The sequence below is a fragment of the Congzhengia sp. genome (genome assembly GCF_037235575.1).
In the GTDB taxonomy this organism is placed as follows: Bacteria; Bacillota; Clostridia; order UBA1381; family UBA9506; genus Congzhengia; species Congzhengia minquanensis.
Genome location: NZ_JAXUNN010000012.1, coordinates 1 through 108,804 on the forward strand (window position 1 = coordinate 1; position 108,804 = coordinate 108,804).

Here is a 108,804-nt window from a genome sequence, read left to right on the forward strand (position 1 = left end):
CAAGCATGCAGCGAGCGCTAACGCGCGACTCGCTGCACAACTTGAGGTGACAAAAAAAGAGGCATATACATTTTGTATATGCCTCTTTTCTTTTCCTTAAAATTATGAATTGGTATTATCCCTACTGTCGTTCGCTATTATCCCCGTGCCGTCCTTTAGATTTGGACTTGTACTCAATTGCCGCCGTATGGCAACCTCCTATACAGGTAGTGCTTAGAAAATATCTTTATTTGTAGGTTTCTGACGAAACCTCACTCAAGTAAAAATGAGCCTGGTCTTTCTCTGTAAAACCTTCATTTAATCCTGATACTACTACAACAGCACTGGTTAATTCGGATACTTTATCAATCCAAACGGTTGGCTTGCCGTCTTCTTCCGTATCGTTTTTCAGATTTTCCGCAGAACCAATCAGTTTCGGTATAGATTCTACGCCGGAGCCTTTTGAAACCTCAATTCCACCGAATTCATTGCCGCTGACGTCAACCACGCCTTCTAAAGTTACTTCAGCGCCGTTTACCAAAATACCGCCATCCGCACCGGTGACCGAAACGTTTCTTAAAGTGACGTTTGTTGTGCCATATGCCTGCAATGCGTAAAGTCCTTGCCATCCTTCTTCATTTCCACTGATTTCGACTATCAGATTTTCAAGCGTCACTTCACCGGCATGCACCAGCTGAATCGCATTTTTATTATCGAAAGAAAGCTTTTTCATGTGATCTTTGCCGTTTATTATAACAGAACGGTTTACCACCAGCGTTTTGTCTAATGTTAACTCTGTCAGAATGTTAATTACCTTTATATCTTCATTAGCTAAAGCTGCTTCAAGTTCCTGCTGGCTAGAAACATTGGCTGTTGTTTCTGCTGGATTCTGCCTGAGGAAGAAATAGGTCTGGTCATTGTTAGCCGGAACTTCGTTCAGGCCAGAAATGGCCACAACAGCATTGGTCAATTCGGATACTTTATCAATCCAAACGGTTGGCTTGCTGTCTTCTTCCGTATCGTTTTTCAGATTTTCCGCAGAACCAATCAGTTTCGGCATAGATTCTACGCCGTAACCTTTTGAAACCTCAATTCCACCGAATTCATTGCCGCTGACGTCAACCACGCCTTCTAAAGTTACTTCGGCGCCGTTTACCAAAATACCGCCATCCGCACCAGTAACCGAAATATTTTTCAACGTAACTTTAGATTGATATGCTTGAATCCCATAAGAGCCGTTCCATTTGTTTATTTCATCGTTCATTACAACTGAAAGGTTTCTTAACACAACATCTTGCCCATTTTCTATTTGAATGCCATCTTTAACTCCCTGACGGTAGGAAAGCGTGTGTCCATTACCGTCCAGTGTCAGGCTGTCTGCTTTTAGGACAACTGTTTGTTCTATATTCAAGTTGCTCATCAGTGTTACACTTGCTTTTTTATTCAGAGTCTGTGCCTGTGCAACTGCCTTTTCCAGTGTATCAAATGCATTTTCACCAATGGTATACCGTTTTCCGCTTACAGTAACCCTGCCGGTTTCGTCTGCATATGCACTGTTTACAATGATATCTGTAGCAGCCGCATTTTGAATAGTTGAACCGCCCCCGCCTGAACTTCCGCCAGAACCGCCGTTTGAGCCTCCATTTGAGCCATCGCCGGAACCATTATCAGAATCACCGCCAGGATTTGAAGTACCCGGTTTGGATTCCACGTTTCCGCCCATAACGATTTGCTGGCCGGATACCGTCGTTCCCTGCAGGGTAACCGTACCTTCTTTTACACCGGGGGTAACAATCAGGTCACCGTTGATTGTCATTCCTTCCAGGATGACATCTGGTGAGTTAACGATTACAATGCCGTTTATTTCCTCTTCGACTTTATACGTTCCCGGCTTGTTATAAAAACCTTTAACAGCATTATTTACTACAGTTACAGAGCAGGCTCTCGTCATTTTGTCCTGCGGCCGGAATGAACCGTCTTCATATCCATTAATAAACCCTTTTTCTATCATTGCTTGAATTGCGCCAACAGCCCATTCACTGATGTTGCCAGAATCGATAAAAGAAGCAGACTTGTTCTGATTCTCTTCAATACCTAACGCTCTTGCAATCATAACTAGGGCTTCTTCACGGGTAACAGGATCTTCAGGACGAATCTGGTTATCATGCCCAAGCATGACTCCTTGTTTCACTAGTTTTAGAATTGCATCGGTGTACCAGTTATCATCTAAATCTATAAACGTATTTTCAGCCCTAACCTGATAATTCATAATACGATTTATCATAACAGCCATTTCTGCTCTGGTAATCGTATCGTCAGGACGGAACAATCCGTCAAACCCTTGTATTACTTCGTGGTCTGCCCATATTGTAATTGCATCCTTTGCCCAGTGAATGTCTGCGTCATTAAACTTTGCTGCAAAAATGTTTCCCGGCGCAGATGCCAGTATAGACAAACAAACAGCCGGTACAATCATACATTTCGTAAATTTCTTGTTCATAATCATCGCTCCTTATTTTTTTGGTTGTTTGATTGGAATACCAACATTTCTAAGTTTACATGGAAATACTATTTGATGTCAATAGAAATTAATTCTACAGCTTACAAAAGTAACCAATTTTCGGCGTTTTTTTCCATACAATGGATATACTTACAGATATTTTATAGTATATTTATGGGGATATATATTTTTTGGGGAGGCAATCATCACTAAAATAGACTGAAAAATAGAAATTTCAGGGAGAAATCCCCCCCAAAAAAAACAGTCGAGGTCTTGCATTACAAAGTTCTATTTTAAAAAACTGTTTCGGGCGGTAACCGTTCCTATAATATGGTAGTGTTTTTCAGAGAGGGCTGTCTGTTCTCGGAAATGTTCAGGGTTATCAAACTATTTATCGCATTTTACAAGATCTGATGGTTTAAAGACTATTAACCACTATTATCCCTGCCAAATTGACATGCTGTTTGCCGAATCTTTTTACGGTTGCACCATAGCTGTTCCGCATTTTGCTTGCCTAAATTTGTTGTAACAAAAAATCGAGAAAAATAGACATAAAAATGATGTATTTAAGAAATACAGCTTCAAAATATTCAATTATTTTAACTTTTATGATACAATATGACTTGTTTTTTGTTAACTTATTTGATATAATTAATATTACTCAGGGGGAGTAAATTGAAAAAGAGGTGATTTTATGCCGAAAATTCGACTGTTAAAAGAACCAGGGTATATTTATGATTTACTTTTTATTTTTGTTCTTCGGTTCAACAAGCAGTTCATGCTTAATGAACTTAACACCAATGGGAAGCAATCAGAAAATATTGAGTATTTTGACGATTTGCTGGAACAATTTTCTGATATTCCCGAGGATTTATACATATTTTTTCATACTCTTGAACACGGCCGATGTTTTTTAACTACTCAGTATTTTTATCCATATAAAGAACAGTTTACGACAACCTTTAATTTTAAATTTTTTCAGAATGAATTATTGGACAAAGAAAGATTAATACGGAATTTAATTCGCTTTTATTTTTGCGAACTTTCAGAAGAAAAGCTTATTGAATGTATAAATTCAGAGACTGCAATTTTTTTATGCATCAAAAACTCAAACTATTCCGATACGGAAAAAAGCAGACTATATGAATTTTTTCTAGACCCTGAGCCATATTTACAAACGCTTCAATTTGAGTTGATGGCGAAAGAACTTATGCTTTCTCAATATTACAAAAAAAATTATCAAAAAATACTTGACGTTAACAATCAGAACCCATTTGAAACTTTGAGTGAAAATGTGAAAAAGCTAAGGGACTTAAGCTTTATTAAAAAAAACAACCAGAATTTATACGTTTCTTACTGTCTTATATCAAAATACGTCATTAACTTTTTTGGCATACAGGAGGGTGCAGTATTTCTTCTTGGCTATGATTATCTTTCTGTTGTAGATATCGCGAAAAGCAGAAAGGAATTGAGTCTTCTAGACTTCGGCAATGCACTAGGCGAAGCAAGCCGGGTTAAAATATTAGAATTATTATTAGAGAGAGAGGAAGTTACCTGCAAGGATCTAGAAAAGATTTTCAGCTTCTCCGGCTCCACGGCATATCATCACATTACCATGATGATGAAAATTGGGCTTGTAAAAACGCGAGAAGAAGGAAAAACCATACTTTATAGTCTGAACGGGAAGTATTTTGACGCCATTATCGGCGTATTAAGCAAATTTTCAAAAAAGCATAAAAATTTAAATAATTCTGCGTATAGATTGGTAAAAATATAGATAATATGTCAAACGGATGTATATTAGACTAAAGTTGATGAGAACCAACCGAAAGGGCGTTTCGAAACGCCCTTTCGGTTGGTTCTTCTTTGTGTGGAGAACGTTTCTTGACTCCGAAAAGACATTCATGCGTTTTTATATGGCTTCAATATCATTATCAATCTGTTCCGGCGTTATTTGGGATTGCTTTTCTTCCGGTGCGGTATCCAATAAAAACCCAAACCGGATTAAATTGACTGTAATGACAAGTAGGCTAAGAAAGACCTCTTTCTCCTCAGGGCCGGCTTCTGAACCCGCATTTTTTGCCTCTTTTGCGGTTTGCTCTGCGATTTTATGAAACTCAAGTAAAGCATAAAGAACAAGTATAGATGCAGCAACTTGTAAGTCTAATACATCGGGGTAATTAGCCTGTGCAAATTCCTCCGGACAGAGCGCACTTGTTAGCAGCATATCTCGCTGAACATCTATGACCTTAAACCGAATCAGGAGTGACGCAAGAATGAAAGCAAGATTTTGTTCCGCACTGTCCAATAAATTGAGCTGCTGACGGACGTCATCTGGCAAACTATTCAAATTAGGTGTTTCACCGGAATTTACAAAACTTTCTATGCGTATCCCCTCCATATTATTTCATATATACATTATATGCAAGGCGGCGATAAATCGTTATAAAAACCGCAAAATAGACTGTGTTTTACATCCTTTTGCTGCGTTAACAGACCATAAGTTTTACAAAATATTTTTTATCTTATTCATAAAAATTTTCACCGGGGGAGAGAAAGCCTGATATTTTTTCATTACAATATAGGATTTTATCGACAGTTCAGGAGTAATCGGACGAAACGTTAATTTTCTATTGCCATCTATATTTACAAGATTGTCAAGACATAGCGCATAGCCGATGCCTTTTTCAACCATAAATGTCGCGTTAAAAATCAAGTTATAGGTGGCAACCACATTCAACGCGGAGTAATCGACTCCAAACCATTCAAGCTCCTGATGCCCCAAAAAGGCTTGTTGAGAAAAAATAAGCGGCAGGTCTTTCATTTGTTCAACTGTTATGGCTGACTGTGAAGCAAGGGTGCAGTTCTTCGGCATAAGCAGCCCGTAGGTATCTTTTTGGTGAATGTCAATATAGTCATATTTTTCCCGCCGGAGAGGGCCGAGCAGCAAACCGATATCTAAAAGTCCTTTATCAAGTTTTTCAAGAACATTGTCGGCATCTGCGCTGTAAATATGAAAATGGATTTTGGGATATTCCAAATGTATTTGTTTAAACACATCTGTGATATACTCCATAACTCGGGTCTCACCGCAGCCTAAATGTATATCGCCGCTGACGGTCTTGCTTTCCTCATGAAACGCTGCTTCCGTTTTTTCCATCAGGTCAATCATTTCCTGTGCCTTGCTGCGCAGATATGTTCCCTCCTCTGTAAGTGTAACCGTTCTTTTTCCTCTGATGAACAGCTGTTTGCCGAGTTGATGCTCTAAATCCATAAGTTGTTTTGAAAGCGTGGGTTGCGTTATATGCAGTGTGTCCGCCGCTCTTGTTATATTCTGTTCGCGGGCAACTGCAAGAAAATAATATAAATGTCTTGTTTCAATCATAAAAAAACCCCCTCCTTTTAACAATTTACATCATAATTTTATCATTTGGGATTATTCTTGTCAACTATGGTTAGTCATTCATAATAGGTATTTGCAATTTTTAAAGACTGGTTATAAAATAAAAATAACAAATGAATTGCAAAGAAGATGGGAGGAGATTCCTTTGAAAAATAGCAGGATTTATTTTGTCAATGATCCTGATGACGGCAATCGTAATGGCCTGCCCACTGGCCCAGAGCAATGTTGCAAATCTGGCAGACAACAGCAATGTTCTTGTCGTATATTTTTCCTGCACCAAAACAACAGAGGGAGTAGCAAAAAAATTCAAGCGGAATACCTTGAAACTATTCATCAGGAAATGAATGGCGACGCAGAAAACGGTGCAGATTTTTCTGAAGCGGAATTTAAATCAGAACTGGCTCAGGAAATTACACTGATGCCGCAAGGCTAAATTGAGATGACAGTAAAAAAGAGGCAGATATTTTCTGCCTCTTTTTTACATTTAATGAAAATAAACTTCAAGTGCCATGCCCAAAAAATGAGATACGCCGGCACCATACCGCTTGTCAACGCCGCTTATCATCTGTGGATTGTGCAGGTAGCTGTCGATCACGATACTCCAATAATTTTTTCCATATCCAGTGTTGGTCGGTGCTGTTCGTCCAGCAGATTAATCAACTCTTTTACCATTTTCTGAACGTCACTTGCGGCAACATCTTTCGTTACGTCTGCTGCCAGCCGCCGTGTCAGTTCCTCATTTTTTTCTACAAAACCTTTTTCTTTAATCCGTTCCATCTTTTCCATTATCATACTGTATCACACGGCCTGAGAGTCAATCGTTTTTTGAAAAAATAAACATTCCGAAACGGACTGTTTTGGTTACCGCCTGCGCGCCTAAAAAATGTTATGTTTTGTCAGGTGTTCTTTTATTTTTTCAAAGCTTAACGAACTGATGTCATGTTCAATTTTACAGCTGTCCTCATAGGCGGTTTCTTCGTCAACCCCCAGAGCCATAAGCGCCTTTGCAATAATTTGGTGCCGTTCAAACATTTTTTCGGCAATGGCAAGCCCCTTTTCGGTCAGCAAAATTCCCCCGTCTGCGTCGACTGTAATGTAGCCCTCCTCACGGAATGACTTCATTGCCACGGAAACGCTGGGTTTAGTAAAATTTAAATAGTTTGCAATGTCAATGCTGCGCACGCTGCCGTTTTTGTTTTTCAACATTAAAATTGCTTCAAGATAATTTTCAGCAGATTCTTTTATCTTCATAGTCAAATTGCCTTTCAAACTTTTTCGTTATGTTCAGTATAGCATATAGGGTTAGGATTGTCAAACCGAAAAAAGTAAAATACCTATTGACAAATACAGTTAGTTATGTTAAACTAACTGTAGAGGTTAGAAATGACTAACTCAAGCTGCTTAATAAAGACGGAGGGAAAATAGGATGCCATTAACACTTGCAAACGTCGGAGAAGACAACATCATTAAAAAAGTCGGCGGCAGACCCGAGGTGAAAAAACATCTTGAAAATCTTGGATTTGTGGTTGGCGGAACTGTTACGGTTATCAATGCCCTTGGCGGAAATGTAATTGTAAATGTAAAAGAGGCAAGGGTTGCAATCAGCCGGGAAATGGCGCAGAAAATTATGGTTTAATTTCATTAAAATAGCAGGGAGGAATTTTTTATGCAAACACTAAGACAGGCGAAAATCGGCGACACGGTAAAGGTTGTAAAGCTTCATGGCGAAGGTGCGGTGAAACGCAGAATCATGGATATGGGCATTACCAAAGGCGTGGACGTACATATTCGCAAAGTTGCACCGCTGGGCGACCCGGTGGAGGTAACGGTGCGGGGCTATGAACTGTCTTTGCGCAAGGCAGATGCGGAAATGATTGAAGTGGAGTAACCGGATAAATTTTTTTGCTTTATGGTTAGACACAACTAATTTTAAAGGAGAGACATAGAAATATGAATGTAAGAATTGCCCTTGCGGGGAACCCAAACAGCGGAAAAACAACGCTTTTTAACGCGCTGACGGGCTCGAACCAGTTTGTGGGGAACTGGCCGGGCGTTACGGTGGAGAAGAAGGAAGGAAAGCTAAAAAAGCACGAAGGTGTGACCATAACAGACCTTCCGGGAATTTATTCCCTTTCGCCTTACACCCTTGAGGAAGTTGTGGCCAGAAACTATTTAATTGACCAGCGGCCGGACGCCATTTTAAACATTGTAGACGGAACAAATTTAGAGCGTAACCTCTATCTTACCACGCAGCTTACGGAATTGGGAATTCCTGTTGTCATTGCCATTAACATGATGGATATTGTTAAAAAGAATGGGGACCAAATTAACATAACTGAGTTATCCAGAGAGCTTGGCTGTAAAATTGTTGAAATTTCCGCACTGAAAGGAACAGGCATTATGGAAGCGGCAGAGTCGGCAATTGCGGCGGCTGAAACTGGAAAGACTGTTCCCATGCACACCTTTTCCGGCGCGGTTGAGCACGCCATTGCACACATTGAAGAAGCGGCCGTGCACGACATGCCGGAGGAACAGCAACGCTGGTATGCAATTAAGATTTTTGAACGGGACGAAAAAGCTTTGGAAAAATTAAACATTCCCAAAGAGACCTTTGCACACATTGAGGCGGACATTCAAGCGGCGGAGGAGGAGTTAGACGACGACGCGGAAAGCATTATTACAAACGAACGGTATGTCTATATTGCCCAGTTGATGAAAGGAAGCTACAAAAAAAGAAGTGCCGGTCACCTTTCAACGTCGGACAAAATTGACAAGGTTGTGACAAACCGGTTTGCGGCGCTTCCGATTTTTGCAGTAGTTATGTTTTTTGTTTACTACATATCGGTAACGACCGTGGGTACGTGGGCCACCGACTGGACCAACGATGGGCTGTTCGGCGACGGCTGGCATCTGTTTGGAATTGGCGCCGGCCAGTATGAGGAAGCCATTACGGATTATGCGAAGGAGAATATTTGGACAGAGGAGCTTTCCGCAACGGTGGAGGACGCTGCCGCTGCCGGTGTTGTTGGTGCCGGCGACTTATTAGGAGCAATTGAGGAAGAGGATTTTGGCGGATTTGACGAAGCCTATGGCACCTTTGGCGACTCTCTTGCCGAGGCAGGGTTTGACATATCAGAAACAGTGGAGGCGGCCATGGAGGAAGCGCCTGACACATCGGAATACGGCGTTTGGGTGCCAGGAATTCCTGTGCTGGTAGAAAACGGCCTGAATGCCATTGGATGTGCTGACTGGCTTAGCGGCCTGATTTTAGACGGCATTGTCGGCGGTGTGGGCGCTGTTTTAGGATTTGTCCCGCAAATGCTGGTGCTCTTTATTTTCCTTGCGTTTTTAGAGTCCTGCGGATACATGGCACGTATCGCGTTTGTTATGGACCGGATTTTCCGCAAATTTGGCCTTTCCGGTAAATCCTTTATTCCTATGTTGATTGGAACGGGCTGCGGTGTTCCGGGCATTATGGCTTCCAGAACAATTGAAAACGACCGCGACAGAAAAATGACCATTATGACCACCACCTTCATTCCCTGCGGCGCTAAGGTGCCGATTATCGCGCTGATTGCGTCGGCCCTGTTCGGCGGCGCGTGGTGGGTTGCCCCCTCCGCTTACTTCGTTGGAGTTGCGGCCATTGTAATTTCCGGCATTATGCTGAAAAAAACAAAAATGTTTGCCGGCGATCCTGCGCCGTTTGTTATGGAGCTTCCGGCATACCACATGCCTACTTTTGGAAATATTATGCGCTCAATGTGGGAGCGGGGCAGTTCTTTCATCAGAAAAGCGGGCACCATCATCTTGCTGTCGTCTATCGTAATCTGGGCAGGCTCGTGTTTTGGGTTTGTTGACGGAAGTTTTGGATTTAGCAGCGAAATGGAATTGGAAAATAGCGTACTTGGATTAATTGGCGGCGCAATCAGCTGGATTTTTGCACCGCTGGGATTTAACAACATTAAAGCAACCATTGCAACCATTATGGGCCTTGTTGCAAAAGAAGAGGTGGTTGGCGTATTCGGTGTGTTAGACTTTGAGGAAATGACCCGTCTTGCGGCTTACTCCTTCCTCATTTTCAATCTGCTCTGCGCTCCTTGTTTTGCGGCAATCGGGGCCATCAGGCGGGAAATGAACAGCGCAAAATGGACGTGGTTTGCAATTGGGTATCAGTGTGTATTTGCATATGCAATGTCGCTGATTGTGTATCAGCTGGGGATGTTATTTACAGGTGCCGGAAGTGTAATTGGCGTTATATTTGCCGCCGCGGTGCTTGCATTTATCCTTTACATGCTGTTCCGTCCATATAAAGAATCGAATGTTTTAAATGCAGACAGCATGAAAATGAACGCGTGAAAAAGCTTAGCTAAAGGAGGATTTTAAAATGCTGATTTGGTTACAGAATAATTTATCAACACTGATTGTGGGCGTTGTTCTGCTTGCAATTGTGGCATTTGTTTGCCTTTCTATGGTAAGAAACAAACGAAAAGGAAAATCCTCCTGCGGCTGCGGCTGCAAAGATTGTGCGCTGTCGGACAAATGCCATGGCGCCGGCAATCACGGAGGTTAATATGAGCATTGTAATTGTGGGCGGTCATGACAGAATGCACTGCCGATATAAAGAAATATGTAAGAGGTTTGGATGTAAATGTAAGGTGTTTACCCAGTGCCCCGCCAATTTTAAAAATCAAATTGGAAACCCCGACATTGTAATTGTTTTTACCGGAACGGTGGCACACAAAATGGTAAACGTGGCATCGGACCAGGCAGAAAAAGCAGGGGCTTTTTTAAAACACTGCCACTCGTCCAGCGCATGTGCGCTAAGCGATGCGTTAACAGAATATTTTGACCAGGCAAATTAATTTTTACACGGAAGTTAGCTAAAACTAACTAAAAAGGGCGGGAACGGTACGGCACTGGCCGGCATGAAACCCGCAAAAACAAAATTAATTAGGAGGTTTTATAAATTGAGCAAAACTGCAATTATTTATTGGAGCGGCACAGGTAACACAGAGTCTATGGCCACAGCAATTTTAGAAGGAGCAAAGGAAGTAAATCCCGATACAAAGTTCTTTGCAGTGTCGGAAATTTCTGCCGCCGACGCGGCATCTTATGACACGCTGATTTTAGGATGCCCGGCAATGGGGGCAGAGGTTTTGGAGGAAGGTGAATTTGAGCCTTTCTTTGCTGAACTTGAACCAAACCTTTCGGGGAAAAATGTTGCTCTTTTCGGCTCTTACGGCTGGGGAGACGGTGAATGGATGAGAGAATGGACAGAAAGAACGGCAAACAGCGGCGCAAAATTAGTTGAGTCCGAAGGGTTAATGGCAAACGAAGCGCCCGACGATGACGCATTGTCCGCTTGCCGCGCTCTTGGGAAAAAGGCGGCTGCACTGTAACGGAAAAAAGATATTTCAACAGGACTTGACTTTTATCGCGTTTTCGATTATGCTGGAAATATCACGAAATAAACGGCACGATAAAGGAGAAACAGTCCATGGAGGATATTTTACAGGGATTAAACGTTGTGCAGCGGGAAGCGGTTACGTCAACCGAAGGGTTCATCCGCGTGATTGCAGGGGCGGGCTCGGGCAAAACGCGGGCCCTTTCCCGCCGTTTTGCATATTTGGTGAATGAGGTTGGAATTCTTCCGGGAAATATCCTATGCGTCACGTTTACCAACAAGTCGGCCAACGAAATGCGCCAGCGAATTCACGCACTCACGGGGGACAACGATACGGGGTTTATCTCGACGTTCCACAGTTTCTGCGTGTCTGTTTTGCAGGAGGACAGCTATGCGGTGCAGTATCCCAAAAGCTTTTTGGTGCTGGATAATTCCGATATAGATGCCATGCTGGCAATCATTTATGAAGAACGCGGGCTGACACTGAGAAACATGACCTTTTCCAATGCCAGGGACATGATAGAAATTCGTAAAATCTTTAAGGAGCCGGACTATTATCTGGACATGCTGGCCATGCCGCTTGATACGCTCTATCAAAAATATTTAACCGCAAAAAATACGTCGGACATTATTTTTTACGGCTATTTATATCAGGAAAAAAAGTGTTTTGGGCTTGACTACAACGATTTAATTAAGTTCACTCTATATATTTTTCAGCAGGATGAGGAGATAAAATTAAAGTGGCAAAAGCGGCTGGAATATATTATGATTGACGAGTTTCAGGACATTGACGAGCTGCAGTATAAGCTGATGGAGGTTTTGTGCGGCTATCACGGAAATTTGTTTGTGGTTGGAGACCCGGATCAGACCATTTATACCTGGCGCGGGGCCAACATTCGTTATCTTTTAGAGTTTAACAATGCGTTTCCCAACGTAAAAACCATTATGATGATGGAAAACTACCGCTCAACCCCACAAATTTTGTCGGTGGCGAACTCTTTGATTGACAAAAACAAAAACCGCATAAAAAAGGATTTAATTCCTACACTGCCTGAGGGCAGCGAAGTGCTGTGCCACCACGCCGCCACTTCAGAGCAGGAAGCCGAGTGGATGGCCGCAAAAATGAAAGAGCTTCACGGGCAAAACGTTCCATATCGGGATATGACGGTGCTTTACCGCGCCCACCATTTGACCAGAACCATTGAAGAGGTGCTTTTGCGGGAGAAAATACCTTATACCATTTACAGCGGCGTTCAATTTTTTGGGCGCAAAGAAATTAAAGACGCGCTGTCTTATCTGCGCATCCTTGCATATAAGGACGATCTTTCTTTTCTGCGCATTGCCAATAGTCCAAAACGGAACTTAGGAAAGCGGCGCATGCAGTTTTTGCAGGAGATTGCTGCAACAAGGGGATGCTCGCTTTATGAAGCACTGTCGCAGGAGATTGACAACGAAATTTTTAAAGGCACGAAAGCTACTCAGTTTTTGTCCTTAGTGGAAGCCTTCGCCGCGGACTATTCGGTGCGGCCGATTTCAGAGCTTTTGTCGGCAATTTTAAATGAGAGCGGATATGAAGAAATGCTTCGCACAGAAGGCGGCCAGGAACGGCTGGACAATTTGGCGGAACTGAAACAGTCGGTTTATGAATATGAAACAAGCTGCGGCGAAGAAAGCACCTTAGAGCACTACCTGGCCCACGTGGCGCTGTTTACCAACAGCGACGCCGAAACAGACAGCGACAAGGTAAAATTAATGACGGTGCACACCGCAAAGGGGTTAGAGTTTCCCCATGTGTTCCTCTGTGCCATGAACGAAGGAATTTTTCCCTCAAAAAAGACCAGCACCATTCAGGGAATGGAGGAGGAGCGGCGGCTGGCATTTGTGGCAATAACAAGGGCGAAAACCGCGCTGTATCTTTCAGAGGCGGAGGGCCGGAATTTTGACGGCTCACCCAGATTTCCCTCCCGCTTTTTGTTTGACATTGACGAAGGGCTTCTCACCTACACTCAAAAGCCGGAGGACGAATTGGTAAAAGAGGCGCAAAGCTTTATTGCAATCAGCGACCGGCATTTAAAGCAAGACACAGAGCAAACCGCCTTTGCCGTGCAGCAGCGGGTGAAACACCCTATTTTTGGGTTGGGAACGGTGACCGATGTGGATTTTGTAAAAGGCGCCCACATTGTTCAGTTTGACGAAATAGACACGCCCCGGGCAATTTCCTTCCGGGCAAAACTGGATAAATGTTAAAACCAGCAGGCACTTTCGCCTGCTGGTTTTTTGCTGTTTATTTGCGCTCTACAAACCACTGGTCGTCGTCCCGCCACAGATAGGTGTTATGTCCCCCGATGCAGACGGTGTAGCGGATACCCAGCCCGCCGCCCTTGATTGATGCGGCACGGCGCACATCTGCAACACTGTCGACGGTAAATACGCGCCCGTCCTCCCACTTCACGCGGAGGGGTATAACATTCCCGTCACGTTCAAATTTTGCTAAAACATCCACATAGGTTTTACAGGGCTTTGACATAACTTACAACTCCTGATCAAATCGTTTTATGTCAAATACCACAGATGTCAGATTATCTTACAAAAACTTCGGGGTGAATTATGTGCTCACCCTTGGGATCAAATCCGGAAAGCTTGGTGTCTAACAGCATAATGCCGCGCTGAATGGAAAAGTGTCCGTAGCGCCGGCGGATGGAGTCGATTACCGCTTCCTCCGCCTCGCGCCTGTGAACCTGCTGAAGCTCCGGCAGAAGGGAAAGCTGCGTTCCATTCTCCGGCACAAGCTTTAAGGCCCGCACGCCAATGCTGCGGATTGGATTGTTCGACAGGTAGTTTCCGCGGTAGAGTGCAAACGCCTTTTCAAACATCACTTGGGCCGAGCAGGTGGGACAAATCAGCGGGCCTTGCCGCTCATATTGAAACAGCCCGTTGTCCCGGAGGGAAAGCTGCACAGAGCAGCATTTTAGGCTGTGGTCGCGAAGCCGCTCTGCAACGCTTTCGCACAGGATATATAAGGGAATTTTCACGTCTTCTTCTGAGGTTAAATCCCGGGGCAGGGTAGAACTGTTGCCAATGGTTTTTATTTTTTGCGCCGCGTCTGCCTCGCTCACCCTCGACTCGTCGAGCCCGTTGGCAAAGTTCCAAAGCATTTCGCCCGGTTTGCCAAACCTGCGCCGCAGCGCGTTTACATTCGTCTGAGCCAGGTCGCCAATGGTGCAAACGCCGGTGGATTTCAGCTTCCGGGTGGTAGCCCGGCCCACAAACAGCAAATTTTCCACAGGCAGGGGCCACACAATTTCTTGAAAGGTTTCGCGGGGAATAACCGTTGTTGCGTCCGGCTTTTTCATGTCGCTTCCTAACTTTGCAAAGACTTTGTTAAAGCTGACGCCGATAGACACCGTAACCCCCAGCTCCCGTTTTACACGCAGGCGGATTTCGTCGGCAATGCGTTTCCCATCGCCCCACAGCGTTTCGCTGTTGGTTACATCGAGCCAACACTCGTCTAAACCAAAGCTTTCCACCTGGCTGGTATATTCCTCATAAAGGCTGCGCGCCAGACGGGAGTATTTTACATATAAATCATAGCGGGGTTTTACAAAAATCAGGCCGGGGCACTTTTGCCGTGCCTGCCACAATGTTTCGCCGGTTTTTACACCAAAAGCCTTTGCTTCATTGTTTTTTGCCAAAATAATTCCGTGCCGCTTTTCCGCGTCGCCGCCCACAGCCACAGGTTTTCCACGCAGACCGGGGTTGTAAAGGCACTCTACCGACGCATAAAAATTATTGAGGTCGGCATGGAGGATAATTCGGTTCTTTTTCATTTTTTCGCCTCTAAATAGAACAAATGTTCGATAAACTTATTATAACACAAGCATATGGGATTATGCAAGAGGAAAATATATGATTTTTCAAAAATTTGAAGCTTGACAGAATTTTATGAAACAGGTAGAATTGAAACAAAAAGAGGAGGGAAGCAGATTGATTATCAACACAGGAGCGCGGACAGACACGGCGCAGTATTATACAGAATGGCTGTTAAACAGGTTTCGGGAAGGGTATGTGCTCACGCGCAACCCTATGTTTCCCGATAAGGTAACGCGGTATGAGCTTTGCCCTGAAACGGTGGATTGTGTGGTGTTTTGCTCAAAAAACTATGAGCCGCTGCTACAGCACATAGACGAGATTAAAAACAGGTTTCATATTTATTGCCACTATACCATTACGGCATATGGAAAAGATGTAGAGCCCGGTGTGCCGGACATTGAAACGAGCATTGAAACGCTGAAAAAGCTTTCCAAAGCCGTGGGCAGGCAAAGAATTTCGTGGCGGTATGACCCGATTTTGCTGACGGAAATCTATACCATAGAGCGGCACATAAAAACCTTTGAAGCAATGGCAGAGCGCTTGTCCGGCCACATTGACCGCTGCATTTTCAGCTTTGTGGAGCTGTATAAAAAGCTAAAATACAACATGCCGGAAATTATTCCCATGACAGAGAAGGATAAAGATATTTTGGCACAAAATCTTGGTGCAATTGCAAAAAAATATGGCATGACAATTCAGACCTGCGGCACCAACGGCGATTTCAGCAGATATGGAATTGCGTCTTCGGGCTGCTTGACGCTGGACATCATCGGCAGGGCCAACAACATTGCATTCCGCAGTTTGAAGCATAAAGGCATGCGGGAGGGATGTCACTGCATAGAAAGCCGCGACATTGGCGCCTATGACACCTGTCCCAATGGGTGCCGATATTGCTATGCCAACCAAAGCCCGCAAAAAGCGCTGGAAAACTACCGGCGGCACGACCCGAATTCGCCCCTTCTGCTGGGCAGTCTGGGGCCTGACGACGTGGTAACAGCCGGCAGTCAGAAAAGTTTTCTCGTAAAAAAGTAATTATTCTTTGTGGCTTTTCGTTAATTCGGATATACTAATACTGAGGTGGTAAAACATGTGCGGAAGATATAATTTTGACAGCGATGACGACAATTTATTTGATATTTTAAACGCGTTAAACGGCCAGGTGTTTCATACAGGCGAAATTTTTCCCACGAACAACGCCCCAGTGCTTGTTTCAAGGGGTAATTCCCTGGCTCCGGAGGTTATGTCGTGGGGATTTCCGCAGTTTGGAGGCAGAAGCGGTGTGATTATCAATGCGCGGGCAGAAACGGCGTTGGAGAAAAAAATGTTTCAAAAAGCGGTGATAGAGCGGCGGTGTGTTATTCCCAGCTCGGGCTTTTACGAGTGGAAGCACGACAAAACCAAACAAAAGTTCTTGTTCACCCTGCCGGAGAAAAGCGCTTTATACATGGCGGGAATTTTTGGTGAGTTTAACGGCGCAAAAAAGTATGTAATTTTAACCACTGAACCCAACGAATCTATAGTGGATGTGCACAACCGTATGCCGCTGGTGATAGAAAAGTCCAACCTTTTGGATTGGGTGTTTAACAACGAAGCTGCGGTTAAACTGCTGCACCAAACGCCGCCGGAGCTGATTCGCAGAGCGGTATCATAAACGCGGGGCGCTTATTGCGCCCCGCGTTGTTTTTCAAGATACAAAAAGACGGCCGCACTAAAAGGTGCGACCGTCTTGCTTCTTTCTTTTTTATTGGATTGGAGTAAATGTGGTCTTTGCAGCACATTCGATGCGATATCCATCCCCCAAAGAGCAGACATAATCTCCAACACCAATACTGGAATTTCCGAGGATAGTATTGACCTTTAAAGAACCTGATTTGTCCCACGCAAAAAAGTTGCGCGAACCAGACACGCTGTACCTGCCGGCCGGAATATCTACGCCGACGGTATATTCACCGGCCGGCAGTACCTTTGGTTCACTTTTGGCTTTCACCACATTTCCTGTCAGGATGTCTAATTCGCTCTGCTTTGCGCTGATCTGCGAATCCAGATTCTCCACCGTGGAAGTTTTTTCTGCAATTTTTTCATCTAATGTGGCTTTATTTGTTTCATATTCCTTTGCGGATGAAATAACGCCGCTTTTATCTTTAATTTCGTTTTCAAGATTTGAAAGTTCTTCTTTTTTGGTATTAATCTGTTCATCCTGAGCCTGGCGTTCAGCCAGTAACTGTGCATTTATTTTCGCATTTACACCAGCGAAATATCCACATAATGTGCCTACGAGAAGTCCACCGACAAGAACGGCAATAACCAAAATTATTTTTTTCTTACCAGACTGCGGCGCGGCCTGCATTCCGCCAAATTCACCATTTACATTTCCTGTTTCCATAACAACCTCTCCTTTTTTATTTTTGTAGTTTTGTTTTTTTCATCACTACAATTGTGATAATATCATATGAATTTCATTTTTTCAAGCCTTTTTGTCAAAAAATATAGAAATTTATCAACCGGTGTGATGAAAAGGGACAAAAGTAATTCGTTTTTGTCCTTTGCGGCAGTTGCAAAGCGTTGAGCGGCCGTATATAATAAAAGTAAACTTGAAGAAAGGCGGTTTTCAAACATGAAAAAAGTGTCTGTTCATGAAATGAAAACAATTATTCAAAACCCCAATTCAAAATTTAATTATTTTGCCTGGCCTTCGCTTGCGCGCCTGCATGACGGAACCCTTGCAGCTGTGTGTTCGGGCTTTCGCATTGGCCATGTGTGTCCTTTTGGAAAGGTGGTTATGGCGAAAAGCACTGACGACGGCAAAACGTTTTCAAAGCCTCGACAGATTTTATGGTTTTTACCATTTCCCTTATTTTTTGCCAACTATTATTTAACACTAATTAATTTTCAAAGCTATTTTAAATAAGTGAACAAAAGGAGAGATTATAAATGAATAATGTTAAATTTGAAGGAATTATGCCGGCACTGATTACTCCATTTCACGAGGATAACAAAACCATTAATGAAGAAGTGGCAAGGGAGTTTATAGACTATCTGTTAATGCAGGGCGCAGATGGATTTTATATACTTGGTGGTACCGGCGAAGGTCTGGTTATGGGTAGAGAGGAACGTGAAGTAATGTGTGAGGTGGCAGTGAAGCATATTGCAGGAAGAAAGCCGGTAATCTGCCATATAGCGGCGGTAAATTTGGAAGAAGCGTGCGCCCTTGCTATGCATGCTGAAAGAACCGGTGCAGACGCAATAGCTGCAATACCTCCTATTTTCTTCTTTTATGATGAAACTGATATTTTTAACTATTATAAAAGGCTAGCTGAATGTGTTTCTATACCGGTAATTATCTATTATCACCCGTCGGCACAAAAAGAAATGAGCGCTGATTTGATTGCAAGAATATATGAGATTGATAATGTAATAGGCGTTAAGTGGAGTTCAGATAATTTTTTTCAGCTAATGAAGCTAAAGGATAAAACTCATGGTGAAATGAATATAATAAATGGTCCTGATGAATTGCTTGTATCCGGTCTTGCAGCGGGTGCAGATGCAGGAATAGGTTCAACCTATAATATGATGCTTCCACAGTTTATTAAGATATACAAAAGTTTCCGTGAGGGCAAAATGCAGCAGGCGCTTGCTGAGCAGATAAAGGCAAATCGTATAATAGACATACTGATTAAAAATGAGGTTATTCCAAGTGTAAAATATGCAGTAGAGCTTATGGGTTACAACGTAGGTGAGGCCACATATCCTATGCGCGCATTAAACATGGAACAAAAGGCTTATTTAGAAAGGTCGTTAAGAGAGGCAGGTTGGACATTCGACAACAGGAGAATATAAAATTTTGAAACCTACAGCAGATATTTTAGGATATATAGTAGCCCTGCTCTGTCTGATAGGGACGCAGTTTCCAGAAAGATGGCAGATGCTTGTTAATCAGATTGTTGTTAATACTCTTGCCGGAATAAGTGTCTTTATGATAACAGGAATTTCAAGCGCAGGTATTTTGAATTTTGTGGCAGTAATTCATATCTTGTTTAGCTTAGAGCATTGTGTAAAAAATAAAAAAGTGTCGATTACAAAAACAATCATTTTTACTATTACATATTTATTATGTGGAATTTTTGGATTTAAAGAAGAATTGGATATTTTACCAATAGCAGCATCTATGCTATTTATGTGTAATGTAATATCAAAAAAGGAACAGAGAATGAGATTGTTTAGCTTAGCAAATGTTATAATATATATTATTTATTATATAATAATCGGTTCAACATTAGTTTACGCACAGATTTTTTCATTAATATCAGTATTAATTGCTTTGTTCAGATACAGGAAAAAATAGCTTTTGTTAAAACTTGGAAATAAACAGTAGAATAAAAATTATGAAACTGTAGGTAAAAAGAAAAAGTAATATGCAACAATAGGAACAGTATACATAATTATTTTGCATAGCCGTCAATTACAAGGCTTAAAGACAGACATCCTGCAATGGTTACGTTTACTTCAGAATAGCACATATCTGTCCTTTTGGAAAGGGGGTTGTTTTGTTATAGCGATGATGAGGGAGAAACATGGGACAAAACGCCCATTCCTGTCATCGATACATCGTTTGAGAACTGAGATTGTGGACTTTTTTAGAAGAAAATGTCGATAATAACACATATTTTGATCCAACGCTTGTTATACGCCGCGACAGAGGAAAGACTTTCGGAGAGAATATACATTTGTTTCCTGTTTCCTCTCTACATGGCTCCTGTGACTTCCTGACGGAAATCTTTTATACGTCCGAACATATTTCAAGCCTTTTTTGTCAAAAACATAGAATTTTATTAACAAGTATGTTTGAAAGGACAAAAGTAATTCATTTTTGTCCTTTGCGGCAGTTGCAAAGCGGGGAGCGGCCGTATATAATAAAAGTAAACTTGATGAAAGGCGGTTTTCAAACATGAAAAAAGTGTTTGTTCATGAAATGAAAACAATTATTCAAAACCCCGATTCTAAATTTAACTATTTTGCCTGGCCTTCGCTTGCGCGCCTTCATGACGGAACCCTTGCCGCTGTGTGTTCGGGCTTTCGCATTGGCCATGTGTGCCCTTTTGGAAAGGTGGTTATGGCGAAAAGCGCAGATGACGGCAAAACGTGGAGCAGGCCCTGTGTGGTGATAGACACTCCGTTAGACGACAGGGACGCCGGAATTTTGCCGTTTGGCGATAGCAGCGTAATGATTACCTCATTTAACAACACCGTGGCGTTTCAGCAAAATACCAACAAAATGCGGGAGCAGGGAAGCCCGGAACAACGGCTGGTTGAAGGCTATTTGGCAGGAATTGACGCAAAGAACGCAGAAAGCAGATATTTGGGCTATACATATGTAATCAGCAATGACAATAGTGTCACGTTCGGCGACATCGGTTTTTCGCCTGTGACCGCACCCCACGGCCCCTGTCTTTTGGAAAACGGAGATATTTTATACGTGGGTCGTTCTGCGTCAGACGGGATTGCGCAAAAGGAAGACAGGATTGAGTGCCACAAGTTCGTGAACGGTGAATTTGAGTTTGTTTCTGCAATTGAAGCAATTCCCGGCGTGCTCTCCTGCGAGCCGGCGGCAATTGATATTGGCGGAAAAATCATAGTCCATATTCGTGTGCAAAACGAAAAGCAGAGTGAAGACGGCGGCATGTTTACAATTTTTCAGAGCGAATCGTCAGACGGCGGCAAAACGTTTTCAAAGCCCCGGCAGATTTTATCTGACACAGGCGGCGCGCCGGCCCATCTGATGAAACATTCCTCCGGCGCGTTGGTTTCGGTTTATGGATACCGAAAAAAGCCTTTTGGCATTAAAGCCATGATAAGCTATGACGGCGGAGAAAACTGGGACACAGATTATGTGCTCTATGACGGGGCCAGTTCCTTAGATTTGGGATATCCGGCCTCGGTTGAACGAAAGGACGGAACCATTCTCACTGTTTTTTATGAGCGGGAGGAAAGCTGGGAAAACTTTTATGAAGAATCGAACGGCGGTTCTGCGATTAAACAAATTGTGTGGAGCCTGCCGCAATAAACGAAACGTTTCCTATTTGAAAAAATAGGAAGCGTTTTTTTATTTGGCGGTTGAAAACAGACGGAATTTAGCGTATAATAACGGTAAGGAACGACGAAAGGATGAAAATAATGGATTTAATTGCACACAGGGGAGCATCGCTGGTAAAGCAGGAAAATTCGGTGGAGAGCTTGGAATATGCCGCGCACATCGGCGCCGCTGCCGCAGAATGTGACATCAGGCAAACGTCAGACGGCGTGTTTGTTATTTTCCATGATGAGAGTTTAGAGCGTCTGACAGGAGAACCCGTTTTGGTAAAAGACCTTACATACTGCGAAATGAAGGAAAAGCTTGCGGAAAAGAACTACGCGCTTTTAACCTTTGAAGAGCTTGCCCGCCGGTATCGGGAAAAGACGCCGATTTTACTTCACATTAAGTTTGAAACGTTAGACGACGGGTTTGTTAACATGCTGAAAAAATCCGGTCTGCCGTTTATCTGCGGCGTGGTGAGTCCCCAGGCGGCAAACAAAATCAGCATGGCGTTTTCAAAGGAAAACGTGTTGGCATTTATGCCGGATTATCACAATATCGGCAAATTTGTGGAAAACGGCGCGGGCATCATTCGGCTGTGGGAGCCGTGGCTAAGCGAAATAAAGCCTATGGACGTGAAAATGAAGTATGATGTTAAGGTTTGGGTAATGTGCCAGGATTTATCGTGCACGGACGAAACAAGTTCCATGAACGGGAGTCCGGAGTCTTTAGATTTTATTCAGTCGCTGTCTGCCGACGGCGCACTTTTAAACGACATTGAACTGGGAATAAGGTGGAAAACAAAACAGGAAAAGGAGTGAAACTATGCTGAACATTGCAATGGTAAGCCGGTGGCATGTGCATGCCGACCAGTATGCTAAAGAGATTGGGGAAACGCCCGGCGTGAAAATTGCCGCGGTGTGGGACGACGACATATCCCGCGGGGAGCAGTGGGCTTCGGCGCTGGGCTGTGATTTTTATGAGGATTACGATGCGCTATTGGCAAACCCGGAAATCGACGGAGTGGCGGTGGTGTCCTCCACGAATTTGCACCCGCAGCTGTTAATGAAAGCCGCAAATGCGAAAAAGCACATTTACACCGAAAAGGTTTTGGCCTTTTCCAAAAGTGACGCTGAAAAAATTCGGGAAGCGGTTGTGAAAAACAACATTCATTTTACCATCTCCCTGCCGCACAAAACCATGGCCGGCGTGCTTCAAGCCAAGAAAATGGTAGACAGCGGCGAAATCGGCCAGGTGACCTATATGCGGGTTAGAAACGTTCATGGGGGAAGCATTTTAGGCTGGCTGCCGGACTATTTTTATGACAAAACCCTTTGCGGCGGCGGTGCCATGATGGATTTGGGCGCGCACCCCATGTATCTTTTGGAGTGGTTTTTGGGAACGCCTCAAAAAATGGCCTCGGCCTTTACACAGGTAACCGGCCGCGGCGTTGAGGACAATGCTGTTAGTGTAATGAGTTTTGAAAACGGTGCAATTGGCGTTTCGGAAACTGGGTTCGTGTCATATTGCGACCCGTTTACGCTGGAAATTAGCGGCACAAAGGGATATATCCATGTGCAGGATAGCTTCCGCTACAAAAACGAAGCCTCAAACAAAGAGTGGGTGACGGAAGAACATTTGGAGCTGACCTTAGAGCGCCCCATTGCATATTGGATTTCAAGCATTTTGAACAACACGGAAAACAAACTATATGGAATTGACGAGGCTGTGGCACTGACGGAATTTATGGAAGCGGCATACCGTTCCTGGGAAGAAGATAAAATTATTTCACTGTGAGAAAAAGGAGAAGAAACATGAAAAAAGTTTTTTGTTTATGGTTGGCGATTGTGGTGCTGTTGATGTCCTGCATGTCCATTGTGGGGGCGGAAGACTATTTTGTGTCAGATTTTTTGTATGCGGATTTTGAAACACCTGAGACTTCTGGAAGCGTTATTTTCAGTGCAGAAAAAACCTGGGTTGCTGAGGGATTCGGCGGAAGCCGCGGCGCTGTGAAAATGAAAAATAATGCAAACAACATGGGCGGAGTGGCGTTTAAGCAGGAATATCGGTCTATAGTTGGTGAAACATACGAAATTTCTATTATGGGCAAACCACCGGCAGACAATCCTAACGCACTGGACAACTGTTATGCAGTGGCGTATTACAGATATTTGAAGGACGGAAATCCTGCGCCGGATTTCAGCGGCTATCACCTGATTTATCTGACCACTAAAGAAGATATGGGCGGCGGCTGGTACCGGTATTCCGCTTCTTATACGGTGAGCGAAACCTGCACGCTTTATACAGAAGGCCACAACACCTCGCAGACGCTTTACGGTGACACCTGTACATTTGAATACCGAGCGAAAAATACGAACATTGAATATATGCTGGACGAGTTTGTGTGTAAACCGGCCTACAGTATATCTTCCGATGAGCCGATAGTGTTAAACGCAAATTTTGACTTTAGCAATCCGGAATTCACGCTGTTTCAAAAAACAGCCATTACGGTGAAAAACAACGGTGGAGCAAACCAAACGGCGAAATATGCCTATGTTGAATCAAATCACCAACATTCTTCCATGAAATATTCCAATCTTGCCGTTATGCCGGCCACGGCCTATAAGCTGACGTGGTATGCCAAAATCGGAAAGGCAGAGGACGCGGGGAAATATTATCTTCGGGGGTATATAGACTTTACCGATGCAGACAAATCCGAAATTGCGTGGTATCAAAAAATTAATGTAGACAAACCGCTGACAGAGGAATGGCAAAAGTTTGAATGTGTCTTTCGGCCGTCTAAAAATTCACAAAACTATGTGGTGAATTCCCTGTCTGTCCGCCCGTCTTTTTATTTCAGAATGTCCGGCCAGGGCGATGGTTACACCGAGGTCATTGCAGACTATTGCGTGGACGAACTGAAAATAGAACGCTTAAATGTACCCTTTGGCGGCAGCTTTGACGATGGGTTCGCAGCAAAAGCCGTTTACGACGGCACTACCCGGGTGCAGGCGTGGACCGCTGGCAGCGGGGCTGTTGTGGTGGACCAGACAGAGGAGCAAAATGCGTTTATTCAGGTGACTCAGGTGGCAAACAGCGGAGAAAACGGCAGGATTGCCCAGAATATTTATCTAAAGCCCAACACGGATTATTGTCTAAGCTTCCGCGCAAAATCGGACAGCGCGGGGGCGGTTTTAACGCCCTCTGTTTCAACCTATGACGGAACACAAGAAACAGTAAATGCGCTCGCATCCGTACAGCTTCAAGAGGGGTGGACAGAGTATCAAATACCGTTTTCGCTTGCGTCTGTTCCCAGCACATGTCTGTTGGGGCTTTCACTGTTAAACGGTGAAAACACGGAAGAAATGGTCTATTGTATTGACGAGATTAAGGTGGCGGAGAAGGGACTGAAAAATGCCTCGGTCAGCGGCGACTTTTCCTGCGGCAGCACAGTAACCGCAAGCGTAGAAAATGACACGGGCGCAGCAGTGGAATACCGGCTGATGACCTCTACAGACGGCGTGCATTTTGCAAGGCTCTCCGGCGGCGTTTTAAACGGCAGCGCGGTGAGCTACACCATTTCGGACAGCGATGCAGGAGCGTTTTTGCGGTTTGACTTTTTTGCAGTGTCCGGCGGCGCGGTTTCAAATCTTGTTTCCACGCAGCCGCGGGAGGTTACGGGCACAAGAGTTTATTTTACCACAGACGATTTTGACACAGCCGAGACCCTCTCCGCCCGGGCGGTGATAAACAACAAAGCGTTAGAGGGAAAAAATATGACGCTTATACTCGCAGTTTACGGCAGAAAAAAAACGCTTTTGGGCGTTACCAGTAAGCCGCTGTCTGGCACGGAATTTGCGGCGGGCGAAGCTGAAATCAGCGCTGATAAGCCTGCGGGCGCGATGAGCGCAAAGGTATTTTTATGGGAGGATTTTAAAACGGTGACGCCTTATACAGAGTCTGCTGAAATTACCGCAGGGCTGTCCCTTGAGCAGATTGTTGACACCCTGCAGGCAAAAGCGGTGACAAAAACGCCGGAATATGAGCTGGTGAACACAATAGAAACAGGATATGACGATGTTTCGGCCATTTTGTTTGAAGGTCTTCCTCATAAGGGGGAAAACACCCAGGTTTTCGCCTATATGGGTGTTCCCAAAACGGCCAGCGCGGTCAATAAGGTTCCGGCAGTTGTGCTGATTCATGGCAACGCCAGCAGGCTATATCCCTCCTGGGTGAAATCGTGGGTAGACAAAGGCTATGCGGCAATTGCCTGTTACATGGTGGACAGAAACACCGATTTAGACCCGGACGTTGTCTACAACATGGGGGCAAGACAGCCGTCGGGCTACTATACCGATATCGACCAGCCGCTTCAGGACCAGTATATGTATCAGGCGGTGGCAAAACCAATTCTTGCGAAAAACCTTTTGGCAAGTCTGCCTGAGGTAAACGAAAACGCCATTGGTATTACGGGAATTTCAAACGGCAGCATGATTACAAGCTATGCCATTGGCGTTGACCCCGGGTTCGCCTTTGCCGTGCCGGTTTACAACAGCGGCTATTTAAACGAGGGCGGCGTGAACAAGGGCCTTTCCGGCAAACGCCTGCTGTGGGACGCGAAAAACGTGCTTTCTAATGTGAAAATTCCTACGTTATTTATAAACGGCAACGCGGCGAACATGTATGCCATTGACCAAAACACAAAATCGGCGCTTGATGTTGAAAATTCTGTGATTTCTTATAAATATGGACTGACACACAGCCAGCCTGCGGGAGAAGCGGTGCCGGAGATTTTCACCTTTGCAGACAGCGTTGTGCGGGGCGGCCCACGCTTTACAGAGGTTGGACGGGTGTCTGTTGAGGGGAACACAGCGTCGTTTTCTTTCGTTACAGAAAACAACATCAGCAAAATCAGGCTGGTTTACAACACCTCCGGAATCAGTTACGACGGAAGCACGTCGAAAACGGTTTGGAAGCAGCCCGAGGAGATAACCGTTCCTCAAAACAAAACCGTTACCTTTACGCTTCCATCAGGGACAAAGGGTTTTTATTTTGAGTTGACGGACGATGTCTGCGGTGTTGTTACAACGGAATATGTAGAGCTTGAAACGGCGGTACAATAAAAGCAAACGGGGTGCTGGTTTATGACTTGGAGCGAAAAATATACACAGGAATTTCAGCCGGATTTAAATGCAGTTGCAGAATATATAAATAGCCCGCTGTGGACGGAACTACTTGGATTTATGGAAGAAACCTATGGAGTTACGCCGAAGATTGAATACAGTAAATGCAGCGGAGCGCCAGGATGGAACGTTAAGTTTAAAAAAGGAGGCCGCGCGCTTTGCACGCTGTATCCGGAAAAAGATGTCTTTACGTGCCTGATATGCATCGGCAGCAGAGAAGTGGCAGAGGCTGAATTGGTTTTGTCCTCGCATGAGGCGCTAAGAGTGCTTTATGAGAACACAAAACCGTTTAACGGTGCAAGATGGTTAATGATTGCGGTAACTGATGGCGATGTGTTAAATGTGGTAAAAAAATTAATCACCATTCGGGCCTGTGTGAAAAAATAAATAAAAAAGCGGCGGTTAATACCGCCGTTTTTTTTATTTTAGCTGTTGATATAAATTCTTTAAGCTGGGGTAAAGGGACTGATAAAGCCCATATACTGCTTGATAAGCCCCATGTTCCGTTTCATTTGGCACAAAGGTTTTGCCGCTTCGAATCAGCGCCTTGCAGGCGCTTTCAACAGTGTCAAACGCCCTAGCCGAAACGGAGGCTAAAATTGCCGCGCCGTAGGCCGGGCCTTCAGAGCAGGCAACGGTTTTAATTTCAGTACCGTAAACGTTTGAGAGCATTTGGCTCCAAAATGGACTTTTTCCGCCGCCGCCGCAAATCGTCATATCGGAAACCTCGGCTCCGGTTTCCTTTAAAAGGTTTACACAGTCGTAAAGCGAAAAGGACACGCCCTCTAAAATAGCGCGCAGTAAATCGGCCTTGGTGTGTATGGCGGAAAGACCGAAAAATACGCCCCGTGCGTCTGGGTCTAAGTGCGGTGTGCGCTCACCCATTAAATAGGGCAGGTAAATTAAATGATTTGCCCCAATGGGGGACGTTTTAGCCATTTCGTCTAACAGCACATACACGTCGGTGTTCTGTTTTTCCGCATTCATTGTTTCCAGTTCACAAAAGTTGTCGCGGAACCATTTTAAAGAGAGCCCCGCCGCCTGTGTAACGCCCATAACGTGCCACTTGCCCGGCACGGCGCAGCAAAAGGTATGAATGCGCCCCTTTGGGTCAATCAGCGGTTCGTCGGTGTGGGCAAACACCACGCCGCTGGTGCCGATGGTGGTAAACGCCCTGCCGTTTTCTACAATGCCCGTTCCCACAGCGGCTGCGGCATTGTCGCCTGCACCGGCTGCCACCGGCACGCCGCGGAGGCATGCCGGTACGTCGGCTGATTTTACAAAGCCCGAAACTTCGGGGCTTTCATAAATTTTGGGAAGAAGTGATTTGTCAATTTTTAAAGTGTCAAGCACCTCGTCGCTCCAGGTTCTGTTTTTTATGTCCATCAACTGCATGCCGCCTGCGTCGGACACATCGGTGGCAAACTTGCCGGTTAACATAAAACGGATGTAGTCTTTCGGCAAAAGAATATGGCGGCATTTTTTAAAGTTTTCCGGCTCGTTATTCTTTACCCACAGAATTTTTGCGGCCGTAAAGCCCGACATGGCCGGAGCGGCTGTAATGGAGAACAGCTTATCTGCACCTACTGTTTCCGTCATTTCAGCGCACTCTTTTCCTGTGCGCTGGTCGCACCAGATAATGGCCGGGCGGATTACCGCGTTGTTTTCGTTCAGCATTACCAAACCGTGCATCTGCCCGGTTAGGCCAATGCCGCAGATTTTGTCAATGCCCTCGCACACTTCAGACAGCGAAAGCTTGGTTGCCTCCCACCAGTCTGACGGGTTTTGTTCCGCCCAGCCGTTCTTCGGCTGCTGCATAGGATATTCCTCTGTGTGGGAGCGCAAAACTGCGCCTGTTTCGTCAATTAAAACCGCTTTTGTGCCGGAGGTTCCCACGTCAATTCCGATGAAATACATACTATCCCTCCCTGTCAAATTTAACCGTAACTGTTTCGCCTTTCTTTAAGAACACCTTTTGAAATCCGCACAGATTTTTGTGGGGAATATATTCAAACTTAAGGGCGGAATACCAGGTGTCGAAAGGCCCTTTGTTCGTCAGCTTCACGGTGTTTTCATCAATTGGCTCTTCCGTGATTTCAGAATAGGTCAGCCCGTGGCCGAACGGGTAGAGCGGTGTTCCGCGGAAAAATTTATACGTTCTGTTTTCCATAGAATAATCTTCAAAATCGGGCAGGTCTTCTGTAGTTTTGTAAAAGGTTACGGGCAGCCTGCCGCTGGGTGAGGTTTTGCCAAAAATAACATTTGCTAAAGCCTCGCCGCCCATTGCGCCGGGATAAAAGCACTGGAGCACCGCACGGCAGTCTTTGTCCTGCTCGGTTAGGGCGATGCAGCTTCCGCTGACGTTTACAAAGATAACGGGCTTGCCCAGTTTTATAATTTCGCGGTACAGCGTTCTCTGGGAAGGCGGCAGTTCAATATCTATTTTGTCGCCGCCGGCAGAGCCGTTGTAATTGTCCGATTCTTCCCCCTCTAAAGACGGGTTTAAACCGCACATCATAATCACCACATCCGCGCGCTTTGCCGCGAGAATTGCCTCCCTTAGCGGCTGTTCCGCCCAGCGGTGAACGGTTTCGTCGTATAAGTGACAGCCGCGGGCATAATAAACCTTGCCCTTTGCCTGGCTTTGAATGCCGGTGAGCAGTGTTGTATAGCGGGAGGGCGTGCCGTTATAGTTGCCCAAAAGCACGGTTACATCGTCTGCCACCGGGCCGATTACCGCAATGTTTTGATTGGGCGACAGGGGCAAAATGCCGTCGTTTTTTAACAGCACAATGCTTTCCTCCGCCATTTGAAGGTTCAGTTTCGTGTGCGCTTCGCACTCCACCACGTCGTAGGGAATGGCGTCATACTCACAGTCGTCATCAAACATGCCCAAGCGGAAGCGGGCGGCAAACAAACGCTCCACCGCGGTGGTTATGGTTTCTTCTGAAATCAGCCCCAAGGCCACCGAGGTTTTCAGCCACTTATAGGTTTCGCCGCAGTTTAAGTCGCACCCGTTGTTCACCGCTAAGGCCGCGCTTTCGGCTTCGTTGTTCGTAATGTGGTGGTGCTGGTGAATGTCGCAGATGGCGGCGCAGTCTGACACCACATAGCCGGAAAATCCAAACTCGCCCCGCAAAATGTCTTCTAAAAGGGTTTTGCTGGCACAGCATGCTTCCCCGTTTACACGGTTATATGCTCCCATAACCGCCGACGGGGCGGCATGGTCAACGCAATATTTGAATGCCCAGAGATAGGTTTCATATAAATCTTTGTCGCTCACCTCGGCATTAAAGCCGTGGCGCAGGGTTTCCGGGCCGCTGTGCACGGCATAGTGCTTAATGGTGGCGTCGAGTTTTCTGTATTTTCCCTCGCCTTGCAGGCCCTTAACAAAGGAAACGCCCATTCTGCCGGTAAGGTAAGGGTCTTCTCCGTAGGTTTCGTGTCCGCGGCCCCATCTGGGATCGCGGAAAATGTTGATGTTGGGCGACCAATAGGTAAGCCCCTGATAAATTTGCGTGTCGCCAAAGGTTTTATATTCATTATATTTTGCTCTTGCCTCGTCGGAAATGGCAGTGGCAACATCGAACATTAAGTCGGTATTAAAGCTTGCCGCCATGCCGATTGCCTGGGGAAAAACCGTTGCCGCGCCGGAGCGGGCTACGCCGTGCAGACACTCGTTCCACCAGTTGTAGGCCGGAACGCCCAGGCGCTCGATTGCCGGGGCTTCATACTGCATTTGGGCAATTTTTTCTGCCAGCGTCATTTTTGAAACCAGTTCTTTTGCGCGTACTTCAAAAGTCATATAAAAAATCCGCCTTTCTGTTTGTTTTTACCGTTTCATTTCGTCATAACACATCAGTTCCGTAAAGGTGAGCAGCAGGCTGGTTTCGCACCAGCAGGAGCAGCAAAACACACCGCCGATGTTTTGTTTTCCCTCCCAGTCGCTCATGTTGACACGTTCACAAATAAATCCTTCAGGGAGCAGTTTTGGCGTATCGTCCCAGGAATAAATCGGACGTTTCTTTGTTGAAACGCATTGGGGAATGAAAAATGCAATATCTTTAATCAGTTCTAAATATTCGTGGTTTCCCGTATAGCGCCAAAGCTTATAAAGACTGTCGCCCGACAGGGTGCAGATACCCGGTGCAGAATGCTTATTCTGAACATTTGCAAACACACTGCCCACCGTGTTGATGCCAAGTCTGTAAAACTCACTGTTTTTCGGGAAAAGATAAGGGTATGTTACCACCCAGCTTGCGGCCAGATGCGCGCAGCTTTCGGCATAACGCAACCATTTTTCCTCTTTTGTGACCTCGAAAAGCGTCACACAGCTTTCCAGCATGGCGAAGGCGCTTTCCGAGTCAGGTGCTCCTAAAATTTCACCCGGGCCTCCTGTGGTAACGCCGTTTTCAATATCTCTGTGATAGTAAAAATCGCAGGCGCGTTTTGCGGTTTCAAGATAGACAGGTTCGCCGAAAAATTCCCATGCAAGGGCCAAACCGCCGATTGCCATTGCTCCTGCGGTGCTGCTTTTTACCACGAGTTCGCCGGTTTCGATGTTGATAAACTGACCGAAGGTTCCGAACCGCTGAAAAAGCGTAACAAAGGCGTCGGCACATTTTTTTGTGCCTGTGACCCAATGAGGTTTCGGATTCATAACCCGAAAGTGCCGGAACAGATGATACAGCACATCTGCGCTTTTTCGTATCATGTGGAGATGTTCCATACCCGGGGTGTGAAAACTGTCGTCTTCGGTAACGCCGTTTTTGATGTAACCATAGAAAAAACCGCTGTTTGCCTGGTGGGCAAACAAATAGTCTAAAGTGTTAATTGCCCGTTCCTTTGAAAGCGCGTTTCCGCGCATGAACAGAGGAAGACTGGAGATGGCGCCGCCGCACCAGCCGCACTGCCAGATTTTTGTGATTTCGGCATAATATTCGCCGGAATAATTATAGCTGTTAAATTTATCCTCCTGCATGTCCCACAGTGCGTCGGTGTATAAGTTTTCGGGACGGGGACCGGAAAGCAGGCATTTTCTGTTTTTAAAAAAGCAAGTAAACAGCGCATTTATGTTTTCACAGGGAAAGGAAACTATTTTGTGTTCCAGCGTGAAGGTTTCGCCTTTTTTTACCGCAATGCCGCTGTCGCAGTTCGTTTCGTGTTCCCGGCAAAAACGGTAAGCGGTTGTTCTGTTTGCAGGATAGGAAACGGTGATGCGGCCTTTTTCTACCCGAAATCCTAAATTTTCGCCCTTTATCTCCTGTTTTGTAAACAACATAAACGCCTGTTTTTCTTTTGGATTCAGCACACAAACGCAGGGAACCGACATATCTCCTGCGGTAACTTCAATGATTCCGCTGCCGTCGGGAGCGAGTGCAGGCACATCGGTAATGAGCTGCCTGTCGGTTTCCTCCGGCTTGTACATAGGCGGATAAGACCGTTTCACTTTTTCATATCGATTGCCGTTATAGGCACAGGCAGGCATAAGAAGATAGAATTCGTCTTCCCAGTGGTCAAAAGTGACGTTCATTTCAAAGAAGCATTGGTTCGTATCTTCTGCTGCAGTAAATGTGGTTTTGCTGCTGTCTGCCCGGCAGATTCCAAAAGAGGAAAAAGCGGTGATTTCGTAGTTCATAGGAGCACTCCTTTTTTATTTTCCGAACATAATATCGTTTAAAATGCTTTCTAAATATTCCTGCCTGCCGCTGGCTTCGTCTGCAACACTGCCTAAAGACAGCGCATAGTCGGAAAGTGCGCAAAGGTCGGTTTGTTTGTTTTTAATTTTTTCACCGATGCCAGTGTGAAACGATGCATAGCGGTTTTTTGCAAACGCGTCGATGCGGCCGTCTTTTATTATTTTGTCCGCAATTTTCAGTCCCAAGGCAAAGGTGTCCATTCCGGCGATATAGGCAAGGAACAAATCCTCGTATGTATGGGAAGCACGGCGTACTTTTGCATCAAAATTCAAGCCGCCGTTGGTAAAACCGCCGTTTTTTAACACCTCATACATGGCCAGGGCCGCGTCATAAACGTTTGTGGGGAACTGGTCGGTGTCCCACCCCAAAAGCGGGTCGCCCTGGTTGGCGTCGATAGAGCCGAACGCACCGTTAATCCGTGCCACGCGCAGCTCGTGCTGAAAGGTGTGGGCGGAAAGGGTAGCGTGGTTTGCCTCAATGTTCAGCTTAAAGTCTTTTTCTAAACCATATTTTCGCAAAAATGCCAAAACGGTGGAAGCGTCGAAATCGTATTGGTGTTTGGTGGGCTCTTTTGGCTTAGGCTCAATGTAAAAATCGCCCTTGTAGCCCTTGCCCCGGGCGTAATCCACCGCCATTTTCATTAAATATGCCATGTTGTCAAGCTCAAAGCCCATGTCGGTGTTAAGCAGCGTTTCATAGCCTTCCCGGCCGCCCCAGAATACATATCCCATGCCGCCCAGCTCAAGGGTGATTTCAATTGCTTTTTTTATCTGTGCCGCGGCATAGCAATAAACGTCTGCGTTGCAGGTGGTTCCTGCCCCGTGGGTGTAGCGCGGGTGGTTAAACAGGTTTGCCGTGCCCCACAGGCACTTGATATGATATTTCTCCATTTGTTCTTTGATAAGCGGAACAATTTCGTCTAAATTCTGCTGAAATTTCTGTAAAGAATTTCCCTCGGGCGCTAAGTCCTTGTCGTGAAAACAGAAGTATTCAATTCCCAGCTTGTGCATAAACTCAAACCCTGCCAAAACCTTGTTTTTGGCAACCTCCATGGGCGTTTTACCGCCGAAGGTTTTGTCTGCTGTGCCAATGCCGAACATGTCGGTTCCGTCGCCGCAGAGTGTGTGCCACCAGCTCATGGCAAATTTTAAATGCTCCTTCATGGGCTTTCCGCAGATTTCCTCTTCGGGGTTATAGTGGCGGAACGCAAACATATTTTCAGAATTTGCGCCTTCATAGGCGATTTTGGGTACGTTAAAAAACTCGTTCATATTTACTCTCCTTTTTATTCAATGAAATTCTTGTTATAAGTCAATCATACCATTGTGTTTCATTGAAGTAAACACAATTATTGTTTAATTTGCGACACTTATTGCTTTTTTATAAAAAGTGCGGTACAATGGAACATAAGAGGTGAGGCAGGTGGAAAACGTTTATTTTGAAGAGGTTCACAGGGCAGAAAAAGGATATCCTTACATCAATCCCGACACGGGGAACTTAAGCTATGTGGTTCATTTTCACGATGAGGCGGAAATTGACTGCGTGCGGGAGGGGGAAACGGTTGTCGTTTGCGAAAGCGGAAGTTTTGAGGCAAAGCAAGGCGACATTTGCCTGTTTATGCCCGGCGAGCTTCACGGATTTGTGAGCCGGGGCGAAAACAATATTTTTGTAATGAAAGCGGTGGTAACGGGCGCTGAGGGACAGGAAGGTTTTTTAGACCTTTCTAAAATCAGGCTGCTGAAAAACGTTATCACAAAACGGGATGCGGTGTATCAGAAATTGCTTTCCTATGTGCAGGATATTCAAACGGAGCACGCGGGAAAAAAGCCTGGTTTTGAATATGCGGTGAACGCGCTGTCGCTGTCGGCTTTTGTGGAGGCACTGCGGGGCGTGGGATTTCGCGCCGTAACCACAAAACAGTCGGCCCAAATTGCGGAGAGCATGAAGCTTTTGCACCACGCGGAGCGGTTTGTGGAACAGAACTATATGCGGCCGGTATCTTTAGAGGAAATGGCGGACTACTGCAACTTTTCAAAATATTATTTTTCCCACTACTTTAAAAAGGTGACGGGGGTAAGCTTTTTTTATTACCTAACGGTATATCGTTTAGAGCGTGCCATGGGTCTGATGAAGTCCACAAACCACAGTATGACAGAAATTTCTTATCAGTGTGGGTTTGGCAGCACGCGGTCGTTTAACAGGCTGTTTAAAAAGCATTTTGGAGTAACGCCCACAGAGTTTCGCGACCAGTAAAATAGATCTTTGTTTTACACAAAAAATGATGTGAAATGTTATGGAAGCAGGTTAAAGAACGCGATATAATGAAATACAAATAAAAAAGAGAGCAGGTGGTATTTTGTTTGAAAACATTACCCTGGAAATGAGCCTAAAACCGTTTAAAAAGACAGACGCCCCATTTATCAAAACCGTTTGCGAAACTGCTTTTTCGCAGTGGAAACCGCTTTTAAAAAACGCCGAAACCGTTTCGGTGCTGCTTTGGTGCGCCGACGGGTCGGAGCTTTTAGACTACCGCGGTAGCTTAAACGACGAATTTGAATGGTGTTATTTTTTAGGCGGCGCCAATCAGCGGGAGAAGCACCCGCCGGAAATTGACCCCGAGGGCAAGGGACTGCACACCAGAAACTATCTTTACACAAAAAATCCTCCCAAAATGACCTACCAAATTTTAAAAGAAATTATCTGCGCCTTAAAGGACGCGGGGAAAAAAGTGCTGGGGGAGGACAAACAGATTTTAGTTGGCGAAACAGTGGACCCCGGGCCGGAGTTTGCCGTTTCAGATTTTAAATATAACCGCCATAACGAAATTTGTCTGGGGCAGGACATGGGCAAGGGCACCATGATTTGCGCCCACGCGCGCCTGAAGGGTGACAACGTTCACTATGCCGGTTTTCCAAACGGCATACCCGATGGGCTTCCGTTCGGCACGTTTTTGGGTCGGCAGGCTCAGGCGTTTTTAAGCGACTTGGGGTTCGACTATTTGTGGCTTTCTAACGGATTGGGCTTTGGACGCGAAACCTGGAGTGCACACGGCGCAATTTTTGACGGCGAACGATTCGACGCCACAGCGCTTCCTGCTGTGAAAAAGGATGTGCTGGAATTTTGGAGCCTGTTTCGTGCCGAGTGCCCCGACTTTCCGGTTCAGACCCGTGGCACAAACATGTCTTGCGGCATTGACATGGCTTCAGACGGCGTGCCTCTTTCTGCAATTTACAAAAACGCCAAGGGCGTTCTTCCGCCGCCAAACTCGCCCTGGGCGGCGCTGAATTTTGATTTTGGCTTAGAGCTTATGGGGCACATGTCGCGAATTGCGGAGCTGCCGGCCAACGAGTTTATGTTCCGCTACTACATTCACGACCCCTGGTGGGTGAACTCGCCGTGGTATGACCGATATGGAGGCCAGCCCCACGACATTTATCTCCCTGGGGCGTTGTCGCGGATTGATGAAAATGGGAAAATCGGCCTGCCGACGCATTTTAACATTTTATCTATTGACAACTCCTTCGGCGACATGCCGGAAAGCTGTGTATATGAGCCGCTGCCCCACATTTTAAAGGCAAGAAAAGACGCCCCCGACGGGGTTTCGCCGTTGGTTTGGGTATATCCCTTTGCAGAATATGGCGAAGCAGACAGCGCAGAAGCGCTTTCCGCCATGTATCACGGCGACTGGTTCGTTCGCGGCGCAATTAATTGCGGCATGCCGTTAAATCAGGTGGTTTCCGGCGACATTTTTGCAGCGCTCAACAAGCAAATGTTTTGTGAAAGCGTGGTTATCACCCCTGTTCCCTTGGCTGGCAGCAGACACGAGCGCACGATGATAGACTATGCAAAAAACGGGGGAAAGGTAATCTTTTACGGCGGCGGGGAAAATGTTCCGGAGGCGTTTTGCAGGCTGTTTCCTGCAGGGACGAAAGAGCAAAACGGCGTGGTTTGCCGCGGCAGCGCAGTTTGGGTGCAGTTTGGAGCTTCAGAGCGCGAAATGGTTTGTGCCTTAAAACACTTCGGAATGGAGCTGAGTTTCAGCAAAGCAAACAGCGCAAAGCCCCCGGTAATGACAATTCACAGGCACGACAACGCTTATATGTTTTCGGTATATTCGCCCAACACCACGGTGGAAACAAAGCTAAAAATGCCCTTGGGTGCGCCGGTATTGATGGGATATGAAACCGAGGTGGAAGGCGGCACAGCCAGCTACCATTTTCCGAAGGTGGAGCACCGGGAATGCAGGGCTTTTGTAACCCAGAAAAACGGCACAGTTGGCGCCCGTGAGGTTGCGCCGGTGAGCGCACAGTTCCGGCGTAGAATTGAACTTTCCGGCTTAAACCACGCCACGGTGCGGCTGTTTGGCGAGCAATATTGTGCAGGTAATCTTACATGCGTGTTAAATTCCCAGCCGGATTTCTATTTTGTAGGCGACCCGTGTAACGGAACGTATGTAACAGACGGCCACGGAACCTATTATGAATTGCACGACGTTACGGGAACGCTAGTATTTTCCATGCCTGTGAGGGAAGAAAGAAGTTAAAAGGTTTTATTTGCATATGTCATGTCTGCTTCATTGGGGAGTTTCGCGGAATATGCCTCGCTCATCAGCTTCACGGCAAGGTTAAAACCGTGCTGAAACATTTCTTCGCTTTCTATGGCTGACATGCGGGTATAAATAGACAGCATTTCATCAAAAAGGTCAAGTTGTTCTTCTTGGCCTATTTTTTTTGTCCATTTTTTCAAAATATTATTAACAGCTTCATCCTGTTTCCAAAATTCTACACTTTTTGGCACGTAATATTTTGTGGGGTCTAATTCTCCGCTGTAAAGCTTTTGTAAAAGTGTTTTCATTTTTTTTTCACCTCAAAATTATTATAAACCTATACAAAAATTATTAACAGCGGTATTATTCTGCCGTATAATTAAATACACAGTAAATGGTATAATAAACTTGACTTAACTTTCGTTTCAAATGCTCTTAATGTCGCGTCTAGTTTATTATACCATTTTTATTTACCGTTTAAAATTGTCTAACTTTTTTGGGTGCTACATTCACGCTGCGTAGTATTTACAATATAGTTTCCATTCCAAACTTTTGCGGCTTTAAGCCGCACTTTTCATAAAATTTCCTTGCACTTTCATTACACGCCCACACGTTCAGCGTCACGTTGTAACACCCGCTATTTTTCGCAAAGTCTACAACAAATTCATAAAGCTGTTTGCCAATGTGCTGTCCGCGGAGGGTTTCGTCCACGCAGAGGTCGTCAATATACAGCGTTTTAATATCCGTCAGAATATTGTCGCCGATATGCTGCTGAAAAATGCAGAACGCATAGCCGAAAACGTTTTCGCCGTCTGCGGCCACAAAAACCGGCCTTGCGTCGTCTGATAAAATTTGTTTTAGCTGGCTGTCGGTATATTTTTTTGCGTCCGGCTGAAACAAGTCCGGCCTGCCGTTGTGGTGCACCGCAAGTACTTGGCAAAGCAAACGGTTAATTCCGGCCATATCCTTTTCTTCTGCGCGTCTAATCATCATTTGCAATCGCTCCTTTATTCACCCATATTATAGCACAAACCCACCCGAAACACAAGGTTTCGGGTGGGTTTTACCGGGAAAAATTTATACTTCGCCCTGAATGACATTTGCGCACATGGGCGGGGTCTTTTCGTAACGGGACTCCATTTTATGATATAGCTTTTGCGTGTCGCTGGTTTTGAAAAATTCCATCATTTCTAAAACATGCAGGGCCAGCGCTCCCGACGCTTTGTTTTCTCCGCCGGACAAAATGCATTTTGCCATGTCGCTCACCCCAAGCCCACGGCTGTTTTCTGAATAGTTGTGGGTGAGGGGCACTTCGCGAAAACCCGACCCGTCTTTCGTAGCGAGCAGAACCGGCCCGCCAAAGGTGTTGGGGTCGGGAACCAGCAGGGTTCCCCGGGTGCCGTAAAGCTCAATTCTGGGAAGGCTGGTTTTCGTTACGTCAAAGCTGGTGGTTATGGTGCCGATTGCGCCGTTTTCAAACCGAATCATACCGGAAATATGGGTGTCGGTTTCAACGGCCATCTTCGTGCCAAACTTCTTTTCGCTGGTTATAGTGCGGTTTGGGAACGTAATTGAACCCATGCCGCAAACTTCTTCGGCGCCGCCCATTAAGTTCACCAGCGCGGTTAAATAGTAGGGGCCCATGTCAAACATTGGGCCGCCGCCCGTTTTATAATAAAATTCCGGGTCGGGGTGCCAGCTCTCGTGGCCAGGGCAAAGCATAAACGCCGCCGCGCCCACCAAATCGCCGATGAAGCCGCTGTCAATCAGCTTGCGGCAGGTTTGAATGCCCGCGCCCAAAAACGTGTCTGGTGCACAGCCTATGAGCAGCCCCTTTTTCTCCGCCAGGCGAACCAGCTCTTTCCCCTCGTCAAAGTGCAGGCTTAAGGGCTTTTCCGTATATACATGTTTTCCGGCCTCTAACGCCTTTTTGCAAATGGGGTAGTGGGACTGGGGTGTAGTGAGGTTTAAAATAATTTGAATTTCAGGGCATGCAAGCATTTCGTCCAACGTCATGATGTGCGGAATTCCATATTTTTCCGCCGCCTCTTTTGCCCGGGCTTCGTCTAAGTCGGCGCAGGCATAAACATTGGTGTTTAAAAACACCGTAGTGAGATTTTGAAAATATATTCCGCTGATGTTGCCGCAGCCGACAACGCCAATGTTCACTTTTTCCATTATTTTGCTCCCTCCTTTATCGCGCTGCCCAAACAAGGCCGCGCTTCATCAGTTCTTTTGCTTCCGGAATGTCGAAAATGTCCGGCGTGTGGCCTAAGGAGTTATAATAAATTTTGCCCTTGCCCCATTTTTTTGTGAACACCACGGGCACGTCAACGTGTCCGTTTGCCGCGTGGGGGCCGTCGATAACGGGGAACGAGGTGGTGGCCAAAACGTGCACCGCAGGGTCTGTGTGTATGTAATATTGCTCGCTGGTAACGTCAAAATCGCAAATGCCCTCCGTCAGCGGACTGTCTGCGCTTTTTAAAATGTTAACGGTGTAGTGCGCCTCGGCATTGCCCGGGTGCGCCACCCACTGTGCGCCGGTGATGAACTGCCATGTGGTGTTGTTTCGAAACGCGTCGCACATGCCGCCGTGACAGCCGGCCATACCAACTCCTGCCGCCACCGCCTGGCTGACGTTTTCTGCATACTCGTTCGGAATTTCTCCCATGGTCCAAATGGGCACAATGAGGTTGTAGGTTTTTAATTCTTCTGCTTTTGCAAAGGCGTCTAATGAGTCAGACTTGGTAACATCAAATCCGGCTTCGGTGAGCCAGCCGTCAAACAGCTCAGACAGGGGAACGGGGTAGTGCCCCTCCCAGCCGCCATATACAATCAGTGCTTTTTTCATAAACGTTGTCTCTCCCTTTTTTATTTTTTGTTACGTCAAATTATAAGCCCCGCGTATTGTAAATGCAAGACAGATGTGATATAATCATAGACAAAATTGGTTTAAGGAGGAACGGCGCATGTTTTACCAGACACAGCCTGTGGCACGGGGCGGTAATTTTTCGTTGTCAAGAATGAAGCCATGGAACTATCCGTTACACATGCACAGAAGTTTTGAACTGGTTTGCGCAACAAGCGGGGAGCTGTGTGTTACGGTGGAGTACCGCGACTATATGGCGGCGGCAGGAGAGGCAGTGTTAATTTTTCCGCACCAGCTTCACGGGTTTCAAGAAATAGGCGCGGGGCACGGTTTTTTATCAATATTTGCTCCGGAGCTGTGCGCGTCGTTTTACAACCGGTTTAAAAATAGCCTGCCGGTGGAAAATCTTATGCCGTTTACATATGACTTTGAAAAAATTTCAGCCTGCAGCGACATTTTCAGCATTAAGGCGTTTTTATACAGCATTTGCGCAGCAGCTTTTAAAACATTAAAATTTGTTCCCCGGCCCGCCAGGCAAGAGCGCACGCTTTTGGACAAAATTCTTGTCTTTGTTGAGGATAACTACAAGGAATCCTGCACGCTTTATGATGCGGCCAGGGAGCTGAAATATGACTATGGCTATCTTTCCAAATATTTTTTAAAAAACATTGGCACGTCTTTTAACGACTATGTTAACCGCCGCAGAATTTCAGACGCAACCTATCTTTTGCGCAGCGGCGAAAACACAGACATTGGGGAAATTGCCATGGAATGCGGATATGACAGCATTCGGTCGTTTAACCGCAATTTTAAAAAGATTTGCGCAAAAACGCCGAAAGAATATCGCGCCGGCATTGACTAAGGTTTTAAAAATTGATATAATAATAGTAAGATTAGATAGAAAAACGCGTTTTTGGCGGGAGAAAACCAATGAAAAAACTATTAAAACGGCTTATTTTGCTGCTGCTGTTGGCCATAATCTGCGCCGGCGCATATTTCACTGCGGCAGGGTATGTGATGTATAAAAAAGCAACGCAAGCCATCAGCGTTGTTCAAAAGGTGAAAGAGGTGCGCACGGAGGACTGTTACACCACTTTAGACCAAATTCCCGATATTTATGAGGACGCTGTGATTTCAGTGGAGGACCACAGGTTTTACAAGCACCACGGCGTGGACGTGATTGCTTTAGGGCGGGCGCTGGTGAAAAACATTCAGACTATGGAGTTTTCCCAGGGGGGCAGCACCATAACCCAGCAGCTTGCAAAAAATTTATTTTTTACCAATGAAAAGAAAATAGAACGTAAGGCCGCCGAGCTTTTTGTGGTGTATCAGCTTGAAAAAAATTATGCAAAAGACGTGATTTTAGAGCTTTACATCAACACGGTTTATTACGGCGACGGATATTATTGTGTGAAAGACGCGGCGGAAGGGTATTTCAACAAGGAACCGGCGGAAATGACCGACTATGAAAGCACCATGCTTGCGGGAATTCCTAATGCGCCCTCGGTTTATGCGCCGACGAAAAACAACGATTTAGCGCAAAAACGGCACGAGCACGTGTTAAACCGCATGGTGAAATGCCGCGCAATCACCGAAGAACAAAAACAAAAAATTTTAGCGGAGGCAGACTAAAAAGCCAAAAGGGAGGAAACCGGAATGAAAAAATTATTTACCGCATTTGTTTTAACCGCGGCAATGCTTTGCTTTGCAATGGGCACCGCTTTTTCCTATGACGTGCCCGAGGCCTATATGGGATTTTCCGTTTCCGACCAGTGGTATGTGTTTTCAAAGAACATGACGGACGACGCGCTTTTAAACGCGGTGGGGCTGACTGCCGACGAAGTGAACGAAGCGCTGGTTAAGTCTGACTGTGAATATTTCATTACCAACCCCACGGAGGACAGTGAAATTTATGTTAAGGTGAAGAAAAACGACTTGTCCTACGAGTTATACAATATTTTGGAAACGGACGACCAGACAATTAAAAACGATTTAGACCGCATTTTAAAAGACGGCTTTTCCGTGGACGGGTTTGAATATAACCCGGAGAGCGTTTCCATTGTGCCTTATTCCCAAATGAAGTTTATCACCGTGCCGGGAACGGTGCAGTTTGACGGAAAAAAACACGGAATGGTGTTTGGCGCAACCTTTGTAAACGGCAACGGCATTTCTTTTTTGCTGTATTTAAATAAGGAAGCGGCAGAGGAGGCAGATTTGAAAACTATGTCCGACCTGGCAGGGTCGCTTTCGTTTACGGTGATTAAGGAAAAAGGGGAAAGCGGTGAGTCTTTTAACACTGGCAGCAAAAACGGAGAAAAAGAAAAGCCGGATAGCGCCCTTTCATACATTGCAGGCGGCTTGGGCGGCCTGGCGCTGGTGGCGCTGTGTTTATATTTCATTGATAGAATTAAAAAATCGGAGCGTAGGGAAGATCATGAAAACAGAGAAACTGGAAAAAACAAAAAATTTAATCAATAAATTAACCGACACCCACAGCCTTTTGAAAGACGAGTGGGTGTATTTGCTTCAAAATGCAGACGTGTGCCGGGATTTTGCATTTAAAAAGGCTTGCAGCATGCGGGACAACATATACGGCAAAACGGTGTTTATCCGCGGCCTGATTGAGTTTACAAACTATTGCAGAAACGACTGTTACTATTGTGGAATTCGGCGTTCGAACAAAAACGCCGCCCGCTACCGGCTGAATAAAGACGACATTCTCTCCTGCTGTGCGGAGGGCTACCGTTTGGGTTTTCGCACCTTTGTGCTTCAGGGCGGGGAGGACATGTATTTTTCTGACGATGAAATGTGCAGAATGATTTCGTCCATCAAGCAGGCATATCCCGACTGCGCGGTGACGCTGTCTGTCGGTGAGCGGGATAGAAGCACTTATCAGCGCTTTTACAACGCCGGGGCAGACCGCTATCTTTTGCGTCACGAAACCGCCACAGACAACCACTACCGTAAGCTTCATCCGGATGAGCTTACGCTCAGCAACCGCGTAAAGTGTTTGTATGACCTAAAGGAAATTGGGTTTCAGGTGGGGTGCGGCATGATGGTGGGTTCGCCTTATCAAACCAACGAACATTTGGCAGAAGATATGCTGTTTTTAGAAAAATTTCAGCCGCACATGGTGGGTATTGGGCCGTTTATTTCGCACAAAGATACGCCATTTAAAAACGAGCCCAACGGCAGTGCGAAAAAGACCATTTTTATGGTTGCGCTGACGCGTCTGCTGCTTCCGAGCGTGCTGCTGCCTGCCACAACGGCTTTGGGCACGCTGGACGAAATGGGGCGGGAAAAAGCGGTTTTGGCCGGTGCTAACGTGGTAATGCCTAACCTTTCGCCGAAAAATGTACGGGAAAAATATATGCTCTACGATAACAAAATCAGCACTGGGGACGAGGCGGCGGAATCTCTTGCTTCCCTTGCCCTGCGCATGGAAAAAATCGGATATGAAATTGTTTCCGCCCGGGGCGACTTTGCGGGTTTTAAGCGTAAATGATGCGGACAGCGGCGGGCGTTTCGTTTACTCTCACGCGGAAAAATGTGAAAAACATAAATCTCCGGGTGACAGAGCGGGGCGTGTTTGTGTCGGCAGGCAGGCATGTTCCACTGGCTGCGGTTGACGGATTTGTTGCGCAAAAAGTGGACTGGATTCATAAAGCCCTACAAAGGATTGCAGCCCGGAAAAAGAACATAAATGCGGAGGCCGCGCCGCCGGCTTGCCAGTGCGAAGCAATTTTCGCACCTTTTGTTGCCCAGGTTTGGGAACTGTTTCATGACAGAATGGAGCAAAAACCGAAAATTAAAGTAAAGCATATAAAAAGCGCGTGGGGCATTTGCCATTTTAAGGATGGATATATTACGCTGGCCGCACGGCTGGCAAACATGCCGCCTGCGGCCATTGAATATGTGGTGCTGCACGAGTTTGTCCATTTTTTTGAGCCAAACCATGGGGCGGGATTTCAAAAGATGATGGCGCAGTTTATGCCTGACCATCAAGCGCGGAGGAAACTGCTGAAATGAACGGAAGATTTATTGACAGCATTCAACTGAAAAGGGAAATTGGGCGGGGGTCCTATCTGAGAGAAATTCCTGCGGTACAGTTTTTAATGAGGAATCACACAGTTGTGTTTGACAGCAATGTGACGTTTTTTGTTGGAGAGAATGGAACGGGAAAGTCTACGCTTTTAGAAGCGATTGCCGTGGCTTTTGGTTTTAACGCCGAGGGCGGCACAAAAAACTTCAGTTTTTCTACGAATCAAACTCATTCAGAATTGTGCGACTGTCTGACTATTTCTCGGTCGAAATTTGCAAGGGACGGTTTTTTTCTTCGTGCAGAAAGTTTTTATAACGTTGCTACAAACATTGAGGAGATGGACAAAGAGCCTGCCGCTGCACCGCCTGTAATTGACAGCTACGGTGGCATATCTCTGCACAAACAGTCCCACGGGGAAAGTTTTCTGTCGCTGGTTCAAAACAGGTTTGGCGGTAACGGTGTGTATATTTTAGACGAGCCGGAAGCGGCCCTGTCGCCGGCAAAGCTTTTAACGCTGATTGCTGAAATTAATTTGCTGGTGAAGAAAAATTCGCAGTTTATCATTGCAACACATTCTCCCATGCTGATGACCTTTCCCAATGCGAAAATCTATCAGTTTTCAGAGGAGGGCATTCAGCCTGTTACATACAGCGAAACGGAGCATTTTCAGCTTACCAAACGGTTTTTAAGCAACCCTGGGCAAATGCTTGATATTTTGTTGGATGACGGGGACGGTTAAATTTGCAGTTAAAAAGCGGCCTGTTTCATGAAACAGGCCGCTTTTTTTACTTTAAAAGAATAATTATTCAAACAATTCCCGTCCGCCGTCGCCAATGCCAAACCGGTAGAACGAGGGAGCATAACCGATTTTTTCAGTATATGCCGCGCCGACCTTTTCCATAAAGCTGTCAACCGCTTCATCTTTCACTAAAGATACGGTGCAGCCGCCAAAGCCTGCGCCGGTCATTCTTGAGCCGATTGTGCCGTCAATTTTGCGCGCTTCCTTTACTAAGGTGTCGAGTTCAATGCCGGTTACCGCATAATCGTCGCGCAGGGAGTCGTGAGAGGCGTTCATCAGCGCGCCGAACGCAATCAGGTCGCCTTTTGCCAAAACGTTCACGCTCTTTAGCACCCGGGCGTTTTCATTCACCACGTGACGCACGCGCTTTAATACGGTTTCGTCTGTAATGAGGTGTGCGTGCTTTTCAAACACCTCCGGCGTCAGCTCGCAAAGGAACTTTAAGTCGGCAAGTTCTGCCTGGAGCATGCTAAGGCCTTTTGCACACTCTTCGCACCGCTCGTTATACTTCGAGTCGGCCAGGCTCCTTTTTTTGTTGGTGTTGGAAATGACAATGGAATAGCCTTTCATGTCCAGCGGAATATGTTTAAATTCTAACGTGTCACACTTTAATAAAATTGCGCAGTCTTTTTTGCCCATGGCGGAAGCAAACTGGTCCATAATGCCGCAGCTTACGCCGACATATTCGTTTTCGGCCTTTTGAGAGTAACGCGCCATTTCTATCATATCTACAGGGACGGTAATACCCTTTTTTTCGTTCGACAGGGTGGCAAATGCCAAGGCCGTTGCAACCTCAATGCCAGCCGAGCTGGAAAGCCCGCCGCCGTGAGGAAGCGTGTCGTCAAACAACATGTCGCAGCCGGAAATAGTAAACCCATCCTGCTGCATCACATATGCCACGCCGGCCTGATAGTTGCCCCATTTTAAATTCTTATAGTCTGACAGATTCTTTATATCTAATGTCACCAATTCGTCTAAATCTGTTGCCTTTAAGCGGATAATGCCGTCGGTGCGTTCCCTTAATGCAATCACCGTGCCCTGGGTTAATGCCGCAGGAAAAACGAAGCCTCCGTTATAGTCAATGTGCTCGCCAATTAAGTTCACACGGCCGGGCGATGCAAAAAAACGAATGGTTCCGCCGTCTCCGTAGGTGCATGTGAACGCTTTTTTCAGTTCGTTTAATGTCATAAAATTCTCCTTATTATTTACTGTTCTTCGTTTTCGCAGGTAAAATACCCCTCAAGCGAAAGCTCGTACATCTTTTTTGCCTCGCCTGCGCTTTTTTTAAACCGCAGCATTTTATAAAGGTCAAACATAGCGGGGTTAGAGCCATAAACCGTTTTCATGCCGCGCAAATCCGCAAGGTTTAAAAGCGATTTCATAAGCCCCAGCACCAGATTTAAATCCTCCACATATTCGCCCGACACCACGATATGGTCTAAAAACACGCGGTAGTCTTTCATGGAGAGGGCGCCCAGGGCCAAAATCGTTCCGTTTTCCCGGGCGGTCATTACAATGGTGCCGGTTAAATCGATGTTTGCGCCCTGGGAGGACAAAAATTTATGAATGTCTGTTTTGTCTTCTTCCGTTTTTATCGTTATCATTTTTATCACCGCCGCAAAGTAGTTTTTGTTCTGCTTCTGTTAAATGACGCCATTTTCCCAAAGGCAGGTTTCCCAGTGCAACGCCGCCTACGCTTACACGCTTGAGCCGCAAGACAGGAAATCCGACAGCCTCGCACATTTTTCTTATCTGACGGTTTTTCCCCTCTGTTAACGTAATGTTAAGCTGCGCGGTACGTTCTTCGGTCTTTGCCAAATCCACCCGCGCCGGGGCGGTGACATATCCGCCGATGTCTACGCCTGCACGCAGTTTTTTTATGTCTTCAAACTCGGGAATACCCGAAACCACGACCTGATATTTTTTTGCAACGTGCTGGCCGGGGTGCGTAAGACGGTATGCAAAATCGCCGTCGTTGGTTAAAAACAAAAGCCCCTCGCTTAAATAGTCCAGCCGTCCAACGGGGTAGAGCCTTGCGTCAATGTCTGCCACAAGCTCTGTTACAGTCGAGCGGCCCCGCTCGTCTTTGGCAGTGGCAATGTAACCTTTGGGTTTGTTGAGCATGATGTAATACAGCTTTTTTTCTGGCAGCAAACGGGTTCCGTCTAAAAAAACCTTGTCGTTGTCGCTGTCTACCTTGGTGCCCAGCTCTGTTACGACCTGTTTGTTCACCCTGACGCGGCCGGACAAAATCAGTTCCTCCGCTGCCCTGCGGGACGCGGCCCCGCAGCGGGCGATATATTTTTGTAGTCTTTCAGGGCGTGCCATTGCCATCCTCCGTATTGTTTTCATTTGAATTTCATTATACACCAAATTTTACCTTGACGCAACCAGAAAGCAGTAATTTTTTAAAATATTTTAGAAACAAATCGTCTTTTTCTGCTTCTTTAAAGCCAACATCCGCCGCGGCAATTAAATTGATGGTGTCTAAAAGCGTATCCTGATAATAAATTTCCACAGCGCCGATGACCTCGCCTTTTGTTACCGGCGCTGTGATAGAGTCTGGCAGTTTGCAGGTAAGGCGTGCGTTTTTAAATTTTGTGTCGGGGCTTTCTGAAAGGTAAAAGTCCCGTTCGGCGGTAAGCTCTAAAGACTGGCTTGTGCCGTTTTTCACTGTGACGGAGTTCACTGTCATTCCAGCGGCAATTAAGGGAAAGCACACGGTGTTTTCAAAGGCGAAGTTAAGCATGTTGGTGTGGTCGTTCCAGTCGTCCGGTGCGTTTAACGTTACCGCCACCACCTGTTTTCCGTCCCGCTTGGCAGAGGAAACCAGACACCGTCCCGTCTTTTTCGTAAATCCTGTTTTCACGCCGACACAGCCTTGATACATGTTCAGCATTTTATTGTGGTTGGTTATGGTTTGCGTGCCGTCGCGAATGGTTTTCGATTTTGTTGCCACAATTTCTGCGAAGGTTTCGTTTTTTAATGCCTCCCGGGTGATTAAGGCCAAATCATAGGCCGTGGTGTAGTGGCCGTCTTCGTCCAGCCCATTTGGATTTTTAAAGCTGGTATTTTTCGCGCCGATTGTTTTGGCGCGTGCGGTCATTAATGCGGCAAACTCATCAACCGAGCCTGCCACGTGCTCGGCAATGGCAATGGCTGCGTCGTTTCCGGACTGGAGCATGAGCCCATAGAGCAAATCCCGCAGGGTTACCTTGTCACCGGCTTTTAAGTAGAGGCTTGTTCCCTCCGTTCCGGCGGCGTTTTTGCTCACGGTAACCAAATCGTCCAGACCGCTGTTTTCCAGTGCGACCAAAGCGGTCATAATTTTTGTGGTGCTGGCCATGGAGTGGCGCTCCCGGGCATTTTTTTCGAATATGACACGGCCTGTCTGCGCGTCTAACACACAGGCATATTGGGCCGAAACAGACAGAGCCGAAACGGTTGGCTGTGAAAAAGAAAAACACAGCAGAAATGCAAAAAGAATACTTAATTTTTTCAAATAGAATACCCCCCGCTATAAACTAATTCAGTATATGAGGCCAAAAGATTAAATATTTGTTAATCCAGTAAAAAATACGTTGAATTTTTTCAATAATGTGGTATAATAAAATCAAACAACAGGGAAAGTTTTAGTATGAATAGTTAAATAATTTACAATCTGCTTGTAGAAAGTGCACAAAGGTGTAGATATAATATCTGTTTCAGATTTAGGAATGAATGGAACCTGAAGTGGATATTTATACTAAAGAAGCACGAGTAAATCGTGTTTTTACCGCTGCCGTGTTTTTTGCTGCGGTAAGCAAAAAATCAAAAAGGAGTGGATGGTAATGAAAATCACAATTACAGGAAAGCAAATCGGATTGACAGACGCCTTAAAGGCAAGAGTGGAAGACCGGTTTTCCAAACTCGACAGGTATTTTTACAAGGACACGGAGGCGTTTGTGACGCTTAGTGTGCAGCGTGAAGACCAGGTTGTGGAAGCCACAATTCATTCCGGCAGCCTTATGCTCAGGGTGGAGGAAACCACCACGGACATGTATACGTCAATCGACAATGCAGTAGACATTTTAGAGCGCCAACTCCGCAGAAATAAAACCAGGCTTGAAAAGAAAATGAAGAAGGAATATGTTGAAAACGTAGCGTTTGATAAGATTTTAGACTATCCTGAAAATTCTACAGAGCCTGAGGGTGACATTAAAATCGTAAGGTCGAAAAAAATTGAGAGCAAGCCCATGACACCGGAGGAAGCGGTTTTGCAGATGGAACTCATTGGCCACAACTTCTTTATTTTTACCAATGGCGAAACGGGAGAGGCCAACGTGGTTTACCGCCGGAAAAAAGGCGATTATGGTTTAATTGAAGTAGATTAAAAATAAAACGGTATACCGCCCGGACAAGGGCGGTATATTTTTGACAGGACTAAGATAAAAAGGGGGAGTTTCATGGAACATAAATCAAAGAAACTCATCAGCAGCAACAAAAAGGCGTTTCACGACTATTTTATTGATGAAAAAATGGAGGCCGGCATTGAACTGTTTGGCACGGAGGTGAAATCTGTTCGTGCCGGAACCGTAAATTTAAAGGACAGTTATGTGTCGCTTCGCACCGGTGAGGCTATTTTAATCGGTATGCACATCAGCCCTTATGAGCAGGGCAACATTTTTAACCGCGACCCATTAAGGGACAGGCGGCTGCTGCTTCACAAAAAAGAGATTATGCGCCTGATTGGGAAAACGAAAGAAAAGGGATATTCTCTCATTCCGCTGTCGGTTTATTTTCTGGGCAGTAAGGTAAAAGTGGAATTGGGCCTTGCCCGAGGCAAAAAGTCTTATGACAAGCGGGAGGCCATCGCTGAGCGTGACGCAAAGCGCAGCATGGATCGGGCCGTGAAAGCAAATTTACATTAAAACAATGCATATAAAACAAGCCTGCCGGAGAAATTACGGCAGGCTTGTTTTATATGCTTCCGTCTGCGGATTTTTTTGAAATTCTTTCGGTGTGACACCAAATTGTTCCTTAAAGGAACGAATGTAATAGCCGATGCTGTGAAATCCGCATCTCAGCGCGGTTTCGGTTACAGACAGGCCGGACAAAAGAAGCGGTTTCGAATTTTCAAGTCTTACATTTTTGAGAAATTCTACCGGAGTAGTATCAGTAAATTCCTTAAACAGCTTGATAAAATGAAATTTACTTAAATTCACATGAGCTGCAATGTCTGACAGGCTGATTTGTCTGCTGTAGCCTGTCTCGATAAAGAGCAGCGCTGCCTTAATATATTCCATTTGCGTATCTTTTACGCTTGGCGAAATCGGTTTAGGAGGGATGGTTAACACATTTTCTGAGAAACAGACAAAAATGAGATCGTAAAAAAGGGATTTTATTTTTAGCTCCTTTCCAGGGATATTGCTGTGAAAATAAAATATAATACCGGAGATAATTTCATAAAGTTTTGAATAACAGCTGTCCTTTTTGCGTATGATTTGCGGGAATATCAGGTTTTTTGATTTTAATTTTTCTATAAACTCAATTTGGCAGATGTCGCTTGCGCGAAAGTCCAAAAACGGAAAATCAAAGACAACGGCAGTTATCATTCCATCTGAATCAGCATCTACACGGTGCAGCACCTCTTTGTTCACAAAAAGCAGATCGCCGGGAGAAAACCGTATCTGCGTGTTGTCAAACTCCGCTGTGCCCTCGCAATTTGCCGAAATTATTTCAAATTCCGTGTGCCAGTGGGACAAAAACACGCTTTTTCCGCCGGTGCATGGGAGTGGGTAAAGATAGAGGGGAAAGTGTTTGTTTTTACGTTCCGCCTTTTCCAGCTGTTTTAAATTGATATTCATTCTATTCACATCCAAGCAATATAGTACTATAAATATGACTTATTATTTATTTTTGTTTAAGTATATAGCAATATTATATCATAAAAGTACAATATACTGCAAGCATTTTCGATCAGTATCTGCTATAATGGAAAATGGAAAAGCTTAAAATATGAAAAGGAGGAAAAGCAATGCTTCAAACGCCGCCATTAAAGCTATGTAAAATACAAAAGGTTCAACAAAAAGAAAACGAAATTCTGTTCAACACGGAAAACGGAAACATTGCGGTAACGGCTGCAGCAGAAAATATATTAAGGATACGCTATACAAAAAAAGAAAAATTTTTAAAAGGCAACAGTTATGCCGTTGTCTTAAACCAAACTGTCCCGCTTGTAATGGAAGAAACTGAAAACGAATTTGTGCTCAAGACTGGGGAAATTAAACTGACAATTCAAAAGCAGACATCCCGGTTTTTCTATTACGACCAATGGGAAAATTTGCTTTTAAAGGAGCCGGAAAGGGGAGGAAAGCACTTAGAGGAATATGATGTGTATATGCCCGTTGCGGAGGAGACGGAAGTGAAACGGATTAAGACGCCTGACGGAGAAAAAATAATTGCTGCCGGCGGAAAGACCGAATATTCGGGAACCGCGTATCACGCGAAGCTTGACTTTATGTTCGGCGAGGAGGAATTTCTCTATGGGCTGGGACAGCAGGAAAACGGGATTTTAAATTTAAGGGGAAATACGGTATATTTATATCAGGCAAATTTAAAAAATCCCATGCCTTTTTTTCTTTCCACAAACGGATACGGAATGTTGGTAGATGTGTATTCACACATGATTTTTCATGACAGTAAGGAAGAAGCGTATCTTTACTGCGAAACGGCTGAGGAGTTAGATTACTATTTTATATATGGGAAGCAATTTGACAAAATCATTGACGGCTACAGAAGGTTAACAGGCAGCGCGCCCATGCTCCCAAAATGGGCGTTCGGATATATGCAGTCAAGAGAAGCATATGAAACGCAGAACGAAATTCTTACAGTTGTAAAAGAATTTAGAAAGAGAAACATTCCGATTGATACAATCATTATGGACTGGAAATCCTGGGAAAAAGGCCTGTGGGGCCAGAAGTCCTTTGACAAAACAAGGTTTCCGGACCCACAAGGAATGACAGATGCGTTGCATAATTTAAATGTTCACTTTATGATTTCAATTTGGCCGTCGCTAAATGCCGGTGATGATTTGCGGGAGCTAAGCGAGCATGGATATATGATAAAAGGCACAAATCTTTATAACGCGTTTGATGAGAATGCAAGGGCACTTTACTGGAAGCAGGCGAACGAGGGATATTTTCAGTATGGTGTGGATGCATGGTGGTGCGATTCCAGCGAGCCGCTCACTCCCGAATGGAGAGGACATTGGCGTTTGCCCTCTTCTGTGGAGTATGCACAGTCGGTTGCGGCGTATAAGCAGCTGGGAAACGACTGTTTAACAAACTTATATCCATTTCAGCACGCAAAAGGCATTTATGAGAACCAGCGAAAGAACACCGAAAAAAAACGTGTTGTAAATTTAACGAGAGCGGTTTACAGCGGCCAGCAGCGGTATTCTACAATAATTTGGTCCGGCGATATTTCTGCCAATTGGAATACACTTAAAAAGCAAATTGCCGCAGGACTTGGCATGTGTGCAAGCGGAATTCCGTATTGGACGTTAGACATTGGTGCGTTTTTTGTCAAAAACGGAGAGGTTTGGCAATGGAACGGGGATTATGAAAATGGAAACCTTGACGACAATTACAGAGAGTTATACGTCCGCTGGCTGCAACTTGGCACGTTTTTGCCAATATTCAGAAGTCATGGAACGGATACGGAGCGGGAACCTTGGTTTTTTGGAGAAGCCGGAAGCATTTATTACGATACGATTTTAAAATTTATTCGCCTCAGGTATCGCCTGTTGCCTTATATTTATTCCTTGTCTGCAAAGGTAACGTTTGAAAACTATACAATTTTGCGGCTGCTGGCATTCGATTTTTCCGAGGACAAAACGGCGTGTGGGATAGACGATCAATATATGTTTGGCAACTGTTTTATGGTTTGTCCGGTGACAAAGCCCAACTGTAAGAGCCGAAGAATTTATTTACCAAAAGGTAAGGTGTGGTATGATTTTTGGACAAATACGTCCTATGAAGGCGGAATTTTTATTGATTATGATACACCAATTGATGTTATTCCACTGTTTGTAGCCGGCGGCAGTATAATTCCTATGACGGGGGTTAATTATCAAAGCACAAATGAAATTCAAAACAATCAGATAGAGCTGCATACCTACGCGGGGGCAGACGGAAGGTTTGTCTTGTATCAGGATGAAGGCGATAATTACAATTATGAAAAGGGAGTATTTTGTACGCAGGAGCTTTTATGGCACGATGATGAAAGAAAACTTACGGTGAAAGAGCCGCAGGGAGAGTGCATGGGATGTCAAATGAATTATAAAACAATTCTAATTCAAAAAAATAAAACATAATTATAATTTAATTAAAGGCATATTTAAGTTTTTGAAAAAAACAGGGATACAGTTTTGTATAAACTGTATCCCTTGCTTTTTGTTTTTTATTTTGTATTTTCCATGGGGCGCAGAAGATTTACCACAATGCTGTAACCATAGGTCACGTCGGGTGCCCATTTGCCGCCAAGCTGTTCCACGTTTTTCACCGTGCCGCGCCATGCCATTGAGTTTAAAACATAATAGCGGTCGTGAGGCTCGCCTACAGGCGCTAAGCCGACATACTGGGACATGTGGTTAAAATGGGCCCGCACGCCGTCCTCCGGGGTGGCAAAGGTTTCGTGGTCTTCCGGTTTGTCTCCCGTTGCATTTTTTATTTTAATACCCGCCCAGTTGTTCTGTTCGGGTTTTACCTGCCCGGTATATTTACCAAAGGCAGTTTCTTTGGCGGCTTGTCCATACAAAACCTCCGGCCGCATGCCGGTGATTTCGCCATATTTCCAGTAGTAGTCTGCAATTTCAATGAACCGTTCATGGGCCCCGCTGTTTTGCGCCCACTTTTTCGCCTGTTCCAAAGACACTTTGCTTTCACCCACAATTGGCGTTTGGGTGATATATAGGTCCTGGGAGTTGCGGTCTTTATAGTTGATTGCACGGTATAAAATTACTGCGGCCTCTGCCCTGGTTACGTCGCCCTTGGGGCGGAGCAATTTGTCTGAGCCTTTTACAATTCCGCGTTCTGCGGCAATGGCCACTGGTGTTGTGAGACTGGCGGTAATGTCACCTCCGTCGGTAAAGTTTGAGGAAATGATATTTTTATCCAAAAGGTTTTTTTCATCGGAACCGATTCCCAAAGCCATTGAAACTGCATAAGCACATTTTTCGCGGGTGTAGTTTTCCTCCGGGTTAAAGCTGCCCGAACCAAAGCTGTCGTCCGCCAAATAGTTTTTCGCTGTGTTGATATAATTGGCAGACCACCGGTCGCCCGCTACGTCGCTGAATCCGGTGTCGGCGCTCTCAATGAGTTCAATATCCAGCGCCAAAACAAGCATTTTTGCAAACTGCTCTTTTGTGACAGCGGAGGAGGGTGCAAAGGTTTTGCCGTCCATTCCGGAAAGCACGCCGCGTTTTACCAATTCATCAATGGCTTCTTCAGCCCATGAAAAGTTTGCATCAATATCAACAAAGCTGTTGTTCTTTGAATTGCTGCCTGCAATGGCATGAAAGTTCATGGTGATAAAAATTGCGATTACAAAACATAAGTAAATAATTTTTTTCTGCATAGTCCGTCCCTCATAACGTAATGTAATTGATTAGCCTGTACAATAAACTATATTCATAAAAACAAGATATATTCCATATACTAAAGCTGTTTTCTTTTAGTATACCATCAATTGGCGAAAATTGCAATATGTGAAGTTTTTTTGGAAAAATTTAAAAAAGTACTTGACAACGAATTGTTTTGTTGGTATAATAGTCAAGGTCGGTAAACGAAAGGAAATGCGGGTGTAGTTCAATGGCTAGAATCCCAGCCTTCCAAGCTGGTCGTGTGGGTTCGATTCCCATCACCCGCTCCACCAAATGATGCGCCTGTAGCTCAGTTGGATAGAGCAACTGCCTTCTAAGCAGTGGGTCAGGAGTTCGAATCTCTTCAGGCGCGCCACGTAAAGCCGCTTGTCTGGTGGATATAGCTCAGTTGGTTAGAGCGCTAGATTGTGGCTCTAGAGGTCGTCGGTTCGACTCCGATTATCCACCCCATTATTTTTAGCAGCTCCGTATAAATATTTATATATTCGGACAAGTTAAATCCGAGTAGTGGATTGGGATGTCGCCAAGTTGGTAAGGCACCGGATTCTGATTCCGGCATTTCGTAGGTTCGAGTCCTGCCATCCCAGCCAATCTTTTTATTGGGCTGTAGCCAAGTGGTAAGGCACTAGATTTTGATTCTGGCATTTCGTAGGTTCGAGTCCTGCCAGCCCAGCCAAATTTTTTACATAATTTCATAATGATCCATTAGCTCAGTTGGCAGAGCACTTGACTTTTAATCAAGGTGTCCGGAGTTCGAATCTCCGATGGATCACCACGAAGAAACCGCTTAACCAATAGGGTTAAGCGGTTTTTAATTTGTTTTTTGAAATATTTGTACTACTTTCTTGTAGTTGCGGTTATATCTGTGCTATAGTGTAAGCTGTAATGAAAGATGAAAAACAGGAACGGCTTGGGCCAGTATACTTCTAACCGTGTATTGCATCTTTTTGACTTTAAGCAACAGTCGTTAAACAGGCTTATTTTTTATACCTTCTAAACGGAGGCATTCTTTAGCTTTTCTATAAGGAAAGCAGACAAATTCTAAACGGATTTAAAACTACAAAGGAAAGCAGAAAGGCAGGCGATATTATGAGCGGCTTAAGCGCTTTGAAAGAAACAGTGGTGCAGGGGCTTTCAAGCTATTTGGAAATCCCTGTGGTAAGAAACAATCAGACAGGAGAACAAACAGCATATCCCTACTGTTCCTATTCCATTCCCAGCTTGTTGGAAGATAAGGGCGGGGCATGGGAGCAGTTTGACGACGGGTATGACAGAAAACCTGCCACGCAGACCTGGACCGTTACCTTGCGGTCAGATGACATTGACGAAGCTGCGGCGCTTGCTGTTAAAGCCCGTAACTGGCTGGATCATTTGGGCACGGTATATTTGAGCGACAATGGCGTTACGGTGCTTTCGGTATCAGAGATTGTTAGCGCAGACGGCGCTGAGGGAAACACAGAGGAATTTCAGTATAGCTTTGACGTTGTGTTTTGGTTTTTGAACGAGGTTCAGTCTGCCATAGAAGAAACCGGCTATATTGAAGAAGCAGAAATTGGCGGCATATCCTTTCGCCGAAATCAGTTTTAGTTTCAATAACACAAATTGAATTTTAAAAATTAGGAGGTCACAAAAATGGGACTTGATGTAAAAGTAACAATTAATTTAAAAAAACCTTTGGGAAATGCGGGAACAGAGTTTCCGCTGATTGTCAGCACAGGAGAAACGGCAATTGAATTTACAGAATGCAGAACACTTGCAGAAGTAAAAGACAAATTTGCGACAACAACAAACACCTATAAGGCAGCAGAGCTGATATTTATGCAAACAAATGCACCGGACAAAATTGGTGTTGTGCAGTTTACCCTGGCGCAGGGTGAAACATTGAAAGAGAAACTGGAAGCCATTGCAGAAAAGGGTTGGAGACAGTTCATGATTGTGGACGGTGACACAAAGGCAGTTTCCATGAAAGACAAGCTGTGTTTTACATCTGTTGCAAACGAATCTGAATTAAAAAATTTCGAAGACTTAGAACGGATCGTTGGTTTTGTTCACACAAACCCGCTGGCTGCAGCAGCGCTAATTGGCGAAACAGCTGGCAGACCTGCCGGAAGCTTTACCTATAAGAATTTGATTTTAACCGGCATTCCTCCCATGGAGATTAGCGACACGAAAATTGATGCCATTCACACAGCCGGCGGCATTACCTTTGTAACAAAAGCAGGGGATAATGTGACATCGGAGGGCAAAACAACCAATGGTGAATATATCGATATTGTCGACAGCGGAGATTTCATTATCAAAAACATTGCTTACAAGACACAGAAACTGTTCAATAATTCTGCAAAGATTCCTTATGACAATACCGGAATTGCCATGCTGGAAAGCGCTACGGTTGAAGCTCTTAGAATGGGCTATAACAACGGCATGATTGCCACAAACGATGACGGCACACCGGCCTATGCAGCTTCTTTTGCATTGAGAAGCCAGACCACGGATGCGGACAGAAAAGCAAGGAAATATCCTTACGGCTGGTTTAAATTCATATTGGCAGGAGCTGTCCACGAAGCGGAAATTCAGGGCGACATTATTGTTTAATGAACATAATAGCACAAAAATCAAAGGTTATATAATTTAAGGAGGTTACTAAAATGGCAAATATTACAACATATAATGCAAAAGAATGTATTGTTACGATTAACGGCGTAAATATCACTGGACTGGGCGAAGATATGATAACATGGGAAAAGGAAGAGGCGTTTTTTGAGCCGGTTGTTGGGGCCCAGGGCGATGTTGTGAAAAGCGAAATTAATAACTCGCTTTACACCCTGACGATTGCGGTTCAGCCCACAAGCCCACAACTGGGACATTTAATCAACCTTCAGAACCAAAGCGAGGCGTTCCCTGTGTCGGTAATTAACAAGGCTTTAGGAGTTCGTCTGGGCGGTTCTATGGCTAACGTTTCAGAAGCACCGGAGTTTTCCCTGGGCGCGGAAGCCGAGGATTTGGAATTTGCTTTTATGGTTTTTGACGGTTACATTGAAAGCACAAGCGGTGCAAACGATATGCCTGAAAGCGGCACAGAAGAAGGCGGAGAGGAATAAAACCGGGAGCAGGGGCAGGGGGCCGAATGAAAACGCCCCCCTGTCATTTTATAGGAGGAGAATAATGGTAAATTTTTATACAGCAAAAAAGAAAATTAACGGCAAGGAATATACCGCACAGTTTAACGGCATTTCCGCGGCATTAAAGGCGGTGGACGACAGCTACATTGAGGGAACAAACAATACAAGCGTCGAAAAGCTTTCCAAATATCTTTTTGATCATGTGATTGTTGACCCCAAGGGGCTAACCCCCGACGACTTTGACAGCATGGATGAATTTAACGAGGTAATCACGTTTGCCCGTGAGGTAATGCAGGGCAATTTTCGAGAAAAGAAAGAGCAAAAGTCAAATACAAAAGCAAGTAAGGAATAACTGGGCCTGCTGGCGGCTGATTTTTAACGACATGTCGAGCTTTACCCACGACTACGTTTTTCATCACATGACGCCCCAGGAGGTTTATGAAGCGAATATTGCACTTGATATTGTAAATGACCAAATGAAAAGACAAAGTAAAAAGAAACATTAACCACCAAAAAGAGGAGGTGGGAATTTGGCAAAAGAAACACATGAAGAAATTTATAAAATAAGCTTTGAAGTAGGGAAAAATCCGTTTTCTCAAATCTTAAGCGACATTGACACACTAAAGGCATCTGTTAATTCCTTAAATGCGTCTGCTGTTTTAGACGATTTGGGCAAAAAGGCATCTGTTGCGGCGGCCGGAACAAAGGAACTGGCAACAGGCATTACTTCACTTCGGGGCGGCCAGCAGGCCATGTATGGACTGTTGTTCGACATGCAGGAATTTGATTCAAAAACCAGTGGTGCAAAAAGCGCGTTGGCTTCGTTTCAAAAATCAATGCAGACCTTAAGAGCAGATCCCATTGAAATGATTAAGGACAAGCTCGTTGCGGTTCAGCTTCAAAGTGCAGTTGTGGCCGGTGCGTTTCAAACAGTGGCAACACGCAATTTTTCAAATCTGACGAATAATTTAAAAACAGTAAAAGGTACGCTGTCAGAAGGCGAAACAGGGGCAAAGGGATTTACCAATATACTGAAAAATGCCGGAAAAGTGAGTGTTGTCCGAGTCGGAAAAGGTGTTCAAACGGTTAAAACACGTTTGACAGAAGGGGTGCAAAAGGCCAAAATATTTGGAACGTCGCTTAAAAATGCGGCAAAAACCAGCTTTACAAAAGTGGCGGGAGGATTAAAAACGGTTGGAAGCTTTATTGGCGGCGGAGTAAACGGCGCAAAAAAAGCGTTTAATTTGGTGAAAACCGGTTTCAGTAAACTGCCGGCTCCGGTTACGGCGGGCTTTACTCAAGGGCTTGTGCCGGACATTCAATCCGTTATGGGTGGTTTAAACAGCGCATTTGAATCCGGCGGGCTGGAGGGTTATTTAAGTGCCATGCCAGAGGCGTTTGGCAATATTGCGGGACTCATTCAAACTCAGATTCCGGCCATTGCCCAGGATATTTCATCCTCGTTCCCCACAATATTTTCAACCATAGCGCAAACATTGCCGCAAATTTTGCCGGTGATTATCGACTCACTGCTAAATGTTTTTTCCAGCCTGCTGAACGTTTTAAGCTCACAGGGGCCAAGCATTTTAACGGCCCTTATTTCGGCTTTAAACCAGGCGGTTCAGGGCCTTTTGGCAATGCTGCCCCAACTGATAACAGTGGGCCTTCAGCTCATTATAGCGTTGGTGCAGGGGCTGGCAATGGCTGCTCCGACCTTAATCCCAGCCATTATGGATGCGGTTATGGGAATGCTTAATTCGCTGGTTGCCATGTTACCCCAGCTCATTATCGCGGGACTTCAGCTTTTGTTAGGACTTGTGCAGGGCATTATGAATGCGCTTCCAATCCTGGTGTCAATGGTGCCGCAGATTATTACAAATCTGGTAAACGGTATATTGGCGAACTTGCCAACCATCCTTCAGCTGGGCATGGAACTTTTGGTTCAGCTTGCGCTGGGACTTGTGCAAGCAATTCCCATGCTGTTGGGGGCAGTTCCGCAAATTATTCAATCCTTGTGGGACGCCCTAACGCAGATTAACTGGCTGGAACTGGGCGGGAAAATTATAAAAGGAATTGGAACGGGCATTGTCAACGGCATTAAATCCATCTTTGGTAAGGGCGACAAGGAGAAAAGCTCCGACAGCGCAAGCTTTTCTGCCGGCATGTCTGCAGGGACAGGCAATGTTGCTGCCACGGCCAGCACACTGTCTAACACCGCGGCAAACAGCCTTGGCACGGGTTCCGTTGCAAGCATGACACAGGGGATGAATGTGGCGAACTCCTTTGGTCAGGGAATGAATATGAACGGCGCAGGGCTTGCCAACACGGCGACCCAAATTTCCGGAAACACGGTAGCTGCCTTTGGTGCCAACGGAGGCGCTTACCAGCAGGGTGCCGACATGGTTAACACGTTTTCAAACGGAATGACAGCACAAAACCCTGCGCTGCAAGCGCAAAGCATTTCAGCAGAGGCACAGAATGCTTTGGGGGCCGCGAAAGAGGCTATAACGGTGGCATCTGATGAAATTATTGCAAAACTCACTCAGATTAAGGTTTCCATCACAGAAGCAATGCTGGCCTGTCAGGTATCCATCGGTGAAAATATGGCCCAGAGTTTTATGAACCTGAGCCTGGCCCTTACAAACGTTGTGATGGCATTTACCATGTTCCAGCAGGCGGCTATGGGCGCGTTTCTTGCACTGACCATACTTGGCACTGTTGGTGTGGCCATATTTACAGCTTCCGTGACCATGGGATTTTTCACCATGCTGATGACGGTTACAATGATTATGGCAGCGTTGATTGCTGTGGTGGCTGCCAGGATGATGGCGCTGGCAGTTGTTTCGGCGGCAGGCGTGATAACGCTTTCTGCAGTGGCCGCTGCAGCAATGCTGAGCTTTGCGTCTATTATCGCGGCAGGTCTAGCGTTTTCTGTGGGCACCATGACTATGGTGGTATCTGCGGCACTTGTGCAGATGACACTGTTTGCGGCGGCTTTTGGCGTCGCATGCGCGGCGATTGGTCTGCTCACCACTAATTGCGCCACACAGATTTTAGAGGCATTTAAAAAAGTGAATTTGTTAACAACCGGTATGCAGATGATAAACGGGCTGATTTTAGGCATGAACGCCCGCAAAGAAGCGGCTGTGGCAACTGCCCGTGCCATTGCTCAGGCAATTAATACGGAGTATGACAAAATTCAGAAAATTAGTTCTCCGTCTAAGGTTTGGTATGAAAAGGGAGCAAACATGATTCAAGGCGGAATCGGCGGCATGGAGAGCCAAATGCCCAAGATGCAATCCGTGGCGCAGCAGGCCGGCAACATGTCTATGCCCTATACGGGCAGCTACTCGCCGGAGCAGGGCGCGGGAGCTGTTACTGCCCGTTCTCAAAGTACGGAATATAATTCCTATGCACCGCAGTTTAACATGACCATCAGCGGCTCCAACGACGACCGCATTTTGGCAAGAAAGGTAAAAGCCTGGATAAAAAGCTCCATGGACGAGGTGTTTGACAGCATGGCAAGAACAAATCCAAGATTGCGGGAGGTGTAACCAATGGCGCTGATTAACGGTATTTATGTATTTGTTGAGGATGAGAGCCTTGACATGAACTTAGAATGTACGGAGCATCCGGTAGAGGAGGGCACCGAGATAACAGACCACATACAGAGAAAATCGGTGGAAATAACGCTGAAAGGGAAAATTGTTGACTACGACGATACGGTTTCCTGGGAAGACAGCACCATTGTCCGCGTAAATGCAACCACGGCGCTGGATAAACTGAAGCAGCTGCAAAAGAGCGGGTCGCTGATCACATATGTCGGACGCAATGCGCAGTCGAACCTGCAAATTCAATCCTTTTCCACCACCCACCCGAACACGGTTTGGGGTGGGTGCGAGTTCGACATGACCTTAAAGGAGCTGAGAGTGGCACAGCCGGCGTATACAGAGGATTATTCCGCTGGCTGTGCCGGGACACAGCAGGTGGAACAAGGGGAAAACGGCGAAATATATCACATTGTGAAGCTTGGCGATAAGCTTTGGAATTTAGTTTCGGAAAACTATAAAATTTTAAAGCCGTTTTTTTCTTCGGTTTCAGAAAAATGCGCCTGGGTGATGGAGCAAAATCCCCATGCGTTCAGTGTACCAGGTGATATCGACTCTCTGATGGCCGGGGAAAAGATTTTAATGGGGTTGAGGTGAGAAAATGAAACGAGACAGAATTTTAATTAAAAAGGAGCTTGTGCCTTATTATTTTCACATTTTGCTTGGCGGCGAACTGTTTGACCTTGCAGTGAGCTATAATGAAACCCACAATTTTTTTACGCTGGCAGTGAAAAAAGGCGGCGAAACCATATGTGCGGGGGAACCGCTTATTTATGGCATGCCGCTGTTCAGCGATGTTTATACAGCAGGGAAACACCCTGCTGTAACCATCGTCCCTTTTGACGAGAGCGGGAACAGCGACCGGGTAACGTTTGAGGCGCTGGGGGAAACAGTCTTTTTAACAGTTGATAATGCAGGCGGTGAGCGCATTGGATAACAGAAAATCAAAAATGCTGATACCGCCGCAGTATGTGAAGGACAGCAGACGGTCCCGCCTTGCAAAATCGGTGAAAAGCCTTATGGATCAGATTGAATATACCGAAGGTCAGCCGGAGGGTATGTTCGGCAGGGTTGCCATTGTGCAAATCGGCGAGGTGAAGCTGAACTCTGAAGCGTTAGATATTGAGTTTGAAGTGCCCTTTGACGACGACACCGAGGCAAATGAGGCAGAGATTACCCTTTATAACCTGTCAAAAAAAACCCGGGGTGAAATTGTTTACAACAAGCCTGTAACCATTACAGCAGGCTATCAAAACGACACGGGGGTAATTTTTACCGGGTTTGTCAGCAAGGTTGTGACAAAAGTAGAAGGTGTTGACAGGATAACCACCGTTTACGCCATTGACGATGAGGATTTAAAGGAGCGCGACCTTCCGAAAGAACTGGAATATGCCGAAAATACGAAGGCCAGCTTTATTTTAAATGAGCTTTTAAGCATGTTAAAGCTGCCGGTTGCCGTGTTTCAAATCCGGCGGGACTGGACGTATGAGGACAAGGTGAATGTAAGCGGCGGGCTGATGGACAATATTCGCAAATATGCGGAGGTATGCGGCATATCTGTGTATATTAACAAAGGAAAGATTTACGCCCGGCATATTTCCGAGGGGGACGACATTCAGTTCACGGTGCAGGCTTCAACGGGACTGTTAAACAGTCCTGAGGAATTTCAAGAGGAGATTACGGCAGAGGACTATCACGACGTTGTAACGGGATTTAAAATGAAGTCAATTCTGCAGCACAGAATAACCACCGGAGCCGTTGTTACTGTTAGAAGCGCAAACGTGTCGGGGAAGTTCAGAGTGCGCAGCGGAAAGCACATCTTTAACGAAAGTGAGAGCATTACGGAAATGGAGGTTATTTAATGGGAAGCGTCAACATTTTTAATGGAATGATTGAAGAGAAGCTTTTAAATTTAAGAACGGCCTATATCGGAAAGGTGTTGTCTTTTGACGGCACCTGCGCCGCCGTTCAGCCTCTGGGTGTAGTGAAGCAGTATGGAAAGCCGGCCGTAAAGCAGGCAATTGTCAGTGATGTTCCGGTGGTGGCAAGCGCAAGGTATAAAATCAGCACGGAAGAGCGCACGTGCAGGGTTGGCGACTTGGAGTCGGAAAAGAGGACGCATGTGGTATTAACGCCGCTTGCTGAGGGAGATTTGGTGTTTTGCGTCTGTGCGGACCGCGACATTACCGAAGCGCGGCGCGGCCGCCTAAAAACGCCGCCGGCGGGGCACCACAGCATTTCAGACAGCGTTGTGGTAGGAATTTTATAAAGATTAGGAGATGTTGCAATGAAAGGGTTTCAGCTGGATAAAAACGGCGATGTTGCAATGGGCGCGCTGGACAACGAAGGCATTGCCCATAATTCGGCGAGGTGCAGAATTCGGATGATTGACGGTAACGCCCTGCTGACACAAACCGTTCAGACGGTAATCGCAACCAACAAGGGCGAATGGGCCTTTCAAAAGAATGAAGGAATCAGCTTTAAAAATCTGCTGGGCAAAAATGTGGATGAGGAAATGATGAAAAACGAAGTGTTTCAGGGACTGCTGCAGGTTGACAATTCCTTCGCACTGACAAAGTTTTCTACAGAGCTGGACAAGGAAACCAGAAAAGTTGTAATTCATTTTACCGCCGTAAACGGCGGCGGTAAAGAAGTGGAAGGGGTGAGCACATGGGCTTAGACAACAATGGATATCAAAGACCAACCTATGACGACATTGTGAAAGCAAAAATTTTAAAGGCGCAGGAGCTTTTTGGTGCAGATATTGATACCGATGAAAAAACGGCGTTTGGAAAATTTATTCGAATTGGCGCATATGACCTTGCAAAGGCCTATGAAGACATTGAAAACGTGTATTATGCGCGGTTTCCCAACACGGCCACAGGCGACAGCTTAGACCGGCTGTGTGTGTTTGCAGGAATTACCCGAAACCCTGCGACCTATGCACAGCACACTGTAACGGTTTACGGCACGGCGGGGACTAAAGTGGAAATGGGAAAACTCGTTCTTCGTTCCGGCGACGTTACTTTTTATAATATTAAAGAATTTGAAATTATGGCGCCAGCAACAGCGAAAAACGGCGAAACAGCAGATCCTTGTGTCGAAGTGACGTTAGAGTGCAGCGAACCGGGAGAGGTTGGCAATATTGAAAAAATTAGCGAGTTGGTTAACACCATTGAGGGAGTTAAAGACGTGAAAAGCGGTGTGAAAAGCCTTACAAAAAATGGAGAAGATGCAGAAACAGACTTAGCGCTTAGAAAACGGTTTGCTGCTGCCATTGAGGGGGCGGGAAGCTCTAATGAAAACGCCATTCGGGCTGCTTTAATGCGTGTGCCGAAGGTGCAAAGCGCCGGAATTGTTGTAAACGCAACGGATGAAACTGTGGATGGAAGACCGCCAAGAACCTTTGAATGTTACGTGCATGTTCCGAAATGGAATGGACTTTCAGATACGGAACGGGACATATTAGAACAGGAAATTGCCGAAACAATTTTTGAAAAGGCTCCCGTCGGTATTAAAACATGCAAAACAGGAGCGTCAGGCGTAGAAAAAACGGTTTATGATCAGGGAGGGCACCCTCACATGATTAAATTTTCAAAAACGGAAGAGGTAAAAGTTTTTGTTCAAATAGCTGTTGCGGCAGACGCCAGATTTGAAGAAAAGGGACCCAATCAAATTAAAAGCGCCATTATGACGTATATCAACGGCCTGGGCGTGGGAAACGACGTAGTGTTATCTGCCCTGTATGGCCACATCCATTCTATTAACGGCGTTGTGGAGGTAACTGGGTTAAAGCTGAAAACTGAGGGGGATTCTGAGTATAAAGCCGAAAGTATTACAATCAGCGAGGTTGCAATAGCGGTCACGACTACGAATGAAATTGAGGTGACAATTGAAAATGAAACAGTTCATTTTTAACAATTTTGCGGCGAATCTGCCGGACTGCTATAACAAACAACCGGAAAGCAACAACTTTAAAATTTTAACAATGGAGCAGGAGGCGGCAATGTCCCTGCGCAGGGACATTGCCGACACGGAAGAAATTTTAGACATTGATAAAGCAACCGGCAAAACCTTAAGCCTTTACGGCGATATGGTGGGGCAGGCGAGGGGGCTTGCTACAGAAAAACAGTTTTTAATTATGATTCGTTCCAAAATTATGCGAAACATTTCAGGCGGCGATTATAACAGCATTTTAAGAGCGATTTCCGCCACGTTTGGTTGTAAGGAATCGGATATTTTCATTCAAGAGACGTCCGCGCCCCTAACAGTTGAAATTGTATCGCTGCCGCTTGATGTTTTGAATTCTGTCATTCTTTCCAACAAACAAACCGTGGAATTGATTAAGCATCTGTTTCCGGTTTGCGTTACGATTAAAACGGTGTATTTCGACGGCACCTTCATGTTTTCGGACAATGAAGGCGAAATAGACTTATCATCCGGGTTCGGCGACAGTGATAACAAGGATATTGGCGGCTATTTCGGTGATTTTTTCAGCGAAGAAAACGAAATTATTTTACCTATTTAACAAGGAGGTTTCATTATGGATTTTAAAAATATTTTTTCCGCCTGGGGCAATGACGGCAAAGAACCTTCAGAGGAACTGCAGCTGTCTGGCTTTAAGGGAGGGCAAAAGCCCGCTGCCTCCGTTTTTAACTGGTTTTGGAGCAAAGTGATGAAAGCGGTAACGGAGTTGCAAACGAAGTTAACAAGCGTGGATAACAATAAAGCGGAAAAATATAATTTTTCCGGCGGTTTTATCGGCGGAGATGAGGCGTCTGCGGAAAGCGGCGGCGCTGTGGGCCAGAACACATATACCACAGCAGGCGGAGCGGTTGGGTCAGCAGCGTTTTCTGGTTCGGGTTTTGCAGGTGGCGAGCTTGCAAAAGTAACCAAGCTTGAAAACAATGTTGAAGTTCCCAAAAATGGCGGGGCAGTAGGTTTCAGTGCTAAAACGGATGATGGATTTGCAGGAGGCAGCAAAGCAGAATCTAAAAACGGCGGCGGAGCGGCAGGGTCAAATGCAAAAACAAACGCTGGCGGTGCTGTGGGATTAAGTGCAATGGCTTATGATTACGGCGGCGCAGTTGGAAATGGTGCGATAGCAGGCTATGGGTTTTCCGGAGGGTATAACGCAAAGGTAAAGCTAATGGAGGGCTATTCACAAAAATATATTGACGCAATTCAGCTGGGAAGCGGAACAAATAACAATAAGCAGACACTGCAGGTTTATAACCACACGCTCATGAACGCAGACGGCAAAATACCAGCTGCAAGAATTCCAGACTGCATGGTTGGAATTGAGATAAAAGGGATTGTGCCGAATTCAGAGGAACTCCCTGCCGGCCCGGCGCCGGGCGACGCCTATATTATTGTGAGCAACGCTGTATTTTATACAGGGCCGGAAGATGAACTTTTGCATTTAGAGTCAGTAGACGGCACATCACGTGTGACCAGCCTTAAAATAACTCCTCCTGAGGAATGTATTGAACCAGAAAATAGGTATGTATGTGCATATGATATTCGAGGCAATAAAATTGGCAGCATCTCATACGAAGGCGGTATATCAGGTTATGGCTGGTATGAGGTAGAAAGTTTTGGCGTGGAATATCCCGATCTTCAAGCGTCGTTTTATTTGGGCGAGTTTCAAAATGGAAGTTTTCCGGAATCCTTAACAGACTCCTATGCAAGAGAAGACATCGCTTACTGGGATGGAACAGCTTGGAAAACACTTGATGAATCTGTTCCGGTAATTAACCAGTGCCGACGGCTGGAGACTTTTTTAACGGAGAGTGCGTCAGACCAGCTTAAAACAACGGGGTTGTATTATGTGGTTTCAGGAAGCGGAGACTCCTTTACACCTTATCTTCTCTTTCACAAGAACAGCGGATATAATCAATATCAAACGAAAATTGACGGAGAAAAAATTTATAAGCGGACGGCTGAAATTCAACGCTATGGCGAAGTTGTCTGGGTTACGGACTGGACCGAAATGTAAAAAAAGATTCCCTCTTTCTGATTGACTTACCGTCATATTTATGGTAGACTCAAACTATAAATATAAACATCAGAGGGGGAATCTTTATGATGAGAAAAAAATCATTTTTTGGGTTTGTTTTTGCATTCATGTTTGCAATAATGAATTTGCAAGCCGTGACGGTGCATGCCGCTACGATTCATGTTGTTGAGGAATGGAACGATTTAAATGGAACGGACGCGCCAATTTGGACAGACTTTCAAAATGGCGACACCATAAGCCTTGAAAAACTTAAACAATGGAACGAAAACCGTGTGAAGGTTGAAATTCCTTCTGAAATTCATGCTCTTACAATTCATGGATTACCGGAGGTAACATATGAATATATTGGATTTACCGCAGTTTCTTATGTTGCTATTACATTAGATAACTTTAATGGACATAACAATATTTCTGGCGGAGCGGGTGATTTATTAACGTTTTCTTCACCAACCGGAAATCAGCTGGTGTTAAAAGGAAATAATAATGTTGTCGGAAATATTTACGGCAACTTTGAAGTGCTGGGTGACGGCAGTTTTAAACAAAGCTATTCAAATAGACCTTCTTCTGATGGAAATTGGGGCAATGTTACCTTTAATCACACGGGCTCATTCGAGTCTGTAAGAATTACAGGAGATGTTACGGTGCTGAATTCCGGCACGGTTAAAATTGGCGGTGGGAGAAGCAACGAAAACACCGTGAGCTATGGAGTGGGAGGAAACGTGGTGTGTAAGGCAGGAAACACCACCATCATGGGAAGTCAAGGCAGACATCTTACCGACGGAGAAAGCGCAGTAAAAGGCAACGTAGTGTTGTACAATGACGCAGCATTAACTCTGATTGGTGGCGACGGTGTTGAAAGTTTGGGTAACGGCGGCAACGGCGCCGGAAACGGATTAATTGGAAATCTATTTTTATATGATTCTTCCAGCGCTGTTGTTACCGGTGGAACGGGAACTGCTGGGATAGGCGGAACCGGAGTTGTTGGCAACGTTTATTGCCATGAAAATTCTGTTATAACATGCCGAGGCGGCAACGGAGCAACAATGGGAGATAGCACTTTTTATGGCGACGGGGGAGACGGAGGCACCGGCATTTGCGGCGAGCTTTTTCTCTATGATTTTGCAAAGGCGTCTGTTACAGGCGGCACAGGCGGATCTGTTAATGTTAAATATAACAATTATCAAAGTTATTCTGCCGGAAACGGCGGAATTGGCTTAGAGGGAAAAATTGGCGCTATAAACAGTCTTGTACACTTTACAGCCGCGGGAGGAGAAGGAGGAACAAGCTATTATTACAGCGACGGTGTTTCCGGCAGAGCCACCCGTTTGGAGGAACCTCCTGTGCTGAGCGCAGGCTATGTCAATGCAAATTTTTATGGAACTCGCCCTGTGAATGAAACTGGCGACCCGGTGTTTAAAGCCGAGTTGGCGTTGCTTGTTGACCATGAGCCTCTGGCAAATGCGCTTGTTGCGATTAAGGGTGATAACATGCCGGACTATCGGGCGCATACCGACAGCGATGGCATGCTATATGCCTATCTGCCCCAGGGAACAAATTACACCGTGGTTCACGACCGTTATTCTGCGGAATTGCCCTTTATCTGGGATAACGACACCAACCAGGCCGCGCTGGAGCTAATACCGGGCGGCGGGGTTTCTGATCCACCTTACCGCATTCTGGGGCTTAAGTTGAAAGACCAGACAGGAGCAGTTTTGTCTTCTGTGCCTGAAACGGGTACGTTTTTGGCGGAACTGGAAGCGGAGAAGTTAAACGACAGCAAGAATAAAGAATATTTCATCATTGCGGTATATGATGAAAACGGGATTTTGCTAAACCTAAGCTATATGTGGGGAGTGGTTCAAACAGGAAAAACTTCGTCATTCGGCTGCTCAGTCAGTATCCCGGCGGGTAGGCACGCAAAGAGTGTGAGGGCCTTTATCTGGGATGAAAATATGAATCCGTTATGCGAAAATGTTGTGATTTAAGTGTGATTTAAAACAAAAACCCTTGAAACAAAATCGTTTCAAGGTTTTTTGTTTATGCCATGCGGAACAGTTATTCTAACCAAATAACACAATAGCAGTCCCCTGTGTTATTTTAATCGTTTACGGATTACATATTTTGCAGGGCTTGTAATTTTTCTCGGCCTGCGGCCTTTCGATTTTAATTGCGTTGTCTGACTGTGCATACCTGCATTCAGGCGTGTGATAGCAATTTCCTGAAGGAGTAACGTAAACAAACACATTTTCATCTGCAATTTGTTCCTCGATCTGTTCAGCCGTGTTTGACAGCGCGCTTTCTATGGGTGCTGGTATAGCTGCAGCGGTGCTGCCAGAAATGGTTTCTGTCTTTTGAAAGACGAAAATTAAAATCATAGCAAAAATTAAAAGAATGATTGTAACCATCAGCAGCATTACACCGGAACGAGTCGTGTCCGGTGGGTTTAAAACCGCATATACAACAGCGTCTGCTTCAATTTCCGCGGCTACTTCATCCCGGCAATTAAACTCGTTTCCAATATGACCAAGTTCAATATGTGCCAATTCATGCAATATTAGTTTTATTTTGTCATTGTTGTGGCATTCAATGTCAACAAATACAATTTTCAAAGATGTGCATACAGTAAACGCTTTTTTCCCCTTTGCATAATCTAACAGTCCTAAATTTAATAACTGTTCGTTACCGTCATCAGACCCCATGTATAATAGAACATATCCGCGGCGGCTCAATGCTTCTGATAGTCGTTGAATGGTAATCTCCTTACCGAATTCTCTTAAAAATGTCTTGGCAGTTTTCTGTATAATTTTCAACTGATAAATCCCCTTTCAGAGACTACCATTGTGTTATTACTTCTTAAGTAAGCTGAGTTTTCTTGCTTTTAGGCTTACCTTTAAAATCGCCGCCGAAAGCAGCAAGCTGCATCGATTCGTCAGGTTCTAACAGTTTAACCCGTTCCTGTTCACTGAAAATTGTATTCAATACTTTGTTTTTTCCTTTTAAATCTAATTTTTTATACTCTTCAATCAACTCGAAATACTCTTTATCAGCCTCAGCCGTTGTTTGCTCTGTGCTCTGAGGGGAATATTCTTCCGTTCTGCCCAGCAGATAGTCGACGGAACAGCCGAGATAATCTGCAATTTTTGCAAGGTTGTCTGCTTTTGGCATTGAATTACGCATATTGGACATGGTGTTGAAACCGAGTCCAATGTCCGACAAAAGCTTTTTAACGGAAATACTTTTCTTCTGAGCAAGATTTTTAATTCGGTCAGCTACGTCTTGTGAAATATACACAATAATACACCCCTTATTTTATACATAACAACGAATATCTAAAAATAGAGATAAAATAGTTGACAATCTCTAAAATTAGATATATAATAAAGTTAAAGACAGAGAAATGCCTACCGACAGTTTCGGAATAGTTATATGAGAAGTATGGATAATCTTAATATAACACAGAGAAAAGACTTTGTCAATAATGGTTACAATGAAAAACAGGATAATGTGCCGAAATTTGTAAAAATATAAGACAGTTTGTCCTGGTGTGGTAACGACGCATTCTCCTGCTTTTGTGGCTAAGGAGATTAAAATTTACAAATGATTAAAAGGAGATGAGGACAGGCAGATGGGAAAAGAAATTAAACACAGGCTGCTGGAGCTTGGAAAAAAACAGGTCGACCTGCTATGTGAACTGCGGCGCCGCGGGCATGAGCGTGTGTCGCCCCAGGAATTGAGCTGTTTTATATCTGGCGTTGTCCAAACGCCGAAAAGTGCGGCAGTGCTAAAGTCGGTTTTGGACATTTTGAGTGATTGGGAAAAATTAAAATCATAACGGGAGGACGTATATGAAACTTAAGTTTAGAGAAAGAGCGATAAAAAACGCGGCGGCCCTATTTGTTTTTGCACTGCTGTTTGCGTTGTTTTCCAACCTATTGTCTGGATGTAGGAATAGTGAAATAAAAGTTTACGAGGTGAAAACTTCGTCCGCCGCCGGCAAAACTTTGCAGCCAGGAGGTGAAACGAATAAGCGGATAAAAGATCCTGCTTTAAATGAAACGGTTTACCTCATCGTGAGCGATAACTAAGTACAAGCACAAAGCGATAGAAAAAAGCAGGGGTCTTAAGACTCCTGCCTGGGAAGATTTTGAACGTAGTTATGCATTTCCTGTTTCGACTGGATGTTGTGGGTAGCGGTTATCACCGACTGCTTTTGTTCTTCAGTGAGGTTGGCAAAATAGGTCATTGCCTGCTCGTTTTGCGCCAGCGCCATGCCAAAACCCAAAGGTAAATCATCATGTTTTTCCATTTTTATCACCTCAATAATAGGATTTGCAAATTGTTTTATTTTATACAGGCTTGCCTGAAACCAACATGAAGGAGAGGACAACGTTTGGATACGAAAGAGTGGCTTGAAAGGGCCTGGAAAATTGACAACGAAATTGATGCGCTGAGCGACGAGCTGGTTTCAGCAAAAGAGCGTGTGCTGTCTGTTACCGCGCAGTGTGCCGGCGTTAAGGTGCAGACGTCGAAAACGAACCGGTCAGACGAAGCAGTTTTAAAATACATAGAATATAAAAACCGGCTGTCAAAGCGGTTAGATGAGCTTTATGCCGTAAAATCGGAAATTGCAGATGTGATTAGCAAGGTGGGAGACGCCACGTTAAGGACGCTTCTGGAACTGCGTTATTTACGGTATTTTACGTGGGAACAGATTGCAGAAAAGATGGACATGTCTGCCTATTGGGTTCGGACATCCCTTCATGCAAAGGCTCTCGAAAAAATTTGTGTCGGCACTTGCTTGCAGCTGCGGCAGAACCCATGTTATGGTGTGAAAAGAGTTTAACGGTGTAGGGCCGGTTTTAAATTGCCGGCGGATGGGCGGCGGGATTTGTTTAAAAAGGATGATGGTGAAATGTGCGGACACGATTGGAGACAGGTAAACGATTGTTTCGTCTGCCTGCGGTGTGGATTGACAAGAACATTTGACGGAAAAATTTTGTTTGACAGAAAGCTGGCGGACATCAATAAAAACCACACAGGACGGCAGGCAAAACGCAGAAAAAAGAGGTGATTTTATGCCGGTTAGCATTATCATTACAATGATGGTTTGCATTACAGTCATTGCACTTGCGCTGATTGGAAGTGCTTCAAAATAAAATAAAATTGGGAGGATGGGTATGACAGCAGAACACACAAGCCCATTTTGGGGAAAGGAGCATCCTGAAAGCGGACAGCCGTCTGAGATTCCGCAGGCGCCAAAAGAGCTTGAACGTCTCATTCAGGCAAGGGCGGACAAAATTACCAGCAAACTGGGAAAAGAAAAGGCAGAGCTGAAAAGAAAGCTGGACCAAACAGAACAAGCTCGGCTGGCTGAAAGCCTGGCTATGCAGACGGAGCTTTTGCAAAAAAGCCGTGAAATTGAGTTGCTGAAAGCGGCGCTCAACAGGGCAGAAAACCGCCTGTTTCGCAGACCGCGGCACAGGCGCATGATAACCTTGAAACTGAAATGAATTTAAAAAAATTAAGACCGCTGTTTTCAGCGGCCTTTTTTTGTTACAGCATTGTTTTTGCATACTTTTTAACCGCTATTACCAACGGGGGAATAAACACAAGCTGAATTACAATTCCCGGCACGCCGGACACAACGGCAGTCCAAACGGAAAGCGCGGAAACTTTTTCAATGTGAAACAGGTAAACTGCCGCCAGTGTACAGACAGCATTCACTGCCCGGCCGGCAATCTGCGCGCCGATGAGCGACAAATAAACACGGCCAACGCCGTTGCTGTTTTTTGAAAACAGCCCGGAAAACAGGCCATATGCTGCCAGCTCGAACAGCATAAACGGAAGCTTCACCGGAGCGGGCATGCCTGTAAACAAACAGGAAAGCACCGGCGAGACCACACCTGTAACCAAACCGCATACAGGGCCAATGATGAGGCCTGCCATAAGCACGGGAATGTGCATGGGCAAAAATGTCATTCCTGCGGCTGTGCCAAACATGTGAAACGCCTGGGGCAAAAGCACACCAATAGCACAAAACAGGCCGCACAGCACAATTTTTTTACTTTTCATAAGGATAACCTCCCAACTGTTACGGTTTTATGTTATCATATTCCAGTCTTTTTGTCAAACGTTTCCTGTTTTCATTGACAACCTCCCGGTTGAAATGGTAAAATAAACAATTAAGGATGTGATATATTTGAAACTGTCTGAACTTTTTAAACAGAAAAAAGCAACGCTGTCGTTCGAGGTTTTTCCGCCCAAAAGCTGGGATGCCTACAACAATGTGAAAACGGCAACGGAGGAAATTGCACGTCTATCGCCGGATTTTATGAGCGTAACCTACGGTGCAGGCGGTGGGGCGAGCGCAACATCTGCCTCAATTGCAGAAAATATTTTAAAAAACTTTGGCGTAACGCCTTTGGCGCATTTAACCTGCGTTTCTTCAACCAAACAAGCGGTGCGGGAATATCTTGCAGAGCTTTCAAAAAACGGCATTGAAAATATTTTGGCGCTTCGGGGCGACATTCCAAACGAAGGGCTAACGGTTCAGGAATACCGCTACGCCAGCGAGCTGATTTTAGATATTAAGGCGGCGGGCAACTTTTGCATTGGCGGGGCCTGCTACCCGGAGGGACACACGGAGTCTAAAAATCAAAAAGAAGATATTCGTTTTTTAAAAGAAAAGGTGGATATGGGCTGCGACTTTTTAACGACGCAGATGTTTTTTGACAACAATATCTTATATAATTTCTTGTATAAAATTCGTGAAGCAGGCATCAACGTGCCGGTGGTGGCGGGCATTATGCCGGTTACAAACGGCAAGCAGATTCAGCGTATTGTAAAGCTATCCGGCACCTATCTTCCCCAGCGGTTTAAATCGATTGTAGATCGGTTTGGAGACAATCCGTCTGCAATGAAGCAGGCGGGTATTGCCTATGCCACAGACCAGATTATTGACTTGGTGGCAAACGGCGTGGAAAACGTTCACGTTTACACCATGAACAAGCCGGACGTTGCAGCACAGATTCAAGCTAACTTATCGGAGATTTTAAAATGATTTATGTGCAAACCGCAGATGTCAAAGAAATTGAGATAAGGCACGGGGAAGTGCTGCGGTATTTGGGGTTTGGAAAAAGCAGCCCCGATGCGCAAATGCAGCAGCAAATTGAAGCGGTGACGCAGGAGGTGTTTTTAAGCCTTTCCTGTCGGGCGTGCTTTACCCTGTGTGACATTAATGTGAATGGGCAAACAATTGATTTCGGTACGTTTCGCGTAAACTCCGCCGGGCTTTCTAAAAACTTAAGAGGCTGTGTGCGTGCAGTTCTGTTCGGCGCGACAGTCGGAGCTGGAGCAGACCGGATCATTGCAAAATATAGCAAACTTTCACCAGCGGCGGCAGTGATTGCCCAGGCGGCGGGCGCCGCGGCCATTGAAAGCTGGTGCGACCTGTTTTGTGCACGCTTGTCGGATAAGCTGAAAGCTGAAACCGTATTTCTTCGTCCGCGATTCAGCCCGGGATACGGCGATTTTGCTCTTTCCCATCAGCGCGATCTGTTTCGTGTGCTTGAGTGTCCAAAGCAAATTGGCGTGTCGTTAACAGACAGCTTAATGATGACGCCTTCAAAATCCGTTTCGGCGGTGATTGGCATCAGCAGTGAGGATACTCAATGCAATAAGAGCGGCTGTGAAGCCTGTGACAAACGGGAAGACTGTGCATATTCGAGAGGGTGAATTATTTGAACATAAAAGAAAAGATAGAAAACGGAATTGTATATTTTGACGGCGGTATGGGTACGCTTTTGCAGTCTATGGGACTTATGCCCGGCGAATTGCCGGAAATGTGGGGGCTGACCCATCCAGACAAAATTATCGCCGCTCATAAGGCTTATCTTGCGGCGGGATGTGACGTGATTGCAACCAACACCTTTGGCGCAAACAGCTTAAAGTTTAACGGAAAAGACCACATGCCCGACTTAAAAACCGTGGTGCAAATGGCGGTAATGTGTGCAAAAACTGCGGTAAACCAGGCCGGCGGAAAGCAGCGGTATGTTGCTTTGGACATTGGCCCCACGGGAAAGCTCCTTGCGCCGCTGGGCGACTTGGGCTTTGAACAGGCCGTAAGCATTTTTTCTGAAACCATTCGCATTGGTGCAGAAAGCGGCGCAGACCTGATTTTAATTGAAACCATGAACGACAGCTTTGAAACAAAAGCGGCGGTGCTGGCAGCAAAAGAAACCTGCGATTTGCCGGTGTTTGTCACCAACACCTACGACGAGCAGGGCAAGCTCATGACCGGAGCGGACTGCGCCGCAATGGTTGCCATGCTGGAGGGGCTTAGGGTAGATGCTCTGGGCGTAAACTGCGGCCTGGGACCGGACAAGCTGGCGGCGGTAGTAAAAAATTTGACGGAATTTGCTTCGGTTCCCGTTATTGTAAACCCCAATGCAGGGCTTCCTGCCTTTGACGGGGAAAAGACGGTTTACGACGTTGGGCCGGAGGAATTTGCCGGTGCCATGGCCGTCTTTTTGGATTTGGGCGTGCATGGTTTAGGCGGCTGCTGCGGCACAACGCCGGAGCATATTTCGGTATTAATTGAAAAAACAAAGGACAAAAAAGCGGTTCCGCTCATGGACAAAAACCGTTCTGTAATTTCTTCCTACACCCACGCAGTGGAGTTTGGAACGGTGCCGGTGTTAATCGGCGAGCGCATTAACCCCACGGGGAAAAGCGCGCTGAAAGCTGCTCTGCGGGAAAATAATTTAGAATATATTTTGAACGAGGGTATAGACCAAATGGAGCGCGGCGCACATGTGCTGGACGTGAACGCCGGCTTGCCGGACATTGACGAAACAGCCATGCTTTCCCGGGTGGTGTTCGAGCTGCAGTCTGTTTGCGGTTTGCCTTTGCAGATTGATACATCAAGTCTCGAGGCCATGGAGGCGTCACTCCGCATTTATAACGGCAAGCCCATGATAAATTCCGTTTGTGGCAAGCGCGAGAGTATGGAGTCGGTGTTCCCGCTTGCGGCAAAATATGGCGGGCTGATTGTTGGCCTTACGTTAGACGAAAACGGAATACCCGAAACGGCAGAGGGAAGGTTTCAAATTGCACAGAAAATTTATGACACTGCAAAAGAATATGGAATTCCCAAAAAAGATATTATTATCGACACGCTGGCAATGACCATCAGCTCAGACACCTCGTCGGCTTTAGCAACCCTGGGAGCCGTCAGCTTGGTGAAGAAAAACGGCGGACTGACCAGCCTGGGCGTTTCCAACGTTTCGTTTGGCCTTCCGCAAAGAGAACTTGTTAACACCACATTTTTTGCCATGGCGCTGGGCGCGGGACTTGACGCGGCAATTATGAACCCAAAAGCCACAGGCATGATGAATGTTTATTTTAGTTTTAATGCGCTGCAAGACAAAGACCCCATGTGTGAAAAATACATTGCCTATGCTGCCCAATCGGACAAGCCAAAGCAGGAAGCAAAGGCAGAAAACAGCGGAAAACCTCTGACAGAGCAGCTAAAAGACGCGGTGATTAAGGGCTTAAAAGAGAATGCTGCTCAAATTACGGAAATGCTGTTGAAAGAGCAGGATTCTCTGTTTATCATTGACAACTGCATTATTCCCGCGCTGGATTTTGTTGGCATTGGGTTTGAGAAAAAGACCACGTTTTTGCCCCAGCTATTGATGAGCGCAGAGAGCGCAAAGGCCTCTTTCGACGTAATAAAACAAAGCATGAAGCCGGGAGCGGGACGGAAGAAAAAGTGTAAAATTGTAATTGCCACAGTTCGTGGCGACATTCACGATATTGGAAAAAACATTGTTAAGGTGCTTCTACAAAACTATGGGTTCGACGTAACGGATTTGGGCAAAGATGTGCCGCCGGAAACAATTGCGGCGGCAGTAGAGGAAACCGGCGCGGCTCTGGTTGGCTTAAGCGCGCTGATGACCACAACCGTTCCGGCAATGGAGGAGACCATTCAATTGTTGAAAACAAAAGCGCCCCATGTAAAAACCGTTGTGGGCGGTGCGGTGATGACCCAAAGTTATGCTGAGCAGATTCATGCAGATAAATATGCCCGGGACGCAATGGAAACCGTGCGGTATGCAGAGCAAATTGAACAGGAAATAGAATAAAATAAAACCATGCCGCAGCGAAACACCGCGGCATGGTTTTATTTTATGGCTTCAAAAATTAAATCTTTTAGTTTGGGATGAATTTCGCGGGTTAAGCCGCCCAACACGTGCTGAGCATAGAAAAATGAAAGGTGGGTTTCGGGGTCGATAACAGCCAGAGCACCTGCCGCGCCGTCCCACCCAAATTCGCCCAAAGGGCTTATATTGTTGCCCGGAACATTTTTTATTTTTGTCCGCACGCCCAGACCATATCCATAGCCGGGCATGTGGCTAAAGTTGGTTTTAAAATCCTTAGCAGAAGCGCCTTCTAAGCGGTTGGTGCGCATCTGGTCGATGGAGCGCGGTGTTAAAACCCGGTATTCGTCTTTGGAAACGCCGCCGCAGGCCAAAGCATCTGTAAACAGCGCATAGTCGTCTACGGTAGAAATCAACGCAGCGCCGCCGCTTTCATAAACGTCTGAAATAAAAAAGAAGTTTTCTTTTTCAATTTCTGCCGGACGTTTGTGCAAAGCTTTGCCGTCATACTGGGCGGAAAGCCGCGCTGTTAAATCCGGCCGGCCGGTTCCCATTACGGAGTTTTTCATACCCAGCGGCGTAAAGATTTCATCTTGAATAAACGCGCTGAACTTTTTTGTGCTAATAACTTCACAAACCGCGGCCAGCACGTCGTGGCACAGGCTATAGTTAAAGTTTGTGCCTGGCTCAAACAACAAAGGCTCCTGCGACAACGCGCAAATTGCCTCCCTGGTGGAAAGGTGCGGGTTGTTCGCCTTTGCTTTTTTTATGCTTTCACAGTTCGTGTCATAAGAAAAACCGCCCTGCATGGCAAACAGGTGCCAAATTTTTAACGTGTTATTGGCTTTATGCAGCCCAGTTCCGTCGTTTACGGTGAGGTGGGCAAATTCCGGCAGAAAGTTTGACACAGGGTCATCTAAGTCCATTTTCCCCTGCTCAACCAGTCGCATGGCCGCGGTGCAGGTGATGACTTTGGTGGTGGAATACATAAAATATGTATCTGTGCCGTCAACTGTCTTTTCCCGTTTTGCATCTTTAAATCCGGCATAGCCGCGGTAAATTCTTTGATGGTTTTGATACACCGAAACTTCTGCCGCCGGAACAAAATAGTCTGTTTCCAAACGTTTTAAAAACACATCCACTTTTTCAAAATTCATTGTTACCCCTCCTTTGCCTTTTATCATACTGCGAAATACCCCTGTTTGTCAATCAATTCTTGACAGGAACGTGGTTTTGGGGTAAAATAATATCAAGCAATTAACGAAAGAGGAGAAGGTCGATATGTTAGACATTAAATTCATCAAAGAAAACCCGGAGCTTGTGAAAGAGAATATCCGCAAAAAGTTTGAAGACCACAAGCTGCCGCTGGTTGATGAAGTGATTGCGTTTTATGACAGAAAACGAGAAATTACAGGAAATGCGGACATGCTCCGCGCAAACCGTAATAAAATCAGCAAGGAAATCGGTGGGCTGATGGCGCAGGGAAAGCGAGACGAGGCTGAGGCGTTGAAACAAAAGGTAAGCGACCAAGCCGAGGAACTGAAAAATCTTGCTCAGGAGGAATCTGAGCTGGAAGTGAAAATCAGAGAAATTATGATGAAAATTCCAAACATCATCGATGCTTCTGTTCCCATTGGTAAAAACGACGAGGAAAACGTGGAGGTGGAGCAGTTCGGCGCACAAACGAAGCCGGATTTTGAAGTTCCTTACCACATGGATATTATGGAAAAGTTCTCCGGCATTGACAAAGAGTCGGCCGGCCGCGTGGCAGGCGAAGGGTTTTATTACCTGATGGGCGACATTGCAAGGCTTCACAGCGCAGTGCTGGCCTATGCCCGGGATTTTATGATTGACAAAGGATTTGTTTACCACATTCCGCCGTTTATGATTCGGAGCAACGTGGTGACGGGCGTTATGAGTTTTGAAGAAATGGATGCCATGATGTATAAAATAGAGGGCGAAGACCTTTATTTAATCGGCACCAGCGAACATTCCATGATCGGAAAGTTCATTGACACCATCACGCCGGAGGAAAAGCTGCCGCTTACGCTCACCAGCTATTCGCCCTGTTTTCGAAAGGAAAAGGGTGCACACGGCATTGAAGAGCGCGGCATTTACCGCATTCATCAGTTTGAAAAGCAGGAGATGATCGTGGTTTGCAAGCCGGAAGAAAGCATGGACTGGTTCCACAAAATGTGGAGCTACAGCGTTGAGCTGTTCCGCTCGCTGGACATTCCGGTGCGTACCTTAGAGTGCTGTTCCGGCGATTTGGCGGATTTAAAAGTGAAATCCTACGATGTGGAGGCGTGGTCGCCCAAACAGCAGAAATATTTTGAGGTGTGCTCCTGCTCAAATTTAGGCGACGCACAAGCCCGCCGTTTGGGAATTCGTGTTAAGGGTGAGGACGGGAAAAAATATTTGGCTCACACCTTGAACAACACGGTAGTGGCGCCGCCCAGAATGCTCATTGCATTTTTAGAAAACAACCTGCAGTTCGACGGCGTGCACTACAGCGTGAAAATTCCTGAGGCGCTGCGTCCTTACATGGGCGGCAAAGAACGGATTACCGAAGTTTAAAACACAACAAGCGCGGAAGTAAACTTTCGCGCTTCAATTTTGAAAAAAGGAGATTTAAAATGAAAAAATTAACTGCACTCGTGCTTTCGGTTTCGCTTCTGTTTGGCACGGCGCCCCTCGCCTTTGCACAAGACCACGTGCAGGCATATTGGCCGCTGCACGACGAATATAACGCGGCGCTTTCCAGCGGCGACGCAGACAGGATTATTCAGGCGGTGAAAGCAATTGAGGCCCTTTATGCCCAGCCCCAGAACAAATCCCAGCGCTCCGCCGTAACATGGGGTCAGCAGAAATGCGCTCAGCTTTACGAGCAAAACGGCGACTTTGTAAACGCAAAAGCCTATTATGAAAAGTTTTTAGAAAACGTGACGTGGCTGAACAATAACGGCGAGAATTACGATGACAGCATAAAAACCACAAAAGCCATTTTAAACCATTTGAGCCTTGCGCACCAGGTGTATGTTGAAGCGGAGTATCCGGCGGACGTACCCCATTTCGGTGCAAAGCATGAGCCGGCAAACGGCGTGTTTTTCGGCACCTGTGACCCGTTCACACCGGATGAAACCGCTTTCCTTTTATATGTGGAATATTTTTCACAGACGGTGGAGATGTTTTCTTACCTCCTGCCGGAGGATAAATCCATTCCGGTGGAAATTGCCTGGAACGTGCCGGAAAATTTAGAAAGCTTAGAGCGCGTGGCAAGCGGTGAAAGCGACAGCTATATGATTGAAAACTTAAAATTCATTGCATCAGACGGCAGGCCGGTGCTTTTGCGGTTCGCCGCAGAGGCCAACTGCTGGGATATTCCGGAGGACACAGAAAGCAGAAGATATTTTATTGAAACCTTTCAAAAGGCGTTTCGCAGGGTGTCAGATTTTGCGCGGCAATATGCGCCAAATGCGGCTATGCTGTTTTCACCGAACGATATTTCCAACTGGAACACCAGCGCCCGGGAGTTTTATCCCGGTGACGAATATGTGGACTGGATTGGTCTTTCCATGTATGACAATTTAGACCCCAACGCAACCTTTGCGTCTGGTGACGGGGTAGACGCTTTTTATTGCCGGGGCCTGTTTGACAATCCCCTGGTTAAGGTGCGGGAAGTAATTGAAACGGTGAGCGCAAACAAGCCGATTTTAATCAGCGAGTGCGGTTTTGCCTATAATGACCCTGCTGGAAACCAGACGGAGGAGCATGCGGTTCGGAAACTGAAAGAATTTTATTCCTACATCACCATGGTTTATCCCCAGGTAAAGGGCATAATGTATTTTAACAAAGATATGGAGAAGGACTTTAGCCTGACAGGAAACGCCGCTTTGGGCGAGGCCTACAGACAGGCGGTGGCTCAGAATGTGGCGCTTCAGTCTTCTGTTACGGGGAGCACACGGGGCTATACAAGATTTTCTACCATTAACGAATCGTTAGACAGCTTAAATTTTTCGGTATATGCGTCATATCCTACGCAGGAGCCGGTTTCTGTGTCTTACACCATCGACGGCGGGCACATTCCGTCAGAGGAAGCGCTTCCGTTTCGGGCGCGGGTAGATGTCGGCAGCCTTACGCCGGGAAAGCACACTCTGGGCGTGGCAATTTCCTGCGCGAACACCTATGAGACGTTTTTCTACGATTTTTATGTGGGGAAAAACGGTTTTGTGAGCACCGTTCCTTTTGAAAACGACATTGCGGTGACTGTAAACGGCGAAAGAGTGAGGTTTGACGCCCGCCCGCAGATTATTGACGATCGAACGATGGTGCCGCTGAGAGCCATTTTTGAGGCGCTGGGCGCACAGGTTAACTGGAACGCGGACACAAAAACGGTTACTGCCGAGCGGCAGGAAACGCAGGTGAGCCTGACCATTGGAAGCAATGCCCTAATTGTAAACGGGGAGCAAAAGACGCTGGATGTTCCGGCGCAAATTATACAGGACAGAACGCTGGTGCCTGTCCGCGCCATTGCAGAATCGTTTCGCTGCAACGTAGATTGGGACGGTGACCGGCAAATGGTTACGGTAACTGAAAACTAATAAAAAAGACATGTAACTTTCGTTACATGTCTTTTTTATTATCGTTTGCTTAATTCTTCGTAAACCTCATTATAATAAAGCGCATTTTCCACAGGAGTGTTGGGTGGAATATGATTTCCCACCGCCATAAAAAACCCGGGACAGTTTTTGCCAATATCCATGCACCGTTTCACTTCGTTATAAATATCCTCTTTTGTGCCGCTGAGCAAAATGCGGGTGTCCGCATTGCCGACAAAGGCATGGGTTTTGCCGTATTTTTCGGCAATATAACGCATGTCTGTTGTTGGTTCCATGACGAAACCGTGAATGCCGCAGCCGGCAATGTCGTCGATAAACTCTGTATAAGTTCCATCGGACGTAAAAAGAATTTTCTTTCCGCTCTCAATTAAGGGAGCAAACATTTTTTTGTAATTGGGGAACACATATTTCCGATACCAGTCGGGATGAAGAAACGGGCCTTCCGTCCAGACAATGTCGTCGTGAATCATAACCACAGGCACGTTGCTGTTTGCAAGCGCCAAAAAATGCTGGCCGATCCAATCCGTATATCGGTTGGTGAGCTCGCCAAACGCTTTTGGGTCTGTTCCTGCGGCATATAAAAGCATTTCCCAGCCGAACATTTCAATTAAACCAGAAATGCACGTGATATATATGCCGGTCATATGAACTCCGTCGGGATAATCGTTTACATTGTTCTGATAATGTTCTTCAAACTGCTTCGTCATTTCGCTGATTGAAATTTCACCGTATTCGTTTAATGGGTCAAAATTTAGAACGTCTTCAGGCTCGTGAAACGGACATGCCCTGTTATCAATGAAATCTGCACCTTCATCACGATAGGCTGCATGCCCCATGTTTGTTTTAAGCCCCGGCAAAAATCCGCTTCCGACTAAGGTAGACCACTTAAGGTCATAATTCCAGGCCTTCATAAAATTTCGTGAAGCGGTTTTCTTTTCTTCCTCGCCGCTTTTCTCTGTAACATTTGTGCCCAAAACCTTGTTAACCAAATCCCAATGAAACTCTGCGGAATATTCCGTTCTCGGCACCCGATCCGGCATTTCTAAGTTCAAAGCTGCCATTCCATCGCTGATAGACATTTGAATTCCTTCCCTTTCTTTTTACAATAACGGCGGTTATTCAACTACGCTGCTATTCATGAGCGGCGCAACATACAGGTTAAAAATAAGTTCCTGTTCGGTGATTTCGCTTAAAGCAGGGAGGGGAAGCCGTTTGACGATATGATACCCATACTCCGACTTAACAGGTTTGCTGATTTCTCCAATCTTTAAGGAATAAGCGGCGGTTTCAAAAGCGTCAATCATTTCTCCTTTGGAAAACACATATCCATCCGGATTGTTAATCACACCCGGATCTTCGCCAAAGTCTTCAATCAGCTTGTCGAAATCCGCGCCGGAGGCAGCTTGTTCATACGCCTTTGTTGCCGTGGCTTGCTGTTCGCTGTCTGTTCCGCTGCGGATTAAAATGTGTTTCGCGCAGATATAATCGGTTTCATAAGCATTTTGTACCTCACTTGCGCTGTAAACCGAGTCGATATACGCAAAGCCTTTTTCCTCGTTCTCCATTAAAAGGGCAAACGCGCCTATGGTAAAAGGAAGGTTTTCGTCATACTGTTCCAGCGCCAGGTTAATGGCCTGGTCGCTTTGCTGAGTCAGTCCCACTGAGGCCTTATCCGCAGCAACAGAAAGCACGGCGTTTTTTAAAAGATAAGCTTTGGTGCTGTTGGTTAAGTCCACGCCGGTTAGCTCGGGCGTTGCCAGAACATAGCGCATTGCTTCATATTCCGGATAGGTCACCGCCTTGCCGTTCACCGTCATGTAATCTGCGCGGTCGCAGACCAAAACGCTTCTCGTTCTGGGAACAAAATTTACGTTGTAGCCCAGGGATTCAGAAACGAAGCGCACCGGAACAAACGTTGTGTCGCTTACAATGCAGGGCGCAGCGTCAAGAGCAGTTTCAGTTCCGTCTACATTTGCCGTGAGGCTGTCAATGGTAAGTTTAACCGTTTTGCCGTCTTTGCTAATGGTCACAGCCCTTGTATTTGGGTCCCAGGAAACAAGGCTGCCAAAGCTTTCCGAAACGGCACGGACGGGAATCATCGTCCTGTCGTTTTGAATGAAGGGGGCAGCCAAAAGGGCATTGGTTTCCTTTTCATATTTGTCGATTGATGCATAGGTAGGTTTGTCAATAATAAATTCAACTGTTTTCGCATAGGCACAGGTGGAGAACATGAAAGTTACTGCTGAAAAAATAAATGCAATTCGTTTAAACATAGTTCCTCCTAAAGCAGATAATCCGATATTTCATTTCGCTTAGGCGGCCGGCTTGCAGCCAAGTCTTCAGAAAGCCAGCCGATCAGCAAATCTTCTGAAAGCTCGCCGCGCTGAAACTGCGCATGCTTTAACGACGCTTCGGCCATCCAACGTGCAAATTCGTTTTCCGAAAGCTGACCTCTGCTCTTTAAATACCGGTTGTGTTTCGTAATTTTATCATATAGTTTTTTCACGCGGTCAGACCGGCTGTGTTTGCGGTATAGTCTGTGGGCACCAATTTTTTTGCAGGAAAAACCGTCTGCTCCCACTCTGTCGCAGTAGACCGAATCGCTTCTGCCTGAGGGGAAAAAATAACCGCCGCAGTGTTCACATTTTTTCAAAGGCTTACCGCGGCTCAACGCTGCCACAAGTTCTAAAGCCAGAAGATTTCGGGCAGATTCTAAATAAAACGCTAAAACTACTTCGCCGGAAACCGTTTCCAATGACATTTGAAACATTCTGTTTGTATACAGCTTGTCCGTTCTGCCTTTGTCAAGCGCACTGACTAGAGTTCGCGGCGAGTTGATATCCAATTCAAACAGCCTGTCCAGCTCTGTGCGGACCAGTGTTTGAAACGTGGATTCTTCAAAATCGTCAAAAAAAGTGTATGGGTTTATCATACTGCTCTTTTCACCGATTGTGGTAAGCGCCGCCCCAGCGGTAAACTCCGCCTTTTTCCTTCCTTCCGGAGCAAGAGTAATGACACCGTCTTTTAAGTACGCTTTTATCAAAATGTTTAGCCTTCTTTCAAAAAACTATATATAATAAAGATTACCATATTAAAAACGTACTTGTCAATAGTTTCGCAAAGAAAAAGCATTTTCATTACATTTCACATTTTAACCGATTTCGGAAACCATTTAATATTTTCTTTTCCAGTCTTGACACCTGCACCTGGGAGATTCCCAGCTTTTTTGCCACGTCGGACTGGGTTTTTTCAAGAAAATACCGCATAATGATGATGGTTTGTTCCCTTTGGGGCAAATCGGCCACTGCAGATTTTAAATCCAGCCTGTCTAATAAATCACTTTCGTTTTCTTTGCTGGGCAAAAAGTCTGCCAGGGTTTTGTTTCCATCTGCGCGGACAGCAAAAAAAGACTCCGGCGGCACAGAGGCCTCCCGTGCCTGAACAACCTCCTCCGGCGGAACGCCTAACGCTTGTGCAATTTCCAATACGCCCGGAACCCTGCCTTCTTTTTGCTGCACCTCCTCAATGACGCGGGCGGCCTCAGCGGCGGTGTGCTTTATCGTTCGGCTGACCTTCACCGGGCCGTCGTCGCGCAAAAACCGTTTAATCTCTCCCATAATCAGAGGAACGGCATAGGTGGAGAAGCGCAGATTAAACGAAATGTCAAATTTATCAATGGCTTTCAAAAGGCCAATGGCACCCACTTGGTTTAAATCCTCGTCGTCGTAGCCTCTGCCGTAGAACCTGCGTGCAACGCTGTAAACAAGCCCCATGTTATCCTCTGCCAGCTTGTTTTTTGCCTTCTCGTCCCCAGACTGGGCCTTTTCAATTAGCTCATATGTTTGTTTGCTTCCATACTGTTCCACGTTTGCACCCCGCTAAACGCATACGGGGAGCTCGCCTGCGAGGCCGACCTTTTTCTTCATGGTGACAACGGTGCCCTTTCCCGGCGTGCTTAATACTTCAATGCTGTCCATAAAGGTTTCCATTACCGTAAAGCCCAGGCCAGACCGCTCGCCGCCATCAGAGCTGGTATAAAGCGGCGTTCTCGCTAAGTCGATATTTTCAATTCCGCGCCCCATGTCGGCAACGGATATGATGGTGTTATTTTCGTTTAAAACGCAGGTAATATGTACGGTTCCCAAACCTCCCGCATAGCCGTGGACAATGGCGTTTGTAACCGCCTCAGAAACGGCGGTTTTAATGTCGTCTAATTCGTCCAGCGTGGGGTTTAACTGCGCGATAAATGCTGCAACAGCAGCCCGGGCAAATCCTTCGTTTTCCGATATGCTTAAAAATTCCAGTTTCATGCTGTTGTTCATCACGATATTTCCTCCTGAATTGTTTTAAGTGCGCCCTTTAACGAGTCGTAAGTGGCAATGAGTTTTGTAATTCCCGACATTTTTAAAAGCCTGTCGATGTTTCGGCTGCAGCTGACAATTGCTACGTTTCCGCCCATTGCAGTGATTAGCTTGTAACGCCCGATAACTACTCCAATGCCGGAACTGTCCATAAACGACAGCTTTGAAAAATCAAAAATTAAATTTTTTACGCCTCTGTTTTTAATCACTTCTTCTACCATGTCTTTTACCTCTTTGGCGCTGTGGTGGTCGAGCTCGCCTGTCAGCGACACAATCAGCGTTTTGTTTTTTATTAATACTGAAATTTCCAATGTCTTTCCTCCTTTGTTTGTATATCATCCTTTGAAAAAAGGAAATTTTTTACATATATACTTATTCTATCCATAGTATAAACAATCCTTTGCAAATTTATACAAACATTTGTCGAAAGGGAACAACTTTTCGACTTGTTTAAACACAAAAAAATACCGCAGAATAATCTGCGGTAACCGTTAGAGGGGCTGTTTTGAAATTTTGCCCTGGAGCCTGGGGTATTTCTCCGGCGTGGGGCGCATTTTTTTTATCACGATTATGGAATGGGCAATGTCCGTTTGAGGAATGGTGTAGCGGAAAACGTCATTTATTTCACCGCCCAAAAGAGATATGGCATTTTTTGCGGCATCAAGCTCTTCTTTTATGTCGCCGCCCTTATAGGCCAGAAATACACCGCCCACCTTTACATAGGGCAGGCAATATTCCGACAGTACATTTAACTGCGACACCGCTCGGGAAACGCTGACGTCAAACCTCTCCCGCAGGGGACTTTTTTTTGCCGCCCCGTCCTCTGCCCGGGAGTGGATTGTTGTGGTGTCGGAAAGTTTCAGCTCAGCAACAACGGCGTTTAGAAAGGTTAAGCGTTTGTTTAATGAGTCTAAAAGCGTTAAAGAAATTCCGGGGCAGGCAATTTTTAATGGAATTCCGGGAAAACCTGCGCCGGTACCTACGTCAATTACGCTTGCGTGTTCGCCGATGAACGAAAGTCCAAACAGGCTGTCGGCAAAATGTTTGGCTGCAACCTCAAAAGGCTCTGTGATGGCAGTTAAGTTCATTTTCTGGTTCCATTCTGAAAGCATGTCCGCATAGTCTGAAAATTGTAAAAGCTGTTCTTCCGACAACGGATATCCGGCTGTTTTCGCACACTTAGATAAAGTCGTCCGTATCATGTTTGGCCTTCTTTCTGTTTTTCTTTGCCCTTTTAATCACTTTTTTCACCTGCTCGGGACTATGAATGGCAGTAAACGCCGGCGATTCTTTAACAAAGTTATGAAAAAACACATCAAGCCCCAGGCCATATACAATATCGCCGCCCAAAAACTTGCCGGATAGAAATAAATCGTTTTGAAAAGCCTCCGGCTCAACATCATTTATCGGAATATCCACCGTTACCTTGTCCCGCAGGGTGTTAAACACAAAGCAGCGGTCGCTGGTCACAAAATAAAAATTTCTGCTCAGACGCTTGTGCCTGTACCAAATCCGGCCAAAAATCAGATACAGCCCGATTAACAAAAACGTAATGCCGGACAGGGCAAAGGCCACGCTTTGGCCGCGGATCATCAGCATCATAGAGGAGTAGGCATAAGAGAGCAGGACCCCGCCGATGATTACCGTAAGCGGAATTAAAATAAAATCCGTCCGCATAAAGAAACGTAACGTGTCCGCCGTGCCGGACCAGAGAACTTCTTCGTCTTCTGCGAAATATTTGTTTTGAATTTCTTCTTTTGTCATAATGAAAACCTTTCGTTAATTATTTTTAAAATAAAAAGCGGCACGGAAAAACTCCATGCCGTAACTGTCAAACCGATTAAAAAGAACCCGACGAACGCTTATATCCCGAACCGCGCTTGGAGTCCAACCCTTTTTTCATGTCGGAAAGTTTTTCGTCGCTGTCCTGCTTGAACTTGGCCATCATGTCCTCAAAGTTTGCGGGCCTGCTTTTTTTCGACCAGTCAATGTCATCCGGCTTTTTGGGTGGCTGATTCCGGGCGTTTTTCCTGGCTGCTGCACGTTCTTCTAAAATCGCCTGCTTAATCGACAGGCTGATTTTTCCGCTGGCGTCAACAGACAAAACTTTTGCCTTAATCATGTCGTTTTCTTTCAGGTGGTCGCGAATGTTCTTTACATATTCCAGCGCAATTTCACTGATGTGCACCAGCCCTGTTTTTCCATCACCAAACGAAACAAAGGCGCCGAAAGGCGTAATCCCCGTCACCTTTCCCTCGATAATCGTTCCCGGTTCTACCTGCATCTTAGAAGCTTCCTCCTTAATAGTTGTCTATCGTAAAAAATTATTTTAAACTGCTACCGCGTTATTTTGATGCGTCAACAAAGACCTTTTCATTTGGCTTTGTAAATCCGAGTTTTTCTCTGATAACACGGCGGAGGTAGTCCTCTTGGTCAATGGATTCAAGCTCGGAATTTAAATTTTTCTGTTCCTTTTGAGCGGCCTCAATTTTCGCGTCTACCGCGGCGTTTTCCTCTTTCAGCTTTGCAAATTTAAACTGCTGAGAAATTAAAAGACACAACAGATAGACAAATAAAAGACAGACCAACATTCGTTTAAAGAATATTTTAAAATTTATTTTTTTCCCTGATGTTTTTAAACTACTTCCCATTCATTTGCACCTACGTTTTTTTAATTGCTTTCCGGGCTGTTCGAATTGATGTATGCATTTTAAAAGAGAGATGAGAAAACAGTTTTCGAAACACATAAACAACCGGGTGAAACAATGCTACTATACACTTATTAATCATTTTATACATAATTGCCAGCGGTGTCAATAGTATTTTGAAAAAAAGTTTAAAAAAAGCGGCGATAGCGTCTGTTATTTTCTTTAAAAAAGCAGAAATCAGGCGGGAAAGGGTCAGCTTGTAAAGAATCGCGCCCAAAACCGCGCCCAAAAATTCAAAACTCCTTACAATGCCGTTGCTGACGGTGAAGTTCACAAACACCATAATGGCGCAGGCAACAATGATGAAAATGCCGTCGCAGACGTTTAAAAGAAACACCGGACATTCTTTTTTTTTCCCCGCAATGGATAAAATGTCGTAAAACAGCATGATCAACCCGCCGGAAAGGGCGGAGTATAAGAACACATACACTTCATCGGTCATGGAAAAAACCATTTGGCATTACCTCGCAGTTTTGTTTTGCTTATTTGAGCATTTTTTTAAAAAAGCCCTTGTTGGCCCTGGCCGTTGAGCCGTCGCCTGTGTATTGAATTGCGTAAATCGTTCCCTCAATGATAAGCTCTCCATTTGCAACGTCCAGCTTTTGAATGTGGAGCTCTTCGCCCTCGACGATTAAGGTGTCGTCCTCGGTGAACAGAATGATTTTCCCCTCATCAAAGGTATCAACGTCGGAAACGCCGGAAATCGACAATTTTTCCTTGTTTTCTAATATGAGATTGTGAATGGTATTTTGTTCCGCAGCCATGACAGCCTCCTAAATTAACATATTTTGTGTTAAAGTGTATGAAAATTCTGAACATATTATGACAGGTACAAATTATGGATTGACGGCACTTTCAATTAATGGTAAAATAATATGTATAAAAAAAGGAAATTAGAATGGAATAAAGAAAGGCAAAATTTATGTGGATTTGCGATAAATGGGAGGACTATCAGGTTTTAGACATTGCCTGCGGCCAAAAGGCTGAGGACTGGAACGGATATTTGCTTATCCGGCCGGACCCACAGGTGATTTGGAACGAAAAACAAAAGCCCGGGCTTTGGGGCAAAGCACATGCCGTTTACCACCGGAAGAACACCGGGGGCGGCTTTTGGGACGTGAAAAAAAAGCTTCCCGAGAAATGGAGCGTGGCTTTTCCGCCTTTAGGCTTAAAGTTTTATATCAAGCCTATGGGCTTTAAGCACACGGGGCTGTTTCCAGAGCAGGCGGCCAACTGGATGTGGTTTTCTAATCTTATTCAAAACGCAGGCCGGCCGGTTAAGGTTTTAAACCTGTTTGCTTATACCGGCGGAGCCACAGCGGCCGCGGCGGCGGCCGGAGCATCCGTTGCCCATGTGGACTCGTCAAAGGGAATGGTTTCCTGGGCAAAAGAAAATTTAACGCTGTCAGGGCTTAAAGATAGGCCCGTGCGCTATTTAGTAGATGACGCGATTAAATTTGTGGACCGGGAACTTCGGCGCGGCAACCGTTATGACGCGGTGATTATGGATCCGCCGTCTTACGGCAGGGGGCCGGGCGGCGAGGTATGGAAGTTAGAAGATGAGCTTTATCCGCTGGTGCAAAAGTGTGTAAGCCTTTTGTCCGACAGCCCGCTGTTTTTCTTAATCAATTCCTACACAACAGGACTGCAGCCAGCGGTGCTGTCTGATATTTTAAAGCTAACGCTGGCGAAAAAGCACGGCGGAACGGTTTCGGCAGACGAAATCGGCCTGCCGGTTTCCGACAGCGATTTAATACTTCCATGCGGCGCGTCTGGCCGCTGGAGTGCAATTTAGAGAAAAGGGGAGAACGAAACATGTTAAACAATCAAAGAGTGCTGGTAGTGGACGACGATAAGAATATTTGCGAAATTGTTCGATTGTATTTGGACAAGGAGGGGTTTGAAGTTGTTATTGCAAACGATGGACAGACGGCCATCGATTTGTTCAAGCAAAAGACGCCCTCTGTGGTGGTGTTAGACGTAATGCTTCCGAAAATGGACGGGTTCCAGGTGTGCCGAGAAATCCGCCGTGTGAGCAACATTCCCATCATTATGCTTACGGCAAAGGGTGAAACTTTTGACAAGGTGTTAGGCTTAGAGCTGGGCGCGGACGACTATATGGTTAAACCCTTTGAAAACAAGGAACTGGTTGCAAGAATTAAGGCGATTTTAAGACGGTATGACCCAAAAGATAATTCTGATAAAGAGGTTGTCTATCCCAATATTATTATCAATCTAACAAACTACGAGTTAAAAATTAACGGCGCTTCGGTGGACATTCCCCCCAAAGAGCTGGAGCTTTTATATTTTCTTGCCACAAACCCCAACAAGGTGTTCACCCGTGAACAGCTTTTGGAAACCGTTTGGGGGTTCGACTATTTCGGCGACTCCAGAACTGTGGACGTGCATGTAAAACGTCTTCGGGAAAAATTAGAAAAGGCCGGCGAGAACGTGAACTGGCAATTAAAAACCGTGTGGGGTGTTGGGTATAAATTCGAGGTGAAATAATTTGAGACGCAGAAGCATTTACATACAGCTGTTCACGGTGACTATGGCGCTGTTTTTGGTGAGCTTCATCATTACGGGTACACTTTTGTTCAGCTTTATGGGAACCTACCTTACCTCCCGGCACGAAAAGGAATTAGATAACATTGCCCGGCAGGTGGTGAACATTACGGTATACATTGCCAGTACCAACGGCCAGCTGACGGCAGAGGCCTACCGCCTAAACATTAACGCGGTGGCCCAGTCTACCGACACGGAAATTTTTGTGCTGGACGAAAAGGGTGAGCTGGTGACAACCAGCATTGAAAATTTTGACGATAAAATAAAAGAAGAATATACCCAGGACATATTAGAGGGAAACGGCGCAACCTACCGCGGCTCTTTGGGTGGCATTTTTAAAGGAGAGGTGCTCACCGTTGCACGCCCAATTAAATATATGGGTTCCGTTGTAGGCGGCGTTTTGGTTAGCATCCCTACGCCGGAGGTCACAAGAATGCGCATTGAGGTGCTGAAAATTTTTGTTTTTAACGTGGCGTTTGTGGCGGTGTTTGTGGCAATTTTTGTTTACCTCATTTCAAAACGGATTACGAAGCCGCTTTCGGAGCTTACCTCTGCCGCAAAAAGCATTGCAGGAGGTGACTTTAAACGCCGAGTGAACATTGACACGGAAAACGAGTTCAGCGAGCTGGGCGACACCTTTAACAACATGGCAGACTCAATTGAGCAGCTTGAAAATATGCGCTCGAGCTTTATTGCCAACGTGTCTCACGATTTAAGAACGCCCATGACCACGATTATTGGTTTTGTGGAGGGCATTATGGACGGCACAATTCCGGAGGAAAAGCGCCAGTGGTATTTGTCTATTGTGCTGGACGAGAGCAGGCGGCTTTCGCGGATTGTGACCGACTTGCTGGACCTGAGCAAATTGGAGCAGGGCAGCTTTAACATTGAACCGCGTGAATTTGATATTAACGAGCTTATGCGCCTGAGCATTATTAAGTTTGAAAAACGGATTACGGAGAAAAACATAAGCTTAACCGTTGGTTTCGAAACGGAAAATATGCGGGTAGACGCCGATAAAGACGCCATTCAGCGCGTGATTACCAACCTGTTTGACAACGCCATTAAATTTACGCCGGAGGGCGGATTTATCGACGTGAACACCGGTGTAAAAGACGGCAGCGCCTATGTAAGCATTCAAAACTCAGGACTGGGCATTGAAAAGAAAGACTTAATGCACATTTTCGACCGGTTTTATAAATCCGACAAGTCCAGAAGTCTGGACAAAAACGGCGCAGGGCTTGGACTTTATATTGTAAAAAGCATTATCCAGGCCCACGGCGAACGGGTGTGGGCAGAAAGCGAGCCGGGCGAGTTTACGCGGTTTAGCTTTACCCTTGCAAGGGCAAATGAAAAAAAGAAGAACGACGATAAGAAATTAATTGAGGAAGTATAATGGATTTAAAAATAATTCACACGGCCGACGTGCATTTCGACACGCCGTTTTCAGGACTTTCGGAAACAGAGAAAGCAGCGGTGCGGCGGCAGGATTTGCGCACCACGTTTTCAACAATTATTTCTATGGCCCAAAACGCTGACATGCTGTTTATCTCCGGCGACTTGTTCGACGGCAGAATCGTAAGCCGAACCACACTGGATTTTCTAAAGCGGGAGTTTTTTAAAATAAAACATGTAAAAGTGTTTATCGCGGCGGGAAATCATGATTGCTTTCATTCAGACAGCGTTTACGCCACTTTCGATTTTGGCGAAAACGTTCACGTGTTTGGAACCGAACCCGAGGTGGTGGAAACGGAAAGCGCGGACATTTACGGTATATCGTTTCAAACTGCCAACGAGTTTCGGGAGTTGCTGCCGCGGTTTCAGGTAAAAAATTCTGATAAAATGAATTTGCTGGTGATGCACGGAAACTTAATGGGAGAAGGGTATAACCCCGTTCAGCTGTCTGACATAGAAACCTGCGGAATGGACTATGTGGCCTTAGGCCACGTTCATGCAGCAAGCGGTCTTAAGGTACGCGGCGCCTGTTTTTATGCATATCCCGGCTGCCCGGAGGGACGCGGGTTTGATGAAACAGGGGAAAAGGGTGTTTTGGCGCTGACTGTGAGTAAAGGACATGTGACGGCAGAGTTTGTTCCGGTTCAGCAGAGAATGTATGTAAGCACGTCTATTGACATAAGCAAAGCCGAATGTATGGAAGACATTGCAAAGCAGCTAAACGGCGCTTTGAAAGAACCGCAGAACATGTATCGGTTCCGCTTGACAGGAAGCAGCAGCTTTCCCATAGATACAGAAGTTTTAAAGAGCGGTATTGATGCCTTCGATGTTTCGGTAATTGATGAAACCGTTCCCGCTGTGGATTTAGAAAAGCTGAGCAGAGAGTTTTCGCTGAAAGGCTTATTTACGAAATTTGCTTTAGAAGACAGGGCAAACATGGAGGCCGAAGCGTTTGAGCTTGCCTTTAAAACAGGATTTTCTATTTTAGAAAAAGAGGAACGCAATGAGAATTGATAAAATCGAAATCGACGGTTTTGGAAAATTGAATGATTTTTCGTTAACGCTCAGTGATGGCTTTAACCTGATTTTTGGCGAAAATGAAAGCGGAAAGAGCACGCTGTGTGCATTTTTACTCTCTATGTTTTACGATATGCCAAACGACGGTAAACGGCTGGAGCTTTCTGAATCAATTCGGCGTAAATATAAGCCCTGGAACACAGATCGGTTTGGCGGCAGGGTGTACTTTACGCACGGCGGAAAACAATATATTTTAGAAAAAAATTTTGGCGCCACAAAACGGTCTGACAGGGCGCGGCTGATGGATGCCGCCAGCTGGGACGAGTGCGGAAGCCCGGAGAATGCCGGCGAGCGGTTTTTTGGTCTGGGACGGGAGGGCTTTTTAAAAACGCTTTACATTACCGCGCTGGGCGCTGACGCAAAAAGCACAGGAAACGAGGAGATTTTAACCCGGCTTTCCAATTTAGAAACCAGCGGCGATGAAGATATTTCATATGGAAACATTAAAAACGCTCTGGAAAAGGAGCAGTTTGCAATTCTAACCAAAACGGGCAAGGGCGGAAAGCTGGCGGCGTTAAAGGAACAGGAACGAAAGCTTCAGTCGGAGCTTAACACCGCTCAGCGATTTTATGAAAGCGTGAAAGATGAGGAGCGCCAAAGAACGGAACTTAAGGCGCAAATTGCCGAACTTCAGATAAGAATTCAGACTGCGGAACAAGCATATCAAACTGCCGTAGACCACGAAGCCTATCTTTCTCAAAAGCAAACAGCGGAAAACCGCAGCATGCTATTGGACAGACTCAGCAAAGAAAATGAGCGGCTTTTAAAGCTGCAGCAGGCCGGGGCGGAATTGCTTGAAAAAACAAGGGCAGAAGTGACCTCTGAGGATATAAATCAGGTAAAAATTTTAGAAAAACAGCTGATTATTTTTGAAAATAAAAAAGAGGAATTGGAAACGCAAATGCAGGAGCTTTCTGAAAAAATGCAGTTGGGAACTGCAAAGAAAAAGCGCAGCGCCGGAATTGTTTCCGCTCTTGTTTTCCTCATTTTTGCCGCGGCGGCAATTGTGCTAAAAAATTGGCTGCATCCCATAATATTGCCGTTGGCTGGTCTGGCGCTTGCAGGTGTTATCTTCTTTTTCATGATAAGCCGTGGAAAATGGGGCGGAGAGCTTGAAACCGCTCAGCAGGAGCTGGAAAAAGCAGACGGGCAAAGGAAAGAGTTGCAGTTGGCAGTTTCAGCGCTGTGCAAAAAATATGAAACAGACGGATTAAGCGCGCTATTTAACCGGGCTGCAGAGGATAACAGCAACACCGAGCGGTTAAAGGAAACGCAGCGCCAATTGAAATCCTGCGAAACAGAAATAAAATCGTTAACTGAAAGCTTGTCGCGCCTTCCTGAGCAGGAGAAACGAGAATTCCCCCCGGAGGTTATCAATTATTTGGGCGGTTCGGCGTTAGAAATTGCGTCGCAGACGAAAGCGTTAAAGACGAGGCTCGAAGTGCTGACCCAAAAACATTACGACCTGTCTGTAAATTTGGCAAAACAGACGGCGGCAGACCGGACTGTTCCTGACATTGAGTCTGATCTTTTGGCGGTATCGGAGCAGATTGAAGGCTTAACAAAACGCCATGCCGCTTTAGAAAAGGCCTCTGAATGGCTCGAACGCGCCCACGGAGAAATTAAACAGAATTACGCGCCGCGGCTGAATCAGAAAATGGCTGAAATTTTTTCGCACCTCACCTTTGATAAATATTGCGGAGTGAAGCTGGGTGAAGCGTTTCGCTTAAACTATCAGAATGAAAACAACGAAATTGTGGACGCGTCGTATTTAAGCGGCGGCACCTACGATTTATTATATATTGCGCTGCGTTTTGCGGCGCTGGGCGTTTTGTTCGGCGAAACAATTCCGCCTGTTATCTTAGACGACGCGCTGCTGCAGTTAGACGATTCGCGGCTTAAGGCGGCGGCAGATTTTCTAATCAACAGCGGCGGGTTCGACCAGGTAATTTACTTTACCTGCCACAAAACAAGCGCTAAGCTTTTTCAAAACGAGAGCATTCACAGAATGGAACTTTAACATATAGGAGGATGTATAAAATGGATTACAAAATTGAAACGAACTGCGTGCAGGCCGGCTATGAGCCAAAAAATGGCGAGCCGAGGGTGCTCCCCATTTACCAGAGCACAACCTATAAATATGACTCAGCCCAATATCTGGGCGATTTGTTTGATTTAAAAGTGGAGGGGCACATGTATACCCGCCTTTCTAACCCCACCATTGAGTGTGTGGAGAAAAAAATTGCGGCGTTGGAGGGCGGCGTTGGTGCGCTGTGCCTGTCTTCCGGTCAGGCGGCAAATTTGTTTGCGCTTTTAAACATTGCACAGTCTGGCGATAATTTCGTCAGTGCATCTGAAATTTACGGCGGAACGGTAAATTTGTTTGCTGTTACCATGAAAAAAATGGGCATTGAAGTGCGGTTTGCAAGCCCGAAAGACAGCGACGAGGAAATTGAAAAACTTTTTGACGAGCGCACCCGTGCGGTGTTTGGCGAAACTGTGTCAAACCCAGCGCTGGATGTGTTAGACATTGAACGGTTTGCACGTTTGGCCCACAGCCACGGCGTTCCGCTTATTATTGACAACACGTTTGCAACGCCTATCAACTGCCGACCCTTTGAATTTGGCGCAGACATTGTAACGCATTCCACCACCAAATATATGGACGGTCACGCAACCTGTGTTGGCGGTGCAATTGTGGACAGCGGAAATTTTGACTGGACAGGCGGAAAATATCCTGAGCTTTCCGAGCCGGACGAATCTTACCACGGTGTAACCTACACCAAGGAGTTCGGCAAAGCGGCCTACATCGTGAAAGCCCGGGCACAGCTTATGCGAGACTTGGGCTCTCAAATGAGTCCTATAGCGGCGTTTATATTGAATTTGGGGCTTGAGACGCTGCACCTCAGGGTAGAACGTCACTGTGAAAATGCAATGAAAGTGGCTAAGTTTTTAGAGGAGTGTGACGACATTTCCTGGGTGAACTATCCGGGCCTTGCCTCCAGTCCCCAATATGAGCTTGCCAAGAAATATATGCCCCACGGTATTTGCGGTGTTATTTCCTTTGGCATTAAGGGCGGCAAGGAAGCGGCTGTGAAGTTTATGGAGAGTCTTAAGCTGGCCCAAATGGTGGTGCATGTGGCAGACGCCAGAACCAGCGTTCTGCACCCGGCCTCTACCACCCACAGGCAGCTCAGCGATGAGCAGCTAATCTCCTGCGGCGTGCCTGCCGACATGATTCGTATGTCCGTTGGCATTGAAAACTGTGACGACATCATCGGCGACATTCAGCAGGCGCTTTTCAATGCAAAATAAAGTTTTATTTGCAAACAGGCGGCTTTTGTGATAAAATAACAAGAAAAGTTTTTATTATAATAAGGGGAGTTTAACTTGGAAAACGTATTTGACATATTAAAAGAGCGCGGGCTGATTGCTCAAACCACCCATGAAGACGAAATTCGTGAGCTTCTCGGGAAAGAAAAGGTTACGTTTTATATCGGCTTCGACCCCACGGCAGACAGCCTTCATGTGGGACACTTTCTGCAAATGGTGGTTATGCGCCACATGCAGAACGCAGGCCACAGGCCAATCGCCTTAGTGGGCGGCGGCACAGGCATGGTGGGCGACCCGTCGGGCAGAACGGATATGCGCCAGATGATGACGGTGGAAACCATTAATCACAACTGCGAGTGCTTTAAAAAACAGCTTTCCTCCATTGTAGATTTTTCTGAGGGCAAGGCCATTATGGTGAACAACGCAGACTGGCTGAGAGACTTAAACTACATTGAATTTTTGCGGGACATTGGCTCCTGTTTTTCCGTAAACGAAATGCTGCGGGCAAAGTGTTTTCAAACGCGTCTGGAAAAGGGGCTTTCGTTTATTGAATTTAACTATATGCTTATGCAAAGCTACGACTTTTTGCAGCTTTATAAAAATTATGGCTGTAAGCTGGAGCTGGGAGGAGATGACCAGTGGAGCAACATTTTAGGCGGCATTGACCTGGTGCGACGCAAAGAAAACCAGCAGGTTTATGGCATGACGTTTACCCTCCTTACCACCAGCGACGGCAAAAAGATGGGCAAAACAGCGAAAGGCGCTCTGTGGCTTGACCCGGAAAAGGTTTCGCCATATGACTTTTATCAATATTGGAGAAACGTAGACGACGCTGATGTTTGCAGGCTTTTAAAAATGGTGACGTTCGTCTCTATGGACGAGATTCGTGAAATGGAAACATGGGAAGGCGCTGAATTAAACAAGGCCAAAGCACGGCTGGCCTTCGAGGTAACAAAGCTTGTTCACGGCGAGGCAGAGGCGCTTAAGGCAAAACAAACTGCCGAGGGAATTTTCGGCGGCGCAGGCAGCGCCGGGGATATGCCGTCTACCGAGTTAAGCCTTTCCGAACTCGCAGACGAAACATCGCTGTTAGACATAATGGTTGCCGCGAAACTGATTCCGTCAAAGGGCGAGGGGAGAAGGCTCATCACCCAGGGCGGCGTGTCGGTGGACGATGTGAAAATAGCAGAGCCGAACCAGAAAATTTCAAAAGAGAGTCTTGAAAAAGGAATCGTAATAAAAAAAGGAAAGAAAGTATATCATAAAGTAACGGCGAAATAACTGATTTTAAATCGACACAGCAAGGGAGTGGTGAAATGCCGATTAAAATCCCGAACGACCTGCCGGCAACGGCGGTTTTGGAAAAAGAAAATATATTTGTGATAACGGAAACCAGGGCCATTACCCAGGACATCCGCCCATTAAAAATAGCAATTTTGAATTTGATGCCCACAAAGGTGGAAACAGAAACGCAGTTTGTAAGGCTTTTGGGCAACACACCGCTGCAAGTGGAGCTGGAGCTTTTGCACACCAAAACCCACAAGTCGAAAAACACGTCCCAGGAACACCTGTTAACGTTTTATAAGACCTTTGAAGAGGTGAAGGATAAAAAGTTCGACGGGCTGGTAATTACCGGCGCGCCGGTGGAACTGATGGATTTTGAAGAGGTGGAATATTGGGAAGAACTCAAGGAAATTATGGAGTGGAGCAAAACTAACGTTACCAGCACGCTGCACATTTGCTGGGGCGCTCAGGCGGGGCTTTACTATCACTATGGAATTCCGAAATATACCTTAGATAAAAAGCTGTTCGGCGTATACAAGCACAAGCTGGACAGAAAAACCGCAATTTTGTTCCGCGGTTTTGACGACGAATTCTACGTTCCCCATTCCCGTCATACAGACGTGAAACGGGAGGACGTGGAAGCCGTTTCTGACTTGAAAATTCTTGCCTCATCTGACGAAGCAGGCCTTTATGTGGCAGCCACAGATTTGGGCAGGCAGATTTATGTGATGGGGCATTCGGAATATGATGCGGACACGCTGAAAAAGGAATATTTCCGGGACAAGGAAGCGGGAAAAAAAATCGACTTGCCGGTGAACTATTTTGAAAACGACGATCCGTCGCTTCCCCCTAGGGTTACGTGGCGGTCCTGCGCCAATTTGTTTTATTCAAACTGGCTGAACTATTTTGTTTATCAAACAACCCCTTATGACTTAAATAAAATAAAATAAAAAACTTTAGGGTAGTCGAATGGCTACCCTAAAGTTTTGTAAGTGATTTCATTATTTTAGTCAAAATCATGTTCAAAAATGTTCAATCCATAAGGCGGATACCACATGAGATACATGGGTCTTTTTATACGTCCAACAGTGTACCATTCTTCCACAATTAATATTTGAGGGTCAATATCGTCAAATTTTCCAATAAACAGAAAATCTACATCATAAAAATCGTCAACCTGAGTTTTCAGCCAATCATCTGGTACATTTCCTGTAATGTCTATATCCTGAGGACAATTTTTAATTCCTCCATATTCTTTCACTTCCCAAGTATATTCTGTTACATTCATCATGCTCGCACGTATTGCAACGTTACCTGGTTTAACATAATCATCAATGTCAAAATTCTCATCAATTAATCCTTTTTTTATGGGAATAACCCATAATAAAGCCAACTCCACTGTTACGACTAACAAAATGACAATAAGATATTTTAATATCGACTGAATTAAATTATCCATTTTTGTTCTCTCCATTCATTTTTAATAAAATTTAATCCAGGAAACACCTTTGCTTGCAACCGGATATTTATATTTGTGGGAAGCACTAAGCGGCGTGCTTTTTCGTCCTATTGCGTTAATATATTTACCAGATACATCAATATAATCTGTTTTACCATTAACAGCGAATGCTACACCGCCAACAGCATCTACCCATTTTTGCGCAAAATTATTACCCCATTCTCCATTAACGTCTGTTCCGGTATTACACGCATAAAACGTAGCTGTAGTAGAGTAAAATGCAGCAGGGATTAATCCACCTATCCAATTATAATCTAATGAAAACTTAGAACGGTCTGCATTATCATAGCCGAGTTCAACACTTCCAATAAATCCATGTGAAAACATGGTTACCGTTCTAACTTTATCATTTTTTCTCGCTTCAGTCAGCTCCCAGACGGTTGTTGATTTTGAATTTAAATAATTTTGTAATTGATCTGAATTGTGAATCATAACCAATCTTACGTCCAAATCTTTAGCAGCGCTTCTAATTAAATTAATGTCTTCATTCGAATAACCTATATCGCTAACAATCCAGGTTATACTTTCATTAGTATTCGCTTGCATATCTTGAATTTGTTTAATAGCAGAAGCAATGAATTCAAATGGCCAAGGATCATCAGAGCCATATGCACCACCTGAAATTACGATTTCTTCCAACCCCCACGGATCCACAAACTTCAACGGATTATTCTCACAATAAACATACCAGTTAGAGCCGCTCTTAGCCGGGTCCTCACTGATAAACCTGCCGAGCTTGGGGTCGTAATACCGGTTCCTTAAGTAGATAAACCCTGTTTCATTATCGATATACTCCCCGCAGTAGCGGTAAGGGTTATCCTGGGAACCAGAGTGCGACCACTGTTCGCCAAATGCAAAGTATCTATATCCGGCATCCTTTGTGCCGTTTGTATTCAGTGTATATGCTGTGTCGCCGTGAACGTCTTTCATCAAATACATAAGCGCCGCCGTGCCCAACTTTCTTGACACAATCCCGCCATTGCCAATGCAAAAAAAAATCCCTCTTTTGCTGTTAATTATACATATTTTACATATCATTGTCAACTTAACATTGAAAAAACTTGTTTAGTTTATAACCTAACTACAAATGTCCCCCGCTGAAATTCTGAGGAGCTAACGCTCCCTGTACAGGTTACAATCTGTCGCAAGCTTTGCTCCTTGCAAGCATAACAAAGCGTTGCTCCGATTTAAAAACAAAAAAGATAGGGTAGTCATCTGACCACCCTATCATCGCTAACTTACCCAATATGCAATCACTGTTCCGTCTGTCTGACTAATTGCTACATTGTCTGTATTCAATTCAACAAGCAAGTTTGGATTCTCCAATACCGGAGAAATAGAAACCAAATATGCATTGGCGTCTAACCTGGGGGATATACGATACTCCGTCGGTTTTGTGAAAAAATCATCGTAATTAAGATTTTTTGAAACGGCGATTGCAATATCAACGGCGGTTTCTTTGTCGATTGGACCATCCTTTACCTTGTGTTCTTTTAAAACCTTTTTAATATCTTTTTCCATTTTTTCATCAACAAAATCATCTGGTACCAAATGATCTTCCAGAACGACATCAAAAGTCCGCCAATAGTTGCCCGCATAACGTGGTTCTACGTATGGGGCTTTGTTTCCGCATGAAGTTAACAGCATACTGCATAACAAGATTAGACCTATTTTTTTGAACATATGATTCACCTTCCTTATATATATGGCTTCCATTCTAGATCTGCCTGACATGTAGAATCTTTCTTCCTGCACGTCTAACGCGGGTCATCGGTTACTTGATACGCAACTACCTCGCCGCTCATTTGATGAATTGCTATCATGTGTATTGAGGGGTCTTGCGTTCTATGGCGGTCTACTTCCTGAGAAATCAGAAGCCAAAATACGCCGTCATCTGAGTTGGGCGATATGCGGTATACGGTTCGTTTTTGAAAAAAATCCTCTCTGTAATGATGCTTCACAACTAAAATTGCAATATCAAGGGCAGTATCTTCGTCAATAGGGCCATCTTTTACCTTGTGTTTTTTTAAAACCTTTTTAATATCTTTTGCCATATCTTCATGAATAAAATCCTCCGGAACTAAATAGTCTTCAACACTTATATAAGCAGCTGACCTGCATTGGCCAAGGTATTTTGGTTCTAAATCCGGCGGACGTTTTTCACATGATATAAAAAGCATACTGCATAATAAGATTAGGCCTATTTTTTTTAACACAATATCCACTCCTTTTATCTATCAGGTTTCCATATTGCATCTGGATCACATGTAGAAGTTTCCTTCCTGCAATCGGGTGTTTCGTGTTTTTCCCATACGTTTCGATAGCGAGATAAACTTCTTAAATATGCCTTTCTTTCCTCTGAAAGCCACGGATTTGGCATAGGAACATTGTTTGATAAAGGCCCAGGTGCACCGCCGGCAGAGTACGTTCTTGCAATTACGTTACCCCAGCCCTTGTTATCTGGCTGAAAATAAACGGCAATTATAAGTTTATCGTTGTTATTTGCATAGCTTTTATCATTGTCTGAAATATCTCCACCCTGCGGATGACTGTGTATAGCGCCTACATATGTTACACCATCCCCATAAGGAATCATTGCTTCCGCTGCATCTAAATCGGTTTTATGCGGGCCGCCCACTATTGCTTCTGTATAAGAATAATAAACGCCTTTTTCATCATAGCCTTTATATATTGCAGATGCCTGTTCCATCATAATATATTCAGACGTTGGAAAATAGTTCCAACCCCAGTCGTTAGATAATTCTTGCAAAGTACGAAACTTTTCTCCAGCAACTAGTCCCCACGGATCCACAAACTTAACCGGATTATTCTCACAATAAACATACCAGTTAGAGCCGCTCTTAGCCGGGTCCTCACTGATAAACCTGCCGAGCTTGGGGTCGTAATACCGGTTCCTTAAGTAGATAAACCCTGTTTCATTATCGATATACTCCCCGCAGTAGCGGTAAGGGTTATCCTGGGAACCAGAGTGCGACCACTGTTCGCCAAATGCAAAGTATCTATATCCGGCATCCTTTGTGCCGTTTGTATTTAGTGTATATGCTGTGTCGCCGTGGATATCTTTCGCCAGATACGTTGTTGCGGCAGACGTTTTCCGCGCTATAATTCCTCCTATACCGATTGTGTTGCGGGCGGTGAAATTGGTCCCGTCACTTTCATTAATCGTATAGCCTCTGTCCCAATAAAAACAAGTCGTTTTGCCGCCGGCTGTTTTCGAGCTTCTGAACCCTTCCGGGTTCATAGGTATAAGTACCTTTAACCGTGCTGCCTTCTTTATACTGAATCAACTGGTTCCTGTCGTTGTAGCTGTATGTCTTGCTCAGTGCCGAAGACCCCAGCGTTTCCTGCTTCGTACTCATAGAGCCGTTGGCGGTGTATGTATAGGTGTCCGTGGCCGTTTGTGTTATTGTTGTACCGTTATTCGTGCCTGTAACGGTTTCTTCCCTCCGAGTCAGCTGGTTCGCAGCGTTATATGTCATTTCCTCCGTATGGTGTGTAACATTGGTAAACGGAACGGTTGTTCCCGCGTTGGACAGGTTCACCGTCGCGCCGCGATAATGAGATATTTCCTTCGATACAATATTGTTGTTCGCATCATATCCATATTGCGTTGTTGCAGAAAACTCATCTAATGTGGTATTCAGCCTGTTCAGTTCGTCATAGGTATATTCATTAATTCTTGTGACGCCTAAGCTTTCTTTTAACAGATTGCCGTTGTCATCATAGTCGTATCTGTAGGACAGACTATCCTTTTGGGTAAAGGTGGGCTCGCCTTGAAGATTATACTCAAATGTCTGATACTTTCCGCTCGAACCATAAGATACTTTGCTGAGCAACCCCTGCTCGTTCTCATACTCATATTGCGTGATCAGTCCGTTGCCCAAAAAGCACTCTTTGCTGTTAATTATATATATTTTATATATTATTGTCAACAGAATATTGAACGAATAATTGTTATTTATTGAGTTAAAAAAACGAAACAATAGGGTAGTCATTTGACTACCCTAAAATTTTATGGATTAAATTAATTGCGGTATTGTAAATCTATCTTATCTGCTTATTGGTGCGTTCAGTACTAGCGGCATAACCGCCCCTCCATTTGTGTTACTGTATGGTCTCAATGAATAGCTTAATATTATTTTTTGAAGGCTCACAAGTAACAGAAAATGAACTTTCGTTGTAGTCAAATAGGAGCTGTATTGACTGTTTTTCAATATTTTTTTTTAACACATTACTGTCCGCCATAGAAAAATAAAAATCTACTACTTCTTGCTCTGATACATTTGTTAAATACACAGCTTGTATCTCTGAGGTACGATATAGAAAAATAGTTTTAGGGGGAAGAGGAACTTTTCTTGTCTGATTGTTAATTACATATGTATATTCAGTACTATTGTTGAATTTAAAATCAATAAATTGTTTAAATTGTGGATTCAATAGATACATAGCTTGACTGGTAATAGTAATAAAGCACACTGTAAATATTCCTATTATGATTATTTTTTTATATTTAGGAAAAAAATGAATCAATAAAACAATAAATATAACAATGATGAACGTAATAGTTGCTAATAATCTAATACTCAAAAATCTCACCTCAATTAATTAAAATTTGCTATTGAAAAACTCGCTAAGCTTTGATTAACAAATTTGTCGTAATCAATATATCTGTTACCATCAACCCAGCCATCATATACTTTAAGAAATTTTTTGGTTTGGCCATTTTTTTCAAACTCACTATAACCTACAACTGTTACTGTATGATTTTCATAATACTAACGGCCTTTCATCAAATTTGTAATACAACGTATATTTGTTACCACTGCTGTGGAACAGACAGCGGTAACAAATACATGTACCTTATACAATTACGACGTCCAAATTGCAAGAAGCGTCCCATCTTTTTTACTGATTACTAACTTAGTGCTAAGCCCTCCCACAACATTTATACCATTCTCTTGTCCTATCTCAACAAAGTAAGCATCCACATCCAATCTGTAGGAAATACAATAAAATGTCGGCTTCTCAAAATAGGATTCTTGCCCACATTTCATTATCGCTATCGCGATATCAACAGCCGTTTCCTTATCAATAGAACCATCTTCTGAATTGTCTTTTGATTGATGTTCTTTCATCACCTTTTTAATATCTGACGACATCTTGCGTGTGATAAAACCATCCGGGACCTTGTAATCTTCGATATTCACATCAAAAACCCCAAAAAAAAAATCCGCTATATAGTGGTTTTAGCTCGTTAACATCATTCTTTGTCTCCTCGCCGCCGCACGCTGTTAACATCAAACAACAAATAATCATGAATAACAATTTTTTTAACATAAGTCACAACTCCTTTCATAAGGGGCTTGCCCCGTCACCCAGCGTGGCAAGGTGCGGCTTATACCGCACACATTCAGCAGGAGACCGCACTCCTGCTGAATGTTGAAATAGGAACCCATCGTTGAAGCCCGCTGGGGACATTTCTTCCTTGCCTAAGTTATAAAGTTAAATGTGTTGCTGCTTCATCTTATCTTTTTCTCTTATCTTTTGCTGCCTTCCATATATCGGGCTTCCAATCCATCCAATACTTGCACGTCGGTGCGTTGATGGCTTCGCAAGCTGCTCTATGAGCATACCAAATATTTCCATAGTTGGAGTAATGATCATACATCCATTGTCTCTGACCGTCGTTTAAATAGCGAATGGGTGTATTTCCATTAACTTCCGTTGGGGCCCCTCCTGCACCATAACCTATTATTTTTATCTATCCATCTCCCGGATTAAATTCAACAGAATATATTACAACGCCGAAAACTCCCTCTTTTGCTGTTAATTATACATATTTTACATATTATTGTCAACAGAATATTGAACAGCCTAATAAGTTTATAGAACAAAAAAAATAGGGTAGTCATCTGACTACCCTATCCTTGCTAATTTACCCAATATGCAACCCACTGTTCCGTCTGTTTAGGAGATATGCAGTCGGCATTGTCACATAAAAATGATGTGTTATTATTGAAAGCTGTTTTGAATCGGGGGAGCAATATACCAACTAATGAGCTTAATTTTATATTTTTCCCACAAATCATATGCCGAAATAAGACGCGGCGCTTCGCGATTGTTATTTTCTATTTTTTCGTAATCATCGGTGTACAATGCATCAGGAAACGTCTCGTTAATACTAGTATAGACCTCTGTATCACCCATATAATAAGCCCCGGCAATTTGTGGATTTAAATTGGGTTTATAGTAAATTTCCATTTCATCACTTCGCAATAGTGTGATACGAGTGTTGCCGCTTTTAAAATAAGACTTCCAAGTGCGATATTTTCCCTCGGCTTCATTTGAAGCAAATCCACTAAATTTACAGATTAAAACATCCTCAACTATTTTTGTTTCTCCTTCAATTTCGTATTCCAAACGAAAGGGAAATTCGGCCTGTTTTATTTCAGGTTTCGGAGGATTTGGTAAAAAGAACATATAACCGCCAAAAGCATACATTACCTTTATCAAATAAATAATGTATGATAAAACGAGAATTACAGCAATAATTCCTATTACACAAAGTGTTTTTTTAACATTTTATCACTCCTTTTTACCGTTTATTAAACGCACTAAAAATTGCAGACATACCATGATTCGCAAGCCTATCGATCTTTCCATCCTTATTATAATACTGTGTCGACAGCCATATAGTATTACCTATATCAGCTGTTTCAATTGCTTGTGAAATAATTTCGCCTACTACATAATAATTAGAAAAATTTCCTGTTCTATCTGCTTCTATCAATCCATAAGCTTGAAAATTAAAATTAGCAGCATTAAATGTAATTGCATCCCTATGCGTATAGGTAGCAGCCGCAATCGCTTCGCCTCCTCCTTTCGAATGTCCGGCGAATGTTATTTCATATCCAGAGTGAGAGTTTACAAACCCTAAGCTAAAATTCATGGCATCCCACATATCTGCCGAATGAGTTCCCAAATACGCTTCGGCATTATTTATCCAGTTATTTAGATTACTTGTTCCCTTAAAAACAACGCAATATTCTAAAGGATTTGACCAGTCATGAGTAGAATTAAGTTTTGCATAAAATCCCATTTTTAATCCTTCGCGGCCATACCAAACGTCAATTAAATACCAGTTAGAAGCTTCGTTGTTCATCTGTACATTTAATGGAGTTGTTAACTCGGATTTGTCGTGATGGTAAATGTGTTCTGACATATGCGCTGCTTCTTCCCTTGTTGGTTTAAGCCCCCACGGATCCACAAACTTAACCGGATTATTTTCACAATAAACATACCATTTAGAGCCGCTCTTTGCCGGGTCCTCACTAATAAACCTACCAATACTCGGGTCGTAATACCGGTTCCTTAAATAGATAAACCCTGTTTCCTCATCTGTATACTCTCCGCAGTAACGGTAAGGGTTATCCGCCGTGCCGGTGATATCTGTCTGCTTTCCGTAAGCGTCATAGTCATATGTTCCTTTTTGTGAAGTGCCCTGCATTAACATCGTTGTGTCGCCGTGCACGTCTTTAAACAGATACATCGGCGTTCCCGTAGTCTTGCGTGCAACGATGCCGCCAAGGCCAACCACATTCTGCGCTTTAAATGACGTTCCGTCAGACTCGTTAATCGTATAGCCTCTGTCCCAATAAAAGCAAGTCGTTTTGCCGTCAACAATCTTAGAACTCCGGTAGCCTTCCGCATCGTAGGTATAGGCACGCAGTAGCTGGTACTAAATAGAACTTTTAACTTGTGATTCTTTTCTTTTTCATGTCTTAGCACTTTTCTTTTTTAAACATTTAATTACTATCATTGTTATACTTAGTACTAAGCATACCATAGTAGAAATTGTTGAAAACAAAAATATACTTAACGTTTGAAAAATATTTATGGCATTTCCTTGTAAAAGTACTAACAAACTAAATAGCATTACAAAACCACTAATTATTGTTGGTACAAACAAAAACCAAGTTTTAGCTCGCGTTTTTTTTACAATTATCCACATGGAAATGCACATAATAACAGATAAAACTACGCTGCTTAAAGAATGTGGGTAGGTAATACAAACATCAAAAATACCAAACAGAATACTTATAAAATAATCCATTTATATCACTCCTAAAGTCCTTGCGTAATGCCTACCTTTGCTCTTATATCGTTCAGGGGGAGAACCATATCTTGCTTCCCATGCAACATCATTTTTGGCTTCAGTGCGCGTAAATCTGCGATTGAAGAATAGCTGGTTAAACACGGGTTCTGCCGAATTGGGCCGAGTATCGGCAAGCCATGTTTTACCTAATTGTCCTGACATAAAGGTTCCTACATTTGTACCATCTTTAAGAGTACCTTTGTAAAAACCCTCCATAGACATCTGCAAACAATTTTTTCCAAAAAGTTTATAAGAGGTATTCTCAACGTAATAATTATAAGTAGGTTTTTCGTATGTGCTGGCCTCATACCGATAACCACTTTCAATTGTTGTATTTGCAATTAAGTTTTTAAAGTAATTAGAGGATGCATTAAAATATCCCTCAACAAATGTTGCCGACGTGTAACCTGTCGTATTATATGGCAAATTGAGGCCACTAAGCCAACTATTAAATGCGTCTAATGAACTCATTGCCCCGTCTTGCCATGGTACCGCAATATAATATGCAGCTTTATCACCCCAATAAAAGTAATACCAATTCCCGTCATTTGTATCTTGGATTAATACTGAAGTATGACCTTGACTCATAGCAGCGTCTTCTGCAGTTATTATTATAGCATCTAGCCCCCACGGATCCACAAACTTAACCGGATTATTTTCACAATAAACATACCAGTTAGAGCCGCTGTTTGCCGGGTCCTCACTAATAAACCTACCAATACTCGGGTCGTAATATCGGTTCCTTAAATAGATAAACCCTGTTTCCTCATCTGTATACTCTCCGCAGTAAC

The 108,804-nt window shown here is 45.0% G+C and carries 113 protein-coding genes and 6 tRNA genes; 68 read left to right on the top strand and 51 right to left on the bottom strand.

Annotation, left to right across the window (positions count from 1 at the left end):
• Positions 1-226 precede the first annotated feature (226 nt).
• Positions 227-2,479, bottom strand: a complete 2,253-nt coding sequence (locus WIG73_RS01880; RefSeq protein ID WP_337399046.1) for an S-layer homology domain-containing protein — start codon at positions 2,477-2,479, stop codon at positions 227-229.
• A gap of 694 nt (positions 2,480-3,173) precedes the next feature.
• Here WIG73_RS01880 and WIG73_RS01885 point away from each other — a divergent pair.
• On the top strand, positions 3,174-4,256 hold the full coding sequence (locus WIG73_RS01885) for a helix-turn-helix domain-containing protein (RefSeq protein WP_337399047.1): 1,083 nt from the start codon (positions 3,174-3,176) through the stop codon (positions 4,254-4,256).
• 135 nt (positions 4,257-4,391) lie between these two features.
• Here the strand turns inward: WIG73_RS01885 and WIG73_RS01890 are convergent, their stop codons facing one another.
• Positions 4,392-4,829, bottom strand: a complete 438-nt coding sequence (locus WIG73_RS01890) for a hypothetical protein (RefSeq protein WP_337399048.1) — start codon at positions 4,827-4,829, stop codon at positions 4,392-4,394.
• 156 nt (positions 4,830-4,985) lie between these two features.
• On the bottom strand, positions 4,986-5,864 hold the full coding sequence (locus WIG73_RS01895) for a LysR family transcriptional regulator (RefSeq protein ID WP_337399049.1): 879 nt from the start codon (positions 5,862-5,864) through the stop codon (positions 4,986-4,988).
• A gap of 163 nt (positions 5,865-6,027) precedes the next feature.
• On the opposite strand from WIG73_RS01895, the gene WIG73_RS01900 reads away from it, so the two are divergent.
• Positions 6,028-6,315, top strand: a complete 288-nt coding sequence (locus tag WIG73_RS01900) for a hypothetical protein (RefSeq protein ID WP_337399050.1) — start codon at positions 6,028-6,030, stop codon at positions 6,313-6,315.
• Between the two features lie 158 nt (positions 6,316-6,473).
• Here the strand turns inward: WIG73_RS01900 and WIG73_RS01905 are convergent, their stop codons facing one another.
• Positions 6,474-6,674 carry a TipAS antibiotic-recognition domain-containing protein gene (locus WIG73_RS01905; RefSeq protein WP_249313866.1) on the bottom strand — a complete coding sequence of 67 codons (201 nt, stop codon included), beginning with the start codon at positions 6,672-6,674 and terminating at the stop codon, positions 6,474-6,476.
• An 84-nt stretch (positions 6,675-6,758) separates the two neighbouring features.
• Positions 6,759-7,133: a metal-dependent transcriptional regulator gene (locus WIG73_RS01910; protein WP_337399051.1), complete on the bottom strand. Its 375-nt coding sequence runs from the start codon at positions 7,131-7,133 to the stop codon at positions 6,759-6,761.
• Positions 7,134-7,308: 175 nt separating this feature from the next.
• Between WIG73_RS01910 and WIG73_RS01915 the strand changes: the two genes are divergently transcribed.
• The 7 genes from WIG73_RS01915 (at position 7,309) to WIG73_RS01945 (ending at position 13,533) form a co-directional block, all read left to right on the top strand.
• Positions 7,309-7,518: a FeoA family protein gene (locus WIG73_RS01915; RefSeq protein ID WP_337399052.1), complete on the top strand. Its 210-nt coding sequence runs from the start codon at positions 7,309-7,311 to the stop codon at positions 7,516-7,518.
• 30 nt (positions 7,519-7,548) lie between these two features.
• On the top strand, positions 7,549-7,770 hold the full coding sequence (locus WIG73_RS01920) for a FeoA domain-containing protein (protein ID WP_177678564.1): 222 nt from the start codon (positions 7,549-7,551) through the stop codon (positions 7,768-7,770).
• Between the two features lie 62 nt (positions 7,771-7,832).
• Positions 7,833-10,238 carry a ferrous iron transporter B gene (locus tag WIG73_RS01925; RefSeq protein ID WP_337399053.1) on the top strand — a complete coding sequence of 802 codons (2,406 nt, stop codon included), beginning with the start codon at positions 7,833-7,835 and terminating at the stop codon, positions 10,236-10,238.
• 28 nt (positions 10,239-10,266) lie between these two features.
• Positions 10,267-10,452 (top strand): FeoB-associated Cys-rich membrane protein, encoded by a 186-nt coding sequence (locus WIG73_RS01930; RefSeq protein WP_177679755.1) that lies wholly within the window; start codon positions 10,267-10,269, stop codon positions 10,450-10,452.
• A gap of 1 nt (position 10,453) precedes the next feature.
• Positions 10,454-10,744 carry a DUF2325 domain-containing protein gene (locus WIG73_RS01935; RefSeq protein ID WP_177679754.1) on the top strand — a complete coding sequence of 97 codons (291 nt, stop codon included), beginning with the start codon at positions 10,454-10,456 and terminating at the stop codon, positions 10,742-10,744.
• A 105-nt stretch (positions 10,745-10,849) separates the two neighbouring features.
• Positions 10,850-11,281, top strand: a complete 432-nt coding sequence (locus WIG73_RS01940; RefSeq protein WP_177679753.1) for a flavodoxin — start codon at positions 10,850-10,852, stop codon at positions 11,279-11,281.
• 98 nt (positions 11,282-11,379) lie between these two features.
• The gene (locus tag WIG73_RS01945) at positions 11,380-13,533 is read left to right on the top strand and encodes a 3'-5' exonuclease (RefSeq protein ID WP_337399054.1); all 2,154 of its coding nucleotides are present in this window, start codon (positions 11,380-11,382) and stop codon (positions 13,531-13,533) included.
• A 37-nt stretch (positions 13,534-13,570) separates the two neighbouring features.
• Here the strand turns inward: WIG73_RS01945 and WIG73_RS01950 are convergent, their stop codons facing one another.
• Positions 13,571-13,813 (bottom strand): hypothetical protein, encoded by a 243-nt coding sequence (locus WIG73_RS01950; protein ID WP_337399055.1) that lies wholly within the window; start codon positions 13,811-13,813, stop codon positions 13,571-13,573.
• 52 nt (positions 13,814-13,865) lie between these two features.
• A complete protein-coding gene (gene dinB / locus WIG73_RS01955) occupies positions 13,866-15,113 on the bottom strand; it encodes a DNA polymerase IV (RefSeq protein WP_337399056.1) in 1,248 nt (415 codons plus the stop codon).
• 157 nt (positions 15,114-15,270) lie between these two features.
• On the opposite strand from dinB, the gene WIG73_RS01960 reads away from it, so the two are divergent.
• Together WIG73_RS01960 and WIG73_RS01965 are read left to right on the top strand one after the other, a co-directional pair.
• A complete protein-coding gene (locus WIG73_RS01960) occupies positions 15,271-16,188 on the top strand; it encodes a DUF1848 domain-containing protein (protein WP_337399057.1) in 918 nt (305 codons plus the stop codon).
• Positions 16,189-16,243: 55 nt separating this feature from the next.
• Complete coding sequence (locus WIG73_RS01965; RefSeq protein WP_337399058.1) at positions 16,244-16,807, top strand: SOS response-associated peptidase; 564 nt, start codon at positions 16,244-16,246, stop codon at positions 16,805-16,807.
• Between the two features lie 90 nt (positions 16,808-16,897).
• On the opposite strand, the gene WIG73_RS01970 is transcribed toward WIG73_RS01965, so the two are convergent.
• Positions 16,898-17,539 (bottom strand): hypothetical protein, encoded by a 642-nt coding sequence (locus tag WIG73_RS01970; protein ID WP_337399059.1) that lies wholly within the window; start codon positions 17,537-17,539, stop codon positions 16,898-16,900.
• Between the two features lie 231 nt (positions 17,540-17,770).
• On the opposite strand from WIG73_RS01970, the gene WIG73_RS01975 reads away from it, so the two are divergent.
• From WIG73_RS01975 to WIG73_RS02010, 8 genes are all read left to right on the top strand, one after another.
• Complete coding sequence (locus WIG73_RS01975; protein ID WP_337399060.1) at positions 17,771-18,064, top strand: sialidase family protein; 294 nt, start codon at positions 17,771-17,773, stop codon at positions 18,062-18,064.
• 23 nt (positions 18,065-18,087) lie between these two features.
• Positions 18,088-18,993, top strand: a complete 906-nt coding sequence (locus WIG73_RS01980; RefSeq protein ID WP_337399061.1) for a dihydrodipicolinate synthase family protein — start codon at positions 18,088-18,090, stop codon at positions 18,991-18,993.
• Positions 18,994-18,997: 4 nt separating this feature from the next.
• On the top strand, positions 18,998-19,498 hold the full coding sequence (locus WIG73_RS01985; RefSeq protein WP_337399062.1) for a YgjV family protein: 501 nt from the start codon (positions 18,998-19,000) through the stop codon (positions 19,496-19,498).
• Positions 19,499-20,101: 603 nt separating this feature from the next.
• Positions 20,102-21,217 (top strand): sialidase family protein, encoded by a 1,116-nt coding sequence (locus WIG73_RS01990; protein WP_337399063.1) that lies wholly within the window; start codon positions 20,102-20,104, stop codon positions 21,215-21,217.
• Between the two features lie 110 nt (positions 21,218-21,327).
• Complete coding sequence (locus tag WIG73_RS01995; protein WP_337399064.1) at positions 21,328-22,047, top strand: glycerophosphodiester phosphodiesterase family protein; 720 nt, start codon at positions 21,328-21,330, stop codon at positions 22,045-22,047.
• 4 nt (positions 22,048-22,051) lie between these two features.
• Positions 22,052-23,023 (top strand): Gfo/Idh/MocA family oxidoreductase, encoded by a 972-nt coding sequence (locus WIG73_RS02000; protein WP_337399065.1) that lies wholly within the window; start codon positions 22,052-22,054, stop codon positions 23,021-23,023.
• Between the two features lie 17 nt (positions 23,024-23,040).
• Complete coding sequence (locus tag WIG73_RS02005) at positions 23,041-26,349, top strand: carbohydrate binding domain-containing protein (RefSeq protein ID WP_337399066.1); 3,309 nt, start codon at positions 23,041-23,043, stop codon at positions 26,347-26,349.
• 21 nt (positions 26,350-26,370) lie between these two features.
• Positions 26,371-26,796 carry a DUF3788 domain-containing protein gene (locus tag WIG73_RS02010; protein ID WP_337399067.1) on the top strand — a complete coding sequence of 142 codons (426 nt, stop codon included), beginning with the start codon at positions 26,371-26,373 and terminating at the stop codon, positions 26,794-26,796.
• A gap of 33 nt (positions 26,797-26,829) precedes the next feature.
• Here WIG73_RS02010 and xylB read toward each other — a convergent pair whose 3' ends face one another.
• Genes xylB through xylA form a run of 4 tightly spaced genes read right to left on the bottom strand, consistent with a single transcriptional unit; the run spans position 26,830 to position 33,379 of the window.
• Positions 26,830-28,326 carry a xylulokinase gene (gene xylB / locus WIG73_RS02015; RefSeq protein ID WP_337399068.1) on the bottom strand — a complete coding sequence of 499 codons (1,497 nt, stop codon included), beginning with the start codon at positions 28,324-28,326 and terminating at the stop codon, positions 26,830-26,832.
• 1 nt (position 28,327) lies between these two features.
• Entirely contained in the window at positions 28,328-30,214 is a 1,887-nt protein-coding gene (locus WIG73_RS02020) for a glycoside hydrolase family 3 C-terminal domain-containing protein (protein ID WP_337399069.1), read from the bottom strand.
• 27 nt (positions 30,215-30,241) lie between these two features.
• Positions 30,242-32,047 carry a hypothetical protein gene (locus WIG73_RS02025; protein WP_337399071.1) on the bottom strand — a complete coding sequence of 602 codons (1,806 nt, stop codon included), beginning with the start codon at positions 32,045-32,047 and terminating at the stop codon, positions 30,242-30,244.
• Positions 32,048-32,062: 15 nt separating this feature from the next.
• Positions 32,063-33,379, bottom strand: a complete 1,317-nt coding sequence (gene xylA, locus WIG73_RS02030; protein ID WP_337399072.1) for a xylose isomerase — start codon at positions 33,377-33,379, stop codon at positions 32,063-32,065.
• A 151-nt stretch (positions 33,380-33,530) separates the two neighbouring features.
• On the opposite strand from xylA, the gene WIG73_RS02035 reads away from it, so the two are divergent.
• Both WIG73_RS02035 and WIG73_RS02040 read left to right on the top strand, forming a co-directional pair.
• Complete coding sequence (locus WIG73_RS02035) at positions 33,531-34,361, top strand: AraC family transcriptional regulator (protein WP_337399073.1); 831 nt, start codon at positions 33,531-33,533, stop codon at positions 34,359-34,361.
• A 103-nt stretch (positions 34,362-34,464) separates the two neighbouring features.
• Entirely contained in the window at positions 34,465-36,651 is a 2,187-nt protein-coding gene (locus tag WIG73_RS02040) for a hypothetical protein (protein WP_337399074.1), read from the top strand.
• Here the strand turns inward: WIG73_RS02040 and WIG73_RS02045 are convergent.
• From WIG73_RS02045 to WIG73_RS02060, 4 genes are all read right to left on the bottom strand, one after another.
• Positions 36,648-36,962 carry a DUF6809 family protein gene (locus tag WIG73_RS02045; RefSeq protein ID WP_337399076.1) on the bottom strand — a complete coding sequence of 105 codons (315 nt, stop codon included), beginning with the start codon at positions 36,960-36,962 and terminating at the stop codon, positions 36,648-36,650. The two genes, WIG73_RS02040 and WIG73_RS02045, sit on opposite strands and share 4 nt — an antisense overlap.
• A gap of 217 nt (positions 36,963-37,179) precedes the next feature.
• The gene (locus WIG73_RS02050; RefSeq protein ID WP_337399077.1) at positions 37,180-37,647 is read right to left on the bottom strand and encodes a GNAT family N-acetyltransferase; all 468 of its coding nucleotides are present in this window, start codon (positions 37,645-37,647) and stop codon (positions 37,180-37,182) included.
• An 84-nt stretch (positions 37,648-37,731) separates the two neighbouring features.
• Entirely contained in the window at positions 37,732-38,832 is a 1,101-nt protein-coding gene (locus tag WIG73_RS02055) for a Gfo/Idh/MocA family oxidoreductase (RefSeq protein ID WP_337399078.1), read from the bottom strand.
• Between the two features lie 16 nt (positions 38,833-38,848).
• Positions 38,849-39,505 (bottom strand): ThuA domain-containing protein, encoded by a 657-nt coding sequence (locus WIG73_RS02060; RefSeq protein ID WP_337399079.1) that lies wholly within the window; start codon positions 39,503-39,505, stop codon positions 38,849-38,851.
• 118 nt (positions 39,506-39,623) lie between these two features.
• On the opposite strand from WIG73_RS02060, the gene WIG73_RS02065 reads away from it, so the two are divergent.
• The 6 genes from WIG73_RS02065 (at position 39,624) to WIG73_RS02090 (ending at position 44,304) form a co-directional block, all read left to right on the top strand.
• The gene (locus WIG73_RS02065) at positions 39,624-40,385 is read left to right on the top strand and encodes an AraC family transcriptional regulator (protein ID WP_337399080.1); all 762 of its coding nucleotides are present in this window, start codon (positions 39,624-39,626) and stop codon (positions 40,383-40,385) included.
• Between the two features lie 68 nt (positions 40,386-40,453).
• Positions 40,454-41,155, top strand: coding sequence for a biosynthetic peptidoglycan transglycosylase (locus WIG73_RS02070; protein ID WP_337399081.1), 702 nt, complete (start codon positions 40,454-40,456; stop codon positions 41,153-41,155).
• Between the two features lie 24 nt (positions 41,156-41,179).
• Complete coding sequence (locus WIG73_RS02075) at positions 41,180-42,001, top strand: hypothetical protein (RefSeq protein ID WP_337399082.1); 822 nt, start codon at positions 41,180-41,182, stop codon at positions 41,999-42,001.
• Positions 41,958-43,028 carry a [FeFe] hydrogenase H-cluster radical SAM maturase HydE gene (gene hydE / locus WIG73_RS02080; protein WP_337399083.1) on the top strand — a complete coding sequence of 357 codons (1,071 nt, stop codon included), beginning with the start codon at positions 41,958-41,960 and terminating at the stop codon, positions 43,026-43,028. Before WIG73_RS02075 ends, hydE begins: the two co-directional genes overlap by 44 nt.
• Before the next feature lie 44 nt (positions 43,029-43,072).
• The gene (locus WIG73_RS02085; protein WP_337399084.1) at positions 43,073-43,552 is read left to right on the top strand and encodes a SprT-like domain-containing protein; all 480 of its coding nucleotides are present in this window, start codon (positions 43,073-43,075) and stop codon (positions 43,550-43,552) included.
• Positions 43,549-44,304, top strand: a complete 756-nt coding sequence (locus WIG73_RS02090; protein ID WP_337399085.1) for an AAA family ATPase — start codon at positions 43,549-43,551, stop codon at positions 44,302-44,304. The genes WIG73_RS02085 and WIG73_RS02090 overlap by 4 nt, the downstream gene beginning before the upstream one ends.
• A 63-nt stretch (positions 44,305-44,367) precedes the next feature.
• Here WIG73_RS02090 and WIG73_RS02095 read toward each other — a convergent pair whose 3' ends face one another.
• The 4 genes from WIG73_RS02095 to WIG73_RS02110 are packed head-to-tail and all read right to left on the bottom strand — an operon-like array spanning position 44,368 to position 47,866.
• Positions 44,368-45,552, bottom strand: coding sequence for a galactokinase (locus WIG73_RS02095; RefSeq protein WP_337399086.1), 1,185 nt, complete (start codon positions 45,550-45,552; stop codon positions 44,368-44,370).
• A 17-nt stretch (positions 45,553-45,569) separates the two neighbouring features.
• Positions 45,570-45,968 (bottom strand): hypothetical protein, encoded by a 399-nt coding sequence (locus WIG73_RS02100; protein WP_249313831.1) that lies wholly within the window; start codon positions 45,966-45,968, stop codon positions 45,570-45,572.
• Positions 45,925-46,692, bottom strand: a complete 768-nt coding sequence (locus WIG73_RS02105) for a pseudouridine synthase (RefSeq protein WP_337399088.1) — start codon at positions 46,690-46,692, stop codon at positions 45,925-45,927. Before WIG73_RS02105 ends, WIG73_RS02100 begins: the two co-directional genes overlap by 44 nt.
• Positions 46,693-46,726: 34 nt before the next feature.
• Entirely contained in the window at positions 46,727-47,866 is a 1,140-nt protein-coding gene (locus WIG73_RS02110) for a D-alanyl-D-alanine carboxypeptidase family protein (protein WP_337399089.1), read from the bottom strand.
• A 328-nt stretch (positions 47,867-48,194) separates the two neighbouring features.
• On the opposite strand from WIG73_RS02110, the gene raiA reads away from it, so the two are divergent.
• Together raiA and smpB are read left to right on the top strand one after the other, a co-directional pair.
• Positions 48,195-48,737, top strand: a complete 543-nt coding sequence (raiA, locus tag WIG73_RS02115; protein ID WP_249313828.1) for a ribosome-associated translation inhibitor RaiA — start codon at positions 48,195-48,197, stop codon at positions 48,735-48,737.
• Between the two features lie 72 nt (positions 48,738-48,809).
• Positions 48,810-49,274: an SsrA-binding protein SmpB gene (smpB, locus tag WIG73_RS02120; RefSeq protein ID WP_337399090.1), complete on the top strand. Its 465-nt coding sequence runs from the start codon at positions 48,810-48,812 to the stop codon at positions 49,272-49,274.
• Positions 49,275-49,307: 33 nt separating this feature from the next.
• Here the strand turns inward: smpB and WIG73_RS02125 are convergent, their stop codons facing one another.
• On the bottom strand, positions 49,308-50,210 hold the full coding sequence (locus WIG73_RS02125; protein WP_337399091.1) for an AraC family transcriptional regulator: 903 nt from the start codon (positions 50,208-50,210) through the stop codon (positions 49,308-49,310).
• Between the two features lie 170 nt (positions 50,211-50,380).
• Between WIG73_RS02125 and WIG73_RS02130 the strand changes: the two genes are divergently transcribed.
• Positions 50,381-52,720, top strand: a complete 2,340-nt coding sequence (locus tag WIG73_RS02130) for a glycoside hydrolase family 31 protein (RefSeq protein ID WP_337399092.1) — start codon at positions 50,381-50,383, stop codon at positions 52,718-52,720.
• An 86-nt stretch (positions 52,721-52,806) separates the two neighbouring features.
• Here the strand turns inward: WIG73_RS02130 and WIG73_RS02135 are convergent, their stop codons facing one another.
• Positions 52,807-53,982: an S-layer homology domain-containing protein gene (locus WIG73_RS02135; protein WP_337399093.1), complete on the bottom strand. Its 1,176-nt coding sequence runs from the start codon at positions 53,980-53,982 to the stop codon at positions 52,807-52,809.
• Between the two features lie 219 nt (positions 53,983-54,201).
• On the opposite strand from WIG73_RS02135, the gene WIG73_RS02140 reads away from it, so the two are divergent.
• The 20 genes from WIG73_RS02140 (at position 54,202) to WIG73_RS02235 (ending at position 68,741) form a co-directional block, all read left to right on the top strand.
• A tRNA-Gly gene (locus tag WIG73_RS02140) sits at positions 54,202-54,276 on the top strand.
• Positions 54,277-54,285: 9 nt separating this feature from the next.
• A tRNA-Arg gene (locus WIG73_RS02145) sits at positions 54,286-54,362 on the top strand.
• Positions 54,363-54,380: 18 nt separating this feature from the next.
• Positions 54,381-54,457, top strand: a tRNA-His gene (locus tag WIG73_RS02150).
• A 63-nt stretch (positions 54,458-54,520) separates the two neighbouring features.
• Positions 54,521-54,597: transfer RNA gene (locus tag WIG73_RS02155), tRNA-Gln, on the top strand.
• A 10-nt stretch (positions 54,598-54,607) separates the two neighbouring features.
• A tRNA-Gln gene (locus WIG73_RS02160) sits at positions 54,608-54,683 on the top strand.
• A 23-nt stretch (positions 54,684-54,706) separates the two neighbouring features.
• A tRNA-Lys gene (locus WIG73_RS02165) sits at positions 54,707-54,782 on the top strand.
• Between the two features lie 314 nt (positions 54,783-55,096).
• Positions 55,097-55,594, top strand: a complete 498-nt coding sequence (locus WIG73_RS02170; protein ID WP_337399094.1) for a hypothetical protein — start codon at positions 55,097-55,099, stop codon at positions 55,592-55,594.
• A 45-nt stretch (positions 55,595-55,639) separates the two neighbouring features.
• Entirely contained in the window at positions 55,640-56,602 is a 963-nt protein-coding gene (locus WIG73_RS02175) for a DUF3383 family protein (RefSeq protein ID WP_337399095.1), read from the top strand.
• A 53-nt stretch (positions 56,603-56,655) separates the two neighbouring features.
• Positions 56,656-57,108, top strand: coding sequence for a hypothetical protein (locus WIG73_RS02180; protein ID WP_249313822.1), 453 nt, complete (start codon positions 56,656-56,658; stop codon positions 57,106-57,108).
• A gap of 64 nt (positions 57,109-57,172) precedes the next feature.
• On the top strand, positions 57,173-57,481 hold the full coding sequence (locus WIG73_RS02185; protein WP_337399096.1) for a hypothetical protein: 309 nt from the start codon (positions 57,173-57,175) through the stop codon (positions 57,479-57,481).
• 178 nt (positions 57,482-57,659) lie between these two features.
• On the top strand, positions 57,660-60,683 hold the full coding sequence (locus tag WIG73_RS02190) for a hypothetical protein (protein ID WP_337399097.1): 3,024 nt from the start codon (positions 57,660-57,662) through the stop codon (positions 60,681-60,683).
• 3 nt (positions 60,684-60,686) lie between these two features.
• A complete protein-coding gene (locus WIG73_RS02195) occupies positions 60,687-61,334 on the top strand; it encodes a phage baseplate protein (RefSeq protein ID WP_177680076.1) in 648 nt (215 codons plus the stop codon).
• A gap of 4 nt (positions 61,335-61,338) precedes the next feature.
• Entirely contained in the window at positions 61,339-61,674 is a 336-nt protein-coding gene (locus WIG73_RS02200) for a hypothetical protein (RefSeq protein WP_337399100.1), read from the top strand.
• Positions 61,667-62,599, top strand: a complete 933-nt coding sequence (locus WIG73_RS02205) for a hypothetical protein (protein WP_337399102.1) — start codon at positions 61,667-61,669, stop codon at positions 62,597-62,599. Before WIG73_RS02200 ends, WIG73_RS02205 begins: the two co-directional genes overlap by 8 nt.
• Positions 62,599-63,006 (top strand): hypothetical protein, encoded by a 408-nt coding sequence (locus WIG73_RS02210; RefSeq protein ID WP_177680073.1) that lies wholly within the window; start codon positions 62,599-62,601, stop codon positions 63,004-63,006. Before WIG73_RS02205 ends, WIG73_RS02210 begins: the two co-directional genes overlap by 1 nt.
• Before the next feature lie 18 nt (positions 63,007-63,024).
• Complete coding sequence (locus tag WIG73_RS02215) at positions 63,025-63,417, top strand: hypothetical protein (RefSeq protein WP_337399103.1); 393 nt, start codon at positions 63,025-63,027, stop codon at positions 63,415-63,417.
• Positions 63,408-64,655, top strand: coding sequence for a baseplate J/gp47 family protein (locus WIG73_RS02220; RefSeq protein ID WP_337399105.1), 1,248 nt, complete (start codon positions 63,408-63,410; stop codon positions 64,653-64,655). The genes WIG73_RS02215 and WIG73_RS02220 overlap by 10 nt, the downstream gene beginning before the upstream one ends.
• Positions 64,636-65,265, top strand: a complete 630-nt coding sequence (locus WIG73_RS02225) for a hypothetical protein (protein ID WP_337399106.1) — start codon at positions 64,636-64,638, stop codon at positions 65,263-65,265. Before WIG73_RS02220 ends, WIG73_RS02225 begins: the two co-directional genes overlap by 20 nt.
• 15 nt (positions 65,266-65,280) lie before the next feature.
• The gene (locus WIG73_RS02230) at positions 65,281-66,735 is read left to right on the top strand and encodes a hypothetical protein (protein WP_337399107.1); all 1,455 of its coding nucleotides are present in this window, start codon (positions 65,281-65,283) and stop codon (positions 66,733-66,735) included.
• Between the two features lie 86 nt (positions 66,736-66,821).
• Positions 66,822-68,741 carry a hypothetical protein gene (locus WIG73_RS02235; RefSeq protein WP_337399108.1) on the top strand — a complete coding sequence of 640 codons (1,920 nt, stop codon included), beginning with the start codon at positions 66,822-66,824 and terminating at the stop codon, positions 68,739-68,741.
• A gap of 120 nt (positions 68,742-68,861) precedes the next feature.
• Here WIG73_RS02235 and WIG73_RS02240 read toward each other — a convergent pair whose 3' ends face one another.
• Both WIG73_RS02240 and WIG73_RS02245 read right to left on the bottom strand, forming a co-directional pair.
• A complete protein-coding gene (locus WIG73_RS02240; RefSeq protein WP_177679118.1) occupies positions 68,862-69,566 on the bottom strand; it encodes a hypothetical protein in 705 nt (234 codons plus the stop codon).
• A gap of 43 nt (positions 69,567-69,609) precedes the next feature.
• Positions 69,610-70,047 carry a helix-turn-helix transcriptional regulator gene (locus WIG73_RS02245; RefSeq protein ID WP_337399109.1) on the bottom strand — a complete coding sequence of 146 codons (438 nt, stop codon included), beginning with the start codon at positions 70,045-70,047 and terminating at the stop codon, positions 69,610-69,612.
• Between the two features lie 334 nt (positions 70,048-70,381).
• Here WIG73_RS02245 and WIG73_RS02250 point away from each other — a divergent pair, with 334 nt between their 5' ends.
• Both WIG73_RS02250 and WIG73_RS02255 read left to right on the top strand, forming a co-directional pair.
• Entirely contained in the window at positions 70,382-70,588 is a 207-nt protein-coding gene (locus tag WIG73_RS02250; RefSeq protein ID WP_177679114.1) for a hypothetical protein, read from the top strand.
• 13 nt (positions 70,589-70,601) lie between these two features.
• A complete protein-coding gene (locus WIG73_RS02255) occupies positions 70,602-70,841 on the top strand; it encodes a hypothetical protein (protein WP_337399110.1) in 240 nt (79 codons plus the stop codon).
• A gap of 35 nt (positions 70,842-70,876) precedes the next feature.
• On the opposite strand, the gene WIG73_RS02260 is transcribed toward WIG73_RS02255, so the two are convergent.
• A complete protein-coding gene (locus WIG73_RS02260) occupies positions 70,877-71,062 on the bottom strand; it encodes a hypothetical protein (protein ID WP_177679089.1) in 186 nt (61 codons plus the stop codon).
• Between the two features lie 84 nt (positions 71,063-71,146).
• Between WIG73_RS02260 and WIG73_RS02265 the strand changes: the two genes are divergently transcribed.
• The 3 genes from WIG73_RS02265 (at position 71,147) to WIG73_RS02275 (ending at position 72,266) form a co-directional block, all read left to right on the top strand.
• Positions 71,147-71,599, top strand: coding sequence for a DUF1492 domain-containing protein (locus WIG73_RS02265; RefSeq protein WP_337399111.1), 453 nt, complete (start codon positions 71,147-71,149; stop codon positions 71,597-71,599).
• A gap of 45 nt (positions 71,600-71,644) precedes the next feature.
• On the top strand, positions 71,645-71,827 hold the full coding sequence (locus tag WIG73_RS02270) for a hypothetical protein (RefSeq protein WP_177679107.1): 183 nt from the start codon (positions 71,645-71,647) through the stop codon (positions 71,825-71,827).
• Between the two features lie 106 nt (positions 71,828-71,933).
• Positions 71,934-72,266 carry a hypothetical protein gene (locus WIG73_RS02275; RefSeq protein ID WP_337399112.1) on the top strand — a complete coding sequence of 111 codons (333 nt, stop codon included), beginning with the start codon at positions 71,934-71,936 and terminating at the stop codon, positions 72,264-72,266.
• Between the two features lie 43 nt (positions 72,267-72,309).
• Here the strand turns inward: WIG73_RS02275 and WIG73_RS02280 are convergent, their stop codons facing one another.
• Positions 72,310-72,828: an ECF transporter S component gene (locus WIG73_RS02280; RefSeq protein ID WP_337399114.1), complete on the bottom strand. Its 519-nt coding sequence runs from the start codon at positions 72,826-72,828 to the stop codon at positions 72,310-72,312.
• Positions 72,829-72,955: 127 nt separating this feature from the next.
• On the opposite strand from WIG73_RS02280, the gene metF reads away from it, so the two are divergent.
• Genes metF through WIG73_RS02295 form a run of 3 tightly spaced genes read left to right on the top strand, consistent with a single transcriptional unit; the run spans position 72,956 to position 76,901 of the window.
• A complete protein-coding gene (gene metF, locus WIG73_RS02285; RefSeq protein WP_177679101.1) occupies positions 72,956-73,816 on the top strand; it encodes a methylenetetrahydrofolate reductase [NAD(P)H] in 861 nt (286 codons plus the stop codon).
• Entirely contained in the window at positions 73,813-74,490 is a 678-nt protein-coding gene (locus tag WIG73_RS02290) for a vitamin B12 dependent-methionine synthase activation domain-containing protein (protein ID WP_337399116.1), read from the top strand. The genes metF and WIG73_RS02290 overlap by 4 nt, the downstream gene beginning before the upstream one ends.
• 5 nt (positions 74,491-74,495) lie before the next feature.
• Entirely contained in the window at positions 74,496-76,901 is a 2,406-nt protein-coding gene (locus WIG73_RS02295; RefSeq protein ID WP_337399117.1) for a homocysteine S-methyltransferase family protein, read from the top strand.
• Between the two features lie 38 nt (positions 76,902-76,939).
• Here WIG73_RS02295 and WIG73_RS02300 read toward each other — a convergent pair whose 3' ends face one another.
• Positions 76,940-78,073, bottom strand: a complete 1,134-nt coding sequence (locus WIG73_RS02300) for a serine hydrolase domain-containing protein (protein ID WP_337399118.1) — start codon at positions 78,071-78,073, stop codon at positions 76,940-76,942.
• 124 nt (positions 78,074-78,197) lie between these two features.
• Between WIG73_RS02300 and serS the strand changes: the two genes are divergently transcribed.
• Together serS and WIG73_RS02310 are read left to right on the top strand one after the other, a co-directional pair.
• Entirely contained in the window at positions 78,198-79,493 is a 1,296-nt protein-coding gene (gene serS, locus WIG73_RS02305; RefSeq protein ID WP_177679095.1) for a serine--tRNA ligase, read from the top strand.
• A 59-nt stretch (positions 79,494-79,552) separates the two neighbouring features.
• Positions 79,553-81,517 carry a stalk domain-containing protein gene (locus WIG73_RS02310; RefSeq protein WP_337399119.1) on the top strand — a complete coding sequence of 655 codons (1,965 nt, stop codon included), beginning with the start codon at positions 79,553-79,555 and terminating at the stop codon, positions 81,515-81,517.
• A 38-nt stretch (positions 81,518-81,555) separates the two neighbouring features.
• On the opposite strand, the gene WIG73_RS02315 is transcribed toward WIG73_RS02310, so the two are convergent.
• The 12 genes from WIG73_RS02315 to yabP form a co-directional block, all read right to left on the bottom strand.
• Positions 81,556-82,614, bottom strand: a complete 1,059-nt coding sequence (locus WIG73_RS02315; RefSeq protein WP_337399120.1) for a uroporphyrinogen decarboxylase family protein — start codon at positions 82,612-82,614, stop codon at positions 81,556-81,558.
• 36 nt (positions 82,615-82,650) lie between these two features.
• The gene (locus tag WIG73_RS02320; protein WP_337399121.1) at positions 82,651-83,808 is read right to left on the bottom strand and encodes a stalk domain-containing protein; all 1,158 of its coding nucleotides are present in this window, start codon (positions 83,806-83,808) and stop codon (positions 82,651-82,653) included.
• An 8-nt stretch (positions 83,809-83,816) separates the two neighbouring features.
• Positions 83,817-84,578: a DUF6076 domain-containing protein gene (locus WIG73_RS02325; protein WP_337399122.1), complete on the bottom strand. Its 762-nt coding sequence runs from the start codon at positions 84,576-84,578 to the stop codon at positions 83,817-83,819.
• Positions 84,579-84,672: 94 nt separating this feature from the next.
• The gene (locus tag WIG73_RS02330) at positions 84,673-85,401 is read right to left on the bottom strand and encodes a SigB/SigF/SigG family RNA polymerase sigma factor (RefSeq protein WP_337399123.1); all 729 of its coding nucleotides are present in this window, start codon (positions 85,399-85,401) and stop codon (positions 84,673-84,675) included.
• Between the two features lie 12 nt (positions 85,402-85,413).
• Positions 85,414-85,860, bottom strand: a complete 447-nt coding sequence (spoIIAB, locus tag WIG73_RS02335; protein ID WP_337399125.1) for an anti-sigma F factor — start codon at positions 85,858-85,860, stop codon at positions 85,414-85,416.
• On the bottom strand, positions 85,857-86,207 hold the full coding sequence (spoIIAA, locus tag WIG73_RS02340; protein ID WP_249313795.1) for an anti-sigma F factor antagonist: 351 nt from the start codon (positions 86,205-86,207) through the stop codon (positions 85,857-85,859). The genes spoIIAB and spoIIAA overlap by 4 nt, the downstream gene beginning before the upstream one ends.
• Before the next feature lie 180 nt (positions 86,208-86,387).
• On the bottom strand, positions 86,388-87,098 hold the full coding sequence (gene rsmG / locus WIG73_RS02345; protein ID WP_337399128.1) for a 16S rRNA (guanine(527)-N(7))-methyltransferase RsmG: 711 nt from the start codon (positions 87,096-87,098) through the stop codon (positions 86,388-86,390).
• Positions 87,076-87,660, bottom strand: a complete 585-nt coding sequence (locus WIG73_RS02350; RefSeq protein ID WP_337399129.1) for a hypothetical protein — start codon at positions 87,658-87,660, stop codon at positions 87,076-87,078. The genes rsmG and WIG73_RS02350 overlap by 23 nt, the downstream gene beginning before the upstream one ends.
• A 76-nt stretch (positions 87,661-87,736) precedes the next feature.
• On the bottom strand, positions 87,737-88,180 hold the full coding sequence (locus WIG73_RS02355; protein WP_177678518.1) for a S1 RNA-binding domain-containing protein: 444 nt from the start codon (positions 88,178-88,180) through the stop codon (positions 87,737-87,739).
• A gap of 61 nt (positions 88,181-88,241) precedes the next feature.
• On the bottom strand, positions 88,242-88,547 hold the full coding sequence (locus WIG73_RS02360; RefSeq protein WP_177678516.1) for a septum formation initiator family protein: 306 nt from the start codon (positions 88,545-88,547) through the stop codon (positions 88,242-88,244).
• 10 nt (positions 88,548-88,557) lie between these two features.
• Positions 88,558-89,058 carry a spore cortex biosynthesis protein YabQ gene (gene yabQ / locus WIG73_RS02365; protein ID WP_337399130.1) on the bottom strand — a complete coding sequence of 167 codons (501 nt, stop codon included), beginning with the start codon at positions 89,056-89,058 and terminating at the stop codon, positions 88,558-88,560.
• Between the two features lie 28 nt (positions 89,059-89,086).
• On the bottom strand, positions 89,087-89,368 hold the full coding sequence (yabP, locus tag WIG73_RS02370; RefSeq protein ID WP_177678511.1) for a sporulation protein YabP: 282 nt from the start codon (positions 89,366-89,368) through the stop codon (positions 89,087-89,089).
• Between the two features lie 158 nt (positions 89,369-89,526).
• Between yabP and WIG73_RS02375 the strand changes: the two genes are divergently transcribed.
• From WIG73_RS02375 to metA, 8 genes are all read left to right on the top strand, one after another.
• A complete protein-coding gene (locus WIG73_RS02375; protein WP_177678510.1) occupies positions 89,527-90,399 on the top strand; it encodes a class I SAM-dependent methyltransferase in 873 nt (290 codons plus the stop codon).
• A 20-nt stretch (positions 90,400-90,419) separates the two neighbouring features.
• A complete protein-coding gene (locus WIG73_RS02380; RefSeq protein WP_177678507.1) occupies positions 90,420-91,112 on the top strand; it encodes a response regulator transcription factor in 693 nt (230 codons plus the stop codon).
• 1 nt (position 91,113) lies between these two features.
• The gene (locus WIG73_RS02385; protein ID WP_337399131.1) at positions 91,114-92,565 is read left to right on the top strand and encodes an ATP-binding protein; all 1,452 of its coding nucleotides are present in this window, start codon (positions 91,114-91,116) and stop codon (positions 92,563-92,565) included.
• Positions 92,565-93,638 (top strand): metallophosphoesterase, encoded by a 1,074-nt coding sequence (locus tag WIG73_RS02390; RefSeq protein WP_337399132.1) that lies wholly within the window; start codon positions 92,565-92,567, stop codon positions 93,636-93,638. The genes WIG73_RS02385 and WIG73_RS02390 overlap by 1 nt, the downstream gene beginning before the upstream one ends.
• Positions 93,628-95,721, top strand: coding sequence for an AAA family ATPase (locus WIG73_RS02395; protein WP_337399134.1), 2,094 nt, complete (start codon positions 93,628-93,630; stop codon positions 95,719-95,721). Before WIG73_RS02390 ends, WIG73_RS02395 begins: the two co-directional genes overlap by 11 nt.
• Before the next feature lie 20 nt (positions 95,722-95,741).
• Positions 95,742-97,016, top strand: coding sequence for an aminotransferase class I/II-fold pyridoxal phosphate-dependent enzyme (locus WIG73_RS02400; protein WP_337399135.1), 1,275 nt, complete (start codon positions 95,742-95,744; stop codon positions 97,014-97,016).
• A gap of 75 nt (positions 97,017-97,091) precedes the next feature.
• Positions 97,092-98,315 carry a tyrosine--tRNA ligase gene (gene tyrS / locus WIG73_RS02405; RefSeq protein ID WP_337399136.1) on the top strand — a complete coding sequence of 408 codons (1,224 nt, stop codon included), beginning with the start codon at positions 97,092-97,094 and terminating at the stop codon, positions 98,313-98,315.
• A 35-nt stretch (positions 98,316-98,350) separates the two neighbouring features.
• On the top strand, positions 98,351-99,268 hold the full coding sequence (gene metA, locus WIG73_RS02410; RefSeq protein ID WP_249313784.1) for a homoserine O-succinyltransferase: 918 nt from the start codon (positions 98,351-98,353) through the stop codon (positions 99,266-99,268).
• A 56-nt stretch (positions 99,269-99,324) separates the two neighbouring features.
• Here the strand turns inward: metA and WIG73_RS02415 are convergent, their stop codons facing one another.
• The 12 genes from WIG73_RS02415 to WIG73_RS02470 form a co-directional block, all read right to left on the bottom strand.
• On the bottom strand, positions 99,325-99,777 hold the full coding sequence (locus WIG73_RS02415; RefSeq protein WP_337399137.1) for a hypothetical protein: 453 nt from the start codon (positions 99,775-99,777) through the stop codon (positions 99,325-99,327).
• Positions 99,778-99,798: 21 nt separating this feature from the next.
• A complete protein-coding gene (locus WIG73_RS02420) occupies positions 99,799-100,776 on the bottom strand; it encodes an RHS repeat-associated core domain-containing protein (protein WP_337399138.1) in 978 nt (325 codons plus the stop codon).
• A 294-nt stretch (positions 100,777-101,070) separates the two neighbouring features.
• On the bottom strand, positions 101,071-101,520 hold the full coding sequence (locus WIG73_RS02425) for a hypothetical protein (RefSeq protein WP_249313897.1): 450 nt from the start codon (positions 101,518-101,520) through the stop codon (positions 101,071-101,073).
• 74 nt (positions 101,521-101,594) lie between these two features.
• The gene (locus tag WIG73_RS02430; RefSeq protein WP_337399140.1) at positions 101,595-102,053 is read right to left on the bottom strand and encodes a hypothetical protein; all 459 of its coding nucleotides are present in this window, start codon (positions 102,051-102,053) and stop codon (positions 101,595-101,597) included.
• Between the two features lie 14 nt (positions 102,054-102,067).
• Positions 102,068-103,099, bottom strand: coding sequence for an RHS repeat-associated core domain-containing protein (locus WIG73_RS02435; RefSeq protein WP_337399141.1), 1,032 nt, complete (start codon positions 103,097-103,099; stop codon positions 102,068-102,070).
• A complete protein-coding gene (locus tag WIG73_RS02440) occupies positions 103,017-103,742 on the bottom strand; it encodes a hypothetical protein (RefSeq protein WP_337399143.1) in 726 nt (241 codons plus the stop codon). Before WIG73_RS02440 ends, WIG73_RS02435 begins: the two co-directional genes overlap by 83 nt.
• A gap of 220 nt (positions 103,743-103,962) precedes the next feature.
• A complete protein-coding gene (locus WIG73_RS02445; protein ID WP_337399144.1) occupies positions 103,963-104,445 on the bottom strand; it encodes a hypothetical protein in 483 nt (160 codons plus the stop codon).
• 281 nt (positions 104,446-104,726) lie between these two features.
• Positions 104,727-105,065: a hypothetical protein gene (locus WIG73_RS02450; protein ID WP_337399145.1), complete on the bottom strand. Its 339-nt coding sequence runs from the start codon at positions 105,063-105,065 to the stop codon at positions 104,727-104,729.
• A gap of 805 nt (positions 105,066-105,870) precedes the next feature.
• Positions 105,871-106,338 (bottom strand): hypothetical protein, encoded by a 468-nt coding sequence (locus tag WIG73_RS02455; RefSeq protein ID WP_337399146.1) that lies wholly within the window; start codon positions 106,336-106,338, stop codon positions 105,871-105,873.
• A gap of 115 nt (positions 106,339-106,453) precedes the next feature.
• The gene (locus tag WIG73_RS02460) at positions 106,454-107,455 is read right to left on the bottom strand and encodes an RHS repeat-associated core domain-containing protein (RefSeq protein ID WP_337399147.1); all 1,002 of its coding nucleotides are present in this window, start codon (positions 107,453-107,455) and stop codon (positions 106,454-106,456) included.
• Between the two features lie 177 nt (positions 107,456-107,632).
• A complete protein-coding gene (locus WIG73_RS02465) occupies positions 107,633-107,971 on the bottom strand; it encodes a hypothetical protein (RefSeq protein ID WP_337399149.1) in 339 nt (112 codons plus the stop codon).
• Positions 107,972-108,804 (bottom strand): RHS repeat-associated core domain-containing protein (locus WIG73_RS02470; RefSeq protein WP_337399150.1); only part of this gene is annotated, 833 nt, incomplete at its 5' end.

Bases quoted from the DNA above. Each gene is read 5' to 3' on its own strand.
- WIG73_RS01880 (WP_337399046.1), bottom strand. From the start codon at position 2,479: ATGAACAAGAAATTTACGAAATGTATGATTGTACCGGCTGTTTGTTTG.
- WIG73_RS01885 (WP_337399047.1), top strand. From the start codon at position 3,174: ATGCCGAAAATTCGACTGTTAAAAGAACCAGGGTATATTTATGATTTA.
- WIG73_RS01895 (WP_337399049.1), bottom strand. From the start codon at position 5,864: ATGATTGAAACAAGACATTTATATTATTTTCTTGCAGTTGCCCGCGAA.
- WIG73_RS01905 (WP_249313866.1), bottom strand. From the start codon at position 6,674: ATGATAATGGAAAAGATGGAACGGATTAAAGAAAAAGGTTTTGTAGAA.
- WIG73_RS01910 (WP_337399051.1), bottom strand. From the start codon at position 7,133: ATGAAGATAAAAGAATCTGCTGAAAATTATCTTGAAGCAATTTTAATG.
- WIG73_RS01915 (WP_337399052.1), top strand. From the start codon at position 7,309: ATGCCATTAACACTTGCAAACGTCGGAGAAGACAACATCATTAAAAAA.
- WIG73_RS01920 (WP_177678564.1), top strand. From the start codon at position 7,549: ATGCAAACACTAAGACAGGCGAAAATCGGCGACACGGTAAAGGTTGTA.
- WIG73_RS01925 (WP_337399053.1), top strand. From the start codon at position 7,833: ATGAATGTAAGAATTGCCCTTGCGGGGAACCCAAACAGCGGAAAAACA.
- WIG73_RS01930 (WP_177679755.1), top strand. From the start codon at position 10,267: ATGCTGATTTGGTTACAGAATAATTTATCAACACTGATTGTGGGCGTT.
- WIG73_RS01935 (WP_177679754.1), top strand. From the start codon at position 10,454: ATGAGCATTGTAATTGTGGGCGGTCATGACAGAATGCACTGCCGATAT.
- WIG73_RS01945 (WP_337399054.1), top strand. From the start codon at position 11,380: ATGGAGGATATTTTACAGGGATTAAACGTTGTGCAGCGGGAAGCGGTT.
- WIG73_RS01950 (WP_337399055.1), bottom strand. From the start codon at position 13,813: ATGTCAAAGCCCTGTAAAACCTATGTGGATGTTTTAGCAAAATTTGAA.
- dinB (WP_337399056.1), bottom strand. From the start codon at position 15,113: ATGAAAAAGAACCGAATTATCCTCCATGCCGACCTCAATAATTTTTAT.
- WIG73_RS01965 (WP_337399058.1), top strand. From the start codon at position 16,244: ATGTGCGGAAGATATAATTTTGACAGCGATGACGACAATTTATTTGAT.
- WIG73_RS01970 (WP_337399059.1), bottom strand. From the start codon at position 17,539: ATGGAAACAGGAAATGTAAATGGTGAATTTGGCGGAATGCAGGCCGCG.
- WIG73_RS01975 (WP_337399060.1), top strand. From the start codon at position 17,771: ATGAAAAAAGTGTCTGTTCATGAAATGAAAACAATTATTCAAAACCCC.
- WIG73_RS01980 (WP_337399061.1), top strand. From the start codon at position 18,088: ATGAATAATGTTAAATTTGAAGGAATTATGCCGGCACTGATTACTCCA.
- WIG73_RS01990 (WP_337399063.1), top strand. From the start codon at position 20,102: ATGAAAAAAGTGTTTGTTCATGAAATGAAAACAATTATTCAAAACCCC.
- WIG73_RS01995 (WP_337399064.1), top strand. From the start codon at position 21,328: ATGGATTTAATTGCACACAGGGGAGCATCGCTGGTAAAGCAGGAAAAT.
- WIG73_RS02000 (WP_337399065.1), top strand. From the start codon at position 22,052: ATGCTGAACATTGCAATGGTAAGCCGGTGGCATGTGCATGCCGACCAG.
- WIG73_RS02005 (WP_337399066.1), top strand. From the start codon at position 23,041: ATGAAAAAAGTTTTTTGTTTATGGTTGGCGATTGTGGTGCTGTTGATG.
- WIG73_RS02010 (WP_337399067.1), top strand. From the start codon at position 26,371: ATGACTTGGAGCGAAAAATATACACAGGAATTTCAGCCGGATTTAAAT.
- xylB (WP_337399068.1), bottom strand. From the start codon at position 28,326: ATGTATTTCATCGGAATTGACGTGGGAACCTCCGGCACAAAAGCGGTT.
- WIG73_RS02020 (WP_337399069.1), bottom strand. From the start codon at position 30,214: ATGACTTTTGAAGTACGCGCAAAAGAACTGGTTTCAAAAATGACGCTG.
- WIG73_RS02025 (WP_337399071.1), bottom strand. From the start codon at position 32,047: ATGAACTACGAAATCACCGCTTTTTCCTCTTTTGGAATCTGCCGGGCA.
- xylA (WP_337399072.1), bottom strand. From the start codon at position 33,379: ATGAACGAGTTTTTTAACGTACCCAAAATCGCCTATGAAGGCGCAAAT.
- WIG73_RS02045 (WP_337399076.1), bottom strand. From the start codon at position 36,962: ATGAAAACACTTTTACAAAAGCTTTACAGCGGAGAATTAGACCCCACA.
- WIG73_RS02050 (WP_337399077.1), bottom strand. From the start codon at position 37,647: ATGATGATTAGACGCGCAGAAGAAAAGGATATGGCCGGAATTAACCGT.
- WIG73_RS02055 (WP_337399078.1), bottom strand. From the start codon at position 38,832: ATGGAAAAAGTGAACATTGGCGTTGTCGGCTGCGGCAACATCAGCGGA.
- WIG73_RS02060 (WP_337399079.1), bottom strand. From the start codon at position 39,505: ATGAAAAAAGCACTGATTGTATATGGCGGCTGGGAGGGGCACTACCCC.
- WIG73_RS02065 (WP_337399080.1), top strand. From the start codon at position 39,624: ATGTTTTACCAGACACAGCCTGTGGCACGGGGCGGTAATTTTTCGTTG.
- WIG73_RS02070 (WP_337399081.1), top strand. From the start codon at position 40,454: ATGAAAAAACTATTAAAACGGCTTATTTTGCTGCTGCTGTTGGCCATA.
- WIG73_RS02075 (WP_337399082.1), top strand. From the start codon at position 41,180: ATGAAAAAATTATTTACCGCATTTGTTTTAACCGCGGCAATGCTTTGC.
- hydE (WP_337399083.1), top strand. From the start codon at position 41,958: ATGAAAACAGAGAAACTGGAAAAAACAAAAAATTTAATCAATAAATTA.
- WIG73_RS02090 (WP_337399085.1), top strand. From the start codon at position 43,549: ATGAACGGAAGATTTATTGACAGCATTCAACTGAAAAGGGAAATTGGG.
- WIG73_RS02095 (WP_337399086.1), bottom strand. From the start codon at position 45,552: ATGACATTAAACGAACTGAAAAAAGCGTTCACATGCACCTACGGAGAC.
- WIG73_RS02100 (WP_249313831.1), bottom strand. From the start codon at position 45,968: ATGATAACGATAAAAACGGAAGAAGACAAAACAGACATTCATAAATTT.
- WIG73_RS02105 (WP_337399088.1), bottom strand. From the start codon at position 46,692: ATGGCACGCCCTGAAAGACTACAAAAATATATCGCCCGCTGCGGGGCC.
- raiA (WP_249313828.1), top strand. From the start codon at position 48,195: ATGAAAATCACAATTACAGGAAAGCAAATCGGATTGACAGACGCCTTA.
- smpB (WP_337399090.1), top strand. From the start codon at position 48,810: ATGGAACATAAATCAAAGAAACTCATCAGCAGCAACAAAAAGGCGTTT.
- WIG73_RS02125 (WP_337399091.1), bottom strand. From the start codon at position 50,210: ATGAATATCAATTTAAAACAGCTGGAAAAGGCGGAACGTAAAAACAAA.
- WIG73_RS02130 (WP_337399092.1), top strand. From the start codon at position 50,381: ATGCTTCAAACGCCGCCATTAAAGCTATGTAAAATACAAAAGGTTCAA.
- WIG73_RS02135 (WP_337399093.1), bottom strand. From the start codon at position 53,982: ATGCAGAAAAAAATTATTTACTTATGTTTTGTAATCGCAATTTTTATC.
- WIG73_RS02170 (WP_337399094.1), top strand. From the start codon at position 55,097: ATGAGCGGCTTAAGCGCTTTGAAAGAAACAGTGGTGCAGGGGCTTTCA.
- WIG73_RS02175 (WP_337399095.1), top strand. From the start codon at position 55,640: ATGGGACTTGATGTAAAAGTAACAATTAATTTAAAAAAACCTTTGGGA.
- WIG73_RS02180 (WP_249313822.1), top strand. From the start codon at position 56,656: ATGGCAAATATTACAACATATAATGCAAAAGAATGTATTGTTACGATT.
- WIG73_RS02185 (WP_337399096.1), top strand. From the start codon at position 57,173: ATGGTAAATTTTTATACAGCAAAAAAGAAAATTAACGGCAAGGAATAT.
- WIG73_RS02195 (WP_177680076.1), top strand. From the start codon at position 60,687: ATGGCGCTGATTAACGGTATTTATGTATTTGTTGAGGATGAGAGCCTT.
- WIG73_RS02200 (WP_337399100.1), top strand. From the start codon at position 61,339: ATGAAACGAGACAGAATTTTAATTAAAAAGGAGCTTGTGCCTTATTAT.
- WIG73_RS02210 (WP_177680073.1), top strand. From the start codon at position 62,599: ATGGGAAGCGTCAACATTTTTAATGGAATGATTGAAGAGAAGCTTTTA.
- WIG73_RS02215 (WP_337399103.1), top strand. From the start codon at position 63,025: ATGAAAGGGTTTCAGCTGGATAAAAACGGCGATGTTGCAATGGGCGCG.
- WIG73_RS02220 (WP_337399105.1), top strand. From the start codon at position 63,408: ATGGGCTTAGACAACAATGGATATCAAAGACCAACCTATGACGACATT.
- WIG73_RS02225 (WP_337399106.1), top strand. From the start codon at position 64,636: ATGAAACAGTTCATTTTTAACAATTTTGCGGCGAATCTGCCGGACTGC.
- WIG73_RS02230 (WP_337399107.1), top strand. From the start codon at position 65,281: ATGGATTTTAAAAATATTTTTTCCGCCTGGGGCAATGACGGCAAAGAA.
- WIG73_RS02235 (WP_337399108.1), top strand. From the start codon at position 66,822: ATGATGAGAAAAAAATCATTTTTTGGGTTTGTTTTTGCATTCATGTTT.
- WIG73_RS02250 (WP_177679114.1), top strand. From the start codon at position 70,382: ATGGGAAAAGAAATTAAACACAGGCTGCTGGAGCTTGGAAAAAAACAG.
- WIG73_RS02255 (WP_337399110.1), top strand. From the start codon at position 70,602: ATGAAACTTAAGTTTAGAGAAAGAGCGATAAAAAACGCGGCGGCCCTA.
- WIG73_RS02260 (WP_177679089.1), bottom strand. From the start codon at position 71,062: ATGGAAAAACATGATGATTTACCTTTGGGTTTTGGCATGGCGCTGGCG.
- WIG73_RS02275 (WP_337399112.1), top strand. From the start codon at position 71,934: ATGACAGCAGAACACACAAGCCCATTTTGGGGAAAGGAGCATCCTGAA.
- WIG73_RS02280 (WP_337399114.1), bottom strand. From the start codon at position 72,828: ATGAAAAGTAAAAAAATTGTGCTGTGCGGCCTGTTTTGTGCTATTGGT.
- WIG73_RS02290 (WP_337399116.1), top strand. From the start codon at position 73,813: ATGATTTATGTGCAAACCGCAGATGTCAAAGAAATTGAGATAAGGCAC.
- WIG73_RS02300 (WP_337399118.1), bottom strand. From the start codon at position 78,073: ATGAATTTTGAAAAAGTGGATGTGTTTTTAAAACGTTTGGAAACAGAC.
- serS (WP_177679095.1), top strand. From the start codon at position 78,198: ATGTTAGACATTAAATTCATCAAAGAAAACCCGGAGCTTGTGAAAGAG.
- WIG73_RS02310 (WP_337399119.1), top strand. From the start codon at position 79,553: ATGAAAAAATTAACTGCACTCGTGCTTTCGGTTTCGCTTCTGTTTGGC.
- WIG73_RS02315 (WP_337399120.1), bottom strand. From the start codon at position 82,614: ATGTCTATCAGCGATGGAATGGCAGCTTTGAACTTAGAAATGCCGGAT.
- WIG73_RS02320 (WP_337399121.1), bottom strand. From the start codon at position 83,808: ATGTTTAAACGAATTGCATTTATTTTTTCAGCAGTAACTTTCATGTTC.
- rsmG (WP_337399128.1), bottom strand. From the start codon at position 87,098: ATGATACGGACGACTTTATCTAAGTGTGCGAAAACAGCCGGATATCCG.
- WIG73_RS02350 (WP_337399129.1), bottom strand. From the start codon at position 87,660: ATGACAAAAGAAGAAATTCAAAACAAATATTTCGCAGAAGACGAAGAA.
- WIG73_RS02355 (WP_177678518.1), bottom strand. From the start codon at position 88,180: ATGCAGGTAGAACCGGGAACGATTATCGAGGGAAAGGTGACGGGGATT.
- WIG73_RS02360 (WP_177678516.1), bottom strand. From the start codon at position 88,547: ATGGGAAGTAGTTTAAAAACATCAGGGAAAAAAATAAATTTTAAAATA.
- yabQ (WP_337399130.1), bottom strand. From the start codon at position 89,058: ATGGTTTTTTCCATGACCGATGAAGTGTATGTGTTCTTATACTCCGCC.
- yabP (WP_177678511.1), bottom strand. From the start codon at position 89,368: ATGGCTGCGGAACAAAATACCATTCACAATCTCATATTAGAAAACAAG.
- WIG73_RS02375 (WP_177678510.1), top strand. From the start codon at position 89,527: ATGTGGATTTGCGATAAATGGGAGGACTATCAGGTTTTAGACATTGCC.
- WIG73_RS02380 (WP_177678507.1), top strand. From the start codon at position 90,420: ATGTTAAACAATCAAAGAGTGCTGGTAGTGGACGACGATAAGAATATT.
- WIG73_RS02390 (WP_337399132.1), top strand. From the start codon at position 92,565: ATGGATTTAAAAATAATTCACACGGCCGACGTGCATTTCGACACGCCG.
- WIG73_RS02395 (WP_337399134.1), top strand. From the start codon at position 93,628: ATGAGAATTGATAAAATCGAAATCGACGGTTTTGGAAAATTGAATGAT.
- WIG73_RS02400 (WP_337399135.1), top strand. From the start codon at position 95,742: ATGGATTACAAAATTGAAACGAACTGCGTGCAGGCCGGCTATGAGCCA.
- metA (WP_249313784.1), top strand. From the start codon at position 98,351: ATGCCGATTAAAATCCCGAACGACCTGCCGGCAACGGCGGTTTTGGAA.
- WIG73_RS02415 (WP_337399137.1), bottom strand. From the start codon at position 99,777: ATGGATAATTTAATTCAGTCGATATTAAAATATCTTATTGTCATTTTG.
- WIG73_RS02420 (WP_337399138.1), bottom strand. From the start codon at position 100,776: ATGTATTTGATGAAAGACGTTCACGGCGACACAGCATATACACTGAAT.
- WIG73_RS02425 (WP_249313897.1), bottom strand. From the start codon at position 101,520: ATGTTCAAAAAAATAGGTCTAATCTTGTTATGCAGTATGCTGTTAACT.
- WIG73_RS02435 (WP_337399141.1), bottom strand. From the start codon at position 103,099: ATGAACCCGGAAGGGTTCAGAAGCTCGAAAACAGCCGGCGGCAAAACG.
- WIG73_RS02455 (WP_337399146.1), bottom strand. From the start codon at position 106,338: ATGTTCTTTTTACCAAATCCTCCGAAACCTGAAATAAAACAGGCCGAA.
- WIG73_RS02465 (WP_337399149.1), bottom strand. From the start codon at position 107,971: ATGGATTATTTTATAAGTATTCTGTTTGGTATTTTTGATGTTTGTATT.